Below are 108929 nucleotides of genomic sequence, written 5' to 3' on the forward strand. Positions count from 1 at the left end.
CCCCGCGCCGCGCGGCCCGCATCGCCGTGCTCGACCCGGAGGGCTCGGTCTTCCTCTTCCGGTACGACAACCACGAGGTGGGCATCCACTGGGCCCTCCCCGGCGGCGGCCTCGAAGCGGATGAGACCCCACGCGAGGGCGCCCTGCGGGAACTGCGCGAGGAGACCGGCTGGAGCGACCTGGAACCGGGGCCATTGCTGTGCACCTGGGAGCACGACTTCACCCTCCCCCACTCTCGGCTCCGCTCGAGCGGGGGGACCCCCACCGACATCGCCGTCCGCCAGCACGAGCACATCTACGTCACCCGCGGCCCACACCGGGAGCCGACCGGCGCCCAGCCGGCCGTCGCGCACGCCGAGGACGGGATCCTGGCCTGGCGCTGGTGGAGCAGACGGGAACTCGCCGAGGAGGCGGAGCCGGTGTGGCCGCCCGGCCTGGCCCGGATGCTGGACGAGTGGGAAGCCTGAGCCGTATCCGTCATGGATGCGCCGGTTTGCCCTTCCCGTACAGCCAGTCGGACCAGATCTCGTCGAAGTCCTCGTCCGGGGCCTGCTTCTCGACATAGGCCGTGAAGTCGGCGGTGTCCGCGCCCGCGTGCCGGTGGGTGGCGGCCCAGCCCTGGATGATGTCGTAGAAGGTGTCGTCGCCGACCTTCTGGCGGATCTTGTGCAGGACCATCGCGCCGCGCTGGTAGACGGGCGGGTCGGAGATGTGCGCGGCACTGCTCGGTTTCGCCGGCGGGAAGGCCCAGATCGCGTCGGGGTCGGTGACGTCGTCGGAGGTGCCGTCGTAGAGCTTGGTGAAGGTCCGCTGCGCCGAGTCGCCGCCGTGGTCCTCCCGCCACAGCCACTCCGCGTACGTCGCGAAGGCCTCGTTGAGCCACATGTCCCGCCAGCTCTCGGGGGTGACGGAGTCGCCGTACCACTGGTGGGCGAGTTCGTGGACGAGGGTCTCGGTGTCCGGGGCGCCGGGGAAGAACGGGCGGGTCTGGGTCTCCAGGGCGTAGCCCGCGTCCTCGGGGCGGTCGACGATCGCACCGGTCGTGGAGAAGGGGTACGGGCCGAAGTTGTACTCCTCCCACTCCATGATCTCGGGGATCTTCGCCAGTACCGGCCGGCTCGCCTTCGCCTGCTCGGGGTCGACGGCCACGTACACAGGCAGGCTGTTCTCAAGGGTCGTGCGCTTGATCGTGTAGTGGCCGATCGCGACCGTGGCCAGGTAGCTCGCCATCGGTTCGGCCGCGTGCCAGGCGAAGGTCGTGCGGCCGCCGGTGGTGGTCTCGTGCGCCAGCTGCCCGTTGGACACGGCCTGTAGGCCCTTGGGGACGGTGACCGTGATGTCGTACGACGCCTTGTCGGAGGGGTGGTGGTTGCCGGGGAACCAGGCCATGGAACCGGCGGGTTCGCCGAGGGCGAACGCTCCGTCTGCGGTGCGCAGCCAGCCCTCCTTCGAGCCGTCGCGGTCGGTGATCGTCTCCGGGGTGCCGGAGTAGCGCACGGTGACCCCGAACGTCTCCCCCTTGTCCAGGTCGTCGTGCGGGCGGACGGTCAGCTCCTGGCCGGCCCGGTTGAAGCGGGCGTCCCGGCCCTCGACGCTGACCTTCTCCACGTCCAGGCCCTTGAGGTCGAGGTCGAAGGCGGACAGGGCCTCGGTGGCGCGGGCGGTGATCACCGCGGTTCCGGTGAGGTGGTGGCGGGCGGGGTCGTAGGAGAGGGTCAGGCCGTAGTGCGTGACGTCATAGCCGCCGTTGCCCGCCTTCGGGAAGTACGGGTCGTGCAGTCCGGAGCCGCCGGGGACGCCGTCCACGCCGCCGTCGCACGCGGTGAGCGGGAGAGCGAGCGCGAGGAACGCGGCCACCGGAACAAGACGCGCGGACCTGGACATGCCAGCAATCCTATGGGGATGGGCCGGGTCGGCGGGCGTGCGGTGATCTTCCGCGGGCGTGACACCATCACGTACGTGCTCGACATCGGCTACGCCCTCTCCACCCGCTTCCCCGACCCGCCGCAGACCGACTACCGGCGCGCGGACGTCCACGCCCTCCGTCACGACCTGTTCTCCGGTGACGTCTACCTCGCCGACACCAAGACGGACCGCGAGCTGTCCACAGCCTGGGGATGGGTGCCGGTGCTCGACTTCGCCTGGGCCCTGTGCGACATCGTCGAGCACCTGGACCGGGACCCGGCGGGCTCCCGCGCCTCCCGCCCCCAGCGGGCGGAACTGGACTTCACCGAGTCCACCGACCGCATGCTGTTCGAGCGCCGCTTCGGCTGGGTGGACATCGCCGCCGACTGGATGCCGGCGGAGGAAGCTCCCCTCTCCTTCTCCCACGCCGAACTCCGCCGTGAGGCCCGCGACTTCCTGCACGACCTGATCGCCGATCTGACCGATCTCCATGACGACCTGGCGGACAACCCGGCGATCTGGACGCTTCAGGCCCGCTTTCCCAGGGTGCCGTAGGTCTCACTCCACCCGGATCCCCAGCTCCCCCGCCAGCACCGGCGCCAGATCCACCAGTTGCCCGGGGCTGATCACCGCGCCCGCCAGCCGCCCCACCCCGCGCGCGATCTCCAGCGAAGCGGCCCCGCGCAGGTCCACGTCCGTGAGGGTCGCCCCGTTGAAGTCGACGCCCTTGAGGGCGCAGTCGACGAACTCCACCCGCTCCAGGCGGGCTTCGCCGAAGTCGGGCTCGACGAGGACGCAGCCCTCGAAGACGACGTCTCTGAGCCTGGCCTTGCGGAGGTTGAGGTAGTCGATCTTGCCGCCGCGGATCAGGACGCGCTCCAGGACGGCGCCGTGCAACTGCGTGCCGCCGAGGCGTGCCTCGTGGAGTTCGACGTCACGCAGCGTGGACTCGGCCAGGTCGGTGCCGACGCCCCGTATCCCGGACAGGACCGTGTCCAGGAGCCGGGCGTGACGCAACCGCGTCTCGTCGACGGCGCACCCCGTCAGCGCGCAGTCCATGAAACGCGCGCCCGCGCCGTCCTGCCCCGCGAAGTCCGCCTCGCGGAACTCCACCCCGTCGTAGTCCCCGTCCGGCTCCAACCCGGCGCCGTCCCAGGGCTCCAGCGGCGGCAGCCGCAGCTCCGGCCGCCGTGCCGCCTTCGTCCCACCGGCCCCGCCGGTCGCCTTCCTCGCCATGCCCCCCATGGTGCACCCCGCCACTGACAATCCGTCCGACCTGCGAAAACGCCGCCCATGTCACAATCCGGCGCCCTGGTCAGTCGTATCCGTGGAAGGCAGCGCATCAGCAGCAGACCACGTACGGAGGACTCGTCCCATGCACCGCATCACCGTCATCGGCGGCGGCTTCGCCGGACTCACCGCCGCCATCACCGCCGCCGAGGCAGGCGCCAAGGTCACCGTGTACGAAGCCCACCACACCCTCGGTGGCAGGGCCCGCACCGCCGACGCCCCCTACCGGACCAACGAGGGCCCGCACGCCCTCTACAACGGCGGCCCCCACTGGACCTGGCTCGAACAGCGCGACCTCATCGGTGCCCTCGCCCCTCTCCCGCCCCTGGAAGCCGCCCGGTTCAGGCTCCGCCACCACGGCGCCCTCCGCCGCACCCCGCCGTTCGCCATGCTCAAGCTGCTGCGCCGTACCGCCCGGCAGGCCCCCGTCGACGCCGACTTCCTGAGCTGGGCGACGGACCTCGCGGGCGAGGAGGCCGCCCGCGCCGCCGCCAACTACTCCGCCGTCGCCCTCTTCCACCACGACCCCGGCGCCCTGTCCGCCGCCTTCGTGCAGGAACGTCTGCGCCGGGCCACCAAGTTGCCGCCCGAGGCGCACTACCCGCGCGGCGGCTGGGCGAGCCTCATCGACCGGATGGCCTGCCGGGCCTGGAACCTCGGCGTACGGATCGAGACGCTCTCCCGCGTCGACACCCTCCCCGGCGACACGCCCGTCGTCGTCGCCACCTCCCTCCCCGCCGCCCGCCGCCTCCTCCAGGACGACTCGCTGACCTGGCCCAGCGGCCGTACGGTCCTGATCGACCTCGCCCTGCGCAACCGGCGCGGCGACGCCTTCGCCGTGTCCGACCTCGACGCGCCCGGCTGGCTCGAACGGTTCACCGCCCAGGACCACACCCTCGCCCCCGCCGGCGAGCAGCTCGTCCAGGGACAGATCCCCATCCGCCCCGGCCAGTCCCGGGCCGACGGCACCGCCCGCGCCGAACAACTCCTCGACCTCGCCTTCGACGGCTGGCGGGACCGGGTCACCTGGCGTCGGGAGGCCGTGGCGGACGGCCGTACCGGAGCCGTCGACCTGCCCGGCAGCAGCTGGCGCGACCGGCCCGCCGTCGACCGCGGTGACGGCGTCTACCTCGCGGGCGACCAGGTCGCCGCCCCCGGCGTCCTGTCCGAGGTGTCCTTCAACAGCGCGCTCACCGCCGTCTCCCTCGCCCTCGGCCGTACCGCCCTTGACCTCAAGCAGGCTTGAGGTTGAAGGGTGAAGCCCATGTTCGCCATACGTCTGCACGCCTTCGGTCCGGCCGGGAACCTCACCCACGAAGAAGTCGACGACCCCGTTCCGGGCCCCGGCCAGGTCCGTATCGCCGTCGCCGCCGCCGGGGTGCACCTGCTCGACACGGCCCTCCGCGAGGGCGTCCGCGGCCCCCTGCCCGAACCGCCCGCCCTGCCCACCGTCCCCGGCCGCGAAGTGGCCGGAGTCGTCGACGCCCTCGGCGCCGGAACCGACCCGCACTGGCTGGGCAGACGCGTGGTCGCCCACCTCGGCTTCGCTCCCGGGGGCTACGCCGAACTCGCCGTCACCGACGCCCGACGGCTCCACGACATCCCGGCCGGACTGGACTTCGCCCAGGCCGTCACCATGATCGGCACCGGGCGCACGGCGATGGGGATCCTCCAGTTCACCGAGCTCGGCCCGGACTCCGTCGCCGTGATCCCCGCCGCCGCCGGCGGCATCGGCACCCTGCTCACCCAGCACGCCGTACACAGCGGCGCCACCGTGATCGCACTCGCGGGCGGACCGGAGAAGGCGGCGCGGGTCAAGACGTACGGCGCCCACCTCGCCGTCGACTACACCGACCCGGCCTGGCCCGCGAAGGTCCGCGCCCACCTGGGCGGACGGCACGCCACCGTCGTCTTCGACGGCGTCGGCGGCGACATCGCCCGCGAAGCCGTCGCCCTGCTCGGCCCCGGCGGGCGGCACCTCGTCTTCGGCTGGTCCGCCGAAGGCATCCGCGACGGACGCGGACTCTTCGTCGAGGGCGTCTCCGAGCAGGTCCTCGGCCCGGCGATGCTGGGCCGGGCCGGCGGCCCCGACCCCCTCCGCACCCTCGAACTGCGTGCCCTCACCGAGGCCGCCGAGGGCCGCCTCGAGCCCGCGGTGACCCGCTTCCCCCTCGTCGAGGCGGCAGCGGCGCACCGGGCCCTGGAAACCCGCAGAACGACCGGAAAGGTGGTACTGGAGCCATGAACGAGCGCCCGACCTCCATGGATGCGACAGATCCCGATACGTGGTCTTCTGGGCAGGTGAGTGTCACCCCAACGGAGCAAGCCGCGCCGGACACCGACACCCGCCGCTGGTGGGGCCTGGTGATCATCGCACTGGCACAGCTGATGGTGGTCCTGGACGCCACCATCGTGAACATCGCCCTCCCCTCCGCACAGCACGACCTCGGCATGTCCGACGGCAACCGTCAATGGGTCATCACCGCCTACACCCTGGCCTTCGGCGGTCTGCTGCTGCTCGGCGGCCGGATCGCCGACCTCGTCGGCCGCAAACGCACCTTCGTCATCGGGCTCGTCGGCTTCGCCGCCGCCTCCGCACTCGGCGGCGCCGCCACCACCTCCGCCATGCTCTTCGGCGCCCGCGCCCTCCAGGGCGCCTTCGCCGCCGTACTCGCCCCCTCCGCGCTCAGCCTGCTCACCACCACCTTCACCGACCCCAAGGAACGCGGAAAGGCCTTCGGTATCTACGGCGCCCTCGCCGGCAGCGGCTCCGCCATCGGCTTCATCGTCGGCGGCCTGCTCACCGAATACCTCAACTGGCGCTGGTGCCTGTACGTCAACGTCCCCATCGCCGTCATCGCCGTCATCGGCGCCCTCGCGCTCCTGCACGACCGGCCCGGCCACACCGGCGCCCGCCTCGACGTACCCGGCGCCCTGCTCGGCTGCGGCGGACTCGTCGCCGTCGTCTACGGATTCAGTGAAGCCGAACCCCGCGGCTGGACCGACCCGCTCGTCCTCGCCCTCTTCGCCGGCGGCCTCCTCCTGCTCACCGTCTTCGTGTGGTGGCAGACCCGGGCCCCGATGCCCCTGCTCCCCCTGCACATCGTCAAGGACCGCAACCGCGCCGGCTGCTTCCTCACCATGGCCCTCGCCACCATCGGCATGTTCGGCCTGTTCCTGTTCATGACCTACTACCTCCAGGTCATCCTCGGCTACTCACCCGTCAGGACAGGCCTGGGCTTCCTCCCCCTGACCGCCGCCATCATCATCGGCTCGACCCAGATATCCGCCCGGCTCCTCCAGCGCGTGGCACCCCGCGCCCTCATGGTCCCCGGCATGGTCCTCGCCTCCGGCGGCATGCTCGTCCTCACCCGCATGACGGTCCACTCCGACTACGCCACCGAGATCCTCCCCGCCCTCCTCCTCATGGGCCTCGGCATGGGCCTGACCTTCATGCCCGTCTTCGCCACCGCCACCGCGGGCGTCGCCCCGCAGGACTCCGGCGTCACCTCCGCCACCGTCAACACCTCCCAGCAGGTCGGCGGCTCCATAGGCACGGCCCTGCTCAACACCGTCGCCACCACCAGCAGCACCGCCTACATCACCGCCCACCTGCACAGCCCCGTCCAGAAGGCCACCGTGATCCCCGCCGGCATCGTCCACGGCTACACCACCGCCATCTGGTGGGCCGCCGGCATCATGCTCCTCGCCGGCCTCGTCGCGGGCCTGATGGTGACCGCCAAGGCCCCGGGGCGCGGCGCCCCGACGACCAGCCCCGTACCCGAGTCAGTGACCTGACGGCACTCCGCCCAGCGCCGCCAACGCCCCTTCCGTCAACCGGTACACGGTCCACTCGTCCTGCGGACGCGCACCCAGCGACTCGTAGAACCCGATCGCGGGCCGGTTCCAGTCCAGCACCGACCACTCCAGCCGCTCGTAACCCCGCTCCACACAGACACGGGCCAACTCCGTGAGCAGCGCCCTGCCGTGGCCACCGCCCCGGGCCTCCGGCCGGACATACAGGTCCTCCAGGTAGATGCCGTGCACGCCCCGCCACGTCGAGAAGTTGAGGAACCACAACGCGAACCCGACCGTCTCGCCGGTCGAGTCGTCCACGGCCACGTGCGCGAAGGCCGCGGGCGTCGCCCCGAACAGCGCCTCCCGCAGCTGCTCGGAGCTCGCCTTCGCCTCGTGCGGGGTCTTCTCGTACTCGGCCAGCTCACGGACCAGGGCGTGGATGACGGGGACATCGGCGGGGGTCGCGGTACGAATCATGGGGCGAGGCTAGCCCCCCGGTTCCAGCAGCCGGCGGCCGATCTCCAGCTGCCGCTGCTGAAGCCCCCGCCCGCTCTCCACGTCCCACAGACAGTTCTGGAGCAACCGCCCCAAGGTCCACGCCCGCGCCCGCCCCCGGTCCAGCCCCAGCACCTCCGTCAGCGCGTCGAACCGCCACCGCACCTCGCCCGCGTCGAAGCGGTTGGCCAGGGCGGGCCACAGGTCGAAACCGGGGTCGCCGGACAGCGGCTTGGGATCGATGGCCAGCCAGGGGGCGCGGCCGGCGGCCAGGACGTTCTCGTAGTGCAGGTCCCAGTGGAGGAGGCGGTCGCCGGGCTCGCCGGCGACCTCGCGGACGGCGGCCGCGCAGTCGGCGACCAGGCGGCGGGCCGCGGCGTCCGGGACACGGTCCAGGACCGGCGCGGTCCGCTCCAGCATCGCGTGCGCGATGTCGCCGAGGCGGCGCATGCCCTCCGGCGCCGGGAACGAGGTCAGATGGGCCAGCAGACGGGCGACGACCAGCACGGCCTCACGCGTGTCCGGCAGGTGGGACAGCATCCGGGCCGGATCCAGGCGCTCCAGCAGCATGGTGCCGGTCGCCGGGTCATGCGCGAGGAGACGTACGGCGCCGTCACCGTCCCAGATCCGCAGCGCGGCCGGCTCGCCCACGCTCTCCTCATCCGTCAGCTGTAGTTTCAGCACGGCCGGAGTGCCGTCGGCGCGGACCGCGACCGGCAGGACCAGGGCACTGACGCCGTACATCGACGGCCCGTCGAGACGAAGCCCCCAGCGGTCGAGGAACGCGGCCGCCAGATCCGGCAGCCCGGCGACGAAGGCCCGGCCGGCCGCTCCGTTGTACTTCTCCTGCGCCGCCGCCAACTCGCCCGGAATGTCGATCACCCGTCGGACGTTACTCGTCTGCGTGAATCGGCTCATGCGAAAGAACCGGGGTCCGAGCAGGGTGTGGGCATACGTCCGCAGTGCTCCCGGCACCTATGTGTGGCTGCTGATCCTGTTCTCCACGACGTTCGCGCTGCACCACATGTCGCCGGAGTTCGAACAGCACTTCCTGCGGCAACGGTCGACCAACATCCATGAGCTGTCACAGAACCCGGTACGGGTACTGATCTCCAGCGCGATGTGGATCGACGACGGACACTGGCTGCCGTACGCCATCCTCTTCACCGTCTTCCACGCCCCGGCCGAACGCTGGCTGGGCACCGCCCGCTGGCTCGTGGTGTGCTCGGCCGCGCACGTGCTGGCGACACTGATCAGCGAAGGGGCGCTGCTGAAGGCGATCCAGGACGGGATGGCACCGCATTCAGCCGTCAACACCCTCGACGTGGGCGTGAGTTACGCGCTCGCCGGAGTTGCGGGCGTGCTGACCTACAGGATCGCGGCACCCTGGCGGCACCTGTACCTCGCGACCGTCCTCGTCCTCTTCGCCGTGCCGCTGACCACCGGACCGACGTTCACCGACCTCGGACATTTCGTCTCCGTACTGATCGGGCTGGCCTGCTATCCGCTGGTCAGAGGGCGCGGAAAAGCATGGAATCCGAAGGAGACACTGGCCACCCTCAGGAGTTAACGTCCGCGCATGAGCAGCTCGGCAAGCAGTGTCGTGAACGGCGGCGTCTCCTTCTGGTACACGGACGACGGCCTCCCGGCCGTCCGGGAACCGCTGGCCGGTGACGCGACCGCGGACATCGTGATCGTCGGCGGCGGATACACAGGGCTGTGGACCGCCTACTACCTCAAGAAGGCCGCCCCCTTCCTCCGCATCACCGTCCTCGAACAGAAGTTCTGCGGATACGGCGCCTCCGGACGCAACGGCGGCTGGCTCTACAACGGCGTCGCCGGCCGCGACCGGTACGCGAAACTGCACGACCGCGAGGCAGCGGTACGCCTCCAGAAGGCCATGAACCACACCGTCGACGAAGTCATCGCCGTCACGGAGACCGAGCACATCGACGCCGACATCCACAAGGGCGGAGTCCTCGAGGTCGCGACCACACCCGCACAGCTCGCCCGGCTCAAGGCCTTCCACGAGCACGAACTGTCGTACGGCGAGAAGGACCGCCGACTGTACAGCGCCCGCGAGACCGCCGAACGCATCCGCGTCGCCGACGCCGTCGGCTCCACCTGGACACCCCACGGAGCACGGCTGCACCCGGTGAAGCTGGTGAAGGGCCTGGCAGCGGCCGTCGAAGCGCTCGGCGTGACCATCCACGAATCCACACCCGTGACGGAGATCCGGCCCAAGCACGCGGTCACCCCCTACGGCACCGTCCGCGCGCCCTACATCCTCCGCTGCACCGAGGGCTTCACCGCCTCCCTCAAAGGCCAGCGGCGGACCTGGCTGCCCATGAACTCCTCGATGATCACCACCGAACCGCTCACCGACGACCAGTGGACGGCGATCGGCTGGGACGGCCGCGAAACCCTGGGCGACATGGCACACGCCTACATGTACGCCCAGCGCACCGCCGACGGCCGGATCGCACTGGGCGGACGCGGAGTGCCGTACCGCTTCGGCTCACGCACCGACAACGACGGCCGCACCCAGGACACCACCGTCGAGGCCCTGCGCGACATCCTGGTCCGCTTCTTCCCGGCGCTGGCCGGGGTGCGCGTCGAGCACGCCTGGTCGGGGGTGCTCGGGGTGCCGCGCGACTGGTGCGCGACGGTCACCCTCGACCGCGCGACCGGGCTCGGCTGGGCGGGCGGCTACGTCGGCTCGGGCGTCGCCACCACCAACCTCGCCGCCCGCACCCTACGAGACCTCGTCCAACAGGACTCGGGCCAGACCGGCCCGACAGAACTGACGGACCTGCCCTGGGTCGACCACAAGGTCCGCAAATGGGAGCCGGAACCGTTCCGGTGGCTGGGCGTCCAGGGGATGTACGCGACTTATCGGGCCGCGGATCGGCGGGAGCGGTTGCGGCCGGGTGGCGAGTCGTCGCGGTTGGCCCGGGTGGCCGATCGGGTGGCTGGGCGACACTGAAGCGTTCGCAAAAGTGAATCCGATGAATGATGAAGCCCAGGTCAGGATTGGCCTGACCCGGGCTTTCTTGAGCCCCCTGTCGGATTCGAACCGACGACCTACGCATTACAAGTGCGTTGCTCTGGCCAACTGAGCTAAGGAGGCAGCATGCATCGCCGCGCGAGCAGCGAAGGCTGCTTCACTGTACACAGCCCTCGTTTCCCCAAGCCACGGCGTTCTCCGCTCCACCGGCTCAGAAACTGTTCGTAACCACCGGAAGCACCACACGCGCGCGGCAACACCAAGTGGGAGGTGCTCCGGCACCTTCGAAATTTTCCGCGAAGTTCACACCCCCCGACCTACTGACAGACCAGGTGAACGCCAGGTACCGTCCTGACCCAGTTCACCCTGGTGGACTACACCAGCAACCACCTTCCTACAACGGATCGTCCGGCACGTTCCTGCCGGTAGAAGGGGGCCCATTCACCATGGCCACTGTCTCGTTCGACAAGGCGACCCGGATCTACCCGGGCACCGAGAAGCCCGCCGTCGACCAGCTCGACATCCACATCGAGGACGGCGAGTTCCTCGTCCTGGTCGGCCCGTCAGGTTGCGGAAAGTCCACCTCGCTCCGGATGCTCGCGGGGCTGGAGGACGTCAACGGCGGCGCCATCCGCATCGGTGACCGCGACGTCACGCACCTGCCGCCGAAGGACCGGGACATCGCCATGGTGTTCCAGAACTACGCGCTCTACCCGCACATGACGGTCGCCGACAACATGGGCTTCGCGCTCAAGATCGCGGGCGTCAACAAGGCGGAGATCCGGCAGAAGGTCGAGGAGGCCGCGAAGATCCTCGACCTCACGGAGTACCTGGACCGCAAGCCGAAGGCCCTCTCCGGTGGTCAGCGGCAGCGTGTCGCGATGGGCCGCGCGATCGTGCGTGAGCCGCAGGTGTTCCTCATGGACGAGCCGCTGTCCAACCTGGACGCCAAGCTCCGTGTGTCGACGCGTACGCAGATCGCTTCGCTCCAGCGCCGGCTCGGCATCACCACCGTCTACGTCACCCACGACCAGGTCGAGGCCATGACGATGGGCGACCGGGTGGCCGTGCTCAAGGACGGTCTGCTCCAGCAGGTCGACTCGCCGCGCAACATGTACGACCGGCCCGCCAACCTCTTCGTCGCCGGCTTCATCGGCTCCCCGGCGATGAACCTGGTCGAGGTGCCGATCACCGACGGCGGTGTGAAGTTCGGCAACAGCGTCGTCCCCGTCAACCGGGACGCGCTGAAGGCCGCCTCCGACAAGGGTGACCGCACGGTCACCGTCGGCGTCCGTCCCGAGCACTTCGACGTGGTCGAGCACAACGGCGCCGCCGCCTCCGCCCTGTCGAAGGACACCGAGGACGCCCCGGCCGGTCTCGCGGTCTCCGTGAACGTCGTGGAGGAGCTCGGCGCCGACGGTTACGTCTACGGCTCCGCCAAGGTCGACGACGAACTCAAGGACCTGGTCGTCCGCGTCAGCGGCCGCTCGGTCCCGGAGAAGGGCGCCACGCTGCACGTCGTGCCGCGACCGGGCGAGACCCACGTGTTCTCGACCTCCACGGGTGAGCGACTCTCCGACTGAGCAGTACCCGTCCCGGGTGAAATTCGCCCGGGTTGACCGAGAGGGCCCCGCAGCCTGCTGCGGGGCTCTTTTCGTTGTCGACAAATACCCCGGCAAGAGGGTCATTTCGAGCAGTGTGCGTCAACACCCCACCCGGAAAAGAGGGCTCCGCATCCCCCGAAACGGTGACTGAATGTCTCCAAAACATTACGGCACGCTACCCTCACACGCGTGAAGCACTCCACCAACCAACAGATGCGACGCGGCCACCGGGGCGGCCCTGCCCGCCGGATCGGCCGCACCCTCGCCCTCGTCCTGCCCGTCGTCCTGGTGCTCTCCGGGACCCTCGCGGTCACCCGGGTCAACTGGTCGGGGAACCCCTCGAACTCGGTGCTGACCGCCTCGGACGTCGCCGGGGCAGGCAGGGCCTCCCGGGATGTCACGCGCGCTCCGCAGGACGTGCTGCGCGACCAGTTGATGGACGAGCTACAGGAGAGGAACCCGGGCGTCGTCCTCACTCATCTCCAGCAGGCCGTCAACGGGCACCCGTCACTGGCGAAGCACTGCACCTCGATCGCCCGTGCCCTGGGCCGGGCCGCGGTGCGTATCTACGGCGCCTCGCGCGCGCAGTCGTACGCCCGCCCGGTGTGCGACACGTCCTTCGCCTCCGGCGTGCTGGCCGCGTCCCGCGGCTGACTCTCCCTGAAGGCGCTCTCTTAAGTCGCTCTCTGAAGTCGCTCCCTGAAAGGTGAGCGGCAGGTAACGGCTGCTTGAGGAGCCGGTTGCGTCCGTAAGCCGCGAGTGGGGCGCCGCGTACAGTTCGGTCATGACCGATCCGAATGCCGCGTCGCGCCCCACTCAAGCCGTTGTCCTGGCCGGTGGCCAGGGTTCCCGGCTGCGTCCGTACACCGACGACCGGCCCAAGCCGATGGTCGAGATTCCCGGCACGGGCACTCCGATCATCGGCCATCAGCTGTCCTGGCTCGCCGAGGAGGGTGTGACGGACGTGGTGGTCTCCTGTGGCCACCTCGCCGAGGTTCTTCAGAAGTGGCTGGCGACGGCCGATGTGCCCGTCAACGTCACGACGGTGGTGGAGGCGGAGCCCCTCGGCCGCGGTGGCGGCCTGAAGTACGCGGCCGCCCGTCTTCCGCACCCGGACCGTCCCTGGTACGCCACCAACGGCGACATCTGGACCCGTTTCTCGCTCCGCGACATGGCGGACTTCCACACCGAGCGCGACGCGGTCGCGACCCTCGCGCTGGCCCGGCCGCGCATTCCGTGGGGTGCGGTGAAGACGGACGGCTTCGGGCACATCACGGACTTCATCGAGGCCCCGCCGTCGACCTTCGAGATCAACGCGGGTGTCTATGTGTTCTCGCCAGAGTTCGCCGGTCTGCTGCCGGCGCGCGGTGACCATGAGCGCACCACGTTCCCGCATCTGGCGCGTGAGCGTCGGCTGGCGGGTTTCACGATTCCGCAGGGCGCCTACTGGCGTGCCATCGACACGGCGAAGGATCTGACGGAGGCGGCGAAGGAACTGGCCGCGCTGGGTCGCTGACCGCTGACGGTTCGGCCGGGCGTGAGTGCAGGCGTGAGTGCAGGCGTGAGTGCAGGCGTGAGTGCATGAGTGCGTGCGTGAGTGCGTGCGTGACAGGGCCCCGCACCCGGCAGGGTGCGGGGCCCGTCGTTCGGACGCGGCTGTGCCGCTAGCCCAGGAGGCCGCCCACCAGGCCGGGCTGGCCGGAGGAGGAGCCGCCGCTGCCGGTGCCTCCCGTGGAGCCGCCGCCGGTCGCGGTGCCGCCGGAGGCCGGTCCCGAGGTGGTGCTGGGGGCCTGCTGGGCCGGGGAGGTGCGCTGCCGTGGTGCCTGGCCCGCGGTGCCCTGGGTCTGGCTGGGTGTGCCGCCGGTGACCGTGCCGGTGGAGCGGGTGGCGCCGGGGGTGGTGGCGGCGCCGGAGGGGCTGGCGTCGGTGCCGCCGGTGGACGGGGTGGAGGTCGGTGTCTTCCGGTGGGTCTTGCCGGGTCGTTCGGGGAGCGGCGAGCCGGGGAGGTTGTTGCGGGGGGCCTCGCCGGGGCCGGGGACGACCACACGGTCGGCGTCGCGTACGGCGCCGCCGAGGAGTGAGCCGGCGAGGAGGGTGACGCCGACGGTGAGGGCGGTGACGAGGGCGCCGCGGCGCAGGACGTAGCGGCGCAGTTCCCAGATGTCGGAGCGGGGTCCGAGGGTGCGCCAGGCGTTGCCCGCGAGGCGGCCGTCGACGGAGTAGACGGGGGCGCCGGCGATGATCAGGGGCGACCAGGCGGCGAGGTAGATGATGTCGGGGGCGTCGTAGGCGGGGACGGTCTTCCAGGTGACGGTGACGATCAGGGCGGCGGAGAGCATGGCGCCGAGGACGGCGGCGACGCGCTGCCAGCAGCCGAGGATGGTCAGGACGCCGACGACGACCTGGAGGAAGGCGATGACGAGGCCGGAGCCGACGGGGTGCTGGAGGGCGAACTGGCGCAGGGGTTCGGCGGCTTCCCAGGGGTGGAGGGTGTTCAGCCACTTGACCATGGAGCCGCGTTTGCCGCCGTCGAAGTAGAGCGGGTCGCAGAGCTTGCCCATGCCGGCGTAGATGGAGATGAAGCCGAGGAAGAGGCGCAGGGGAAGCAGGACGACGCCGAGGTTCATGCGGCGGCCGGGGTAGTAGGCGTGCCGGGCCGGGTCGTCGCTGTGGCGTTTGGGGTGGGGTTCGGCCGGGTCGTCGTCGTCCGGGTCGGCGTAGTGGTCGTCGGGGTGGGCGTAGTGGTCTTCGGGGTCGAGGTAGTGGTCTTGGAGGTGGGCGGGCGGGTCGTAGGCGCTGCCGACGGTGGGCATGGGGGGCAGGAGGCGGGTCTCGCCGGCGGCGGGGGCGCGCTGGGGGCCGACGACGGGTGTTTCGACGGTCTGTTGCAGCCCGTCGTACACGTCGTCGTAGTCGGTGGGGTAGCCGGTGGGATAGCCGGTGGGGTAGCCGGTGGGATAGCCGACGCGGGGGATGACCTGGGTGGCGCCGGCGTCGGTGGCGGCTTCCTCGGCGTGGCGGACGCTGCCGCCCCGCACGGCCTGGAGCAGCCGGTGGGCGCCGGTGTCGTCGGGGGCGGAGCGGCCGCTCCAGACGACGGGACGGCGGCGGGCGGTGTCCGCGGTGGCGCTCGGGTGCCGGGCGATCCGTTGGGATTGGGTTCGCCGGGTCGAGGCGCCCAGCTGCACGCGGAAGCTCGCGTGATTGACGATGACCTGCGCCGGATCGCTCGGCACCTTCACCATGCTCAGCGCGGGAGCGTCGTCGTATCCCGACGAGCGGTCCCCCGTGGGTGTGCGGGGTGTTCTGGTGTCCACACTCAACTAACCGAGTGACGTGGTGTTAGGACACTGCTTTGACCGCCCGGATGTGTCCGGACCCCGTCAATCTCGTGCGTGTCGCCCGGTTTGACCCGCACGAGTGACCCCGGGTACGTCTGTTCAGCCGCGTCGGCGTGCCGCTTCGGCCCCTGCTTCTGCCGCCCTCGCTCGCTTCGCGCCCGTCGCGGGCCGACCGACGGTCACGGCGGGCGGCTGCGCAGGCCTCCGGCCGGGCGGGCTCCACCCGCCCGCGCCGACTGCCCTCAGGCGCGCCGGCGAGAGGCTTCGTACAGCACGATGCCCGCCGCCACACCGGCGTTGAGCGACTCGGCGCCGCCCGGCATCGGGATGCGGACCCGGAAGTCGCAGGTTTCGCCGACCAGCCGGGACAGGCCCTTGCCCTCGCTGCCGACGACGATGGCGACCGGTCCGCCGAGGGCTTCGAGCTCGTCGAGTTCGACCTCGCCGTCGGCGGCGAGGCCGACGACCACGATGCCGGCCTTCTTGTACGCCTCGAGGGCGCGGGTGAGGTTGGTGGCGCGGGCGACGGGCGTACGGGCCGCGGTGCCGGCGGAGGTCTTCCAGGCGCCGGCCGTCATGCCGGCGGCACGCCGTTCGGGTACGACGACGCCGTGGCCGCCGAAGGCGGAGACGGAGCGGACGACGGCGCCGAGGTTGCGCGGGTCGGTGACGCCGTCGAGGGCGACGATGAGGGGGTCCTCGCCCTCGTCGTAGGCGGCCTGGGCGAGGTCCTCGGGGTGGGCGTACTCGTAGGGCGGGACCTGGAGGACGAGGCCCTGGTGGTTGAGCCCGTTCGTCATCCGGTCGAGCTCGGGGCGGGGGGCCTCCATGAGGTTGATGCCGCCGCGCTCGGCCGCGAGCTGCAGTGCCTCGCGCACCCGCTCGTCGTTGTCGATGAACTGCTGGACGTAGAGGGTGGAGGCGGGTACGCCCTCGCGCAGTGCCTCGAAGACGGGGTTGCGGCCGACGACGAGTTCGGAGGTGGACCTGCCGCCACGGCCCCGGGCCGTGGGGCGGCGAATGGCCTGCTTCGCCTTGGCGTTGGCGACGCGGTTCTTCTTGTGACCCTTGCGCATCTCGGCGGGCGGGGTCGGGCCCTTGCCCTCGAGGCCCTTGCGCCGCTGGCCGCCACTGCCGACCTGCGCGCCCTTCTTGCCGGACATGCGGCGGTTGTTAGCGGCCATGACCTACCTGTCTGTGTGGAGCGTGCGTATGTACGTATAGGCAGTGTGCCGCCCGGGGAGCCGGACGGCACAATCGATCAAGAAATCGATCGGGAAAGCGGTCATCGGGGGATCAACGCGGGCCGAGGCTCCAGCGGGGGCCCTGGGGGCTGTCCTCGATGGTGAGGCCGGACTGGTTGAGCTGGTCGCGGATGGCGTCCGCGGTGGCCCAGTCCTTGCGGGCGCGGGCGGCCTCGCGCTGGTCGAGGACCATGCGGACGAGGCTGTCGACGACCCCGTGGAGGTCCTCGCCGCGGTCGGCGCCTTCGCCGGCCCAGTGCTCGTCGAGCGGGTCGAGGCCGAGGACGCCGAGCATGGCGCGCACTTCGGCGAGCCGGGCGACGGCGGCCTCCTTGTCGTCGGCGGCGAGGGCGGAGTTGCCCTGCCGGACGGTGGTGTGCACGATCGCCAGGGCCTGCGGGACGCCGAAGTCGTCGTCCATGGCCTCGGCGAAGGCGGGCGGGACCTCGGGGGCGGGTTCCACGACTCCCCCGGCCTTCTCCACGACGCGCTGCACGAAGCCTTCGATGCGGGCGAACGCGGACTCGGCCTCGCGCAGGGCCTCCTCGCTGTACTCGATCATCGAGCGGTAGTGCGGGGTGCCGAGGTAGTAGCGCAGGACGATGGGGCGCCACTGCTTGACCATCTCGGAGACGAGGACGGAGTTGCCGAGCGACTTGGACATCTTGTCGCCGGCGATGGTCACCCAGGCGTTGTGCAGCCAGTACCGGGCGAAGTCGTCGCCGAAGGCCTTGGCCTGGGCGATCTCGTTCTCGTGGTGCGGGAAGATCAGGTCGATGCCGCCGCCATGGATGTCGAAGGCGCTGCCCAGGTACTTGTGGGCCATCGCCGAGCACTCCAGGTGCCAGCCGGGGCGGCCGGGACCCCACGGTGTCGGCCAGGTGGGCTCGCCGGGCTTGGCGGTCTTCCACATGGCGAAGTCGCGGGGGTCGCGCTTGCCGGTCTCACCCTCGCCCGACGGCTGGAGCAGGTTGTCCAGCTCCTGCCGGGACAGCTCCAGGTAGCCGGGGAAGGAACGCACGTCGAAGTAGACGTTGCCGTCGGCCTCGTAGGCGTGCCCGCGCTCGATGAGGGTCTGCATCATCTCGACCATCTCGGTCACGTGGCCGGTGGCGCGGGGCTCGTACGTGGGCGGGAGGCAGCCGAGTGCGGTGTAGCCGTCGTTGAAGGCGCGCTCGTTCTCGTACCCGATCGCCCACCAGGGCCGGTTCTGCTCGTGCGCCTTGGTGATGATCTTGTCGTCGATGTCGGTGACGTTGCGGATGAACGTGACGTCGTAGCCGCGGTGTTCGAACCAGCGGCGCATGATGTCGAAGTTGAGGTACGAGCGGACGTGCCCGATGTGCGGCGGTGCCTGCACGGTGGCACCACACAGGTAGATCGAGACACAGCCCGGCTTGAGCGGGGTGAAGTCACGGATCTGCCGGGCGCTGGTGTCGTACAGGCGAATCGTCACCACTCCAGGGTAGTGGGCGCGGGGCAGTGCCTTGCGACCCTTCTACCGAAGGGCCACGTATTCGTGACACAGCGGACGCCGCCGGACGCCCCGGAGGGGCGCACCCCGCCGGAGGGGCTGTTTCTTTCAGCCCGGCCGGCTCACAGACTCCCCACGACCTTCCGCGGGCGGATCCGCACGACCAGCCGCTCCGCGTCCTGCGCGGAAGCCGGATTGAATTCGGCGTACGGCTTGCCGGTGTACTTGAGGCTCAGCTCGTCGATGAGTGCCTGGCCGCCTTCGGTGGTCGTCTCGGCGGTGCCGCGGATCTCGGCGTACTCGTACGGGGACTCGGGGTCCTGGACGACGACGTCGGCGCGGGGGTCGCGGTCGAGGTTCTTCGCCTTGCGGCGGTCGACGGTGGTGGAGATCAGGACGTCGTCGCCGTCCCGCTTGGCCCAGACCGGGGAGAGCTGGGGGCTGCCGTCGGGCTGGATGGTGCCGAGGACGACGAAGACCGGGCCGTCGAGCAGGGCTTTGAGGCGGTCGGAGAGAACGGCGGGCATGGGGTACCTCCGGGACCTGGGTCGCTGGTCACTTCGCAGGTACCCTCACACGCTCTCAGCTCACCCGCACCACGAGCGCCGTCGCCACGGCCATCAGGCCCTCGTCGCGACCGGGGAAGCCGAGCCCGTCGGTGGTGGCCCCGGACACGGAGACGGGGGCGCCGGCAGCCTCGGAGAGGATCTTCTGGGCCTCGTCGCGGCGCTTGCCGATCTTCGGGCGGGGTCCGACGACCTGTACGGCGATGTTGCCGATCCGGAAGCCGGCCTCGCGGACGATACGGGCGGCCTCGGTCAGCAGGGTGATGCCGGAGGCGCCGGACCACTCGGGGCGGCCGGTGCCGAAGTGCTGCCCGAGGTCGCCGAGGCCGGCGGCCGAGAAGAGGGCGTTGCAGGCGGCGTGCGCGACGACGTCGGCGTCGGAGTGTCCGGCGAGGCCGGGTCCCTCGCCCTCCCACCTCAGGCCGGCGCACCACAGCTCGCGGCCGTCCTCGAAGGCGTGGATGTCGGTGCCGATGCCGACCTGGGGCAGCACCGGCAGCGGCTCAGAAGCCATCGTTGAGCCTCCTGCGGGCGAGGACCGCCTCGGCGAGGACGAGGTCGAGCGGGCGGGTGACCTTGAAGGCCTCCTCGTGGCCGGGGACGGTCACGACCCGCAGGCCGAGCTGTTCCACCATGCTCGCGTCGTCGGTGACGTCGTCGGTGACGTTCTCGTGGGCGCGCACAAGGGTGTCGCGGTCGAATCCCTGGGGGGTCTGCACGGCGCGCAGCCGGGCCCGCTCGGGCGTGGCGACGACCGGCTCCGGTTCGCCGGGGGTGGCGGCCGGCTCGACTTCCTTGACGGTGTCGGCGAGGGGCAGCGCGGGGACGACGGCCGGCGCGCCGTCGCGTACCGCCTCGATGACGGCGTCGACGGTGTCCACCGGGACGAGGGGGCGGGCGGCGTCGTGCACCAGGACGACGCGGTGGGCGGGCGGGAGCGCGTCGAGGCCGAGCCTGACCGATTCCTGGCGGGTCTCGCCGCCGGGGACGACCAGGAAGTCCGTCCGCTCGGGCAGGGCGTGCGCGTCGAGGAGGGACTTGACCTCGGCGGTGCCGTCGGGCGGCGCCACGACGATCACCAGGGTGACGGCGCGGGAGGCGGCCATCGCGCGGACCGCGTGGATGAGCATGGGTGTGCCGCCCAGCGCGCGGAGCGCCTTGGGGGCGCCCGGACCAAGGCGTACGCCCCGGCCGGCGGCCGGAATGACGGCGGCGACGGGCACCGGCGCGTGCGAAGGGCGCGAATCGTCAGACATCGGTTCCTGTCAGGTTTGTGTGCGCGGCCTGCGTGGGTATGGCCTCAGCGTGCCACTGGGCGCGCGTCTTGACCGGACCCTTCCGTGACACCGGTCGAGTCGGCTGCCCGGGCCCGGCACGCTCAGTATCGGGGCCCCCGATGACAACGGCATCAGTGATCGCAGCAGTCGCGTACGAGTCCGTGTACGCGTCGCGGACGGCGGGTCGTACGAGTCATGTGCTGCGGTGTACGGCGGCTGCGTACGCATACGCACGAACATGCCGCAGCGCCCGGCGACAGGTGGTGTGTCATCGGGCACCGCGGCATTTCACTGTGATGAACGTGCCGAACGGGGAGGGCCTGTCGGAGGCCGGTCCGTCAGGACGCGAGGACCTCGTCGAGCAGGGCCTCGGCCTTGTCCTCGTTGGTGTTCTCCGCGAGGGCGAGCTCGCTCACCAGGATCTGGCGGGCCTTGGCGAGCATGCGCTTCTCACCGGCGGAGAGTCCACGCTCACGCTCGCGACGCCACAGGTCACGCACTACTTCCGCGACCTTGATGACATCGCCGGAGGCGAGCTTCTCCAGATTTGCCTTGTAACGACGGGACCAGTTCGTGGGCTCCTCGGCGTACGGCGCGCGCAGCACCTCGAAGACCCGGTCCAGCCCGTCCTGACCGACCACATCACGCACGCCGACGAACTCCGCATTGTCCGCTGGCACACGTACCGTCAGGTCACCCTGGGCGACCTTCAGCACCAAGTAGGTCTTGTCCACGCCTTTGATCTGGCGAGTTTCGATGGCCTCGATCAGCGCGGCCCCGTGATGGGGATAGACCACGGTGTCGCCAACCTTGAACGTCATGTGACAGGTACCCCTTCCGTGGCTATCCAGAGTAACACGGATACGGCGTCTTCTGAATGGCGTTTTCGCAGGTCAGGGCATATCTCGGGGCTTGACAACAGCGACAGGAACGTGCTTCGGGAGGTGTGCGGAAGCAGGTATTCGCAGGTCGGAGCGGCTGTCCGGGCGAGGTGAAACGCGTACGTCACACACATCCGGAGGCTCCCCCAAGCGGCTGAACGTCCACATTTGTCCGGTTCCAAGTGTGCGACTTGCGCTACTCCGTTCGGTGTCCGGAGCCGGATACGAGACGAATCCGGAATTGATCACGAGGGGGTTGCGATCAGTCGGCTGATCGGCCTACTCATCGGTACGTGATCAATGCGTGATCAATATCCGGGTGGCCGTGCATTCCTTCACCGAAAATTTGCGGGCCGCGTTATGTGAATGCCGGACGAGGAAGCGGCCAATGCGGATCGGGGGTCACTCGAGGGGCGCGGGGTACCCCCTGCTGGAGGGAAGCGCGGGCGTTGGGGAGGGTCGGGTGCGGCCGGTCGGGAACGGCTCGGTAACCTGAGGCCGTTGACAGACACTTAGGGCGGCTTTATAAGGAGGTCGCCCCTGCGTTCAAGGAGTTGCCGCCGCCGTGAGCAGCAGCATTCGACGCGGCGCCCTCGCCGCCTCCGCCATCGTCTTCTCGATCGCCTCGCTCGCCGCCTGCGGCGCCGGCAACGACCCCCAGACGCTGGAGATCAAGCCGGACAACGCGGCCACCTCCGTGGGCACCATCAAGATCCAGAACGCCACGGTCATCACGCAGCCCGACATGCAGTCGACCGGGCCGGCCGTGGTCTCCGCCACCATCTTCAACGGCGACACCAATCCCCAGACCCTCGACTCGATCACCGTCCCCGGCACCGGCAAGACCGCCAAGCTCAGCCCGGCCAAGGGCAAGGACCTCACCATCCCGGCCGGCGGCTCGCTGATCCTCGGCGGCAAGGACAACGCCTCCGCCGTGCTGGACAACACCAGCGAGGCGCTCCAGGACGGCAACGCCCAGAAGATCACTTTCACCTTCAGCCAGACCGGTGACGTGAGCCTGCGCGCCTTCGTCTTCCCGGCCAAGAACTACTTCAGCGCATGGGGCCCGAGCGAGATCCCGGCCGCGTCGGCCTCCGGCTCGCCCGCCGCCGGCGCGACGGCGAGTGACAACTCCAAGCCGTCGAAGCCGTCGAAGGGCAAGTCCTCCCCCTCCCCGAGCGACTCCGCGACCGTCGGCTCCACCCCGAGCGACTCCGCGTCGGCATCGGCCACGGCCCACTGAGCCACACGCCAGAAGGGCGGCACCCCTCCCGGGGTGCCGCCCTTCGGTCATCTCGTACGGCGGCCCGCTACGGCTCGAACTCCGTCCCCGACGCACCCCTCGCACCGCTCCGCGGGCTTCGGGCCGCTGCGCCGGACTCCGCCCGGCGAGCAGAGCGGACACCGACCGGTCCGATCAGGGCTCGAACTTGTAGCCGAGCCCGCGCACCGTCACCAGGTAGCGCGGCGCCCCGGGGTCCGGTTCGATCTTCGCGCGCAGGCGCTTGACGTGGACGTCCAGGGTCTTGGTGTCGCCGACGTAGTCGGCGCCCCAGACGCGGTCGATGAGCTGCATGCGGGTGAGGACGCGGCCCGCGTTGCGCAGGAGCATCTCGAGCAGGTCGAACTCCTTCAGCGGAAGGTCGACCTTGGAACCGGACACCGTCACCACATGGCGGTCGACGTCCATCCGGACCGGGCCGGCCTCCAGCGCGGCCGGGGTGACCTCCTCCGGCTCGCCGCGCCGGCGCAGCACCGCGCGGATGCGGGCGACCAGCTCGCGCGAGGAGAAGGGCTTGGTGACGTAGTCGTCGGCTCCTATTTCCAGGCCGACGACCTTGTCGATCTCGCTGTCCTTGGCGGTCACCATGATCACCGGGACGTTGGAGCGGCCGCGCAGCTGGCGGCACACCTCCGTACCGGGCAGCCCCGGCAGCATCAGGTCGAGGAGGACGAGGTCGGCGCCGTTGCGCTCGAACTCGTCGAGTCCGTCGGGGCCGGTGGCCGCCACGGCCACCTCGAAGCCCTCCTTGCGGAGCATGTACGACAGGGCGTCGGAGAAGGACTCCTCGTCCTCGACGACGAGCACTCGGGTCACGGAAGGACCTCCGGGGCGGGAAGCGTTTCGTACGCAGCGGTTGAGTCGGGGGATGTCGGGGACGGCCCGGCCTCTTCGTCGAGGTCGGGGTGCTGCTGGGCGCGGTCGCGGGCCACACCGGCCTCCGGCAGCCGCAGGGTGAAGGTGGAGCCCTGGCCTTCGGCGCTCCACACCGTGACCTCCCCGCCGTGCGAGGCGACCACGTGCTTGACGATGGCCAGACCCAGACCGGTGCCGCCGGTGGCCCGGGAGCGGGCCGGGTCGACCCGGTAGAAGCGCTCGAAGATGCGCTCCTTGTCCTTGTCCGTGATGCCGATGCCCTGGTCGGTGACCGCGAGCTCGATCATGTCACCGCCGGGCGCGCTGATCCGGCGGGCGGCTATGCCCACCCGGGTTCGCGCCGGGGAGTAGTTGACGGCGTTCTCGACGAGGTTGCCCAGGGCGGCGGCGAGCTGCCCCCGGTTCCCCCAGACGTGCAGCTCGGCCGTGCCGCCCGCCCGTCGCCCACCACCATCCTGATCGGGCCCTTCGGGCGCCCATACGTTCGAGGCCATCGTGATCTGTTTGGCGCCGGCCTGGTGGCGGCAGCGGTCGATGGCCTCGGCGACGAGTTCGTCGACGCGGACGGGCTCGGCGTCCTCCAGGGGGTCGTCGTTCTGCACCCGCGAGAGGTCGATGAGCTCCTGGACCAGGTTGGTCAGGCGGGTGGCCTCGATCTGCATGCGGCCGGCGAAGCGCTGTACCGCCTCCGGGTCGTCGGAGGCGTCCATGACGGCCTCGGACAGGAGGGAGAGCGCGCCCACCGGGGTCTTGAGCTCGTGGCTGACGTTGGCGACGAAGTCGCGCCGTACGGCCTCGATGCGGCGGGCCTCTGTGAGGTCCTCGACGAGCAGCATCACCAGCCGGGAGCCCAGCGGCGCGACCCGTGCGGAGACGGCGAGGGCCTCTCCGCGTCCGGTCCCGCGCCGCGGGAGGTCCAGCTCGACCTGCCGTATCTCCCCGTCGCGTCTGGTGTCCCGGGCCATCTGGAGCATGGGCTCGACGGCCAGCTTGCCGCCGCGCACCAGCCCGAGGGCGTACGCGGCGGAGCTGGCCTTGACGACGGCGTCGGCCTCGTCGAGCACGACGGCCGACGAGCGGAGCACGGAGAGGACCGTGTCCACTCCGGGCGGGAGTACGGGATCGGTGTGCAAGGAAGTCCTGGTCGGTCGCTTCTGGTCGCGTTCGCTCCAGCGGAACGCCAGCATGGCGATGACACCGGTGAGCACCCCGGCGATCGCTGCCGCTGCGGCGACCGCCGCGTTCACGTCCATGCTTCAAGGTTAGGCATGGGATACCTCCTGGCCACAGCCGTCGGCGTGCGAGCTCGAACACTCGTCGCCCAGAGTTCACCTTGGAGCCAGTATTGGTTCATTTGGGGTGGCAGAAACGGACGCGTGTGGGCCGGAACGTGGGAGCGTGGGGTTCGCACCGCCCCGAAGCACACGTACGAGAGGGAACCCTGATGCGGGACGCGTACCACGAGGAACTGGACTCGATCGGCGACGGTCTGGTGGAGATGGCCCGGCTGGTCGGGTCGGCGATCGGACGCGCCACGACGGCCATCCTCGACGCCGATCTCAAGCTGGCCGAAAGCGTCATCGAGGCCGACAAGAAGGTCGACGAGCTCCAGCACGACCTGGAGGCCCGGGCCATAGCCCTGCTGGCCCGCCAGCAGCCGGTGGCGACGGATCTGCGGATCGTCGTCACGTCCCTGCGCATGTCGGCCGACCTGGAGCGTTCCGGCGACCTCGCCCAGCACGTGGCGAAGCTCGCGCGCCTGCGCTTCCCCGAGCGGGGGGTCCCCCAGGACCTGCACGCCACCATCCTGGAGATGGGCCAGCTCGCCCAGCGGCTGATGGCGAAGGCGGCCGAGGTCATCGTGACGAAGGACGTCGACCTCGCCCTCCAGCTGGAGCAGGACGACGACGAGATGGACCTGCTGCACCGCACCCTCTTCCAGCACCTGATCGACGAGCGCTGGAAGCACGGCATCGAGACGGCCGTGGACGTCACCCTCCTCGGCCGCTACTACGAGCGCTACGCCGACCACGCGGTCGCGGTCGCCAAGCGCGTCGTCTACCTGGTGACGGGCGAGCACGCGGACGAGATCCAGACGGACATCCAGCCGGTGACGGGAGCGGAGGGAGCATAGCCCTCCGGGGGGCGCGGGCTTGGGGGTCTTGGCTGGCTCCCTGGGCTTCCGGGCTGGGGGCCCGGGCTTCAGGGCTAGCGCCCTGGGCTTCGGGCTGGGGTCCTGGGCTTCGGGCTGGAGTCCTGAGCTTCAGGGCTGGAGCCCCGGGGCTGGATGGGCTGACGCCCTGGGCTCGAGGCTTCCAGCCCGGGACCGGACGGGCTTACGCCCTGCCTGGCGCTGGATGGCCCGCGCCATACGGCTCCAGGGCTCGCGGCCTGGGCTCGAGAGTGTCCAGCCTGGCTTTCAAGGCTTGCGGTCGGGCTGTAGGCCGTCGGTCGGAGGCTTTGGTGGATCGAGTCGCAGTCCAGAGCTCCGTACATCGTGGTCCGGCGTTGCAAGGCGGGAAGCCTTGCAACGGCTGGGGGCCTGTCCCCCAGGCCCCGATGGTTGTGACCTGCGGCCCGACGGCCCACGGCCCGGAAACCGACGGGCCGGCATCCCAGCGCCCCACGGTCACGAACCGAAGCCCCGCGGCCCACAGCCCGCAACCCCACAGGCCTACACCCCGGCGCTCACCGCCCGCGGCACGCACCCCAGAGCCCCACGGCCCCGCACCTCAGCGCCCCACGGCCGGAACCCCACGGGCCTGCACCCTGGCGCCCCATGGCTCGCAGCGCGGCGCTTCCAGGGTTGCCGGTCGGGGGCTCGAAGGCTGGCGGTCGGGGCGTGGGGGCGCCACTGTGCGCCGTTGATGCGCCCGCTGGGGTGGGCATGAAATGGGCAAAGGCACCAGGCCCTATCCACTGGGAGGAACCATGGCCGAATCCCCCAGCACCACGCCCGACCCCACACAGCAGCACGACACCGAGCAGCCCGCCGATCTCAGGAACCTCCCGCTCGTCGCCTCCTGCGGCTGCGGCTCGGGGTGCGGCTGCGGGTGCCAGTCGGGCAGCCCGTGCCAGTGCGGCTGACGGCACCTTCCGACAGGGAACCTCGAGGGCCCCGGTGATCATTGGTCGCCGGGGCCCTCGACATGCACCGCGGCAAGGCCTCCAGGAGTCGCCCCCGCCGGGGCGCGGGCGCAGCATGGAAAGCGGAGCGGAAAGGACGCGAGGAGGTGTGAGGCCATGCCCCAGTTCATGGACGTCCACCACGGGATGAAGGGCATCACCGACGACCAGTTGCAGCAGGCGCACAGGGCCGACCTGGCCATCGAGGGCGAGGAGAACGTGCACTTCGAGAAGTCCTGGGCGGACCCGGAGTCCGGCACCGTCTACTGCCTCTCCGAGGCGCCCTCGGCCGAAGCGATCCAGCGCATTCACGAACGGGCGGGGCATCGCGCGGACGAGGTGCATCCCTTGCCGTTGTCGGCCTGACGATCGCACCGGAAGGGGACTTGTACGGAGCCCCTGGCAGCCGTGCCCCAGCGCGGCTGCCAGGGGCTCCGCGGGTCCAGCACGCCGTCATCCAGGGCCTGACGGTCGAGCAGATCGTGCGTGGGCACGCCCCAGCAGCAGGGATCGGAAGCGGCCGACCTCCGGTACGTGGACGCCGCCGCCACCGAACCGGCCCGGCATCTGCACCGCCGCACGCTGGTGGTCGGCAAGTCCACGGTGCCCGTCGGTACGGCCGCGCGCCTCACTGAACTCGTCCAGCGCATCGCGTCCGCCGGGGACCAGGTGGAACTCGCCTGGAACCCCGGGTTCCTGCGCGAGGGCTATGCCGTGGACGACACCCTGCGCCCGGACCGGCTGGCCTTCGGCGTCACCTCCGCCTGGGCCGAGGAACAGCTGCGCGCCGCCTTCGCCCCGGTCATCGCCCGGGACATCCCGGTGGTCGTCGCCGACCTGATCACGGCCGAACCGGTCAAGGTCGCCGCCAACTCCTTCCTGGCCACCAAGATCTCGTACATCAACGCCATGGCCGAGGTCTGCGAGGCCACCGGCGGCGATGTCGCCGGCCGCGCCGAGGCGCTGGTGTACGACGACCGGATCGGCGGCCGCTTCCTCAGGCCCGGTCTCGGCTTCGGCGGCGGCTGCCTGTCCAAGGACATCCGGGCGTTCGCCCACCGTGCCGAGGAACTCGGGGCCGGCCAGGCCGTCGCCTTCCTGCGCGAGGTGGACGGCATCAACCAGCGCCGGCGCGCCCGTACCGTCGACCTCGTCCGCGAGCTCACCGGCGGCGACCTCACCGGGGTCCGGGTGACCGCCCTCGGCGCGGCCTTCAAGCCCAACTCCGACGACATCCGCGACACCCCCGCCCTGGACGTGGCCACCACGCTCCACCGGCTGGGCGCGCACATGACCGTCGTGGACCCCACCGCGACCATTAGCTGGATCCGGTGAGTGGTGCCGCGGCGGGCTGGGAGTACCGGGCGCTGGGACGGCCGTAGCCGACTCGGGGGACGACTCGGGGGATGATCTGCCGCATGACCAAGAAGGCGGCAGACCCCGTCCTCGGCGACGACGGGTGGGCGGAGCGTTTGGGATGGGCGTACGGCTTGATATCACCGAGCCCGGCCGAACGCTCCGCCGCCCTTGACCGCCTGGATCACGCCCGCGGGGAGACGGATGCGGCTCTCGCCCGCTACAACGATGCCTGGCGCTTGCCCGTCCCATGGCTGCTTGTGTCACGGAGGCGAAGGTCGGCGCGGGAGGCCTACGACGAGGCCGCGAGCCGTTGCCTGCCCGAGGCCCTGTGGTCGAGACACACCCACCACGGGGACATCGGCACGTGGCCGGGACTGCCCTTCGCGCTGCTCTTCCTGGAGTGGGAGGCCCGTTGTCCACAGGAGTGGACAGCGCACGCCAAGGCATGGGGGACGAAGCAGTCCCTGATCCGCGACCTGGCGAAAACCAGCCACGCCCCAGGACCGCGGGCGAAGCTCGTCGACCTCCTCGACGTCATCGTCCAGCGGCCCTACCGGTGCAAGGACCGTGAGTACGTACGGGTGGCCCGGGCGGTGGACGGGGACGAGCTGCGCACCCGGCTGACCAGGGCCCGCGGCTCCGAGCAGCCCTGGGCACGGCTGCACGCCGGTTATGTGCTGTGGCTCCTCGACCACCCCGAACTACCGAACACCCGGCACGTGTGGACCACATGGCTCGCCCGCGAGCGCGAGCGGGAACCGTGCGACAACATGGCCAAATCCGTTCCCCCTCAGGCGAGTTGCCCCAGTTCAACCGGGTAGGCGCCGGCTTCGACCGCAAGGAAGAAAATCGGGGAAGGCACTACATGTTCCGCAAGTTCCGCACCGTGACCACAGCCGGCGTGGCCGCCGTCGCCCTCGTCTCGCTCGTCGGTGGCACGGCCCAGGCCAAGACCTCGCCCGCGGCCTCCGCCGCCGCCGCCGACAAGTGGATCTACCTATCCACCCTCAAGTGCAACGACACCGAGGACTGGGGGCAGGACGAGCTCAAGATCGAGGTGAACGGCAGGGATGTGCTCACCGAGTTCATGGACCCGGGCGACAAGATCACCATCCACCAGTACGTCCACTTCAGCGGCTCCGCGACCGTCAAGCTCGTCGATCTCGACTACCCCGACCCGGACGACACCCTCGGCAAGCACACCGTCAGGAGCGGCAGCGGCACGATGAAGTTCACCAACGGCGCCAACTACGAACTCAAGTACAAGGTCGGCCACCCCTGACCCGGCCGTCCCGGCTCACTGACAAGCCCCCTGCATGAGCAGGGGGCTTGTTCGTACGCAGGTGACTGTCCTGGCCCGGCCAGTACCTTGATCGCCATGGCCACCCAGATAGTCACCCTGGTCGGCGTGCTCATCGGCGCCCTGACGTCCTACCTGGCAACCGCGACAGCCGAACGGGCGAAGTTCCGGCGCACGATGGCCACCCGCTGGGACGAGCGGAAGCTCGACACCTACATCGAGTACATCTCGTGCGTCAAAGAACTCATGAGAGCCTCCCGGGAAGCCCTGCGGGCCAGGGACCGGGGCCAGGACACCACCGAGGCCCTGGCCGAGATGGACGCGGTCGAGGCCAGGCGGTCGGTCCTCTTCGAGAGCTTCATCCTCCTGAGCGACGAAGCCGCCGCCGACGCCGCCCACACCGTCAACCAGCGGGCCTGGGAACTACTACGAGTCACCCGCGACCCCACCAACGGCGAATCCGCCCTCGCCGACGTCCCCCTGGTCACCGCCCTGAACACCCTCCACGACGCGGCCCGAGCGGATCTGGCGATAGGACGCCGGGATTCGGCCTGGTAGATACGGGCTGGTAGGTACGGCCTGGTAGATACGAGCTGCTTCTGAGTAGCCGTACTCATGTGCGGCACAGCCCGTGGCGGAACCGTGGTGGGCATGAAGCCCCTCAGGAAGCCCCCGACCGGTCAGCAGGTCGGACTGGGCATGGCGCTGCTCCTCCTCGACCTGCTGATCATCGCCTGGTTGCTGTACGGCTACGGGATGACCGGCTGGGCCGACAGCTACGACGGCGTCAACGCGCCGGAGGCACCGAAGGTCGCGCGGCAGGCGATGTGGCTGCTGCTCGGCGGCGCGGTCGTCACGGGCGGCGGTCTGCTCGCCCTGCGATGGCGCGTCTCCGGCCTCATCCAACTGACGACCCTGACCGGCGCAGCCGGGCTGTTCGCCTGTCTGGCCACCCGTCCGTAGCGCGCGTCCGCGGCGTCAGGCCTCGGGGGCAAGGCCGAGGCGCAGACGGACATACCTCGCGCCACCGGGTCCGGGCCGATGGTGCCCGTCGGGCTTCCACCCGTGCCGGGCATAGAAAGTCTGCCCTCGGCTGTTGCGCTCCCATGCCTCCAGCACTCCCGTGCCCAGTGCTCTGTCGCGCAGGAACTCCACGAATGCCGCGTGCAGGCAGCTGCCGATACCTTGCCCCCAAAGGCCGGGGCGGACGTGAATCTGGTAGAGCTGCCCCACGGACGCGGCATCGACATCGGCTTCGTAGGGCGGGCCCATCGCCAAGACGCCCACCATCTCGCCCTCCCGCTCCGCGCACAGGACAGTCCGGTCGTCGGCCTGGACGGCACGCATCCAGGCCTCCCGCCGGCCGGCGCGCACGTCGGGGGAAGTGAGCTCCGTGTCCGACACCCCGCCTGCCTGGTAGTACGCCGTGCGGGCCAGAGTGTGCAGGTCGGTGATCCTGTCGACGTCGTCGGGGTTCGCAGTTCGCAGGGAGGTTCGAGAAGTCGTCACGGTTGCCTGACGTACTCACCGCGAACCATGGTTCCCTCCTTGAAACGCGCGTGTCAGGCGAGCCCGAGAAGCCGGGCCGCTGTTCCTCCCAACACCTGGTCGCGTACCTCACCCGGGCAGGTGACGCGCTCGACAGCCGCACGGGCGAGTGCCGGGTCGCCATAGGGGGCGTCCGAGCCGAACAGGGTGCGGTCCGGTATCTCCCGGATGGCCAGCCGAAGGGCGAAGATCACGTTTGCCGTGGACAGCTCAAGGAACAGGCTGGGCGTGTCCCGGACCAACTCGATGGCGTCCATCCAGTTCAGGCCCCCCAGTTGGCTGATCACCACAGGTACGGACGGATACGCAGTCGCCAGTCCGGCCAGGGTTCGCAGGTCTTCCGCCGTGGTGGGCGCGAATCCGTGGACGACGACGGGCAGTTCGCCGTGGTCTGCCGCCGCCCGCATCACGGGCTCCACAAGGTCTGCCCGGCCAGGTGGCGGCGTCAGTTCCCCGATTCCTCGCAGGCCACGGCCGACCACGTCCCGCTCGACCATTTCGGCGATCCGATGTGGGGCCAGGCCGAGCGGCACGCTCCTGAATCCGATGAAGCGATCCGGATACGCGTCGAGGGCCGCGTCCAGTTCCTGCCATGCGGTCCGGTACCCCTCGAGCCCAGTGGTCCGGCCGCCGACCGCCTCGTCCAGTGCGGCCATCTCGCGGCGCAGCGACTCGAGGCCGGTCGCACGTTCCGGGTGGGGCCGGGTGCCGAAGAGCACCGCCCGGTCCACCCCGGCGTCGTCCAACAGCATGATGTGGTCCTCGACCGGATCGTGGACATGGCTGTGCGCGTCGATGATCATGTACCTGCCTCCGTGCGAAAGCTGACGGCCAGGAATGCGGCCGGCCCGGTCAGCGTTGCGCCCTGACACCGTTGGAAGGTCAAGCCGAAGGAGGAGCGCATGCTGATCGGGGAGTTGTCGCGCCGCACCGGAGTCGGTGAACGCCTCCTGCGTTACTACGAGCGCGTCGGGCTCATCCGGTCGGAAAGACGCGCCAACGGCTATCGCGAATACGCCGATGAGACGGTGGAGACCGTTCGCCGGATACGCGGATTGCTCGCCGCCGGCCTTCCCACACGGGTCATCCGCCAGATCTTGCCGTGCGCCGTCGACGGCGTCACTCTGCGTCCTTGCCCTGGCGTCCTCGACCGCCTGCGGGCCCAGTTGGACGCGTTGGACCTCCGTGCGGCCGACCTGGCCACGGCCCGCGACCTGCTGCGCGAAACGATCGCCGCGACAGAAAGCGCAGCAACCCCGGAACGGGGCCCCCGCGCGTAGCACGCGAGCCGATGCGCTGGTCGTCAGGGAGAGTGCCGGCGCTCGCCCCGCCGGGACGGGCCCCCGGCGTGTGCCTCGGCGGGCCGCCACGAGTCGCCGAGCTATGCTAGAGTCTCCGGGTTGCAGTTGTGGTACCCATGAACCTATGTGCGCCTGACGGGAATGTTTATCCATCAGGCGCATTATTTGTTTTCCGGGATCTCCGGATGGGGCCTCTGCCTACAGAAGGAGAAGGTCATGGCACAGGGAACCGTGAAGTGGTTCAACGCCGAAAAGGGTTTCGGCTTCATCCAGCAGGACGGCGGCGGTCCGGACGTCTTCGCCCACTACTCGAACATCCAGTCCCAGGGCTTCCGTGAGCTCCAGGAGGGCCAGCGGGTGTCCTTCGACGTGACGCAGGGCCAGAAGGGCCCGCAGGCGGAGAACATCGTCCCCGCCTGATCGCCGGACGCGTATCCGCTCACCGGGGTCCGTACCGTCATGGTGCGGACCCCGGTTTGTGCTGTTTCCAGGAAGGCAGACAACCGCATGTCCCGCAGGTCCCAGAAGCCGAACCGGCGCGCCTCGACGCCCGCACCGTCCGCGTCGTCGCCGACGGAATTCCGGCTGCCGGAAAGCACGACGCCCGCACTTCCCGCCGTCGAGGACTTCGCCGGTCTGGACATGCCCGCGGGGCTGCTGAAGACCCTCACCGCGCAGGGTGTGACCACGCCCTTCCCCATCCAGGCCGCCACCCTGCCCAACTCGCTCGCCGGCCGTGACCTGTTGGGACGCGGACGCACCGGCTCCGGCAAGACCCTCGCGTTCGGGCTGGCGCTCCTGGCCCGCACGGCCGGACTGCGCGCGCAGCCCAAGGCACCCCTCGCCCTCGTGCTGGTGCCCACCCGTGAACTCGCCCTCCAGGTGACGGAGGCGCTGACCCCCTACGCGACGGCGGTCAACCTCCGGCTGGCCACCGTGGTCGGCGGGCTGTCCATCACCAAGCAGGCCGCTGTGCTCCGGCGCGGCACGGAAGTGGTCGTGGCGAGCCCCGGCAGGCTCAACGACCTTGTGGAGCGCGGGGACTGCGTGCTCGACGAGGTACGCATCACGGTGCTGGACGAAGCCGACCAGATGACCGACATGGGCTTCCTGCCGCAGATCACCAAGCTGATCCAGCAAGTACGGCCCGACGGACAGCGCATGCTCTTCTCGGCCACCCTGGACCGCAACATCGACCGCCTGGTGCAGCGGTTCCTGACCGACCCCGTGGTGCACTCCGTGGACCCGTCCGCCGGGGCGGTGACCACCATGGAGCACCACGTGCTCCACGTCCAGGACGAGACCGACAAGAAGGCCGTCACCACACGCATCGCGGCCCGTGACGGCCGGGTCATCCTCTTCCTCGACACCAAGAGGTCCGCCGACCGGCTCGCCAAGCGGCTCCTGGCCGTCGGGGTCCGCGCGGCGGCACTGCACGGCGGCCGCTCCCAGCCGCAGCGGAATCGCACCCTGGAACAGTTCAAGAACGGTCAGGTCACCGCCCTGGTGGCGACGAACGTCGCGGCCCGTGGCATACACATCGACGACCTCGACCTCGTCGTGAACGTCGATCCCCCGGCCGACCACAAGGACTACGTCCACCGGGGCGGCCGCACGGCCCGCGCCGGCGGCTCCGGCAGCGTGGTCACGCTGGTCCTGCCCGACCAGAAGCGGGACGTCACCCGGCTCATGTCGGACGCGGGCATCCGCCCCCGGACGGCCCGCGTCACGTCGAGCGACGCCGAACTGGCCACCATCACCGGCGCCCGCGAGCCGTCCGGCGTGGCCGTCACCATCGAGGTCCCCCAGCCGGCGACACCGACGGCGTCCCGCCCGGAGGGGAAAACCGGCACCAAGTCCGGCAGGCGATCCGGCAGCCGGCGCGGAAACGGCGGCGGAGCCGAAGCGGAGGCAGGTGCTGCCGCCAGGACCAGGACGGGGAGCCGGGGCTCCGGCCGCCGGCCCGCGACCGGCACGACAGCGTCCGGCGGCACCTCCGCAACCGGCGGGCGCGGTGCTGCCCGCCGGACGGGATCCGGCGGGGCCACGGGCGGTGCCGCCAAAGCGGGCGGCCGCAACTCCGGCCGCCAGTCCGCGTCCGGCGCGGCGACCGGCGCCACCTCCGGCAAGCCCGTCCGCGGGTCCGGCCGCCGAAGCGGCCCGGCGAAATCCTCGGACGCCGGGCGCTCCGTCCGAGACCCCGGGCGCTGAGCGCCCAGAGTGCGCCCCGGGCCGTGAAAAAGCCCCTCATCTGCGCCGAACGCGCAGGCGAGGGGCGTGATCACGGGAACTACTTCTTTTTGCCCTGGGTCTTGTCGGGGATCTTGGTGAGCTGGGTTTTCGCTGCTCAGAGGCGGTGGGCCCGTGCGCTTGGTGGTCGTCGTTGGTCGTCATTGGCCACTGTCGAGCGGCCTCGGACGGCCCAGGGACGGCCCAGCATGGCGCCCTCGACTGCGGCGCCCTCGAAGAGCGAGGCCATCGCGGCTACAGACCGCGAAGCGCCTCGTAGAGGTCGCCGTAGGCGCTCCAGCAGTCGACGCTGCCATCGTCGTTCAGACTGCCCATGTACCAGTCCTCATCGTTGACCGGCTTCACCAGACACAGCCCCTGGAATCCAAGGATGACCTCAGGATGGAGCCGTTCGTCCTCTCCCGGCCGGCCCACCCACGTCACGACGCGATCGATGTCGAGAGCCATGCAATCCCGATCTCCGGAGACGTCGCGGATCTCCTCCAGAGTCCACCCTGCCGGTAGCCGCCCGCCTGCCATCACATGATGATGACAGCTACCGCAGCTGAGCTGGGCGCTCCTGGGCCCCTTCAGAACACCGCTTTAGGAGTTCGATCCGAGCCCGCTCCGGCTGCGGTAGGCACCTGGTGCGGCGGCCGCACGGAGTCGCTGGAGTAGGCCCCCGTTCGTAGTCGTTGATGTCAGGTATGGATGTCAGCAGCCTGCTGAGCCGCAGCTCTCCCTGGCTCGGCCACTGACGCTTCCGGTCGGCCCTTTTGCAGCCGATCGAGTAGCCAGCTCTGTTCGACCTTCAGTGACTCGAAGGAATCCTGTAGGTACTTGACCAACTTCTTGTCCTGAAAATTGCCGGCGATCGATACATGATCGTCGTAGTGGACGGAGTCGAACCCGTCTTCCTGCCAGCGGGCGACGATGGGCTCGTAGCAGGCCACATGCGCGCACAGCTCTTTGAGGGAGTCGTCCATCTTGCCCTCAATTAACAAATCGGCATGCGTGACGATCGTCTCGACCATGCGTCGGTTGAGCGGCATGAATACCGTTGACATCCATAAGCGCCAGGTGGCGGCCCACTCCGCGGTGGCGGGGACCGACCGAACCCACTTCGCCCTATAGCGGGCGTCGAACTTCTCCCAGGCTTGGTTCAAGGCCTCAGACTGCGCATAGAGCGGACCGTAGAGCTCGCTGAGTTGGCGGTTGACCCGGTCCAGATGATCCTTGCGGCGCGTCAGACGCAGACTTGTCAGGTAGGTCGCAACGTACCCCGTGGCCGCCACGACGACGGTAACCACCAACGGGACCACAACATTCAACTGCACAGGCCAAGAAGCTACCCAAAGGTGAATGGATATGCACGAAACGCAGCCCTGGCGCGGTCACCTCAAAGCAGCGCGGTTCTTGCCCTGGGTCTTGCCGGGGATCTTGGTGACCTGCGTTTCCCCTGCTCAGAGACGGTAGGCCCGTGCGCCTGGTGGTCGTCGTTGGTCGTCATTGGCCTCTGTCGAGCGACCTCGGACGGCCCAGAGAACGACCCGTCGGCCCATCTGCTGACCTACGAGCTGATGGGCAACTCCCGCGCCCGCATGCGTGCCTGGGCCCGTAGTCCCTGCAGGCGGCTGTGGAACGCGTTGTGGCGGTTCTGGTCGAGGTTCAGGGGGAGATCGAGCTGAGAGATGAGTTGTGACTCCAGGTCCCACGGTTCGCTCTGCTCGATCCAGCACACCCGCGCGTTGTCTGCCATCCACTGGCTCAGGGCGGCTTCGCCGGCCTTGCTGAAGGTCATCCGCTTGCCGCTGCCCACGCGGCGCAGCTCAAGGCCGAGCAGACAGCCGAGGGTGAGCCGCAGCGTCGAGCCGGCCGCGTTGCCCCGGTAGTGGTAGCGCACCCGCTTGCGAAGGTTCTGCGTGCTGGTCCGGTTCGCCATGTACCGCGGTGCTATCCCGACGTAGAGCAGGCGCCCAGCGTCCAGGTCCTGGTGGGGCGGCTGCTTGAAGTGCCACCCGTAGACCCCTGCCGCCGCCGGGACAGGGCTCGGACGCATCAAGACCTCTCGTGCCGACCACAACCGATCGGGACTGACGAGAGCGGTGGCTTCCACGGCACCTCCAGGCGCGCGACGGCTGATCGTCGCAGGCTACCGGGAGCCGCTGACAGAACATCCCTGTGTCCACTAGCTCACCGTCAACACTCATAAGTGCTATGCCGTGAGCTGATCGGCTGAGACCACCTTCGTCACGTACCAGCGTCAGCTCACTGGCCATCCGTCAGTTCGTGATCTAGCGTCAAGTACCTGGGCTGCCGGGCAGGGAGGCACACGGATGGGTCAGGTTCGCCAATTTCAGGGTCGAACCCGGCGCAGGCCAGCGGTAGCCTGGAACGCCGCGATCCACTGGGCCTACAGCGACACCGATGGGGGAAATGATGCTGCTGACGCCAAACTGGCGCGATTGGTATCACTTTCGCCATCAACAGGCGTGCTTCCAATCTGGAGCCGCCTTCGAAGATTACGTTTCCCAAGTGCTAACCCACTTCCATGACGACTTCCTGAACCCGGCCCCTTCTGGCTCTCTCGGGGACGGCGGCTGTGACGGGCTGGCAGAGTCCGGATCGATCTTCTATGCGTGTTATGGACAAAGGCCGGCCCGCAACGCTGAGCGTGAGCTCGCAAAAAAGATTGAGTCCGACTTCATGCGCGGGATAGACCAGTGGGACACATTCCACACATGGAAGTTCGTCACCAATGCACCCATGGGGCCGGAATCATTGAGGTGCATCACCAAACTGCAGCAGACTCACGGGCCAACCGCCGAAAGGCCGCTCACTATCCGAGCGGTTAATAAGGAAAGACTGTGGACTGATGTGGTGGGCACTCTTAGCGCTGAAGTTCTTGACTCCCTTTTTCCTGGCGCACCCGGGATTGAGAATATAGAACTCTCCGACTTGCTGCCATTGCTAGACGCGCTTGGCACCGCAGGCTCCGCCACGGAGACCGGCGGACACATACCCCCAGTTCCACCTACCAAGATGGAATTCAATGCTCTACCTGAAGCGAGCCGTCTTGAATTCAATGCAGGCAGGCTTCTCGCTCCCCGAATAGATCGTTGGTACGCTGAGTCATCAGACCCCGATCTCTATGATGCGCAGGGGGAGAGATTTCGATCCCTCTACAAAGAGGCCAGATCGATCACGTCTGAGCCCGCAGAAATTCTTGAGCGACTCTACGTGTCCGTAGCAGGAGCCAACTTCCGGATGGACGGGAAGCGCGCCAATGCCGCCTTTGCTGTAGTTTCATATTTTTTCGATTCGTGTCACATTTTCGAGATGCCGACCATTGAGGGATCTACGTCGGGTGGGAAGGTCCATGATGCTTCTGCCTACTAAAGGAGTGTCACCTGAACGCGCCCTAATGACGATCGGGTCGGAGATTCTCACAGACCTGCGCTATCCAATGTCAGTGTCTGCTCTCTGGGAAAAATACAACACTCGCCAGAATGCGACGGAAAATATCCATCGGATTACGTTCGACTGGTTCTCGCTCGCGCTAGCAGCCCTCTATGCGATGAAGGCTGTAGATGTGTCGGATGATGGCTACATCAGGACTGCCCATGTTCATCAGTAAGCTAACCTCTTCCGACGCCAGGTTCAAGACCCTACGTTTCCATGAGGGATTGAATATTCTCGTCGCCGATCGCACCGAGGCATCGGAGCAGGGCGACAGTCGCAATAGCATCGGCAAAACGAGTGTAGTCAAGATCCTGCGATACATTCTCGGCGGCGATCTGCCACTGGATTTCAAGGCGCCGGAACTGTCAAATCACAAGTTCACGGTTACTTTCTTGTTGCCTAACGAGAGTGACGCAGCGAGCGAGACGGTCACCGTTACGCGTTCCGTTGCACGGAGTACGCGAGTTGACGTGTCAGGATGGTCAGCGACTGAAGGAGCGCGGGACCTTCATGTTGACACTTGGCGAGCATTGCTGACTCGTCACATTTTTCACATTCCCCCGGATGTAAGTAGGCCGACTGCCGGCCAACTTTGGGGCCAGCTCATTCGCACCTACTTCGGAAACCCAATTAAGGGACACCAGGCTGAAGCTGACTGGGAATCCGGGGTGAGGATCGGATACATGTTGGGGCTGTCGCCAGAAATCTTGGGGAAAGCGGGAGATGTTGATCGCCTAACCAAGCAAGGGAAGGCCATCCGTAAAGCCGTTAAGGATGGCGCAATTGCACATCTATCACTGGATGAACCAGCCCTCCGTGCTCAGCTCGCAACAGCCCGCCGGCACAGGGATCGAATGCAAGAGAGCATGCGATCCTTCAAGGTCGACGAACAGTACGCCAGCCATCAGCAGGAGGCCGATGGGCTCACCGCCTCGATCCAAAGGCTTAATGATGAAGCCTTGGCCCTGCAACGCCGATCCCGCGAGCTCGATGAGGCTCTACGGGATGAAGTAGTGGCTTCTGAGAGTAACGAGCTCTCCGCGAGGCTTACGCGCGTATATGCAGAGATCGGTCTCGTGCTCCCCGATATCGTCAGCAGGCGATACGACGAAGTTGCAGCTTTTCACGAATCCGTCGTCAGTAACAGGCGAGCATTTCTCGAACAAGAACTGCACGCAATTGAGTCCCGTCTTAGTGGTATCGATACGGAACGTCAGGCGCTGGATCGCTTGAGGTCCCAAGTGATGCAAATCCTTGAAGAGACGGTGGCGCTCGATACTTTCATGAGCATGCAACGGGATCTCGCTAAGCAAGAGGCGAATATCGCGGATCTGGAGAGGCGACTCGAAGACGCAATCTCAATCAGTACGATCAATGACACCGTTAAACTGCGGACTGCAGAAGTTATTGCTTCCGTTCGCACCGAAATGATTGAACGGGATCAAAAGATCGAAGAGTCGATCTCACTGTTCAGCGATCTTGGTGCAGAAATCTACACTGATCGCGAGGCGTCACTCCTGGTGTCAGTGACACCCAAGGGTATCCTTGGTGTTGCACCGAATATCTCTGGCGATGCCAGTGTTGGTGTTCGAAGTGTCGAGACTTTTATGCTTGACGTTGTCTGCGAGATTGCGGCCATCAAAGCAAACCGAGCACCACGGATACTCGTTCATGACAGCCACCTCTTCGACGCCATTGACGGTCGGCAGGTCGCGTCTTGCCTGAATATCGGCGCGCGACTCGCTGAAGAAAATGGCTTCCAATACATCGTGACGCTCAACTCGGATTTCCTAAATACTGTCGAAGCACAGAGTGATGGCGCCTTCGATTCAGAGCCCTACGTTCTTGACACTCGACTGACGGATGAGAATGACGAAGGAGGACTCTTCGGTTTCCGATTCGGGTGATACTTCAGTAGAAGTACGCTCGGCCTTCGAGACCCTGGACGCCAGGTGCCGTGTCTGCTCGGCTCTGCCTGGGTCGACGGCAGACGGGATGGGAGTCCCCCTACGCCCGCCATACTCGGTCGGCACTCGCCCGCGGCGCCCCGGCCATCTCGGAGCCTGAGCGCCCCCGCCGGAGGCATGTCCTTCACCGCGGCCCCGGTGGTGTGGTACTCGCCTTGTAGCCCCGGCCTCGTCTTGTTGTGGGCGCGCGTCGGCGTAGCGTGCGCGGAGCGGGCCGAAGGCAGGAGCGCAGCGCGACGCGGAGGCGGGAGCGCGCCCGGCGAAGCGGAGCGCAGCCGGGCTTGAACCTGTAAGGAAGGTTGTAACTCAGTCGGTTGTGTGGGGCGCCTGAGGTGCTGTGTGCGGTTTGAAGTCGTGTGTGCAGAGAGGGAGTTCAACGCCTTGGCGGTGTGCCAGCGGCAGGAAGATCACGGGCCGGATCGCCCATGTGATGCGGGTGCTGGCCTGCGTGACTGTCACCGTGCAGGGCTCGGCTCGCAGGAGAGCTTTCCTCGTCGCTATGCGGCCGTCGTACAGCCACTCCCACGCTTTCTGAGACGCGTCGGGGTCGAGTGCCGGTGAGATGGTGCGGAGTGCGATGGCGACCCATCTGTCTGCCTGGGGTGCGGAGTAGGCGTCGAAAGATGCCCGGAGCGCCGGCCATCCCGTCCCGTCGGTGATGTCCTCGGTCCAGCACTCGCACCAGTAGCCCCGCTGCGGCTTGTCCATCAGCACGGGTGGCCTCCGGTCGGTTGGCCCGCGAACAGCTCGGCGGTGACCGTGTAGCCTCCGTCGCTTTCGTGGACGACGACGCGATGAGCGATTGCGCTGACCATGCCCAGGCCTCGGCCGTGCTCGGCCTGCTGGTCCTGGCGCTTGATCTTCGGTGCTGTGCCGGCGGCTCCCTCGTCCGTGACCGACAACGCGACCACCTGTGCTGACACCGCAAGGGCCAGATGGAAGCTGCCCGACTCCTGACCGCTGGCCGTGTGGAGGATCGCGTTCGCGCTCAGCTCGCTCACGATCAGCTCGGCGTCCTCGGCTAAAGGGGAGCCTCGCAGGATGTCGCGGGTCCAGCGGCGGGCCCGGCTGACCTCTTCCGGGAAACCTGGGCAACTGAGCCCCCAGACCCGGGCTATACTCGTATACTCGTGCATACAAGTTCCTTCATGCTGGTAGGCCGCCATGTGCAGCGGGTTCGGGCTAGACGAGTTTCACGCCATCGTGGGCGCGGATCGCAGGTGGAGACGCCGCGTCCATCGCGTCCAGGACGCGGATGGCGTATGCCTCGTCGGCAAGCTCGGAGACTTCTTCGCGGGTGGCCCAGCGCAGTGCGCGGGTCTCGTCGCCGGTGGTGAGCGTGCCGTCGGCGGCCTCGCAGCGGAAGACCAGGGAGACGATCAGGCCCGTCATGTTCTTGTAGACGCCGGTCAGGGTCGCCGGAAGGACGATCTTGATGCCGGTCTCTTCGAGGACTTCGCGTTGCAGGGCCTCGGGAATGGTCTCCTCGCGTTCGAGAACACCGCCCGGCGGTTCCCACTTGCCGTTGTCCCGGCGCTGGATCAGGAGGGCCCGGCCGCGGGTGTCTATGACGACCCCGGCGACGCTCACGGAGTGCGGGCGTTCTGTGCTCACGTTCCTCGGCCCTCTCGGCTGGCTAGGCTCTCCACCGTAGCAACAACACTCGCCCACTCGTCTAGATACCTAAAGGAGTACAAGTGAGCCCTGCTCTTCCTTCGGGCCTCCTCGGAGATCTCGACCCCACGAGCGATCGTGCGGTCTTCCGGCAGATCGCCGACCAGCTGCGCGAAGCCATCGACCGTGGGCGATTCAGCGAGGGCGAGAAGCTGCCCTCAGAGGCTGAGCTTGTCGAGCACTACGGAGTCTCCCGGATGACGGTCCGGAACTCCTTCTCCATCCTCCAGGGGGAAGGGCTGGTGCATGCCGAGCATGGGAAGGGTGTGTTCGTGCGGCCCCGGCCCCCCGTGCGGCGGCTCGCCTCCGACCGGTTCGCCCGGCGGCATCGTGAGCAGGGGAAGTCCGCGTTCATCGTGGAGGCGGATGCGGCCGGCAGTCACCCTCAGGTCGACAGCCTTGAAGTGAAGGAAGAGAAGGCCAGTCAGGACGTCTCCACGCGGCTCGGGTCCGTGCGGCGCGTGCTCGCCCGGCGGCGCCGGTACCTCCTCGACGGCCGGCCGGTCGAGTTCGCCACCTCGTATCTCCCCCTCGACATCGCCCGCGGCACCCAGATCGCCGAACCCAACCCCGGACCTGGTGGTATCTACGCCCGCCTCGAAGAGCTAGGCCACCGCCTCGACCACTTCGAGGAGGAGATCCGTGCGCGGATGCCTTCGCCCGACGAAGTGAAGACGCTCCGACTGGCCTCCGGCGTGCCGGTCATTCACCTGATCCGTACCGCCTTCGACATCGAAGGACGGCCAGTCGAGGTCTGCGACACGGTCATGGCGGCGGACGCCTACGTCCTGTCGTACCAGCTCCCGGCGACCTGATCGGCATGGTTTGCGGTGGTGCGCGGGCGCAGCTCTCCGAACTCGTACACCCCAACATGCATACTCGTATAGACGAGTGGGCAAGTTGTGTGCCAAGGTGATCGTCGTGAGCCCGAGAGATCGGGTTCGCGGACCGCTACATGTATAGACGAGTAGATGGGAAGTATTTCGTGCGCACCATCCGTGTGGAGACCACCGCCGCCACGATCCTGCTGACCGAGGCTCCCGAGCCGAAGGTCCGCGACCGCCAGACCGGCGAAATCGCCAAGGACGCGGTGAGCGGAGAGGCGCTGATGACCATCGGCGTCGTCTACATCGAGGACGGGGAGTCTTCCCTGATCAAGGTCACCGTGCCGGAGGGCGGCGTTTCCGAGGGGCTGAACCTCGGTGCGCCAGTCTCGCTCCCCGGCCTCGTCGCCCGGCCGTGGGAGTCCGTGTTCAACGGGCAGCAACGCCACGGCATCGCCTACCGGGCCGCCGCCGTCACTCCGGCTGCGTTCCCGGCCGCCGTGGGGGCCACCGCCTGATGACCGATCTGACAACGCTCCTGGAGGTGGGGGGTCCTGTCGCCGCGCTCGGCGGCGGGGCCGCCTACACCCGGGCCAAACAGCCGGCGGCCTACTGGTCCGCCGTCGGCGGCCCGATGTCCACGGTCCGCCTGCTCAGCTCGTACGGCTCCGTCATGGAAGCCTGCGGCCTGACCGTCGCGCCCTCCCGGCTGCGGGTCCTCGCCGTCAAAGCCACCACCCGGCGGGAAGTCCGGGCGGTCCCGCCCCGCCGGGGCATCATCCGTCCCACCTCGACCGGGCTGCGGCTTCGCCTCCGGCTCGCTCCGGGGCAGGAACCCGCCGACGTCGCCGCCTCGGCCGAGCGGTTGCGGCACGCCTGGGGAGTGCATGCCGTCTACGTCACCACGGTGAAGCCGGGTGTCGTGGAACTGCGGCTCGTCGGCTACGACGTCCTGCGGCGGGTACGCATGCCCCGCAAGACCGGCGGTGGGTTCCTCAAGGTGCCGGTGGCGCTGCGCGAGGATGCCATGCCCTTCGTCCGCGACTACCGCACCGTTCCCCACCAACTTACCCTCGGCGCAACCCTGTCCGGAAAGTCCATGTACCTCCGGCACCTCATCACCGGACTCGCCCCTCAGCCCGTCGCACTCGTCGGAATCGACTGCAAGCGGGGCGTCGAACTGGCGCCGTTCGCGGCAAGGCTCTCGGCGCTCGCTACCGACCCGGACGAAGCCGCCGAACTCCTGCCCGTCCTGGTCAAGGAAATGGAGGATCGATACGACCTGATCAAGGAACGGCAGGGCATCGCACCCGGCACCCCGGACGAGGAGATCACTTCCGACGTCTGGGGCCTGCCGGAGAGCGAACGCCCCGTGCCCATCGTCCTGTTCGTCGACGAGGTGGCCGAACTCTTCCTCACCGCGACCCGCAAGGACGAGGAACGACGGGACGAGATGGTCACCCAGCTTATCCGCCTCGCCCAACTCGGCCGCGCGGCCGGCATCTACCTGGAGGTGTGCGGGCAGCGCTTCGGCGCCGAACTCGGCAAGGGCGCCACCATGCTCCGGGCCCAGCTCACCGGCCGCGTGTGCCACCGCGTCAACGACGAAGCCTCCGCCAAGATGGCCCTCGGCGACATCGCCCCCGAAGCGGTCTTCGCCGCCTGTGCCATCGCTCCTGAGCTGCCCGGTCTCGCCGTCGCGGGCGACACCTCCGGCGGCTGGTCCCGCATCCGCACCCCGTACCTCTCCCTCGGTGATGCCGCCGGGTCCTGCCGGGAGACGGCGGACCTGGTGCCCGACCTGCCTTCACTCAAGCCCTTCCGGCCTCACGTGCCCGTACACCCGGTCGAGACTCCGGCCCCGGTCGTCCGGCCACGTCCGGTGACCGACTGACCGTCGTCCCTTCCTCGCAACGGTCGGCGTGACCGCCTCGCGCCATGTCCCTACCCCTCCCATGCCCGAAACCGAAAGGAGCCGGACCGTGCGCGCCCACCTCGGCCGTGTCGACGCGGTGTTGGTCCAAGCGCTCATCGCTGCCGCGCTGTCCTTCGCCCACCTCCATGACGTAGCCATGGCGGCCGGACAGGACGGGTGGAAAGCCTGGGCCTACCCGATCAGCGTTGACCTGCTGCTCGTCGCCGCATGGCGTCGACTCCGCTCCGGGACGGCCAAAGCGGCGGCCTGGTGCTGGTTCGTCATCGCCCTCGTCGCATCCCTCGGAGCGAACGTCGCCACCGCCGGCCTCCTCGACCTGGACGACGTCCCCGCCTGGCTACGAATCCTCGTCGCCGGATGGCCCGCCGTCGCCTTCCTCGGCGGCACCCTCCTCGCCCACTCAGCGCCGAAAGCAGCCACCGAAGAGGTCGGCGCCGACGTCATCGAGGACCAGGAGCACGAGCCCGAAGCCACACCAGCCCCGCCGCCTGTCCAACCCGCCATCGAGGCGCCGCCGGAACAGCCGCCCGTCCCGGTCCCGGCCGCCCTGGTCGACCACGCCCGAAAGGTCGCCGCCGAACACCACACCCGCACCGGCACCCCGATCGACATACCGACCCTCCGCGCCCGCCTCGGCGTCCCGGCCCCCATCGCCGAAGCCGTTGCTGCGCAGCTCTGAGGCGAATGCCGATGAGGGGGTTATCGCTTCCTCAGCACTCGCCGCGTTCCGACAACGGCCGAAATGATCAGTACCTCAAGGCAGCACGTGGTGATCACGGTGGCCCAGGACTCGCCCACCCACCACCTTCCCCCAACACACGCGAGCCCAAGTACCAACGCGGCCGTACCGAAGGCGGCCAGCCGCCGTGCCCCTTGTGACATGCCGCCTATCTACACGTCGTCACGCCCAACAGGCAAGCGATCAAAGGGAAGGACGCCTCTCTTGCCAGCCAACCGCCGCTTCCGCAACGTCATCCGGATCGGCCCCGTCCAGGTCGGCACCGCCTACGACGACCGGGGCCGCGAGAAGCACACCGCCGCCTGCACCGCCCCGCGTTGTGGCTTCTCCGCCGACTACGACAGCCGCGCCGCCGCCGAACTCGCCGCCCGCACCCACCGCTGCCCCGTCCGCTGAAAGGACCCTGCGCCCCGTGACCCTCAACCTTCCGCTCGTCGTCGTCCTCGGTTTCTTCGCCTGGGGGGCCGTCAAGTACCTCGGCGTCCGCACCTGGATCGTCGTCCTGGTCGCCCTCTTCGGCTTCTGGCTCTCCCACACCTTCCTCGCCCCCGCCATCGAATCCGGCACCCGTTCCGGCGTGACCGTCATAAACGGCTCACATGCCTAGACGAGTAGATAAGGAGTCTTGACCGTGTTCCTGCCCAAGTACCCCGACAGCCCCACCCCGCCGCCCGCACACACCCACACCCCTACCGACCCGGCCTTCACCCGGCGCTCCGCACTCCCGGCCGTCTCCGTCAGCACCGGCGCCGTCGTCGCCGTGCTCACGGGCGGCGTGGTCCTCACCGCGCTCCTGACCGCCGTCGCCGTCTCGGCCATCTCCGTGGCCATCGCCGCCGTGGTCCTGCGCTCCCTGCTGCGCGAACACAACCGGCGCTGATCCACCCCGACCCCTGGGGCGGCCACGACACCGCCAAGCATCCGGCCGCCCCGGGGCCCGTCACTCCTGACCGAGCCAGCCAGAAGGAGCCAGCCATCTTCACCCGCACCACACCGCCCCCGCTCCGCGAACTCACCAACCTCGCCGCAGGCGGCACCCTGCCCGGTATCCTCCGCCAACTCTCCGGCCTCGGCGGCTGCACCAACCCCATCCGCCTCGACGGCCACCGCACCGAGTACGACGTCGACACCACAACCGGCGAGATCGGCCGCATCCTCCAGCACCTCGACTCCACCAACCTGCCCGCCGGCCAACTCCTCGTCCGCTGCAACAACCGCCGCACCACCCGCTGCGCCGCCTGCGCCGAGCTCTACCGCCGCGACACCTTCCACCTGATCACCACCGGACTCCGGGGCGGCAAGGGCACCCCGGAACACGTCGCCACCCACCCCCGCGTCTTCGCCACCTTCACCGCACCCGGCTTCGGTCCCGTCCACAACCGCCGCACCGACGGCCGCGCCTGCCGCTGCGGCACCCACCACGACCAGGACGACGACGCCCTCGGCACTCCGCTCGACCCGGACACCTACGACTACGAAGCGGCCGTTCTCTGGAACGCCCACGCGGGTGCCCTCTGGCGGCGCTTCTCGATCTACCTCCGCCGGGAGGTCGCCAAGCGCGCTGGCCTCTCGCAGCGCCGCCTACCCGACCATGCCCGCGTCTCTTTTGCCAAGGTCGCCGAATACCAGAAGCGCGGCGCCGTCCACTTCCACGCGGTCATCCGCCTCGACGGCCCGAACGGCGGCGACACCCCGCCCCCGCCCTGGGCCACCGCAGAACTCCTCACCGGCGCCATCCAAGCGGCCACCGCCAAGGTCCAGGTCGACGGCCCGACCCTCGACGGCCGCACGCACACCTTCGCCTTCGGCCGCCAACTCGACGTCCGCACCATCCGATCCGCCGACTTCAACGACGGCCAGGAGCTGACCGAAAGGGCCGTAGCGGCGTACATCGCGAAGTACGCCACCAAGGGCGCCGAGACCGCCACGGGAGCCCTCGACCGGCCGCTGAAGTTCGCCGCCGAACTCGCCCAGCTCGACATCAGCGACCACGCCCGACGACTCATCCGAACCGCCTGGACCCTCGGCGCCCGCAAGAGCCTCGAACACCTCCGCCTGCGCGCCTGGACCCACATGCTCGGCTTCCGCGGCCACTTCTCCACCAAATCCCGCCGCTACTCCACCACCCTCGGCGCCCTCCGCGACGCCCGCGCCGAATGGCGCCGAGCGCAGGCGGCAGCGACCACCACCCCCGAAAACGCGCCCGGGACGACGTACGTCCTCGCGCACTGGGTCTTCGCCGGCACCGGCCTCTCCGACGTCGAAGCCTGGCTGTCCGCATCCCTCGAACCAGCCCCCGGCACCGAAGGAGAACCCACCCGTGGCTAGCAGCCGCCTCGCCCTGGCCGACGTGGCCACCGAACCGCGCACCCTGCCCGCGCGGTACCTCACCCCCGAGGACCTGGTGGAGATGTTCGAGCTGCCCAGCGTCGAAACGGTCTACCAGTGGCGCCGCAAGCGCACCGGGCCCCGCGGCTTCCGTGTCGGTCGGCACCTGCGCTTCGACCCGGCCGACGTTCGGGCCTGGGTGGACTCGCAGCGTGAGGGGGCGGCTGCCTGATGGCCGGACACATCCAAGACCGCTGGTACAGAACCGAGGCGGGACAGGACGGCAAGGTCCGCAAGGTCAAGACCGAGCGCTGCGGCACCGGCATGCGCTACCGGGCCCGGTACGTCGGTCCGGACGGCACGGAGAAGTCCAAGAGCTTCCCCGACCGGCAAAAACGACTCGCCGAACAGTGGCTCGCCCACATCGAGGCGGACATGGCGCGGGGGCAGTACATCGACCCGCGCGCGGCACGGATCACCTTCCAGCAGTACGCGGAAACCTGGGTGGAGACGCAGGGAGCGGACCCCAACACACAGGCCTCGATGGAGTCGCAACTCCGCCTGCACGCCTTCCCGTATCTGGGATCGCGTCCGCTCGGTTCCTTCCAGCCCGCCCATATCCGCGACTGGGTGCGGAAGCTCCAGGAGAACGGCGTCCGGGGCTCGTACGCCCGGACGATCTACTCCAACGTTCGTGCCGCGCTGAGTGCGGCGGTGGACGACGGACACCTTCCGCGCAACCCGTGCGCAGCCCGCTCGGTCCGGCCGCCTACGGTCGACACGAAGCGGATCGCCCCCTGGACAACGGAACGGCTCTTCGCCGTCCGGGCCGGCATGCCCGAGCGCTTCCAAGCCATGGTCGACCTGGGCGGCGGCTGCGGGCTCCGCCAAGGCGAGATCCTCGGCGTCGCCGTCGACGCCATCGACTTCGGTTCGGACACACTTCACGTGGTCCAGCAGCTCAAGCTGAGTCGGAGCAAGGCGGTTTTCGCTCCGCCCAAAGGCGGGAAGCTGCGGGACGTACCGCTTCCCGCGCCGGTCGCCGATGCACTGCGGGCCCACATGAAGCGGTTCCCGCCGGTCGAGATCACCTTGCCGTGGAAGGTGGCCGACGGGCCTCCGGTGACCAAGCGGCTGATCTTCACCGGGCCGCGGGGCGGGCACGTCTGGCGTACGTCGCTCAACGAGGAGGTGTGGAAGCGGGCCCTCGCCTCGGCAGGCGTGATCCCCGAGCGGAAGCCGGGCGGGTCGTACGCCGAGTCCCGCGAGAACGGCATGCACGCCCTCCGCCACTTCTACGCCTCGGTGCTCCTGGACGCCGGGGAGAACATCAAGGCCCTCGCCGAGTACCTCGGCCACTCGGACCCTGGCCTGACACTCCGCGTGTACGCACACCTCATGCCGTCCAGCCAGGAGCGCACCCGCAGCGCTGTCGCTCGAATCTTTACCCAAGACAGAAAGAGCGAAAGCCAGGCAGGGATTACCGGAGGATCAATGAAGTGTAATTAGCGAGGACTCTTAACCAACACGGTTAGCGAGCTCCGTTAGCAAGCACCATTAGCGAGCTCCGTTAGCGAGCTCCGTTAGCGAGCTCCGTTAGCGAGCTCCGTTAGCGAACTCCGTTAGCGAGCTCCGTTAGCGAGCTCCGTTAGCGAGCTCCGTTAGCGAGCTCCGTTAGCGAGCTCCGTTAGCGAACACGATTAGAAAGAGGGTTACCCAACGGCCCACCGTGCGTGCATGCACGCACGTTGAGCATGCATGCACGCACTCCCAACCAAGATCGACTCGACGTTCAGCGGCGTCCCGAACACACGAAAGGCGCCTGCAGACTCAGTTATATGTGTCACTCATTCAAACCACACCTGCCTTCACCTGGAGATTTGCCCGAAGACCGCCCTGCTGAATAGGCTGCACAAGAAATTCAGGGCCGTTCCCCTGGCACGGGAACGGCCCTGTCTCCGTTGGTTTATCCACTCACATCACCCTCAGGAGGATATTTATGGTCCCACGCGCAGGTGTCAGCGTCGACATCTGTCCCCGCGACTTGCCGATCACGCTCATCGGCACGGCTGGCGGCGCGCTCGCCCTCTGGGCCCACGTCCCCGCCAAGGCCGCCGTCCCGACGGCCCTGGTGATCGCCCTCGACATCCGCGTCCGCCGCTGGCGCCGACGCGTCTGACGGCCCGGTCGTCCGATCCAGCACCTGACGGCCCGCAGGCGGCCCCAGGCCACCAAAAAGCCCCTCACCCGCAGAGAAACAGCTGGTGAGGGGCTTGCGCGTGCGGGCTTACTTCTTCTTGCCCTGGTTCTTGACCGCCTCGATGGCTGCCGCGGCGGCCTCCGGGTCGAGGTAGCGGCCGCCGGGGGTGAGGGGCTTGAAGTCGGCGTCCAGCTCGTAGTAGAGGGGGATGCCGGTGGGGATGTTGAGGCCCGCGATGTCGGCGTCGGAGATGCCGTCGAGATGCTTGACCAGGGCGCGGAGGCTGTTGCCGTGGGCGGCGATCAGGACCGTGCGGCCAGTCAGGAGGTCGGGGACGATGCCGTCGTACCAGTAGGGGAGCATGCGGATGACGACGTCCTTCAGGCACTCCGTGCGCGGGCGGAGCTCCGGCGGGATCGTCGCGTAGCGCGGGTCGTCCGACTGGGAGAACTCCGTACCGTCCTCGAGCGGCGGCGGCGGGGTGTCGTAGGAGCGGCGCCAGAGCATGAACTGCTCCTCGCCGAACTCGGCCAGCGTCTGGGCCTTGTCCTTGCCCTGGAGGGCGCCGTAGTGGCGCTCGTTCAGGCGCCAGGAGCGGTGGACGGGGATCCAGTGGCGGTCGGCGGACTCGAGGGCCAGCTGCGCGGTGCGGATCGCGCGCTTCTGGAGGGACGTGTGGACCACGTCGGGGAGCAGGCCGGCGTCCTTGAGCAGCTCACCGCCGCGGACCGCCTCCTTCTCGCCCTTCTCGTTGAGGTTGACGTCCACCCAGCCGGTGAACAGGTTCTTCGCGTTCCACTCGCTCTCGCCGTGGCGGAGGAGGATCAGCTTGTACGGTGCGTCGGCCATGCCCCAGAGCGTAATCGACGCATTCGGACCCTCGCTCGAGTCGCCCGGAGGGTGGACGGTCCGCCGCGCCCACGTAATTGAGTGGCTCGCTCCTCCGCCCTACCCGTAAGTTGTGATCTCCGCATGAGCCACTTACAAACCGGGGGACCCGAGCCCATGACCGCCGCCAGTCTCAGACGCGCCGCCCGCGAGACCGTCTCCGGTCTCCCCCGCGAGTTCTGGTGGCTGTGGACCAGCACCCTGGTCAACCGGCTCGGGGCGTTCGTGGCCACCTTCATGGCGTTGTACCTGACCATCGACCGCGGGTACTCGGCGTCGTACGCCGGCCTGGTCGCCTCCCTGCACGGGCTCGGCGGGGTGGTCTCCTCGATCGGCGCGGGGGTGATGGCCGACCGGTTCGGGCGGCGGCCGACGATGCTCGTCGCCCAGGTGTCCACGGCCGGGTCCGTGGCGCTGCTGGGGTTCGTGAGCGGTCCCGTCGCCATCGCCGCCGTCGCCTTCCTCGTCGGCATGGCGTCGAACGCGTCGCGGCCCGCCGTGCAGGCGATGATGGCCGACATCGTCCGGCCGGAGGACCGCGTCCGGGCCTTCTCGCTCAACTACTGGGCGATCAACCTCGGCTTCGCCGTCTCCTCCATGGCCGCCGGCTTCGTCGCCGAGGTCAGCTACCGGGCGGGCTTCCTCATCGAGGCGGGGATGACCCTGGCGTGCGCGATCGTCGTCTTCGCCCGGCTGCCCGAGTCGCGGCCCGCGCCCACCGCCAAGGAGAGCAGGGCCGACGTGGGCCTCGGGACGGTGCTGCGCGACAGGCGGTACATGGCCGTCGTGGGGTTGTCCTTCCTCGTCGCGCTGGTCTTCCAGCAGGGCTCGGTCGGCCTGCCGGTGGCGATGGGCGCGGCCGGGTTCTCGCCCGCGGACTACGGAATGGCGATCGCCGTCAACGGCGTGCTGATCGTCGCGCTCCAGATCCCCGTCACGCGGTTCATCGAGCACCGGGACCCGCGCAGGCTCCTCGTCCTGTCCTCCCTCCTCGCCGGGTACGGCTTCGGGCTCACCGCCTTCGCCGGGTCGGTCGGTGTCTTCACCCTCACGGTCTGCGTCTGGACGCTCGCCGAGATCGTCAACGCCCCGGTGCAGACGGGGCTCGTCGTGCGTCTGTCACCCGTCCACGGGCGTGGCCGCTACCAGGGCATGTACACCCTGTCCTGGTCGGTCGCCGCGCTGGTCGCCCCGCTGATGTCCGGCGCGGTGATCGACCACCTCGGGGCGGAGTGGCTGTGGGGGATGTGCGCGGTCGTCGGTACGGCCGCGGCGCTGGGGTACGGGCTGCTCATGCGGCGGCTGCCGGAGGAGCGGCGGCCCGCGCCCCAGGTCCCGGCGGACACCGGGCGCGAGGTCTCCACCGCCTGACGCCACCCGGCCTCAGGCGTCATCACGGGTGCAGCCGGGCCCCCTTCACCACCTTGTCCACCGCGTTCCTCGGCCCGTACACCGCCAGCCCCACCAGGTCCAGATCGCCCGTGCCCACGGCCCGGACCGCCGCCCGGTTGTCGCGGTCGTTGCCGGTGGCGAAGAGGTCCGAGGTGAACACGGCTCGCGGCAGGGCGCGGGACAGCGCCCGTCCGTGCGCCGCCGTCAGCGTCTCCTTCGTGGCCTCGAAGACCAGCACCGGCTGCCGGAACATCGGCAGGTACGGCACCCCGTCGGCGTCCTCGTACGGCTCCCCGATCACCTCGGGGACCGTCGTACCGAGGCCGCTGACCAGGAAGGAGGTGACGTTGAGGCGCTGCCAGGATTCCAGGTCCTCGCGCAGCAGTACAGCGATCTTGGTGTCGAAGCGGATGGGTTCGGTGTTGATGGGTTCGGTGCTCATGGGTTCCGTGCTCATGGGTTCCGTGCTCATGGAATGAGACTGCCGACCGCCTTACGGGGGCGTCTTGTACGTTCTTTGCATGGCCGCCCGGCAGGAAGTCAGCGCGTGGCGCCCCCGCGTCCCGGGCGTCACCGAGGTCTTCCACGCCCGCTTCACCGAGTACGCCTACCCGATGCACGTCCACGACGCCTGGACGTTGCTCATCGTGGACGACGGTGCCGTGCGGTACGACCTGGAGCGGCACGAGCACGGCACCCCGCACGACACGGTCACCCTGCTCCCGCCGCACGTGCCGCACAACGGCTCCCCGGCCACCGCGGACGGCTTCCGCAAGCGGGTGGTGTACCTGGACAGCAGCCGGCTGGGCGAGGAGCTGATCGGGGCCGCCGTGGACGGGCCCGATCTCAGGGATCCGGTACTGCGGCTGCGCGTCGGGCAGTTGCACTCCGCTCTCGCCCGGCCCGGCGACGAGCTGGAGGCGGAGAGCAGGCTGACGCTCGTCGGGGAGCGGCTGCACGACCATCTGCGGCGCGGGGGTGAGGTGCCGCGGGCCCTGCGGGATCCGGGACTCGCCCGTGAGTTGCGGGAGCTGCTCGACGCCCGGGTCGTCGAAGGGGTGTCGCTGGAGGAGGCGGCGGGAGTGCTGCACGCCCATCCCGCGCATCTGGTGCGGGCGTTCAGCGGGGCGTACGGCATCGCGCCGCACCAGTACCTGATGTCCCGCCGGGTCGAGCGGTCCCGTCGGCTGCTGCTGGACGGGCTGCCGCCTGGCGAGGTGGCGGCGGTGGCCGGGTTCTACGACCAGGCGCATCTCACCCGGCACTTCAGGAAGCTGGTGGGCGTGACGCCGGGGCGCTACCGGCGCAGGTCGCGCTGAGCCTCGTACAGATTGCGCGGGCGGACCGTGTCCGTCGTGGGGTACAGCTCCAGTCGGGAGTGCAGGTCACCCGTGAAGTCGGGCACGTCGATCTGGTCGAACTCGGTGCACTGGTCGACGCCGACGGTGGCGCTGTAGGGAGCCAGGCCGTCGATCTTGACCAGGCCGGCGCGGTGGTTGGTGTCCCGGATGTTCCAGTGGGTGAAGCGGGCGCCGAACAACGGTCCCGCGTTGGCGTCGCCGCCGTGGCGGCCGTTGTTGTCGACGGTGATGTCGGTGCGGACGTTGGCGAAGGGCAGGCCGCGGTGGCTGTCGAAGGTGCCCATCCGCATGTCGCCGCGCGACCAGACGTTGTACGACGACAGGCCCTCCACGTTGATGCCGTGCAGCTGGGTGTCCGAGGGCGCGGGGGCCGTGCGCTCCTCGATCGTGAAGTCCTCGATGAGGTTGTCGTGCGAGCCCTCGCGGCAGAAGTAGGGGTGGTGTTCGCCCCGGCCGCCGACCCGGGTGCGGCGCAGGGTGCAGGAGGACGCGGCGACCAGTCCGAAGCCGTTGTCGACGTTGCGGACGGTGACGTCGTCCGCCCAGCAGTCGTACGCGCACTGGAGGACGACCCCGTTGTAGCCCTTGTCGAGGAGGTGCGTGGACTGCGGGGTCTCCATCACCTCCAGCGTCAGGCCCTCGACGCCCGCGCCCGTCAACTCCCCCACATGCGTGGTGAGCTGCGGGTTCCACTCGGGTCGCAGGTCCAGCGGGAGCGGGCGTTCCAGGGTGACCCGGCGGCCGCGGACGTGCGCGATGCGGACGGGCCACTCGTAGGGGACGTACGAGAGCAGCTTCGTCTTGTCGTCCCAGTAGTAGGCCGCCGGGCCGGGGCCGCCGCCCGAGATGTGCTGGAGCAGGGTGTGTGCGGTGTCGTCGGCGACGCGGAGCAGGACCAGGCGGCCGGGGCGCAGGCGTGCGGGGTCGGCGACCGTGACGGTCCAGTCGCCCTGCCGGGCGGGCTCGACGGCCGTGAGGGTCGCCCACTCGTCCCGCTTGTTCCCGGTCCAGCCCTCGAAGGGCCATGCCTGTGCCTTGATGGCGGCGACCAGGGAGTCCCAGCGTGCCGTGGGGGCGAGCCAGATGAGGCCGCCCGCCCATGACCAGGCCGACTTGGTGCCGCCGTAACGGGAGCCGTAGACGCCGATCAGTTCCGTGAGGCTCTTGGTGGCGTACAGGGTGGTGCGGGAGCTGCCGGCGCCGCGCAGTACGACGTCGTCGTGGCCGATGCGGATCAGGCCGTCGATGCGGAAGGTGCCGGGCGGGATGGTGACCGTGCCACCGCCGGCCCGTCCGGCAGCGGCGATGGCACGGTTGATCGCGGGGGCGCAGTCGGTGGTGCCGTCCGGTACGGCGCCGAAGTCGGTGACGTCGGCCACGACTCGGTGGCGGGGGAAGCGGGTCGCACCGCCTCGGTAGCCGGCCCGGCCGACGTAGGGGATCTGGGGGTGGGTGTAGGGGCTGCGGGTGAACTCCCGCCAGAGGGTGGGGACTTGTCCGGCGAGAGCGGCGGAGGCCGAGGGGGTGGCGGAGACCGCGGGGGTGGCGGAGGCCGCGGTCGTGCCGGTCGCGGCGGTGAGTGCCACGGTGGTGGCGCTGCCGAGCAGGGACCGTCTGGTGAGGTGCGGGTTGATCATGTCCGTACGTCCTTCCATGCGGCTCATTCATGGATGTGAACGACGTTCAGATTCGCGTCGGCGGTGAGCATGCCACGGGGCCCCCGTACGGGGGAAGAGGCGGTACTGAGTCAGTCAGCCGGACGGTCAGCCGGACGCTGAGTCAGATGGCTGAACGCGTCGAGGTTTCGCGTCGACTCTCCCCGGGACACCCGCCACGCGTACTCCTTGCGGATCGCGGAGGCGAAGCCGAGTTCGAGGAGTGTGTTGAAGCTGCCGTCGGCGGCCTCGAGGACCTGGCCGAGCAGCCGGTCGATCTCGTCGGCAGTGACGGTGGCGAGGGGGAGGCGGGCGGTGACGTAGACGTCGCCGAGCCGGTCGACGGCGTAACCCACGCCGTACAGCTTGAGGTTGCGCTCCAGGAGCCAGCGGTGGACGGCGGCCTCGTTCTCGTCGGGGTGGCGGATGACGAAGGCGTTCAGGGAGAGGGAGTGGCGGCCGACGAGGAGGGAGACGGTCGTCGACAGCTTGCGGGTGCCGGGGAGCTTCGCGACGTAGTTGCCGGGCTCGGGGCTCTCCCATTCCAGCTCGGCGTCCTTGAGGACGTCCTCGATGACCTGCGCCGCCCGCTTCTGTTCCGCGACCTCACCCATGGTGGGAGCGTACGCGACGGCGATGCGCCTGGGCCGCGGCCGTGTACACGTCGGCGGTGGCGGCGGCCGAGACGTCCCAGCCGAAGGACCGCGCGTGCCCGGCGGCGGCCGACCCCATGCGGGCCGCGAGCTCAGGGGCGTCGGCGAAACGGCCGAGCACGCGCGCGTAGTCGGCCGGCTTGTGGCCCCGTACGAGGAATCCGGTCTCCCCGTCCCGCACGGCCACCGGAAGACCTCCGACCGCCGCGGCCAGCACGGGCGTGCCGGTCGCCTGCGCCTCTACGGCGACCAGGCCGAAGGACTCGCTGTAGGACGGCATGACCAGCACGGACGCGGCCCGGAACCAGTCGGCGAGCTGCTCCTGGCCGACGGGCGGGCGGAACCGTACGACGTCGGCGATGCCGAGCCGCGCGGCGAGCTTCTGGAGGCCCTCGGGCTTGGCGAGGCCGCTGCCGCTGGGGCCGCCCACTATGGGCACGACGACGCGGGAGCGCAGCTCGGGCCGCTCGTCGAGGAGGACGGCGACGGCGCGCAGGAGGATGTCGGGGGCCTTGAGGGGCTGGATGCGGCCCGCGAAGACGGGGATCAGCGCGTCCTGCGGAAGGTCCAGGCGGGCGCGGGCGGCGGCGCGGCCGTCGGCCGGGCGGAAGCGGTCGAGGTTCACGCCGGGATGGACGACGGCGACCTTGGCGGGATCGGCCGCGTAGTGCCGGACGAGTTCGTCGGCCTCCTCGGCGGTGTTGGCGATCAGCCGGTCGGCGGCGGCCACGATCTGGGTCTCGCCGATGACCCGGGCGGCCGGTTCGGGGGTGTCGCCGTCGGCCAGGTTGGCGTTCTTGACCTTGGCCATGGTGTGCATGGCGTGCACCAGGGGGACGCCCCAGCGCTGGGCGGCGAGCCAGCCGACGTGGCCGGAGAGCCAGTAGTGGGAGTGCACGAGGTCGTAGTGGCCGGGGCGGTGACCGGCCCAGGCCTGCATCACCCCGTGGGTGAAGGCACACAGCTGGGCCGGGAGGTCCTCCTTGGCGAGGCCCTCGTAGGGGCCGGCGTCGACGTGCCGGACGAGGACGCCCGGGGCCAGCTCGACGCTGGGCGGGAGGCCGCCCGCGGTCGCCCGCGTGAAGATCTCGACCTCGATGTTGATCGCGGCGAGGCGCTGGGCCAGTTCCACGATGTAGACGTTCATGCCGCCGGCGTCGCCGGTGCCGGGCTGGTGGAGCGGTGAGGTGTGCACGGAGAGCATGGCGACGCGGCGGGGCCTGCGGTGCAGCCTGAGCCGCGAGGGAGCCGCCGGAGAGCGACGCCCGAGCCTGCTGACGTACTGGCTCACGTGGCGTTCCTCCTTGCTGCGGGCATGCCGGTCGGAGGACCGTCCACGCCCTCCGAAGGGATGCAACAGCCGCGGGCTGCCCGCCATTTCCCGATCGAGCATATTTACTCAATCATGACCGTTCATCGCTCAACCGTTCGAGCGTCTGGTGCGTGGCCGAAACCGGCTCGCGGAGCGGCTCGGGCGAAGCCCCAGGCGCCATGCTCATGACCGTCGCTTGACCAGCCGGAAAGCAGCCGCCAACCACCCCTTCAACGGCTTTTGACCTGCGCCGACACAACCTTTGACAGCGGTGTCACAAGGCTTGTACACGTGACGGGCCTCGGCTCATCAACCGTAAGGACAAGCGTGCCCCTCTCCCGTCACGCCACCAGGGCGGCCCGCGTCATGGGCACCTCGGCCGCCGCGGCCGCGCTCTCCCTCGCCGCCGCCCACACCGCGCTCGCCTGCACCATCGGGGACTTCTCCGCGGAACCCGTCTGCGACGCCAAGGACAAGGGCGTCATCCGCGTCACCGACAAGGACGCGTCCGGCACCCCGGCCACCATCAGCCTCTACATACAGCTGAGCATGCCTGGAGGGGAGCGGTGGGTCGACACCAAGACCATCGCGCACCCGACCGCGGAGGGCGTGAGCGTCGACCTCACCCCCCTGGACTGGTACCCCGGAGAAACGTTCCGGGTGCACGTCAAGGCGGGCGACCAGGTAGACGAGGACATCAAGCCGATGGTGGTCGTGCCGGACGTGACGTGCGAGGCCTCCGCCTCCGCTTCCGCCCCCGCCTCCGCTTCCGCCCCCGCCTCCGCTTCCGCCCCCGCCTCCGCTTCCGCCCCCGCCTCGGCGCCGGCCCAGCCCTCGGCGTCGTCGAAGCCCTCCTCCGGCTCCTCCGCGACCCCGACCCCGACCCCGACACCCGCACGGAGCAGCAGCGCCGCCTCCGCACCGGCGGCGAGCAGCGCCCCGTCGCCCGCGGGCGGCGGCACCCACCTCGCCGAGACCGGGGCGGGCAACGGCACCACGGTGATCGCGGGCAGCGCGGCCGCACTCGTCGTGGCCGGCGGCGGCATCGTCCTCGCCCTGCGCCGCAAGGCGGCACACCGGTCGCACTGAGTCGGCCCGCATACCCTCATAGATATGACGACCCGCGCGACGACCCTCCCCCACTCTCGGCTTGGCTCGAGCGGGGGGACCCGCATCGTGGGAACGGTGACGCGCGGGACGACCAACCCCAACAGGCTGCGCCGTATGGACCGCTGGATCGCGGCCACGCACGGCCCGGCACTGCGCCGGGCCGCCGACCCCGTGGCCGTCGACCTCGGCTACGGGGCGGCGCCCTGGACGGCGGTCGAACTCCTCGGCCGCCTTCGCACGGCGGCGCCCCGCGCGCGCGTCGTCGGCGTCGAGATCGAGCCCGCCCGGGTCGCGGCCGCCAAGCCCTACGAGCGGGACGGGCTCGCCTTCCGGCACGGCGGGTTCGAGATCCCCGTCTCCGGGCGGCCGCAGCTCATCCGGGCCGCCAACGTCCTCAGGCAGTACGACGAGGACGAGGTGGCCGCCGTCTGGGAGCGGCTGTGCGCGCGGCTCGCCCCCGCGGACGGGCATGCGCGGGGCGGGCTGCTGGTGGAGGGCACCTGCGACGAGATCGGGCGGCGGCACGTGTGGGTCGCGCTCGGCCCGGAGGGGCCGCGGACGGTCACCTTCGCGGCCCGGCTGGGCTCCCTGGAGCGCCCGTCCGACCTGGCCGAGCGGCTGCCGAAGGCGCTCATCCACCGCAATGTGCCGGGTGAGCCGGTGCACGCCTACCTGCGCGACTTCGACCGCGCCTGGGCCGCCGCCGCGCCCTACGCCTCCTACGGCGCCCGCCAGCGCTGGATCCGCGCGGTGCGGGACCTGGCGGCCGACTGGCCGGTGACGGACTCGCCGGCGCGGTGGCGGCAGGGGGAAGTGACCGTGGCGTGGAGGGCGTTGGCGCCGCGGGGCTGAGCCGGCCCTTGCCCGCTCCGGTGGAACGATCTCGGTGAGTCGTTCGTCACAGTGGTGGGGAGATCGTCATGTCGGGGAGGGAACGGGGGCAGGCACCCCACCGGGCACGACCTCTGTCGTTTTGCGCCGCGGCGTGGCACGATCCCCAGGCGTTCGTAAGTTACTGACGGTAAATCAGTTTGGGGGCAGGGGTATGGGGACGGGCAAGCGCTGTCTGCTCACGGCTGCCGTGACCGTGGTCTGCGCGGTCACCGTGCTGGCCGCGCCGGGCACGGCGTTCGCGAGCCCGACGCCCACACCGACGGCCTCGCCCAGCGCGTCCCCGACTCTCCCGCCGAACAAGGATCTTGAGAAGGTCCGTGAGAAGCTCGACGACCTCTACCACGACGCGGCCGTCGCCACCGACGAGTACAACGCCGCCGAGGAGAAGGCCGACAAGCAGTCCGCCCAGATCGTCGAGCTGGCGAAGAAGATCGTCAAGGGCCAGAAGCGGCTGGCCGAGCTGAAGGACCGCGCGGGAGCCGCCGCCCGCGCCCAGTACCGCACCGGAGGGCTGCCCGACGAGGCCCAGCTGATGCTCAGCGACGACCCGGAGCAGTTCCTCGACGGGGCCGGGCGGGTGCTCCAGGGCCAGCGGGCCACCAAGGGCCTGATCGCGGAACTGACCCGCACCCAGGCCGACTTGAAGCAGTACGCGAAGGACGCCGCCGCCCGGTGGGACAAGCTGGAGGCGAACCGCAAGGCCAAGGCCGCCGCCACGAAGAAGATCAAGAAGCGGATCGCGGCCGCCGAGGAGCTCGAAGGCCGGCTGGAGAAGAAGGAGAAGGAGAAGCTCGCCAGGCTGGAGCAGCAGGCCGCTCTCAAGGCGCAGACCGCCTGGCTGGACACCGGCATCCTCGACGAGATCAAGGGCAAGGCGTCCACGCAGGGCAAGAAGGCGGTCGAGTTCGCGACGAACCAGATCGGAAAGCCGTACGTGTGGGGCGCGGAGGGCCCGGACTCGTACGACTGCTCCGGCCTGACCTCGCAGGCCTGGGCGGACGCCGGCCACCCCGTCCCGCGCACCTCGCAGGAGCAGTGGAAACAGCTCAAGCACGTCGACCTGAAGGACATGCGTCCCGGCGACCTGATCATCTACTTCGACGACGCCAGCCACGTGGCGATGTACGTGGGCGACGGCGCCATCATCCACGCCCCGCGCCCGGGCCGGACGGTGACGCTCGCGGGAGCGGGGACGATGCCGATACTCGGGGTGGTACGGCCCGACGCGTGAGACAGATGACCGGAAAACGCGGAATGCCCCAAGACCGGCGTGATGTGCGTCATGTGACCCAATGCACCCCCAACAGCCGCCCAAACCCCGGCCGGACGTGACCTTCGTCATTCCCGCTCCACCCCCGCCCTGTCCAACTGCGGTACGGAACGCGGCATATGACTGCGGCCGACTGCCAAGCGGCCCAGCTCACACCATTCCGTTGCGGCGGCGAGTACCGCTATGGTCCCCAGTCGGGTGGGTCGAGGTCCCTCGCCCCGCCACGCCCTCGGGGGGAGGGAAGGAACCCAGGACGATGCCCGCACCCATACCGCGGCAGAGAGCGATCCCGGCCGCGGAGAGTGGTCAGGCGCAGACCGCCGCGCCCAGCGCCGGCGGCCCCCTCAAGGAAGAGGCCAACCGCGACACGGCCGCCGCACACACCACCGCAGCCGGCACCACTCTCACCCTGCTGCTGATCGAGGACGACCCCGGCGGCTCGCCGATCGTGCCCGAACTGCTGGACCCGGCCGGCAAGCCGATCCGTGTGCGCACCGCCCGCAACCTCACCGAGGCCGGGCGGCTGCTCACCGACGACGTCCACTGCATCCTGCTGGACCTCGCGCTGCCCGCCCCCGGCGGCACCGGCTCCGACGACGAGCTCGCCGTGCTCAGGCACGTCCTCGAGCTCGCGCCCCGGCACGCCGTGCTCGCGCTCACCGCCTCCGGTGACGCCGAGCGCGGCGCCGAGGCCGTGCGCGTGGGCGCCCAGGACTACCTCTTCCGGGACGAACTGGACGGCCGGCTGCTCAGCCGCGCCATCCGCTACGCGGTCGAGCGCAAGCGCTCCGACTCGGCCGAGCGGCGCCTGGCCGAGGGCCGGGTGCGGGCCCAGGAGAACCGCCGCCTGGAGCGGGGCCTGCTGCCCACCCCTCTCCTGGAGGGCTCCTCGCTGCGCTTCGCCGCCCGCTACCGGCCCGGCCGCTCACGCGCCCTGCTCGGCGGCGACTTCTACGACTGCGTGCGCACGCCCGACGGCACCGTGCACGCCATGATCGGTGACGTCTGCGGCCACGGCCCGGACGAGGCGGCGCTCGGCGTGGAGCTGCGCATCGCCTGGCGGGCGCTGACCCTGGCCGGACTGTGCGGGGACGAGCTGCTGAACACGCTTCAGCAGGTGCTGGAGCACGAGCGCGCGGACGACGAGATCTTCGCGACGCTGTGCACGGTGGACATCTCCCCGGACGGCCGCAGCGCGGGACTGTGCCTGGCCGGCCACCCCTCCCCGCTGATCGCCCGCCCCGGCCGGCCCGCGGAACTCCTCCCCTACGACAACAACGGCCCCGCCCTCGGCCTGCTCCCCGGCGCCCGCTGGCCGCGGATGCAGGTGGAGCTGGGCTCCGAGTGGAGCCTGATGCTCTACACCGACGGCCTGATCGAGGGCCGCGTCGGTGAGGGCGGCGAGCGCCTCGGCCAGGACGGCATGGTGGCGATGGTCCGCCGCCAGCTCGACCGCGGCCTGTCCGGCGAGGACCTGCTGCGGACCGCGGTCAGCGAGGTCCGCGACCTCAACGGCGGGGAACTGACGGACGACGTGGCGGTGGTCCTGCTGGACCGCGTGCCGTAACGCTCGCCGCTGGAGCTGTTCGTCCCGGCCGCTGGGCCCCCTTGCGCGGGCTCAGCGGCCGCCGCCGTACGGCCCGTACGGCATGGCGGCGACCGCGCGCCGCCGACTCGCGCCGAGCCTGACCGGCGAGGACCTGCTGCGGACCGCGCTCAACGAGGTCCGCGACCTCAACGGCGGGAATGTGACGAACGACGTGGCGGTGGCCCTGCCGGCGCGCGTGCCCGCAGCCCCGCGGGAGGCTCGGCGGGCGATGTCGTACGGCCTGGCGGCGATCGGCTCCCGCCGAATCGAGCGGGGGCGGCCTGGAGGTGGCCCTGCCGACCCGCGTGCCGTAACCCTCGCCGCTGGAGCTGTAGCGTCCGGCTTCAGTGGTGGCCCTGCCGACCCGCGTGCCCGCAGCCCGGCGGGAATCGGCTGCCGTCGGCTCGAGCGGGGGCGGCCTGGCGGTGGTCCTGCCGGGCCGGGCGCCGGGATCCGGCGGGCGGCTCAGCGGCCGCCGTTGTACGGACCGTACGGGCCGTCGCTGCTGCTGCCGCGTCGGCGGCCCCAGCCGCTGCCGCCGGAGACCTGCCGCAGCGCGGGGCGCACGTCGACGATGTAGACGATGCTCCCGACCAGGCCGGCGATCGGCAGGATGGACAGGATCGAGAACAGGTAGCTCACCACGAGCGCGATGGCCAGGATGATCAGCCAGAACACCTTGTTCTGCTTGTCGGCCGCGCGGAAGGCGTCCTCGCGCCGGAGTGCGGCGTCGACGAGCCCGAACGCGGCGAGGGCCATCAGGACGATCTTCAGCAGTCCCAAGAACCCCGCGAAGCCCAACATCAGCATGCTGCCCACCGCCCGTTGTCTGCCATCCCTACGCGGCCACCGTACCCGTAGAACGGGCCGGGCACCCCAGGGGTGCCCGGCCCGTACATGCGCCGTCGGTCACTTGGCGGGCGGCGTGGTCTTCTTGGCGGTGGTGGTCTTGCGGGCCGGCGCCTTCTTCGCCACGGGCTTCGTCTCCGCGGCGGCCTCGGACTTGGCCTCGGCCGGCTTGGCGGGCTCCGCCGCGGCGGGCTTCGCGGCGGCCGGCTCGCTCTTCGGCTCGACCGCGATGGCGAACTCCTCGATCTCCTCGGCGGCCTCGCCGCGCCAGCCGCGCACGGCCTGCTCGCCGTGCTCGGCGACCTTCTCGTAGGTCTCGCGGGCCTTCACGGCGTACTCGGCGGCGACGCCGACACCGCGCAGGGCGAGGTCCTGGGCCGACTCGCCGAGCTTCTTCAGGTCGCCGTCGATGGTGCCGAAGAACTCGGTGACCTTGGTCTGGAGGTTCTCCTGCGCCTCCTTGGCCCGTGCGGCGGCCTTCTCCTGCACAGCCTTGGGGTCGGTGCTGCGCACGGCGTCGATACGGGCCGGGGCCTCGGCGCGCAGCTGCTCGACCAGGGCGGGCACCTTCTTGGCCTGCTGGAGGGCCAGGTCGGCGGTACCGGCGGCGAAGTAGAGCGGGGTCGGGTCGCTGAGGGTCTTGCGCAGGTCGTCGGTGATGGCCATGGTGATGGTCCTCCCGGATTCACGTTCGGCTGAGGGTTTTGGGGTCCGCGGCAGGGCTGCCAGTGCCCTGGTCCGGTTCAACTGGCCGTCTGCCGCGGATCTGTGCCGGCATCGGCGTCATTGCCGTCGGCCGTGCGGGTGCCGCGCACGGCGTCGGCGCCGCTCGCGATGTCCCCGTCCGTGCTCTCCTCGCCCGCGGTGTCGATCCCGAATCCGTTCTCTTTCCGAAAGGACTCGTAGATCTGTAGAAGCACCTGCTTCTGCCGCTCGTTCAGCGTGGGATCGGCGAGGATGACGGCACGCGTCTCCACCTCGTCCCGGTCCCGCTCGGCGTCGAGGATCCCGGCCCGCACGTACAGCGTCTCGGCGGAGATCCGCAGCGCCTTGGCGACCTGCTGCAACACCTCCGCGCTCGGCTTGCGCAGCCCGCGCTCGATCTGGCTCAGATACGGATTGGACACCCCGGCGGCATCGGCGAGCTGCCTGAGCGACAGCTGGGCGTTTCGCCGCTGCTCGCGCAGGTACTCACCGAGATTGCCGACGTTGAGCGATGCCATGACTCCACCTTGCCCCATCCGCGCTAACTATTGCAAGCACCTGCTTGCAATAGTGTGTCGTGTCACGTGACCACCGGTCCACGTGCGGGAAACCCGTGTCCCGTCTCCGCCCTGGCGGGCTGGCGGCACTTCGTCGACACGGACACCACCGCCTTCCGGCTCGCCTCCGCCCGAAGCTGGGAGGTGATGGGCGACCGGATCCGCAACTCCTACAACGAACGGCGCATCGACTACCACTCCGAACTGCAAGTCGTGCGGACGTCCACGGTCAAGGAAGTCGCCCACCAGGGAAGGCTGCTGACCCTGCTGAACCGCTGGGAGCACGGCGCCCGGCGGGGCCTGATCATCTCGGGCGAACGGACCACCGGGAAGACCACCGCCCTTCGGCAGCTCGGCAGGCTGCACGAGTCGCGCGCCCGGCAGCGCTACCCGGACACCAGGCGGGTCCCGGTCGTCTACGTCACGGCGCCGCCCAAGGGAGAGGTCAGCCCCTGCTCTGGAGCGCGTCGAGGACGTGGGGCCAGGCAGCTGTCCCCAAGAGCGCGTCAGCTTCGGGCGTGCCTCCGTACTGGAAGCGTGGGGATGCCGACGCCGGTCCCTCGCCGGGAAAACGTGGGCGGTGGCCTGCATCGCGGCGGGCGATCAGACGCACCGTGGCCCCGACTGAGCGTCGGCGTTGCGCCAGTTGTTCGGCGAAGGGCAGAGACGGCCACATCGCATCGTCGCCGCCTGCGACAAGCAGCAGATCGGCCCGCGCGTTATCCACGGGGATCTCCGCTGGAGGGAGCAGATCAGCAAACGTCCGCTCGCTCAGTTCGTACCACCCGCGGATGGCGACCGGCCCACCGTCCGGCCCTGCAGAAGTCCAGGAATCGTCCAGCGGGACGAAGGGCAGCGCCCGCTCTCGCCATGTCCAGGACGATCGATAAGGGTGTCGTGCTCCGTCGCGGCCTGGTCCGACGTTGCACCAGACCCGAGATGTGGGCGACATCGCGATGACGACGTCCACGCGTGGATCGTGCACTGCCGTGAGCAGAGCTGCCTCAGCCCCCTTGGAAGTGCCCACGATGCCGATGCGTCGTGCCCCGTTCAACCGGAGGAGGTCGACGGCGGCGGTGAAGGTTTCCAGTGGGATCTCGCAGATCCCCGGGGACTGCCCCGGTCCACCGAACCAGCGGATCGACATGGCCGTCATGCCCTGCTGGGCAAGGATGCGTGCTCTCTCTCGTTCGACACGCCCGCTTGATCCCGCCAGGACCAGGACACCGATGTCACTACCGCAGACGGGAGCGACCAGCACGCCCTCCCAGGGATCGGTCAACTCGCGCTCAGCGACATCCACATGGCCCCTATCGGTCCGCCTCAACCTGTCAGCGCAGCGTATTGCGCCGCAGAACGCCCGCTCTAGCTAACAGCTAGCCAGATACCTCATCGTGACTGACGACTACGAAGCATCCGCACCGTGATCGACGAGGGACATGTCGGATGCCAACGCGCGGGCGGTGTCGGCGAAGAACTGCTCGTCGGCACCAGGGGCGAGGCCGAGGGTGACACCCTGGCCGAGGCCGACGAACAGTGCCCTGAGCGCGGTGGTCAGGCGTTGCGCCTGATGCGACGCCACAACGCTCCCGTTGTGCGATCTTCCGGTGAACAGCTCGATCAGGTGGTTTTCCTGCGATCGGATGGACACCGCGAGCTGGGCCCCCAGGTCGGGGTCGTGCAGGGCCATATCCAGCAAGGTGATCTGGAGCGACAGGGCAGACCGGGCGTCGGGGGCGTCACAGCTACGCCGGTAGTGCCGGGCGAAGGCGTCGACAGCTCCGAGTAGATCCAGTTCAGCTGGAACCGCCTGCTCGATCTCTTCGTAGTACGGCCGCAGGTAATCGGCGACGAGGGCGACCACCAGGCCGTTCTTGCTCCCGAACAGAGAGTAGATCGCGCCGGTGGTCAGGTCGGCGCGTTCGGCGATCTCATCAAGCTTGGCCCGGTATCCGTCCCGGGAAACGACCTGGAACGCGGCGTCCAGCAGGGCACGGCGGTTGCGTTCCTTGGCCTCCGCTCTCGTCATTCTCATAGTTTGATTATTACCGTAATCTCGTTACGGAACCAGCCGAGAGAGCTTCAGAGAGGATCGCTCATGGCCCAGGTTGTGGCACCGCAGGTGACCCGCCAGAAGGTGGGAGCCATCGCCGATGGCGCCTTCAAGGTGTTGCTCGCCGCTGTCTACATCGCCGGCGCTGCCCCACTCGGCCGGTTACTCGGCACGTCAGCCTGGCTGATGGTTGTCTCAGGAGTGGCCCTGCTGATCGGCGGTGGCATCGAGATCGGATATACGCGCAGCCGATCGATGCGCACCTACACCTGGCTCATGGTCGCCTACGACAGCGGCTGGGTGCTGACGGCACTTATCGGCGCCCTGATGGCATGGCAGGGCAACAGCGCCGGGGGTGAAGTCTGGATCGGGTACCAGACCGCCGCCCCCATAGCGTTCGCCGCACTGCTGGTCGCCGCCAAGCCAGCCCAGACTGCCTCAGTTTGAGCGAGGCAATCGACCCGTCCCGTCTCGCTCAAACTGAGGCACCCCAGGTCGGGCACTCACGCTGCCTCACCTTCAGCGAGACCGGACAACCCGCTCACCCGCTCGCCGCGTACAACAGCTCCCGCACCTCCCCCACCCCCTCCGCCCCCTTGCTCCACACCAGACGCAGGCTCAGGTCGAGGGTGGGAAGGGCGAGGCGGGTCAGGCGGCCGGCGGTCAGGGAGTCGGCCACCGCGAAGTGCGGGAGGAGGGCGATGCCCAGGCCCTGTTCCGCCCAGGCCCGCATCACCGCGACGCCGCCGGCTTGCACGCGGGGGACCCCGGGGCCGAGGAGATGGTCGGCGGCGAGGCGGAATGAGCACTGGTCGGCGTTGACGAGGAGGCGTTCGCCGGCGAGGTCGTCGGGGGTGAGGGGGCGGCCGGCCAGCGGGTGGTCCGGGGCGGCCACCAGGTCGAGGGGGACCGTGTCGACGTCGAGGGTGGCCAGCGGGTCGGGAGGAACCGGGAAGCCCAGGCCGCCGAGGGTCGTGCCGTGGTCCAGGAGGAGGGCCGCGGTCAGATCGCCGGACAGGACCTCGGCGAGGAGCCGGTCCCGGCCGGCCGCCACCCGCACCTCGACCCGTACGTCGGGGTGACGCCGGGCCAGCCGCCGAAGGACGGCGGGGACACAGGTCGCGGCGATCGTCTCCAGCGCGCCGAGGCGCAGCAGCGGCGGTTCGCCGCGCACCTCGCGGGCCGCGCGTTCCGCCTGCTCCAGCAGCCGCCGCGCCCACAGCGCCATGCGGTCGCCCGCCGCCGTCGCCCGCATGCCGGAGGCCGTGCGGTCGAACAGCGGTACGCCGACCGACTTCTCCAGCGCCCGCACCTGTGCCGACACCGAGGACGGCGCGAGGCCGAGGGCACCGGCGGCCTCAGTGATCGTGCCGTGCCGCAACACCGCCTCGAACGTGCGCAGTTGACGCAGCTCCATGCCGCCCGTCCACCTCCCCCACGGCGTCCGGTTCTCCGGCGTCCGCTTCTCCGGCGTTCGGTTCTTCCGAACGGAGTGTACGGATCCGGCGGTGGAGCAACGCCCCCCGCCCGCCGCACAGTTCCGCCATGATCCTTCTCCTCGGCATCTCCCTCGGCTACTTCATGGTGCTGCTCGACACCACCGTCCTCTCCGTCGCCGAGCCCGACCTGGCCGCCTCCCTGCACACCTCCGTGGCGGGACTTCAGTGGGCGACCACCGGATACACCGTCGTCTTCGCCGCCCTGCTGCTGTCGGCGGGCGCGCTGACCGACCGGCTGGGCGCGCACCGCGTCTTCCGGGGCGGGGTCGTGCTGTTCGCGGCCGGGTCGGCGCTGTGCGCGGCGGCGCCGGACGTGGGCGTGCTGGTGGCGGTCCGGGCGGTGCTCGGGGCCGCCGCGGCGGCCTGCGTGCCGTCCTCGCTGGCGCTGCTCGGCCGGCTCCACCCGGACCGGGCCTCGCACGCCCGCGCGGTCGCGGTCTGGGCGGCGATCAGCGGCGCGGCCGTGGCCGCGGGCCCGCTCGTGGGTGGGGCGCTGGTCGGCGCGGCGGGCTGGCGGGCGGTGTTCCTCGTCAACGTGCCCCTCGGCGCGCTGACGCTCACCCTGACCGCGTCCCGCCGCCTGCACTGCCCGCGCGGCGACCGGCGGGTGGACTGGCCCGCCCAGCTCGCCGCCTGTGTCTGCCTGGCCCTGGCCACCGACGGCTGCATCGCGGCGGGCGGCCGGCTGTGGATGCGTACGGCCGTCTCGCTCGCCGGAGCAGGCCTCGCCGCCGCCGTCTTCGCCCGGCTGGAACGCCGTAGCTCCTCCCCCGTCCTGAGCCCGGCCCTGCTGCGCGCCCCGGTCCTGCGGGCGGGGCTCGCGGCGGGCGCGGCGGTGAACCTCGCCCTCACCGGCGGTCTGTTCGTCCTGCCGCTGTACCTCCAGGAGCGGGGGCTGGGCCCGGTGGCCACGGGGCTGGCCTTCCTGCCGCTGACCGTTCCCTTCGCCGTCAACCCGCCGCTGACCGGACGGCTCGTCGCCGAGGCCGGCCCGCGCCCGCCGGTGCTCGCGGGGCTCGCCCTGCTCACCGCGGGCACCGCGTCCCTCGCCGTCGCCGCCCGCCTAGACGCCCCCTACGGCTGGCTCGCCCCGGGCCTGCTGCTCACCGGTCTCGGTGTCTCCTTCGCCCTGCCCGCCCTGGTCACCGCCGTGGTGGGCGCCGCTCCGCCGGGCACGGGCGGCGCGGCGGGCGGCCTGCTCAACGCGGTACGGCAGGCGGGCGCGAGCCTCGGCGTGGCCGTGATGGGGGCGCCGCTCGCGGCGGGTACGGCGGCGGGGGCGCCGTGGGCGTTCCTGCTCGCGGCGCTCGCGTGCGCGGTCACCGGCCTGCTGTTCGCGCGTACTACGGCCGTGCGCCGGGAACCCGCAGCCACTCCCGCAGCACGCTGAAGTCGGCGTCGGTGAGCCCGTGGCGATGCTCGACGCGGTGGAGGAGCGCCCGCCCTGGGTGGTGGGCGGCGACCCAGGCACGGTCGGCCCGGGTGAGTTCGTCGTCGAGCCAGATGAAGGAGCGGCCGGCCGCCCAGGCGACCAGCGGCCGGGTCTTCCAGTGGAGGGGGCCCGGGGGTTCGTCCTCGTCGGGCCAGTCCACCACGGGCAGCCGGGGCAGGCCGAGCCAGGGGGCCACGAAGGCGTTCGCGTCGTGCAGCCAGGTGGTGGCCCACACCAGGTGGCAGCCCAGCGCCGCGAGCCGGGGGCCGAGGGCCGGGTCGATCCGGGTCAGCAGGGGGTTGTCGGCGGCGGCCGCCGTGGGCACGGAGGACGACTCGTACACGGGGTACGGGTCGTCCGCGCCGAACGGCAGCAGCGTCCCGTCGACGTCGAGGAAGAGCAGCGTCGCCGGACCCTGGAACTCGGTGGCGTCGGTCATGAGGGGGACGGTAGCGTCTCGCCCATGACTGCCGGGTCGGCCTTGTGCCGTGAGCGAGTTGGGTGCCCGGCCTCTGAGTGAGGCCGCGGCGGGCCAGGAGCCCGCCTCTTCCTCTGCGTCCGTGAAAACCGACAGCAGAGGAAGAAAGCAGAGAGAGTGCCCAACGACTTCGAACCGCACGACTTCAACCAACGTGTCATCGACGAGTTCCGCACGAACCACGGCCGCGTCGGCGGCCCCTTCGAGGGCGGCCGTCTGCTGCTGCTCACCACCACCGGCGCCCGCACCGGCACCCCGCACACCACACCCGTCGGCTACCTCCCCGACGGCGGCGACCGTGTCCTGGTGATCGCCTCGGCGGGCGGCTCCCCCCGGCACCCCGACTGGTACCGCAACCTCCTCGCGCACCCGCAGGTGACCGTGGAGAGCGGTGTGTTCACTTACGAGGCGCGCGCCGTCGTCCTGGCGGGCGACGAACGCGACCGGGCCTTCGCGCGGGCGGTGGAGGCCGACCCGGGCTGGGCGGAGTACCAGCGCAAGGCCGGGCGGGTGATCCCGGTCGTCGCGCTGGAGCGGATCGCCAAGTCCGGCCCGGGACACATCGAGGCCGGCTCGCCGGGCGAGGCGATCAGGCTGGTCCATGACGTCTTCCGGCGCGAACTCGCCCTGATCCGGAAGGAGATGGCGAGCGGCGGCAGCTCCCTGGGCGCGCAGCTGCGGGTCAACTGCCTCACGTTCTGCCAGGGCCTGCACAACCACCACACCGGCGAGGACACCATGATGTTCCCGTTCCTCGCCGAGCGGCACCCTGAGTTCGCCCCGGTCCGGGAGCGGCTGCGCCTGGAGCACGAACGGATCGCCGTGCTCGTCGGTGAGCTGCGCCGGGTGGTCGCCGCCGAGGACCCGGCCGAGGCGCGCGCCGAGGTCGTACGGCTGACCAAGGAGCTGGAGGACCACCTCGACTACGAGGAGGAGCAGTTGGTCCCGCTCCTCGACGGCGCCGCCCGGTAGCCGCCGGGTCAGAAGGGCAGCGGCCGGGCGTGCACCACGTCCAGCCGTGACACCGCGCGGGTGAGCACCACGTACAGCCGGTGCAGCCCGCGTTCCTCGGCCTCGGCGACGGCGGCCGGTTCCACGGCGACGACGTGGTCGTACTCCAGGCCCTTGACGACGGTCGCGGGCACCAGCGTGACGCGGGCCCCGAGTTCGTCGGGGCCCGCCGTGTCGATCCCGGCCGCCGCGAGGGCGCCGCGCACCCGGGGCAGGTCCGCGTCGGCCGTGACGACGCCGACGGAACCGTCCCGGGTGAGCGCGTCCCGTACGGCCGTCACGGTCGCGCCGAGGACGTCGTCGGCCCGCCGGATCCGCAGCTCGCCCTCCGCACGAAGGGAGCGGGCCGGCGGGACGGCGACGTCGAGGCGGGACAGCAGCCGGTTGGCGAGTTCGAGGACCGCGGCCGGCACCCGGAACCCGGTGGTCAGCGGCACCACGGCCGCGTCCGGTTTGCCCATGTGCCGCAGCTGCACGTCCCAGTCCCGGGCCGCCCACGGCGTGGTGCCCTGCGCCAGGTCGCCGAGCACGGTCAGCGAGCCGAAGGCGGCCCGGCGGGCGATGGCCCGGCACTCCATCGGGGAGAGGTCCTGCGCCTCGTCGACGACGATGTGCCCGTATCCCTCGGGGTGTTCGATGAGCCCGGCGGCCTCGTCGAGGAGGACCAGGTCGGCGGCAGACCAGCGGGCGGACTTGTACGAGCGCGGCGGCCGGGCCCACAGCAGCGCCTCCTGCTCGTCGGCGTCGAGGAGGCCGGCGGCGGCCCGGGCCAGCACGGCCGGGTCGGTGAGGAGCCCGGCGACGACCTCCTCCGGCCGGACCTTCGGCCAGACCGCGTCGACGTACGCGCTCAGCGCCCGCGCCCGCTCGATCTTCCGCACCCAGGCGTGCGGGCGGGGCCCGGTGCGCCGCTCGGCCTGCGCCTGGAGGCAGCGCACCACCCGGGTCCGTACCCGCTCGCGTCCGACGGCGTACGGCGGCTCCTCGGCCCGCACCCCTTCGACGATCCCCACCAGTTCGTCGGCCGGCACCCGCCACCGGTACGAGCCGTCCGCCACGGCGAGCGACTCGACGCCCTCGGCCGACACGCGCGCGTACAGCGCCCGGCGCAGCACCTCGGCCATGCGGGCGTCGTGCTTGACGACGGCCGCCCGCTCGGTGTCGCCGCCGGTGACCGGGTGGAGGGCGATCTCTTCGAGGAGGGTGGACTGCCGTACGCCGGTCTCGCCGAGGGAGGGCAGCACCTCGGAGATGTAGGAGAGGAAGGTGCGGTTGGGGCCGAGGATCAGCAGTCCGGAGCGCTGGACGCGCTGCGGGTGGGTGTAGAGGAGGTAGGCGGCGCGGTGCAGGCCGACGGCGGTCTTTCCGGTGCCGGGGGCGCCCTGCACGCACACGGACTCGGTGAGGCCGCCGCGCACCAGGTCGTCCTGCTCGGGCTGGATGGTCGCGGCGATGTCCCGCATGGGCCCGACCCGGGGCCGCTCGATCTCGCGGGCGACGATCTCGCCGCTGCCCGTCTCGCCCCTGCCGAGGTGCTCGTCCTCCAGCCCGGTGAGGTCGGCGGAGTCGCCGCGGCTGCCGGGGGTCCAGCCGAAGCGGCGCCGGACCGCCACTCCCCGCGGGTCGCGGGCGCTCGCCTGGTAGAAGGCGCGGGAGACGGGGGCGCGCCAGTCGACGACCAGGGGCGGGGCGGCCGGGTCCTCGGTGATCCGCAGCCGGCCGACATGGTAGTTCTGCCCGGCGTGCTCGGGGTCGGTGTGGTCGAAGTCCAGCCGCCCGAAGAACAGTGGTCCTTCGGGGAGTTCGCGCAGGGCCTTGGCCTGGCTGCGCAGCCGGTGTCCGAGGACTTCGGCGTCGGCACCGGAGGCGGAGACGTCCTGGCCGGTGACGACCTGCCGGTCGGCTCCGGCGGCCATGCCGGCGAGGGCGGCGCGGCACGTGTCGTGGAAGGAGCGTTCGCGGCGGAGGGAGTCCTTGAGGGCGAGCTCGGTCGACGTCATGCGACCGAGCCTAGCGCAATAACGTAACCGAGTTACATCTTTTACCGAGTATCAGTTATTGCCCGGACCCTCCCCGAGCCACGGCAGCCCGGCCTCCAGCAGCCCGAACGCCCGCTCCGCCGCCGCCACCGCGTCCGCCCGCACATCGGCGACCCGCTCCCCCGCCGCGATCCGCCGCCAGTTGCCCTCCGCGAGGATCCGCCGCACGGCGACGATCTGCCCGGCGGCGAGCCGTGCGTCCAGGTCGCCGCCGAGAGCCCCGGCGAGCGCGGCCTCGGACCGCCGCAGGTACTCGTGCAGCCGCGCCACCAGGGTCGGGGTGCCGTACAGCAGCCGGTGGAAGGCGAGCACGCCCGGGTCGTCGTTCAGCCCGGTGACCGGATCGCACCGCCCGAGCCCGTCCAGGAAGTGCCGCCGCAGCGCGCCCAGCGGAGAGGTGGCGCCGGCCACCACACGGGCGGCCTCCTCCTCGTGGTCGGCGATCCGGTGCAGGACGAGGTCCTCCTTCGCCGGGAAGTACCGGAACAGCGTCGGCTTGGAGATCCCGGCCGCGGCGGCGACCTCCGCGACGGAGACGGCGTCGAAGCCCTTCTCGAGGAACAGCCGCACCGCGATGTCCGACACGTCCTGGTACATCCGCCGCTTCTTGCGCTCGCGGAGGCCGATCTGCTCATCCATGGGGTGAGCCTACGCAGGGACGTGCCCGGGGCCCCTGCCGTGCTCGCGCTGCCAGCGCGCGAGCGCCGTGACGATCCGCCTGGGGCCCGGAACCGACTCGAGCCCCAGCGGCAGGGCGGCGTCGGCGAGCACCCCCCGGAGCTTCAGTGCCGCCTGGGCCAGCTGGCGCTCGTACGGGTCCGGCCCGGGCTCCAGGGACAGAGCCACCCGGATCACATCGGTGAAGACGGACTGGGCCCTCTTGTAGCCGAGGAGCAGGGGCAGGTCGTGCCGCCAGCCGGCCACGCCGCCGGGGCGGGCGCGTTCCACCGTCTCGGCCCACTGCCGGACCACGGCGCGGGCCTGCCCCAGCGGGTACCGCATCAGGTGCAGATGGGTGGCCAGGTCGTAGAGGGGGTCGCCGACCATCGCCAGCTCCCAGTCGATCGTCCACAGGCGGCCGGCGTGGTCGACGATGAAGTTCTCGCGGTGCAGGTCGGCGTGGAGCAGGCGGAAAGGGCGCTCCCGCAGCCCCGAGACGTGCTTGCGCAGATGCTTGAACGACTCGGGATGCACGCCGAGGTCCGTGAAAAGCCTTTCGAATGCCGCCAGGTTGCCCCGGTAGACGTGTTCCTCGGTGAAGCAGACGAGCCGTTCCAGGAACCCGTCGCTGTCACCGTCCTCCGGCCGGTCCTCGGGTGTGCAACGCCGGTCCACGGAAAGCTTTTCGGCGGGTACTTCGACCAGCTGGCGGAACAGGCCGACGATCTGCCGGAGAAACTCGTCGGGAACCGCGAGCCCGGATTCACAGACCGCTCCGAGAGTGCGCCCTTCGATGAATCTCTGAAGCTTCAGGCCGTCGGCCTCGATGATGTCCGGAATGCCCTCGATCCGGCCGTGCAGGCCCTTGAGCAGCTGTTCCTCCGAGGTGAAGCACCGCCGGTCGAACCAGAGGAGACCGGGACGCGGCTCCCGGCACTTCCATCGCGCCGGCGGGCCGGACCCCTGTTCGCCGGGCAGCGGAAAGACATAGGTCTCGTGGTGGTATCCGTGGAGCGGGCCCTCGACCGCACTCTCGTCGCCACCACTTGCCTCGACCGCGTACAGCCGGGCACGGGAATCCGATTCGGGTGACATTGCCCGTTTCTCTCGTAGGCCCCTTCCGGAGGATTCAGAAGTGGAAGCAAGGTACTCCCCCGACGCCTCCGTTTCGTGGCGGACGCGTTTACTTCATGGAAGCCGGTCCCGCTTGACGACGACTGAACGCACACTTGTGCCTTACTGGCGGACAATTCGCAGCAGCGTCTCGAGCGTCCGGACGACATGCTCGGCGCCCGCCGCGCGCAGCCGCTTCTCGCCCGGGTCGTTGCGCGCGTAGCCGACGAACGGGATGCCGGCCCGGGACGCGGCCTCCCAGTCCGTGGGGGAGTCGCCGATCATCACGGCGTCCGCGGGGGCCGCCCCGGTCGCGATCAGGGCGCGGTTGAGGCAGTACGGGTCGGGCTTGAGGAGGTGCAGGTCCTGGGTCCGCCCGTAGATGTGGGGGGCGAAGCAGCCGATCAGGCCGCGGTCGGCCAGGTAGGCGCGGGCCGCCCGCGCGGAGTTGTTCGTGGTGATGGCCAGCCGGGAGCCGACCGCGGTCCAGGTGCGTATCAGGGGGTCGGCGTACGCGGTGGGCATCGCGGAGGCGACGGCCTGGAGCTCCTCCTGGGTGAGACGTTCCTCCAGTTCCGCCACCAGGTCGGAGCCGGGGTGCCGGTGCTCCACGGCGCGCAGCAGGATCTGCGGGTCCGGCGACTGGCGCTCCCCTTCCGTCAGCAGCCCGTGCAGCCCCCTGCTCTCCAGCCACTCCACCAGCTCGCCGGCCACCCGTTCCGCGCTGTGCCCGGCGAACAGACGGCAGATCGGGCCGTCGAAGTCCCACAGCACCACCCGGGCCCGGGTGATCACGTCCCGGATCGCTTCCGCCGAGTCCTCGGTCCCGGCGGCCGCCGGTTCATTCCGTTTCGTATCAGGAGTCACTAGGAGAGTGTCAGGTCCGAGGTGATGGTTTCCCAGAGGGCGTCGAACCACTTCTGTGACTGCTGCACGAACGCCTCGTCCCGCTGGCCCCGCCGATTCTCGAAGGAGAACAGCAGGGACTGCGATCCGAGCGTGTCGTACATCTCCAGCGTCCCGCTGTCCGTGGACTCCTCGCGGCGGGTGACCATGTAGTAGCCGATCAGCGCTTCCGAGCCGTTGAGGAGGTAGAGCTTCACCGGCGGGGTGAAGGGCAGCGCACGGAAGGTGACGTCGACGTCGATGTCATGGGTGCCGCGCAGGGCCTGGAGGTTGTACCTCAGGACCTGGCCCTGGGCGTTCCGCATGGCGAGCCAGCGCTGGTGGACCGGATCGTCGTCGCCGCGCCCGTCGACGGGGACCGGGAAGGCGAGGTTGATGTCCCGGGACGGCAGCAGGATGCGCACGTCGATGCGCTCGGGGCGGGCGCGGCCCTCGTGGATCATGCGGAGCGGTTCGCTCAGGGCCAGCATGAGGGTCTCGGCGGTCAGGCAGACCGCGTCGATGCGCACCCGCGGCGCCGCGAAGGCCTCGGCCAGGCGGGGGGCGAGGCCCACCATCGTCGGCTGGGGTTCTCCGCGGGCCGGGGCCGGTTCGGCGATCCGCGGGGGGCTGCCCCGGCTCACGCTGCTGAGCAGGCCGTCCTCCTGGAGTGCCCGCAGGGCCTGGCGTACGGTGCCGCGCTCCACGCCGAACTCCTCGGCGAGCTCGGCCTGGGTGGGCAGGCGGTCCCCCGCCCGCAGGTCCCCGAGCCGGATCCGTTCCCGGAGGGTGTCGGCGATCTCCTGGGGCGTGAGCCTTCTGCTGCCGTTCACTGCCACCACGTTCTCCTGGGTCACGACCAAACGCTACAACTTGCACCTACCCAAAGGCAGTTGTCCGTAGGTTGTTTATCTATGGGTGCCAAGTGGGGACAACTTAATCAGAGTTGGTTGCCAACTTGGTCTAGTTGGCGGAAGTTTTGCTTCCTGGCAACCTGAAGGGGGAACCACTGTGCCTGCCCTCGCCCTCATCTCCGCGGTCTTCGTCGTCGGCTTCGAACAGATCGTGCAGTGGAAGTACGGCGCCACCGGCATCGTCGGTCTGCTGATGCTCAGCATCGGCCTGAAGGCCAAGAGCCCGGCCGTCAGCTCGGCCGGGGCCGTCCTGCTCGCCGTGCTGCTCGCCGGTCCCGCTCTCTGATCCACTCGCCGATCCACTCACGCCGTGAGCACGAGTTCCGAACTGATCGTCTCCCACAGGGCGTTGAACCACAGGTGCGACTGCTCCACGAAGGTCGCGTCCCGTGGTCCGGCGCCTCGCTCGAAGGCGAACAGCATCGACCGCGTGCCCTCGGCGTCGTACAGCTCCACGTGCTCGTGCTCGATCTCCCTCTCGCGCCGCGTGAGGGTGTAGTACGCGAACAGCGCCTCGGCGCCGTTGAGCAGATACAGCTTGACCGGCGGGGTGAACGGCAGTGCGCGGAAGGAGACGTGCACGTCGATGCCGTGCGTGGCGCGCAGTGCCAGCAGGTTGTGCTGGAGCACCTGGCCCTGCGCGTTGCGCTGGGCCAGCCAGCGCCGGTGCAGCAGGCCCGCGGCCGAGGCGTCCACCGGGGCCGGGAAGGCGAGGTCGATGTCCCGGCTGGGCAGCAGGAGGCGGACGTCGACCTTGGCCGGTTTCAAGCGCCCCGCGTGGATCTGACGCAGCGACTCGCCGATCGCAAGCGTGAGCGAGACCGCGGTCAGGCACAGGGCGTCGATCTCGACGTGCGGGGCCGCGAAGGCGGCGGCTATCCGCGAGGCCAGAGCCACCATCGTGGGCTCGGGCGGGGCGGGCGGCCCGGCCGGGGCACGGCGGTGGCCCGGGTCGGGGGCCACGGTGGCGGGGCTTCCCTTGGTCACGTTGGTGAGCAGCTGCTCCGACTGGAGGATGCGCAGCGCCTGGCGCACCGCCCCGCGCTCCACGCCGAACTCGTCCGCGAGCTTGGCCTGCGTGGGCATGCGCTGGCCCCGCCTGAGCACACCGGACCTGATCCGGGCGCGCAGTTCGTCGGCCACCTCGGTGTGTGACTTCTGTGGCCGTGGTGCCCTCTTCCGTCCATTGGCGGAGGCGTGTTCCGGGTCCACGGTCACACAGTACAACTTCCCGCCATCTTGCGGCAGTTCAGTGAAAGGTGGTTATGAGACGCTTCCAAGCGGAGATAAGTACTGTGGAGTTGGCAGCCAACTTGGAGAACATGGTCAATCCCCCGGTTGGTTGGCCCACCGGGTTCCCTTCCGGAGGGGAGCCGGGAGCCCGGCCCGAGCACAGCCACAACCGAACAGCGACAACTCAACACGGATGCGCACAGCCACAACTGAACAAGCACCGCTACGGATCAGTCACCACGGTTCTCTTCAGGAGGGAGCTCAGAAAATGTCCGGGCACCACGGTCGCCCGGACGTACGCAGCAGGGCGTCGGCCATTCGGACGGCGCCCGCTCGGTTTTCCGCGCCCGGTCGATCACCACGAGCCGGGGCGCCTCACGTCAGGAGGTCGTCCACCTGGGCCTCGCCCTCTCGGTAGCGGCGGGTGATCTCCGCGCTGCACTCGTCCGTCGTGCGCTGGAGGTGCTGGCGGCGGCTGGAGACCTGCTGTTCGTAACGGACGAGGCGGCCCATCGCGGTGCCCAGTTCGAGATCGGTGCGCGCCTGGAGGTCGGACAGTTCGACCTCGGCGAGCATGTCGGCGGCCAGCCGCCGGTACTCCTCGTTGTGCGGGGTGCCGAGGGTGACGTGACGGGCCGAGGAACGCTGGCGGGCCGGGGCGTCGGTGAGGATCTCCGGAAGGCGGGACACCACGGAGGCGACCACGGTCGCGTCCCTCGGGCCGTCCACGGCGACCGGCTTCGGGCCGACCCGGCGGGCCAGTTCCGCGCGCAGGATGTCGATCCGGCCCTGCAACAGCCGCCGTACGTAGCTGAGGTCCGCCTCGTCGCGCTGCGCGTCCCGGCGCAGGGTGCGCAGTTCGGGCAGGCTCAGCCGGATCAGGTCGTGCCCGGGTGGCTCCACGGGTAGCGCCGGGCTGTCGCTGCGCTGCGTGGGCGGCCGTTGGATCCCCTGCAAATCCAGCCGCTCGGTACTCGGTGTGCTCATGTGCCTCTACCGTCCCCTCAACCGCGTAGGGAAGCATCGTGCCACCCCAAGTGGCCGCTATGTGACCGAGTGCCCCCGAACAGCCCCAGATGGGGGCTAAGGAACCATAATGGACCGCCTGTGACCAGGTCCCCGCCACCCGGCATCATGGTCCGCATGCGAGCAGTGGTACAGAGAGTGGACGGCGCGAGCGTCGTCGTGGACGGGCAGACCGTGGGTGAGATCGTCGGCGAGGGGCTGTGCGTCCTCGTCGGGGTCACGCACGAGGACACCAAGGAGAAGGCGGCCCAGCTGGCCCGCAAGCTGTGGTCACTGCGGATGCTGCACGACGAGAAGTCGTGCAGCGACATCGACGCCCCGCTGCTCGTCATCAGCCAGTTCACCCTCTACGGGGACGCCCGTAAGGGCCGCCGCCCCACCTGGAACGCCGCCGCGCCCGGCGATGTGGCCGAGCCGCTCGTCGACGAGGTGGTCGCCCGACTGCGCGCCCTGGGCGCGACGGTGGCGACGGGCCGGTTCGGCGCGCAGATGCGGGTCTCGCTGACGAACGACGGCCCGTTCACCGTCCTGCTGGAGATGTAGCCGGGGCCCAAGAGTCAGGGCTCGACCACGACCTCCTGCGCCGCCGCCGTGTCCCCGGCCACCAGCCGCGCGTCCACCGGCACGTTCCGCTTCAGCAGGGCCAGGGCGACCGGGCCGAGCTCGTGGTGCCGTACGGAGGTGGTGATGAAGCCGACCTTCCGGCCGTCCGTGCCCTCGTCCGCCAGGTGGATCTCCGTGCCGTGGGTCGGCAGGTGGACCTCGCTGCCGTCAAGGTGGAGGAAGACCAGCCGGCGCGGGGGCTTGCCCAGGTTCTGGACGCGGGCGACGGTCTCCTGGCCGCGGTAGCAGCCCTTCTGGAGATGGACCGCCGTGCCGATCCAGCCCACCTCGTGCGGGATGGTGCGGTGGTCGGTCTCGAAACCGAGGCGGGGGCGGTGGTCCTCGACGCGCAGCGCCTCGTGGGCGAGGATCCCGGCCGGCGGGCCCGCGGACTCGGCGTACGACTCCAGGTCCGCGCGCGGGAGGAACAGATCACGGCCGTACGGCGTCTCCCGTACGACCACGCCCTCGGGTACCTCGGCGATGGAACCGGCCGGAAGGTGCACCACCGCGATGTCGTCCGTGCGGTCGGCGGCCTCGACGCGGTAGAAGAACTTCATCGACTCCAGGTACGCCAGCAGCGCCTCCTGGGTGCCGGGCTCCACATGCGCCCAGACCGTCTCACCGTCGTCCACCAGGTACAGCGCGTGCTCGATGTGGCCGTGCGCGGACAGGATCAGCGCCTCGGTGGCCCGGCCCGCGGGGAGCTCGCTGACATGCTGGGTGAGCAGCAGGTGCAGCCAGCTCAGGCGGTCCTCGCCGGTGACGGTGACGACACCGCGGTGGGAGAGGTCGACGAATCCGGTGCCGTCGGCGAGGGCACGCTGCTCACGGAACAGGTCGCCGTAGTGAGCGGCGACGCCTTCGTCCACGCCCTCAGCGGGGACGGCGCCGGGCAGGGACAGCAGAGGGCTCTTCATACGCTAAGCCTACGACTCGGTATTTGAACTCTTGAGAGAGCAGTCCTTGCAGCGGCCGAAGATCGCGAAGTGCTTCATGTCCGTGTCGAACCCGAACGTCTCGCGCAGCTTGGCCCTGAACTCGGACGCCACCGAGACGTCCGCCTCGATCACGTTCTGGCAGTCCCGGCAGACGAGGTGGATGTGGTGGTGCCGGTCGGCCAGGTGATAGGTGGGAGCGCCGTGCCCCAGGTGGGCATGGCTGACCAGGCCGAGCTCCTCCAGCAGTTCCAGCGTCCGGTACACGGTGGAAATATTGACCCCCGACGCCGTCTTCCTCACCTCGCTGAGGATGTCGTCGGGGGTCGCGTGCTCAAGGGTGTCCACGGCTTCGAGCACGAGTTGCCGCTGCGGCGTCAGCCGGTAGCCGCGCTGCCTGAGGTCGCTCTTCCAGTCGGTGCTCACCACGGCGTCCAGTCTAGGGCCGCCCCTACCCGGCATGCCGTGCGTATCTCATGCCCCTGCGGACAGCCGCCACCGGGGCTCCGGAGGACTACTTGAAGAAAGCGATCCCGTCGTCCGGAAGGTCGTCCGGGAGGGCCTTGGCCCAGCGCTCGACGTCCTCCGGGGTGACGACCTTCTTCAGGTGGGCCGACATGTAGGGGCGCAGCTCGATCTCGGGGGTCTGCTTCTCGCCGACCCACATCAGGTCGCTCTTGACGTAGCCGTACAGGCGCTTGCCGCCGCTGTAGGGGCTGGAGGCGGCCGTGCGGGCCACGGCGTCCGTGACCAGGTCGATCTGGGGCTTCTTGTCGGCGAGCTCGCCGTACCAGATCTCGATGACGCCGTCGTCGCGGGTCATCGTGACCTCGACCTTGCGGTCGGCGTCGATCCGCCAGAAGCCGGACTCCGACTCCAGCGGGCGGACCTTGTTCCCGTCGTTGTCCAGCACCCAGGTGTGGGAGTGGTACTCCAGGAAGTCACGCCCGTCGTGGGTGAAGGTGACCTCCTGCCCGAAGTTGCACTTCTCCGAGCCGGGGAAGTCGTGCACGCCCGCGCCCGCCCAGTCGCCGAGCAGAAAGGCGAGGGGGACCAGGTCCTTGTGGAGGTCGGACGGGATCTCGATCATGAGGTCGGCAGTTCCTTGATGGGGGTCAGCGCTGGCCCTGGTACAGCTTCTTCACGGTCAGCCCGGCGAAGGCGAGAACGCCGACGCAGACCAGGACCAGCAGGGTTTCGAAGAAGATCTCCACGGGTGCTCCTTGAGCGAGGGTGGGCGTACGACAGAGCCGTGGCCCAGCTTACGCGGCCGGGGCCCGGGCCTCTTGGCGAGGTCGGCCTCTCAGCGCTTGACCCCGTCGACGAAGGCCGCCCAGGCCGGGGCCGTGAAGAGGAGCGGGGAGCGGGTGGTGTCCTTGCTGTCACGGACGGGGACGAGGGAGGGGACGTTGCCGGCGACTTCGACGCACTCGCCGCCGTCGGAGTTGCTGTAGCTGCTCTTACGCCAGGTCAGGTTGTTCAGGTCGATGGCTCGCACGGCACTTCCTCCAACATCCGCAGGATGAACTTCCGCGACTCGGCCGGGGACAAGGCCATATCGCGCAGCGCATCATAAGTGCGTTGGAAACGCTCAACTCTGCTTGGGTCTTCGATCAGTTCACCGTGTACGTCGTTCTCGGCGTATGCCACGGTACGGGTGTCCAGCAGCCGTAGGAACATCATGGTGGTGCTCGCCAAGCCGTGAAAACCGGCGCTGAACGGCAATACCTGGAGTGTGATGTTCCGGTGCTCCGACATCTCCACCAGGTACTCCACCTGCTCCCGCCACTCGCCCCGGTTGGGCAACGGGGTCCGCAGGACCGCCTCGGACAGGATGCTGCGGAACATGGGGGCTTCACCTCCCTCCAGCAGCTCTCGCCGACCGGTGCGCGCTTCTACCTGCTGGTCCAGCTCGCTCCCCTTGATCCCACCTCCCGCAAGCGCTTCACGCGCGTATGCGTCGGTCTGAAGAAGCCCTGGCGGCCTGCTCACGCCGTAGTGCCAAAGGCTCACCGCCTCCGACTCCAGAATCATGTACCGCCGGTACCGCTCCTTGAACTGCGTCGGATCTGCCATCGCCAGCTCCCACAGCGTCACCAGCAACCCCGGCGTCCCATAGAACTGATCCAGCGCCTGTACGACCTCGGGACCGCCCAGCGTCCGCCCGCTCTCCATCTTGCTGAACTGGGACGAGTCCCAGCCCACCTCCTTCGCCAGGTCCCGAAGGCTCAGACCCCGCTCGGTCCTCAGACGCCGCAACTCCTCGGCGTATCGCCCCCTCGGCTCCTGGCTCCGCCCTGTGATCACCAAACGTTGCGGCATCGCGCTCCTGTTGAATTTGTTGAATTTGGAGAGGTCAGCGTTGAAGTTGGGCTTCTCAGCTGCATGAACGCCCCCTTGATGCGCCATGCTCGAAGCATTCGACCACGCAGCGTAGTTCAGCAGTCGCGCTGCGCACACGCGTTCACAGAAAGGAATGGCGCTCGATGACAACGAAGTCGGAGCCCCTCGAACCCGGATCCCTCCTCTACGACCCGGCGACCACCAAGGTCGGCGAGTACCAGGACAGCGCGGGCCCCTACGCGCTGCTGCGCCCCGTCGGCGGTGGCCGGGAGTGGCAGGCCGATCCGGCCTCGCTCCGGCCCGCCACCGACCGGGAACGCCTCACCGACGACCTGAGCCGTCCACCCCGGCCGGTCCCGGACTGCCCGGCCTGCGCGGAGCTGGCCGGACGCAGGGAGGCCGCCCGCGCCGAGTGCGACCGCAGCGCGGAGACCGACGCGAACGTCCTGCTCCGGCAGCACCGACGGCGGGAGCACCACGCATGAGGGGCGGCCTGCCGTACGAGGAGTGCAAGCGGCGACAGCACACCGCACCGCGCGACCGGGCACCGTTGTACCCGGCCTTCGCGCTCCCGCCGTTCGCCCCCCGCTCCCGGCGCCGGCGCGGGCGGCGGCCGGTCGACGGGACCGTCGTGAGCGGCGTACTCACCGCGCTCTGCGTGGTCACGCTGCTCGTGACGATCGTCGCCGCGGCTACGCTTCCGGCATGACCAAGAAGCTCGTGATCAAGGTGACGGCGGGGGCCGATGCCCCCGAGCGCTGCTCGCAGGCGTTCACGGTGGCGGCGGTGGCCGTGGCCAGCGGGGTCGACGTCTCGCTGTGGCTGACCGGGGAGTCGTCCTGGTTCGCGCTGCCCGGGCGGGCCGCCGAGTTCGAGCTGCCGCACGCGGCCCCGCTGCCGGATCTGATCGAGTCGATCCTCGCGGCCGGGCGGATCACCCTGTGCACGCAGTGCGCCGCCCGCCGCGAGATCACCGAGAGGGACGTCATCGAGGGCGTACGGATCGCGGGCGCGCAGGTCTTCGTGCAGGAGGCGCTCGGCGACGACACACAGGCGCTGGTCTACTGACGCGCTGGTCTACTGACGCCAGGGGGCGCTGTGCGGGCCGGCTGGGGAGGCGGCGCTGGACGCGCTCCGGGCGGAGCGGTAGCGCCGGGTCAGGGTCACTGAGACGCGGCCGCTACCGGCGAGGGCGTTTCTTGCCGTCCAGTTCGTCCCACCACTCGTCGGACTTCGGATCGCCCGAGGGATCGTCCCACCAGCGGTCCTCGGGCCCGCGCCGGTTGGCGATCATCGCCGCGACGGGCGGGATGACCATGGCCACCACGCACATGCCGACCGCGGCGGGCACCGACCAGATGCGTACGACTCCCCACGCCAGGACGAAGAGTGCGATGCATGTCCCCATCATGGCGAAGTACACGTGACGTCGCCGTGCGTACATGAGTCCAGGGTAGGCGGGTGCGCGGCGCTCGGCGCGTGCGGCGGGCGCAAAGGCCGACGGACGGAGTCCGGCGCAGCGGGGCGAAGCCCGCGCAGCAGTGCGAGGTCCGCATCAAGGGGGGCGGCCCGGGCACGCCGAAGGGCCGCACCCAGGCGTCCAACCCGGGGGTGCGGCCCTTCAGCCGGTACTGAGGGTGCTCAGACCGCGATCGCGACCTCGGCGAGGCCGCCCTGCTGAGCGACGACCGTGCGGTCGGCGGTGGCGCCGGGGACGAGGGCGCGGACGGTCCAGGTGCCCTCGGCCGCGTAGAAGCGGAACTGCCCGGTGGCGGAGGTGGGCACCTCCGCGGTGAACTCGCCGGTCGAGTCCAGCAGGCGGACGTAGCCGGTCACCGGCTCGCCGTCGCGGGTCACCTGACCCTGGATCGTGGTCTCACCGGGCTTGATCGTCGAGGCGTCCGGGCCGCCGGCCTTCGCTCCACACATGTCTTTCTCCAGAGGGTTGGGGTCTGACCGGAAGGCCGGTCGGGTGGTTACTTGTTGGCGCCGAGCTCGATCGGCACGCCGACGAGGGAGCCGTACTCGGTCCAGGAGCCGTCGTAGTTCTTGACGTTCTGCACGCCCAGCAGCTCGTGCAGGACGAACCAGGTCAGGGCCGAGCGCTCACCGATGCGGCAGTAGGCGATCGTGTCCTTGGCCAGGTCGACGCTCTCCTCGGTGTAGAGCTCCTTGAGCTCGTCGTCCGACTTGAAGGTGCCGTCGTCGTTGGCGTTCTTCGACCACGGGATGTTGCGGGCGGACGGGACGTGGCCCGGACGCTGCGACTGCTCCTGCGGCAGGTGGGCGGGCGCGAGCAGCTTGCCGGAGAACTCGTCGGGCGAGCGCACGTCGACCAGGTTCTGCGAGCCGATCGCGGCGACCACGTCGTCACGGAAGGCGCGGATCGAGGTGTCCTGCGGCTTGGCCTTGTACTCGGTGGCCGCACGCTCGGGGACCTCGGTGCCGTCGACCAGCTCGCGAGCGTCCAGCTCCCACTTCTTGCGGCCGCCGTCGAGGAGCTTGACGTTGTCGTGGCCGTAGAGCTTGAAGTACCAGTAGGCGTAGGACGCGAACCAGTTGTTGTTGCCGCCGTAGAGGACCACCGTGTGGTCGTTGGCGATGCCCTTGCCGGACAGGAGCGCCTCGAAGCCCGCCTGGTCGACGAAGTCGCGGCGGACCGGGTCCTGGAGGTCCTTGGTCCAGTCGATGCGGATCGCGTTCTTGATGTGGTTCTTCTCGTAGGCGGACGTGTCCTCGTCCACCTCGACGATGGCGATGGTCGGGTCGTCCAGGTGCTCCTGGAGCCAGTCGGCGTCGACCAGGACGTCGCTGCGGCTCATGCTCTTTCTCCTCCGGGGCAGTTGCGGCGGGGCGTGCGAGTGCGTGGGTGCGCGGCCCGTTGCGGGCCGGCGCACGGATGCCCTGAGCAGGGCAGGGCGAGGGGTGAGCGCGGAAGTCGGGCTTCCGCTCAGAAGGGGCGACAGAGCATGGCGGCAACGCGGCACAGGTCCACTGCCCGCCGCTTCGTGAGATCCGCCTGTCGCTTCATGCCGACGATCGTAGGTACGGACAGTGGGGCGTGTCACCGGGGTGTCGTATGTTGAGATGCGATCGTCCGCGATGTGGGACGAGGTGTGGGAAAGGGTGCCCGCCGCAGAGCCTCCGGGCGCCGGTTGCGGCCGGTTCTTCTGCGCTACGGACGCGGGCGTCTCGCTCCTCGGACGCCCTCGTCCACCGCAGGAGGTCCTACCCGGCCAGCTTGACGTTCGAACCCTTCACCGTGATCTCGACGCCGTCCGTCGCCGCCCGCACCGAGTCCAGCTTGATACCGCCGGGCAGCTGGTCTATGGCCTGGTTGAAGTCGGTGATCTCACGGACCCGGTTCTCGGCGATGTCGACCTTGCCGATCGCGGGCAGGGCGTCGGCGTGCACCTTCACCTTGTCGCCCTCGACGGCGACCGAGCTGAGGACGTAGACCGGCTTGGGCAGCTTGTTGCCGAGGACCGTCGCCTCCACCGCGACCTTGATCTTGCCGTTGCCGCCGTCGGAGAGGCCGACCACGCGGGCGGTGACGCCGGGGGCGACCTGGGTGGGTTCCGACTTCGCCGTCTTCAGCAGCTCGTCGTAGGAGACGGTCGCGGTGCCGGTGGCGGTGGACGCGGTGGCGGAGCTGTAGTCGCCGGAGAAGTCGACGCCCTTCATGTCGGCCTTCAGGTCGTCGATACGGATCTTCTCGGCGCCGTTGCCGGTGGCCGCCTCGTAGTCCTTGATGCCGACCTCGACGTCGTCCAGGGAGCCGCCCGCGACCTGGGTGAGGAAAGGGAAACCCTTGATCGACACGTCGGGGGTGTCGACGAGGTTCTCCGTCGTCTTCAGCTTGTCGGCGGCCTGACCCTCCGCGAAGTGCACGGCGACACGGTCGACGATCACGAAAAGGCCGCCCAGGATCACGACGACGATCAGCAGTATTCGCAGGGCGCGCATTCGTTGTTTCCCCCGGCTAGGCGGTCTTGTGGCATGCGGTGACATGTGCTGCGACTGGTGCAACACCGACGGTATCCCTGCGGGGCCGGGCCGCAGGGAAATTGTCGATCACCTGTGACAGGGGACGACGAAGGTGCCCTTCTGCCCGGTTACCCCAGTGCCCGCCCCAGCACCCACACCACCGGTGCGGCCGCCGCCAGCGGCAGGGCCACGCCCGCCGTGAAGTGGACGAAGCGGGAGGGGTAGTCGTAGCTGGCGACGCGGTGGCCGACCAGGGCGCAGACCGCCGCGGCGGCGCCGAGGAGGGCGCCCTTGGTGCCCAGGTCCGTCACACCGCCCAGCGCGATGCCGGCGCCCGCCGCGGCGAGCACGGCGACGACCACGGAGGCCGGGGTCGGCAGCGGCAGGGCACGGGCCAGGAGGGCGACCGCCACCGCCGCCGCGCCGACCGTCACCGCGTCGGGTTCGGCGCCCAGATAGCCGGTGGCGACGACCGCCAGCGCCGTCGACACGACCGTCGCCATCAGGCCGTACATGCGCTCGTCGGGTGAGGCGTGCGAGCGCAGCTGGAGCACCAGGACGAGCAGGACCCACACCCCGAGGGCGCCGAGGATCGCGGCGGGGGCGTTTTCCCGGCCGGCCACCAGTACGGCCACGTCCGCGGTGAGCGCCCCGGCGAAGGCGAGGGCGATGCCCTGCCGGGCGGGCCACATGCCGTTCAGCCGGAACCAGCCTGCGGCGGTCACCGCCTGGAGCAGCACCAGCGGTACGACCAGGGCGTACGTGCCGATCGCCGCCGTACCGGAGAGCAGCAGGCCGAGCAGCGCGGTCAGCGCGGCGGGCTGCATGCCCGGCTCGATGATCGGGGAGCGGCCCTCCAGGCGGGCGCGCTGGGCGTCGGTGATGCGGGAGTTCCCGGACAGGGTGGCCGGCCCGTAGCCGGTCCCGGACTCCGGTGCGGAGGGCTGCTGCGCGGGCGGCTGCTGCGCCGGGGGCTGCGGAGGGGCGGGCGCGGCAGACGCGGCGGGCGGGACCGGCGGGACGGGCGCGGCGGGATCGTAGGTCTGCTGCGGCAGGTACGCCGTCTCGGCGGCCGCCACCGGCGGCTGCACCGGCGCGTGCAGCTGCGTGTCCCAGGTCTGGCCCTGCCACTGCTGGGTGTGCTGCTCCTCGTACCCGGACTGGCCGTACCCGGACTGGTCGTAACCGCCCTGTCCGTAACCGCCCTGGTCGTAACCGCCCTGGTCGTACCCCGACTGCCCGGGCCACGCCTGCGGCGCCTGCTGCTGGTACGGCTCGTACCCCTCGTAGGCCTGCTGCTGGCGCTGATGCTGCCCCTGCTGCCCCTGGTAGCCGTCGTACCCGGGCTCCTGGTAGGGGTTCTGGCCCTCATACGGCTGATCGGTCATCGCTCACCCTCCTGCGAACGGCGGGAGCACCTCGACCGTGCCGCCCTCGGCCAGCCGTACCGTCTCATGCCCGCGGGTCCCCACGGGGTCACCGTCGATGAGGTACGAGCAACGCTGCAGTACGCGCACGAGTTCACCGGGGTGTCGCTCCCGCACCGCGGCGAGCGCCTCGGAGAGGGTCGCCGCGTCGTACGGCTCCTCGGCGACCCCGGCCGCGGCCTTGGCGGCGGCCCAGTAGCGCACCGTGACCTTGGACATCTGGTTCCTCAATCGAAGGAAGAAGAATGAGAGACGGATGAGGCCAGGCTAGCCCGCCCGGGTCACCGCCCAGTCCCCGATCCGGGCGAGCAGGGCGTCCTCGGCGGCGTTTTCGGCGTGGCCCATGCCGGGCTCCAGCCAGAGTTCGCCGTGGTCACCGGCCGCGTCGGCCAGCATCCGGGGGTGGTCGACGGGGAAGTAGCCGTCGCTGTCGCCGTGCACGATCAGCAGCGGGGTGGGGGCGATCCGCGGCACCGCCTCGACCGGAGAGAGGGGCACCGGGTCCCAGTCGCGGTGGTGGATGCGGGTGTGCAGGCCGTAGCGGCCGACCAGGCGGCCCTCGGGGCGGGTGATCAGCCAGTGCAGGCGGCGCATGGGGGCGGTGCCCCGGTAGTACCAGCGGGCCGGCGCGCTCACCGAGACGACGGCGTCCGTGCCCTCGTGCAGCGCCGCGTGCCGCAGCGCCACCGAGCCGCCCATGGAGAAGCCGACGGTGACCACGCGCGCGTGCCCGAAGCCGCGGGCCCACTCGACCGCGGCGGCGAGGTCCAGCACCTCCCGGTCGCCGACCGTGGAGCGGCCACCGGACGCGCCGTGCCCCCGGAAGGAGAAGGTGACGACGGCCCCGTACCCGGCGAGAACCCCCGCCACCCGGCGCACATGCGGCCGGTCCACGGCGCCGGTGAAGCCGTGCGCGATGACGAACACCAGATCACGGGCAGGTGGCGCGGAGGCGTCGTATACGACCGAACCCGGGTTGTATACGGAATCGATCGCAATCCCGTCCGCGGTGCGCAGAAACGTCCGCATAACGGTACTTCTGCTCGTCTCGCAGTTCGGACGAATGGCGGAACGCGTCATGTGACCTGCCGGACTGTTGCTCATGTGGGCTATTCTGCTGGGCAGAGGACTCGGGCAGCGAAGCCCCCGAGTCCTTTTGTGCTTTCGGAAGCGTTGTATACGAAGCGGGAAACCGCAGGTGTACGGGGCCTTCGGGATCGCAGAGCAGTTCCGTACCGCCCACGTCCTCGCAGGGACCGAGGAGGAACCAGACGTATGAGTTCTCTGCTGCTCCTGACCAACGCCCTCCAGCCGTCGACGGAGGTGCTTCCCGCCCTGGGCCTGCTGCTGCACAACGTGCGCGTGGCCCCCGCGGAGGGACCCGCACTCGTCGACACCCCCGGCGCCGACGTCATCCTGATCGACGGCCGCCGTGACCTGCCGCAGGTACGGAGCCTGTGCCAGCTGCTGCGCTCCACGGGTCCCGGCTGCCCGCTCATCCTCGTCGTGACCGAGGGCGGCCTGGCCGCCGTCACCGCCGACTGGGGCATCGACGACGTACTCCTGGACACCGCCGGCCCCGCCGAGGTGGAGGCCCGTCTCCGGCTGGCCATGGGCCGGCAGCAGATCGTCGCCGACGACTCCCCGATGGAGATCCGCAACGGCGACCTGTCGGTGGACGAGGCCACCTACTCCGCCAAGCTCAAGGGCCGGGTGCTCGACCTCACCTTCAAGGAGTTCGAGCTGCTGAAGTACCTCGCCCAGCATCCGGGCCGCGTGTTCACCCGCGCCCAGCTGCTCCAGGAGGTCTGGGGCTACGACTACTTCGGCGGCACCCGCACGGTCGACGTGCACGTTCGACGGCTGCGCGCCAAGCTCGGACCCGAGCACGAGTCACTGATCGGAACCGTCCGGAACGTCGGTTATCGATTCGTTACTCCCGAAAAGGGCGACCGGTCCTCGGACGAGACGAAGGCCAAGGCCGACCGGGCAAAGCCGGGCGATGCGGACACCTCGCCCGCCCTGGACGACACCGAGGTCCACGCGGAGGCATAGCGGGCACCTGGGCAGGGCATCGCTTCCGCACAGCCGAGCTGCGATACGCCCTGCCCAGAGCGGGTCTCTCCGCGTAGACTCCGCGCGTGGCCAAGGTGACTCGGGACGATGTGGCGCGGCTGGCGGGGACTTCCACCGCCGTGGTCAGCTATGTCATCAACAACGGACCCCGGCCGGTCGCCCCGGCCACGCGCGAGCGTGTCCTCGCCGCGATCAAGGAGCTGGGGTACCGGCCCGACCGGGTCGCCCAGGCGATGGCCTCGCGGCGCACCGACCTCATAGGCCTGATCATCCCGGACGCCCGCCAGCCTTTCTTCGGGGAGATGGCGCACGCGGTCGAACAGGCCGCCTCCGAGCGCGGCAAGATGGTCCTCGTCGGCAACACCGACTACGTCAGCGAACGCGAGGTCCACTACCTGCGCGCCTTCCTGGGCATGCGCGTCTCCGGCCTGATCCTCGTCTCCCACGCGTTGAACGACCTGGCCGCCGCGGAGATCGAGGCCTGGGACGCCCGGGTGGTACTGCTGCACGAGCGCCCCGAGGCCATCGACGACGTCGCCGTCGTCACCGACGACCTGGGCGGCGCCCAGCTCGCCGTACGACACCTCCTTGAGCACGGCTACGAGTACGTGGCCTGTATGGGCGGCACCGCCGAGACCCCCGCCGTCGGCGACCCGGTCTCCGACCACGTCGAAGGCTGGCGGCGCGCGATGGCCGAGGCCGGCATCCCGAGCGAGGGACGGCTCTTCGAGGCGCCGTACAACCGCTACGACGCCTACCGCGTGGGCCTCGAGGTCCTCTCCGGCCCGCACCGCCCGCCCGCGGTCTTCTGCTCCACCGACGACCAGGCGATCGGCGTGCTGCGCGCCGCGCGCGAACTGCGCATCGACGTGCCCGGCGAGCTGGCGGTGGCCGGCTTCGACGACATCAAGGAAGCGGCTCTGGCCGACCCGCCGCTGACGACCATCGCCTCGGACCGCTCCGCGATGGCCCGGGCCGCCGTGGACCTCGTCCTCGACGACGGACTGCGGGTGGCGGGCTCCCGGCGGGAGCGGCTGAAGACGTTCCCGTCGCGGCTGGTGGTCCGCGGCTCGTGCGGCTGTGAGTGACGCGTCGTGCGACTGCGGGACGCCTGCGTCCCGCAGCTGTGAGCGGCCCGCGCCCCACGGCTGTGAGTGACCCGCGCCCCACGGCTGTGAGTGGCCTGTACCCGTCACGATGAACGCCCTCTGAGAACCCGCCCCGAGCTGCGAGGACGGTCTTTATATCGGGCATACGAGGTTCTGCCGGGCTTCTCAGGGAGCACTCAGCCAGCTCTCATGGTCGCGGGCGAAGCTCTATGCCATGACCGAGAGCTTCCGCCGCAGCGGCGCGTACGAGAACCCCCAGGGTGACGCCTACCAGTACCCCCGGCAGCAGCACGCCTCCTCCTCCGTGGACCCCCAGTGGCCGGCCCCTCCGGCGTACCAGCCCGCGCAGCCGGTCACCAACGAGCCGGTCGCCACCGCCTGGCCGTCCCCGCAGACCGCCACGGACGGTGCGGACGACGGCCACGGCGGTCACGGCGGTCACGGCGGCGGTACCGCTCTCCTCTCCACCGTCCCGGCCGATGCCGACCCGACGGCGAAGAAGAAGCGCACCCGGGGCCCGATCGCCCTGCTGGCCGCCGTGGCGATCGTCGCCGCGGCCGTGGGCGGCGGCACCGCGTACGCCTTCCAGGAGCTGACCGGCAAGGACACCGTCGCCACCTCCAGCACCACCACCAACGTGGTGCCCTCCAGCAAGAAGGGCGACGTCGCCGCCATCGCCGCCGCGGTCAGCCCGAGCGTGGTCGAGATCAACGCGACCCTCAGCAACGGCTCCTCCACCGGTTCCGGCGTGATCATCAGCTCCGGCGGCGAGATCGTCACCAACAACCACGTCGTCTCCGGCGCCTCCTCGATCAAGGTCACGACCAGCGACGGCAAGTCCTACACCGCCCAGGTCGTCGGCACCGACAGCTCCAAGGACCTCGCCCTCGTCAAGCTCCAGAACGCCTCCGGCCTGAAAGCCGCGACCCTCGGCAACTCCTCCGGCGTCCAGGTCGGCGACACGGTCGTGGCGATCGGCTCCCCCGAGGGCCTGACCGGCACCGTCACCAGCGGCATCGTCTCCGCGCTCAGCCGTGACGTGACCGTCTCCACGGACGAGAACCAGGGCCAGAGCCAGGGCAGCGGCGGGGGCGGGCAGTGGCCCTTCCAGTTCGGCGGCCAGCAGTTCAACGGCGACACCGGCTCCTCCACCACCACCTACAAGGCGATCCAGACCGACGCCTCGCTGAACCCCGGCAACTCCGGCGGCGCCCTGATCGACGCCGGCGGCAACATCATCGGCATCAACTCCGCGATGTACTCGTCGAGTCAGCAGTCGTCCTCGTCCTCCGACGCGGGCAGCATCGGCCTCGGCTTCGCCATCCCGATCAACACCGTCAAGTCCGACCTGGCCAAGCTGCGGTCGGGCTCCGACAGCTGAACCAGCGGCCCCGCAGGTTCGGCCCCCCAGGTTCGGCCCGCACGTCTAGGGAGTACGTCATGATCAATCAGGTCTCGCACACGGTCACCGGTACCGACCCGGCCGGGATCACCCTGGCCCTCCAAGTGGCATACGACCTCCACGCGCCGGTGCCCGCGCCGCGCGCCCCCGAGGTCGCGGCTCCCGAGATGATGGGCCTGCGCGTCCCCGCCGGCCGCCCGCACCGCCACAAGGTGCCGCTGAAGCGCCTGACGACGATGCCCGGCTGACACCGGCCTCGTGCCTACTCCGCAGCCACAATCATGCGACGCTGAAAGCGTCCCCACCCACCGCACCCCGAGGAACCGCGAGCGATGAGCCCCGCCGAAGGCGACCGTGACCCCCAGCGCATCCTGATCGTCGACGACGAACCGGCCCTACGCGAAGCACTTCAGCGCAGCCTCGCCTTCGAGGGGTACGACACCGAGGTCGCCGTCGACGGCGCCGACGCCCTGGAGAAGGCGACCGCCTACAAGCCCGACCTGGTGGTCCTCGACATCCAGATGCCCCGCATGGACGGCCTCACCGCCGCCCGCCGCATCCGCGGCGCGGGCGAGACGACGCCGATCCTCATGCTCACGGCCCGCGACACGGTCGGCGACCGCGTCACCGGACTCGACGCCGGAGCCGACGACTACCTGGTCAAGCCCTTCGAACTGGACGAGCTGTTCGCCCGCGTCCGCGCGCTGCTGCGCCGCAGCTCCTACGCGGCGACAGCCGGTGCGGGGCCCGCCGAGGACGACGAGGCCCTCACCTTCGCCGACCTGCGCATGAACCTCGCGACCCGCGAGGTCACCCGCGGCGGCCGCCAGGTGGAGCTGACCCGCACCGAGTTCACGCTCCTGGAGATGTTCATGGCCCATCCCCGTCAGGTGCTCACGCGTGAGCAGATCCTGAAGGCGGTCTGGGGCTTCGACTTCGAGCCCTCGTCGAACTCCCTGGACGTCTACGTCATGTACCTCCGCCGCAAGACCGAGGCGGGCGGCGAGCCACGCCTCGTGCACACCGTGCGCGGCGTGGGCTACGTCCTGCGACAGGGCGGCGCCGAGTGAGAAGGCTCCTACGCCGCTACCGTTCCCTCCCCATCCGCTCCCGGCTGGCCCTGCTGGTGGCGGCGGCGGTGGCGTTCGCGGTGGCGGCGGTGTCGGTGACCTGTTGGTTCATCGTGCAGGGGAAGCTGTACGACCAGCTCAACAACGACCTGGCGAAGGGCATGAGGGGGCCCGCCCCCTACGGCATGATCAACGAGGCTCTCCAGAGTTGCGCCGGCAGCCCGCAGGGTGACGGAGGCTTCCGGAGCTCCTACACCCAGGCGGTCAAGGAGGACGGAAGCATCTGCCTCTCCTCGAACGCCACCGGCAAGGTCAAGGTCACCCAGGACGACAAAAACGAGATCAAGAACGCGCACACCGACGAGCTGTACTTCCGCAACGGCACCGACACCGAGGGCAACGCGGTGCGCGTCGTCGTCAAGCCGATGGGTACGCCCCACAACCCCCGGACCGGTGAGGCCGGCCCCAACGTCGGACTCCTCGTCGCGGCACCTCTGAAGGGCACCCAGAGCACCCTCAACGACCTGGCCCTGATCCTCCTCCTCGTCTCCGGCATCGGAGTAATCGGCGCCGGAGCCGCCGGCCTCGCCGTCGCCCGCGCCGGCCTCCGCCCCGTCGACAAGCTCACCGAAGCCGTCGAACACGTGGCCCGCACGGAGGACCTGAGCATCCGCATCCCGGTCGAGGAGGACAGCGAGGACGAGGTGGCCCGCCTCTCCCGCTCCTTCAACTCCATGACCTCGTCCCTGGCCAGCTCCCGCGAGCTGCAACAGCAGCTCATCGCCGACGCGGGCCACGAACTCCGCACGCCTCTGACGTCGTTGCGCACGAACATCGAACTCCTCACCCGCAGCGAGGAGACGGGCCGCCCCATCCCCCCGGCGGACCGCAAGGCGCTCCTGGCCTCGGTGAAGGCCCAGATGACGGAGCTGGCCTCACTCATCGGCGACCTCCAGGAACTGTCCCGCTCGGAGGGCCAGCGCGGCGAACGCGTCCAGGTGGTCTCCCTCGAGGACACCGTGGAAGCGGCCCTGAACCGCGCCCGCCTGCGCGGCCCGGAGCTGACCATCACGGCCTCCCTGGGGCCCTGGTACACCCGGGCGGAGCCGGCCGCGCTGGAGCGGGCGGTGGTCAACATCCTGGACAACGCGGTGAAGTTCAGCCCCGAGCGCGGCACGATCGACGTACAGCTCGCCGAAGGCGTCCTCACGGTCCGCGACCACGGCCCCGGCATCCCCGCCGACGAACTCCCCCACGTCTTCGACCGCTTCTGGCGCTCCCCCTCGGCCCGCGCCCTCCCCGGCTCCGGTCTCGGCCTGTCCATCGTGGCCCGCACGGTCCAGGAGGCGGGCGGCGAGGTCTCCCTCTCCCGCGCGGACGGGGGCGGCACGGTGGCGACGGTACGGCTACCGGGGGCGCCTACGGCTCCGCCGGATCCGGCATGAGGCCCTCGGCCCGGCCGCCCCTCAGCCGCGCTTCGGCCCGGTGATCGCTTCCCCGCTCACGAAGCCTTTGGCGGGGCCTTTGGGGATGACGACCTCGGTGCCATAGGGCACCCGGTGGGACTCGCCCCAGTCGGCCTTGTCGGGCTGAGGGTCAGTGAGGAGGGTGACGGTGCCGTGGTCGTCATAGTCATGTAGGGACTGTCTGCGGGGCAATTCGAAGGCGGCTACGGTCACGGCTTCGTAGGCTCCCTCCATGCCGAGCTCAGAACTTCAGCGGATCAACGCCTTCCTGTCCGCCTTCGCTCGCCGCCAGGCCGCGCACACCGTCGGCCTCCCGGGCGGGTTCGCCGTATACGACGACGCCTTCGCCCACTCCCGCGCGAACAACCAGGTCATCATCGATACGCCCGTCGATTCCGAGGCGCTGCCCGCCATCGCGGAGCAAGCACTGGGTCATCTGCCACACCGGATGATCTCCGTGCTTGACCATGAAGTCGGACTGGCGTGCGCAGAGCCGCTGATCCGCGCCGGATACACCCACTCCACCTACCTGGTCATGCTGCACGCGGGCCCGGTTCCGGCCGGCAGCCCCGCGGACGAGGTGGACCTCGACGCGATACGTACTCCACTCACCCGGCGATGGCGTGGCCTTCTCCCGGACGTCGACGACGAGGTCGTACGCCACCTTGTCGACCGACGCGAGGCTCGCCGACGCGGGGCCGACGTCGTTCGCTTCATCGGTGCCCGCACGGAGGAAGGCGAAGTCGCCTCATGGGCCGACCTCTACGTGGACCCGGCAACCGGCACAGCCCAGATCGAGGACCTGATCACCTCGGAGTCCCACCTCAAGCGCGGATATGCCGATGCGGTCCTGGCCACTGCCCTCCGCCTGGCTGCCGATGCGGGCTGCGCTACCCGGTTCCTGACCGCCGACGCGACGGACTGGCCGCGCCACTGGTACGAGCGGCGTGGCTTCTCCGTCATCGACTACTCGCACTGCTTCGAACGCGGCTGATCACGAGACAACAACCACGTCCGGACAGCTGGCCCACTCCTCATCGCTGAGCGGGCAGCCCATCCGCTCATGCAACACCTTGCGTGCGGCCGGCACCCGCTGCGCGATCTGCTCCCTCGTCGGCTGTTCCGCAGCCAACTGCTCCACAAGCTGCCTCAAACTCATCCCGCGCTCCTTGGCGACCTGGGCGAGATGGTCGCGGGCGTGCCGGGACACCCGGATGGTGGTGTGCCCTGCCATGGTCCGACCATGGCCGCGTCGCAGCCCCCCGCGTCTGGATCGGCCCACCAGTCATCCGAAAGGGGGCAACCTTCCCCTGCCCCGTGGCAACTCCAGGTCACCCCCAACCGGGAACGACCCGAACAGGAGCCGCCCCATGGCCACCCCCCACTCAAAGCCCCGGCACCGCAGACGCCGCACCGCCCTCACCGTCGGCATCCCCCTCGCCCTGACCACCGCCACCGCTCTCGCCTACGGAGTCCTCTGCACCGGCACCCAGCAGAAGGCCTCGGCCGCGACCGCCACCCCCGCGTGGGCCACCGCGACCGCCGACGGGTTCGCCTCCGTCAACGCGCTGGGCCAGAACGGCACGTACGGCGGCCGGGACGGCAAGACCGTCACGGTCAGGACGCTCGCGGACCTCGAGAAGTACGCGACCGCCACCGAGCCGTACGTCATCGTCGTCGCGGCCACCATCGACATGGACCCGGTCGGGAAAGAGATCAAGGTCCAGTCGAACAAGACCATCGTCGGCTCCGGCACCTCCGGCCAGATCGTCGGCGGCGGCTTCTTCCTCGGCCAGGGTGTCCACAACGTGATCATCCGGAACCTCACGATCCGGGACACGTACCAGGGCACCTGGAACGACAAGGAGCACGACTACGACGGCATCCAGATGGACGGCGCCCACCACGTCTGGATCGACCACAACGACATCCGCCACATGGCCGACGGGCTCATCGACAGCCGCAAGGACACCACCTACCTCACCGTCTCCTGGAACAAGCTCAGCCAGGACAACAAGGCCTTCGGCATCGGCTGGACCGACAACGTCACCGCGGACATCACGATCCACCACAACTGGATCCGCGAGACGGAACAGCGCAACCCGTCCACGGACAACGTGGCGCACGCCCACCTCTACAACAACTACCTGGAGGACGAGGCCGGCACCACCATCCAGTCCTCCTACGGCGACTACTCGCGCGGCAAGACGAACATGCTGCTGGAGAACTCCTACTTCCAGGGCATGAACAACCCCGTGATCCGGGACAGCACGGCCACCCTGGTCCAGCACGGCAACGTCTTCTCGGGCACGAGCGGCAGGAACGAGAGCGGCGGCACGGGCGCGGCCTGGGACCCGAAGACGTACTACGGCTACACCCTCGACAAGGCCGGCGACGTACCCGCCCTCCTGAAGTCCGGCGCGGGACCGCGCAGTTCCATCGGCACGACGACGACCACCACGACCATCACGACCACCGCGACCACCAAGTCGGCCACCGCCACCACCCTCACCGTCGCCCAGGACGGCACCGGCCAGTACAAGACCGTCCAGGCCGCGGTGAACGCCGTCCCCGCCAACAACCCCTCCCGCGTGGTGATCAGCGTCAAGCCGGGCACGTACCGCGAGCTGGTCAAGGTGCCGTCCAACAAGCCGCACGTCACCATCCAGGGCACCGGCGGCAGCCGGAAGGACACGGTGATCGTCTACAACAACGCGGCGGGCACGCAGAAGCCCGACGGTTCGGGGCCGTACGGCACCGGGGGCAGCGCCACCGTCGCCGTCGAGGCCGACGACTTCCAGGCCCGTAACCTGACCGTCTCCAACGACTTCGACGAGGCCGCGCACCAGGACATCAGCCAGCAGGCCGTCGCCCTGCGCACCACCGCCGACAAGGTGTTCCTCGACGGCGTGATCGTCAGCGGCGACCAGGACACCCTGCTGGTGGACACCGCGGCCAAGGAGAAGCTCGGCCGTGTCTACATGACCAATTCCTACGTGATCGGCAACGTCGACTTCGTCTTCGGCCGCGCGACCACCGTGATCGACAAGTCCGTCATCACCCTGAAGAAGCGCTACAACGGCACCTCGGCCGGCTTCGTCACCGCCCCGTCGACCGCCGCCGACCGCAAGGGCATCCTGATAGCCAACTCCACGGTGAACGGTGACGTGTCCGACCGCAGCTTCTACCTCGGCCGCCCCTGGCACGCCGGCGGCGACGCGACCCTCGACCCGCAGACCACGGTCCGCAACACCACCCTGAGCGCCGCGATCAAGACCACCCCGTGGACCGACATGAGCGGCTTCTCCTGGAAGGACGACCGCTTCGCCGAGTACAAGAACACCGGCGCCGGCTCCGGCACCGCAAGCAGCGACCGCCCCCAGCTGACCGACGCCCAGGCGGCGAACCAGGAGGTCACGGACTGGCTGGGGGACTGGACGCCTACGGCTTCCTGATCTCTCCCGTCTCTCCGGTCTCTCCCGTCTCTTCCGCGCTCTCGTCCAGGCGGTAGTGGAGCGCGGATCCGAGGCGCATGGGCGTGACGTCCGGGTGCGGGTGTTCGGCGCGGTCCCGGCCGACGCGCCGGACCTCGTCCTGGCCGAGCGTGAACGCGACCGGCACGGGCAAGGGCTCGGCCTGCGCGGGCACGGTGAGGTCACGGCGCGCGGACCGCAGCGCCGTGAGCAGGGTGACGAGCCCGTGCCCGGTGTCGAGTTCGGCGGCCAGCGCCTCCAGGGCGTCCAGGGGCGGTGTCTCGTCCGGGCCGTAACCGAGCGTGAGGGTGATGTCCTCCTCGACGCCCGCCGGTGTGCGCAGCACCCGTACGGTCGCGAGCGCGGGCCGGTCCGGGTGCCCGACCGCGATCAGCCAGGTGGGATGGGGCGCGCGCGTGCGGGCCAGGTCGGTCAGCTCCCGCCGGTTCCAGCGGAGGTTGACCGGCTCGGCCGTGCTCCAGCCGGCGGGCGGGGCACCGGTCAGGTGCCGGAACGCCGTTTCCAGGGCGCCGCCGAGGACGAGGTTCTCGGCGGCGGGATGCCGTGTGCGCAGGGTGAGGATCAGCTGCCGGTCACCGCTGTCGGCGACGGCCGTGAAGGCGTCGGCGGCATGTGCGGCCCCCTGTTCGTCGCGTACGGGGGTGAAGGTGCCGTTCTTCCAGTGGAGCACGGCGCCGGACAGGCCGTCGTAGTAGCCGTGCTCGGGGTCCTGGACGACCCAGCGGTTGGGGAGGCCGCGAAGGGCCGCGCGGGTGGCCAGGGTCAGACGCGTGGCCGGCGGGGTGACGATCTGAAGAGCGCGGTCGGCGGCCGTCGCGGCGCGCAGTGCGTCGGAGAGCCAGCTCGTCATGGCGACGAGCGGTCGGTCCTGGATGACCACGGCCGTCGCGGCGGTCAGGACATCCACGGCGGGGGTTCCGGTGGCCGGGACCGGCACCGCGGAGACATCGGTGGTGAGGGGTATGACCTCGGTCGTGGCGGCCTCCGGCGGCCAGACGGTGCCGCCGAGCACGGTGGCCAGACGTCCGGCGAAGGAGCCCGCCAGCCGCCCGGCCTCGGCGACGGCGGTGGAGGCGCGGGCCTCGGTCCACCACACCGGCTCGTCGGAGACGGCCTGGTCCAGCAGCCGGGCGGTCTCGCCGAGAACCTGGACCAGGATCGGTGCCTCCACGGAGACGAGGGGGCGGCCGTCGGGAGCGCAGAGTTGTACGACCGCGCCGTCGGCCGTGGTGTCCACGCCGAGGTCGGGGCCGCCTGCGTAGAGGCCCGCCAGCAGGGTGCGCAGGTCCGGCATCTTCGGGGTGAGCGCTATGACGTCCTTGGTCACAGGGTGTCTTCTGCTTCTTCCGCTTCTTCTGCCGTCACAGCGGTCTGGACGAGCTGATGGGGGCGGCCACGGCGGACGAACGTGCCCCGGCCGGGTGGCTGCGGGGAGGCGTAGAGCCCGGGGAAGAGCTGGCCCTCGGTGCGTTCGCCGGTCATGACCAGGGCGGTGGTGCCGGTTTCCCGCAGGGTGGTCAGCAGAGGCTCGTACAGGGCCCGTGAGGATCCGGCGGCCCGGCGGGCGATGACGAAGTGCAGGCCGATGTCCTGGGCGGAGGAGATGTACGGCAGGAAGGGCGCGAGTGGCTGCTGGCCGGCGGTGGTGAGGATGTCGTAGTCGTCGACGAGGATGACGATGCGCGGACCGGTGAATGAGGGTTCCGTCGAGACCGCGTCGGGATCGGCGGTCTCCGGCAGGCGCTTGTCCAGTTCGGCGGCGATGCCGGTGGACAGGGCGGCGGCCAGTTTGGGGTTGTGGGCGTAGCCGCCCCGGTAGGGCTCGGGGATCACGCCGCGCAGGCCGCGGCGCGGGTCGAAGACGCCGAAGACGAGTTCCTCGTCGGAGTGGCGCGCGATGAGCTGGGTGGCGATCAGCCGCAGCAGATTGGTCTTGCCGCATTGGTTGTCGCCGAGGATCAGCAGGTGCTGGTCGGTGCCGAACAGGTCGAGCAGGACCGGTGAGAGGGCGTCCTGGTCGACGCCCAGGGGGATCCGGTGCGGTTCGGCCGCCGGGGAGGGCAGCCCGGCCGCGGCCAGCCGGGTCGGCAGCACACGTACGGGTGGGGCGATTTCGCCGTGCCATGCGGCACGGATGGTGCGGGCCGCGCTTTCGAGGGCCTGCCCCAGGTCGTCCGGCGCGGGCCGGTTGTCGATGCGGGGCAGCGCGACCTGGGCGAACAGCTTGCCGTCGGTCAGCACCCGGCCGGGGGTGTCGGCGGTGAGGGTCTCGGAGAGCTTGCGGTCGATGGAGGAGTCGGCCGGGTCGTTCAGGCGCGATTCGATCCGGATGCCGAACATCGACTGGGTGGCGATGCGGACGTCGTTCCAGCGCAGCATGCCGGCCACGACGTGGATGCCGTATCCGCCACCGCGCTTGAGCAGGTCCGTCACCGCCTCCTCGAGGTCGGCGAACTCGTCGCGCAGGGCGCCGAAGCCGTCGATGAGCAGCACGACGTCGGTGGCGCCCAGTTCGGGCAGTTTCGCCTTGGCTCTGAGCCGGCGCAGCTGGTCGACGGAGTCGATGCCGTGCTCGCGGAAGAGTTCCTCGCGCCGGGCGAGCGTGGCACGTACCTCGGCGACCGTGCGGGCGGCACGCTCGTGGTCGGCACGGCCCGCGATGCCGCCGACGTGAGGTAGCCGGGCGAGCGTGGACAGGCCGCCACCGGCCAGGTCGAGGCCGTACACGGCGACGTCGTACGGCGTGTGGGTGAGGGCGAGCGACAGGGCGAGCGTGCGCAGGAGCGTCGTCTTGCCGGACTGCGGTCCGCCGATGACCGCGGCGTGCCCGCCGGCGGTGGTGAGGTCCAGCAGCCAGGGTTCCTGCCACTGCCGGGCCGGGTCGTCGAGGACGCCGAGCGGCACCCGCAGGGGACCGTCGCGATGGGTGAGGCGGAGACCGTCCGTACCGGCCTGAACGGGGCCGGCGGCCTGGTCCAGGGTGATGGTCTCGGGCAGCGGGGGAAGCCAGATGCGGCGGACCGGGGGCGCGGCGGTGGCGAGCCGGCCGACCATGACGGACAGGACGGTCGGGCCGGTCTCGCGCAGGGTCGCGGCGGGGGCTTCCGCCGGGTCGTCGGAGGCGTTCTGCGGGAGGTTGTAGACCGGGTAGGGCCTGAGCGGCGGCTCGTCGTCACGGTCCTTGCTCAGAACGGGTCCGCGGTAGGCGCCGAAGACGTAACCCGCCTTGAACCGCTCGTAGGTGGAGGTGTCGACCTTCAGGTAGCCGAACCCCGGCAGCGGCGGGAGATGGAAGGCGTCCGTGGTGTCCAGGACGGTACGGGACTCGTCCGCGGAGAAGGTACGCAGGCCCAGCCGGTACGACAGATAGGTGTCCAGCCCCTTGAGCTTGCCGCCCTCGATGCGCTGGCTGGACAGCAGCAGGTGCACGCCGATGGAGCGGCCGATGCGGCCGATGGACAGGAACAGGTCGATGAAGTCCGGTTTGGCGGTGATCAGTTCGCCGAACTCGTCGATGACGACGAAGAGGTGCGGCAGCGGTTCCAGATCCGGGCGCTCGGTGGCACGCAGGACGGCGTAGTGGCCGATGTCGGCGACGTTCCCGGCGTCCTTGAGCACCTGCTGCCGCCGCTTGACCTCGCCGGCCAGGCTCGCGTGGACGCGTTCGACGAGCCCGGCCTGGTTCTCCAGGTTGGTGATCACACCCGCGACATGCGGGAGTTCGGCGAACGGCGCGAAGGTGGCACCGCCCTTGTAGTCGACCAGGACCAAGGCCAGGTCCTCCGGGGAGTGGGTGGTGGCGAGCGCGAGGACGAGGGTCCGCAGCAGCTCGCTCTTGCCGGAGCCGGTGGCGCCCACGCACAGCCCGTGCGGGCCCATGCCGAGTTGCGAGGACTCCTTGAGGTCCAGCAGCACCGGCTCGTGGCGATCCGTGAGGCCGATCGGGACGCGCAGGAAGTCCCGGTCGCCCCGGGGCGCCCACAGGCGGTGCAGGTCGAGGTCGGCCGGGTCGTCGATACCCAGCAGGGCGGGGAAGTCGACAGGACCGGACACCGGGGTGCCCTCGGCCGCGGACTCCGCGGACAGCCGCAGCGGGGCGAGCATCCGGGCGATGCCCTCGGCGCCGGCCCTGGTCACTCCGTCGACGGTGCCGTGCGCGAGAGTTCCGCGCAGATCGTCGACGACGACCCGGTCGCCGTCGACGGTGATGCGCACACTCACCTCGTCCGGCTCCTGCACCCGCTGTTCGAGCAGGTGCAGCACGGTCACACCCATGTCCGCCAGATCCACGGCCATGTCCGGCCGGGGCAGTTCGGCCGCGACACCACCGTACGAGTCGCTGACCACGAGCAGCCGGCTCGCGAGCCCAAGGGCCTGACTGCCGGACAGTCCACGGCGCACCTCGGCCGCGTACGCCGCACGCTGCCGCAGGTCGGGCGCGCACAGCCGCGCCAGTTCCGTCAGATCGGGCGCGATCCGGCGAGCGGCCACCGGGCCGTCGAACGTCTGCGGGTCGAGAACGTGGGGCAGCCACTTGGCCCACGCCCACTCCTCCTCGTCGGGCGTGCCGAGAGAGACGGCGACGTCGTCCGGCGCATGTGTGACGACGGTCTGCAACAGCAGGGCCCGGGCGACGCGGAGGACTCCCTCCCGGTCTCCGACGACGCTGACGTTCCCGGCCCGGTCCAGGGGGACGGTGAGCGGGAGATCCGTGGCGGTGCCGAAACGGCCCTGAAGGGCGCGGGCCTCGTTGAGCATGAACGGATCGGGCGGGGTGAGAACACCACCGACACTGTTCTGCGCGATGGACAGCTCCTGCACGGGCACCTCGCCGGTGCCCAGCCGCGGTCGCAGGAAGTCGGCGTCCTGACGGCGCCGCTCCCACAGCCGCGCCGGGTCCCTGACGAGGTCGTACAGGGCCTCGGGCGGCGGGTCCAGCTCGCGCGCCGCGTGCCGTCGGTCCCGCTCGGCCGCACCCAGCTCCTCGCGCAGCTCCTCCAGATACTCCAGGTACCGCTCGCGCTGCACGCGCCGGGTTCGCTGGGCCTTGCCGCGCTGCGACAGGAACAGCGCCACCCCGCCGAGCAGCGCCACGACCAGCACGATCGCACCGAGCGCGGCGAACTGGCTGTTGCGGATGATGGTCATCATCACGACGGAGCTGACGACACCGGCCATGGGCAGCAGGGCGGTCGCCGCGTTTCCGACCTTCCCTTCCGGGAGGTTCGGGGGTGCCTCGACCGTCCGGGGCGGCCCGGCCTCGAGGGGACGGGTGCTCCGGGCCGGCCGGTGGACCATCTGCTGGGTCATCGCACCCTCACCGCCCGGTGTATCGCCTCGGCCGCCAGACGGACGGCCGCGTCCCGGGTGTTCCGGCCCAGCATGGCGGTGTGGATGGGTCCCCCTTGGGCGAGATGACGGTCGTAGGGAAGCGCGACGACGGGCACGCCGGTCTCGCGGAGGTGCGCGACGGCGGTCTTCGGGTCGAGGGTGGCGTCGGGGGTGTTCGCGCTGAGCGCGACCACGGTGGCGGCCAGGGCGGAGTGCGGCAACTGGCCGAGCCAGTCCAGGACCTGCCGGGTGCCGTGGATGCCCTCGGCGGTCATCGGAGCGACGACGACTCGCGCGTGCGCGGTGTCCATCGCCGTACGCGCCACATCGCCGGGCAGCGTCTCGCAGTCCACCACGGTCACCGCGAAGTAGCGCCGCAGCGCCAGCGTCACCGTCCGGTAGGTGCGCACGTCCAAAGGAGCGCCGACCCTCCCCTGGCTCGCGGGCAGCAACCAGCCGCCGTCCGTCACCGGCACGAGATAGCCGGTGACGTCGGTCAGTTGCATGGCGGGTGTGAGGATGCGGGCAAGGTCACCGCACGACCAGCGCACGCTGTCCGCGCCCATCCGCACCGGGAGCGTGCCGAGGGCGGCGTCCGCCTCCAGGGTGAGCACCGGGTCGTGACGGTAGTGGTTGAAGGTCCGGCCGAGCAGCGCGGCGACCGTGGACTTGCCGACGCCGCCGCGAATGGAGGTGACGGCGATGACCCGTCCGGTGGTGACGGGTTGCTGCATCTGCTTCGCGAGGCGGGATTGTTCGGCCACTTCCTGGGTGGCGGATGCGGTGAGCCGGCGCAGTGACGTGCCGGCCCGACGCGTGACGGAGTCACCGTGCTGGGGGCGGCCGAGCGCGAGGGCGAGTCGTGGGTCGACCGTCGGGAGGGATTCGGGCGCCGGGGCCGGGACGCGGGGATCACGTGCCTCGCGGGGGACCGGGGACGAGGGCGGGGACGGCTGGGGAGCGGGCTGAGCCACGGGCTCGGGCTCGGGCACGGCAGGAGCAACCGGGTCCGGGGTGGCGTCGGCCAGATCCCGCAGCACGTCCTGCTGCCAGTCCCCTCCCCCGGTCATACGCCCCACTCCTTACGCGAAGGTGCCGAGCAGCCGCCCGTACACCCCGAACACGCCGATCACCAGCGGGAACAGGGCGATCACGGCCGCCGACTCCAGAGCGTCCCCGGCACGACGCAGCCGCACCCGCACGTGCTCGGCCGGTTCCACGGCCAGCACGACGAGAGGTACGACGGCCAGAAGGGCGAGCGCGGCGACGGGCCCGGCCGGCGAGGCATGCTCCCCCCACACCTCCACGAGCCGCACGGCCACGACGGCGGCGGCGACGAACAGCACCACGACCTCGGCGGTGAGCGGAAAGGCACGGGCCCGCAGCGCGAGCACCACCGCCACCACGACTCCCAGCGGCACAGTCCACGCCGACGCCGTGCGCAGCAGGAACACACCGGCCGCGCCCGTGGACCCGGCGAGGACGACGGTCGCCAGGACCAGACCGCGATGTGTGGCCGCGAGCGCGGTGGCCACCTGGTAACGGCTCACCGACGCTCCGCCCGAACGCCGGTCGTCCAGCCCGGTCAGCCCCGAGGCCATCAGCGCGAGCCGGGGCAGCACACCGAGGGCGACGACGGACACGACGGCGAGCAGCGCGCCGATCCTGGCCTGCTGGGCCGCGGTTGCCGCCCCGCCCTGGAACGCGATGGCCGCTTCCCACACCGCGAGGCAGCCCGCGACAGCCGCGGCGCCGATCGACGCGGCCCGCTTCAACGGCGTGAACCACCCGGCGAGCAGCAACGCGAACGCCACGGCTCCCGCGACACCGGCCAGCCGCGCGGCGCCGATCCAGCCGTAGGCATCAGCACAGCTCCACATGCCCAGGACGGCCAGGACGGCGCCGGTGGCGAGCAAGGTCGCGGCGAGGGCGTGCCGCTGTGCGCGACCGCAGAGGAGACCGGCGAGAGCCGCCCCCAGCGCTGTGACAAGAAGGCCCGCACCGGCCGCGGCCGGGTCGAATCGGCTGACGGCCAAGACGCCGGCGGCCAGAGCCCACAGGACGGTCGCGCTTCCGGCGACGACCCGCCGCATGGCAGGCCGCCACCGCCACGCCCGCACATCGAGATCACCGGCGACTTCGTCCGTGACGTCATGGACCACGGGAGCGGAGGGAGCGTCCTCCGCGCGCACGAGCCGCAGCACGGTCCCGTCGGCCACACCGGCCGACTCCAGGGTGCTGTCGTGCGCGAGCACGGACCCGTCCGGGTTCACCAGATACCGCAGCTCGGGCCGGCCCCCGACCCGGTCGTCCAGCAGCCGCATGACCTCCGGCAGCAACACCCCGACGGGCTCCCGCGAAGGCAGTACGAGGTCGACCCGACGTCGCTCACCGACCAGGGTGACCCGGCTGAGCGCGGTCCGAGTGCCGGCCGCCGAACGACTCAAGGACCCCGTGGATATCACGCGTTCGAACCTATCATCGAGAAGAAGGGGCAGATGGGACAGAAGCGGTCGGGGAGGCCGGGCCGGAGGGCACCGTCGTGCCCCCGCCGTACGGGTTCTTCCCGATGACCCGATGCGACACGAACGACCACCCCACACACCCGGCACACACCACCGCCGCGATCACCACCCCGGCGAACACCTTCCCCACCCGCTCATCGAGCGACCGCCGCTGCCGCTGCGCCCCGAAGAGCACGGCGTCCCGGAGACGCCGTCGGCGGACGGAGACCGATTCGAGGAGCTGGTTGTCGTAGTCGTGGGCGGTCACGGTGTGGGGTCACCTGTCCATGGATGCGTCAGTCAGGTAGGGAACTCGCCGAGCCAGTCGCGCTGGAGGAGGTGCCTGGGGAGGTAGTCGGACTCGACCTCGAGCGGGATGTCGGCGTCGTAGGCCATACAGGCGATGGCCAGAGGCGCGAGGGCAACCAGCCCCTCACCGTTCAGGGCACGCGTCTCGTTCGCAGTCCAGTACTCCTTGTGCCAGGTGAGGACGTTGACCAGTGCAGTGTTGAACTGCGCAGCGTCCTGACGCTGGTAGCGGTGGAACAGTTCCAGGGGTGGATACAGGATCTTCAGCATCAGTTCCCTGCTAGCGATCCGCGCGGTGTCGGGATTGGTACCGTTCACCGCGGTGACAAGCGTGTCCCACATCTCGGGCCGTCGGAACCAGGCGTGCTGAAGAGTCTCCACCCAGGCGTACACGTACTCGTCGAACTCCACCCCGGACGCGCGAAGGAACGAGACGGGCACCTGTGCCAGACGGTTGAGACGCTCGTTCTCCCGGCAAATTGCGGCCAGGTAGTAAGCCGTCAGCCAGTTTCCCGCGTGAAGGTACTCCTGGGGCCCAGTCGCAGGAAGGTCCTTGACTTCCCCGTCCGCCCCGATGCGGCAAGGAACCGGTCCTTCGGTCGCCATGCCCGCATCGAAAAGGGCGCAGCCCACCTGCATGGCCACTACCCACGCCTCCCACGTGGCGAATGTCTCCGCCGTGGGGTCCGTCAGGCAGCGCCACTTCGCCACGGTCAGCGTGTAGTCCAGGGCATCGAAGCGGTCGAACTCCGACGTCTCCAGCTCGTCCAGCACCTCCTCAGCGCTCTTGACGATCGGCGCCAAGGCTTCCGCAGCGTTGTCCGTACGGAAGTCATGGCGCGGAATGCTGGTGACCACTTGCTCTCCTCCGACTAGATCTTGAAATGTTCGAACACGGCGCCAGCGTAGGAGGAACCGTCTGGCTTTTGCGCCTTGACCAAGACGTACTCCAGCTTTCCACTCTTCAGCGCGCGACGAAGTTTGGCCGCTATCTCAGCGTCCTCCCCACCGCGCCGCGTCATGAGGCCAAGGATCGATCGGACGTACAGCTTAGTGCCTTGCTTGACCCTCATACCTTGGGCCCCGCCGTCATCGCCGACGTGCGGGTTCGCCGGGTCCTCCGGATCAGGCACCCCGTGGCGCCAGTCCAGATCCCCCTTCGGAGCCTTTGCCTCGACAATGAGGAACTTGTCGTCATCAAGTTCGTAGACCTGGTCGAACATGTCAGCACCGGTAGGAGTCTTCGGGAGATCGATTTCTCGGGCTGATGGAAACTCGCGCGGTACGACATGAAGTGCAGCAGATTTTTCACCGAGCTCCTCGGCGATCTTACTGTTGTTCGGCTTGCTTCCGAGTTGATCCGAATACGCTTTCAACGCCTTTTCGAGCGCCTTTTGCGTATCAGGGCCCGGGTTCGCCTTGAACGCGTTTTCCGCATGAGTGCGATCCAGCGCCACCTGTCGATCAGCTGCCGCCCTGTCGAGATCTCGGATGTTGCCGTCCGGGACCGTATCCCTTCCCAACGGCTTCGATCCGAACTTGACCTCCGACGGACCGCTTGGCATGTCGTGACTCGCGACCCACTTGCCGTTCGGGAGCTCCTTGATGATGGGAAGCTCAACGCCGTTCACCTTTGTTTCTACGCTCAAGCGGTGACCACGACTGTCGTAGTACCTCTTGCGCCATTCCGGGTCATTGGCTTTCCTGACAAGTTCGTCCTGGAGACGTTTCCGCTCCTCGGCCGTCAGTTCACGTTCGCTGTTATTGCCAAGTCGGTCACCCGCATGGTGTTCCGACTCGGCCGTATCACCGACGTGCCGCCCACTGCCCGGCGCACGGTCCGCGCCGTCCGGACCACCGTCGTGATGTGACGTTTCAGCCCGCCCGCTGCCGCGCGACGTCTCATCCGCGATGCCTGCTCCAGAGCCATGCCTCGATCCACCGTGGCCCGACAGCGATGCCTCAGAGGTGTGTTCTCGGGCACTGCCTGTGCGCCCTCCCTCATTGCCGGAGCCGCCGCCCCCATAGGCCGATGCTTCTGGCGAAGTCGATCCGCCTCCAACCCGGGACAGCTCTCGTTCGCGCGTCGGCGTGTGTTGCGGCCCGGCTTCCGCCGCGCCGTATCGTTCCTGCTTCGGGGCCGTGTCGATGACGTCGCCGTGTTTGTCGTACGCGACGAACTCACCGTCCTTGATGACGACCTTGGAGCCGTCCTCGAGTTCGATCACGCTGTGCACGCGCCCCGCGTCCGCCGACGTACCCGCGCCGGTGAAGATCTTCGAGGTGAGATCGGACAGCTTGGGCAGCTTGCCGACGGCCTTGCCGGTTGCCCGGAGGCCGACCGCGACCGGGTCGATGAAGTCGCCGACCTTGGCGGCGATCCCGGCGGTCTTGGCGACGGCGCCGGCCTCGCTGGCCTTGGACGCGGCGCCCAGCGGGCCGGCCCCGAGAGTCAGACCGTTGAAGAGGACCGTCGCCGAGGCCCGGGCAGGGTTCTCGCTCCACATGTCCCAGGCGACCAGCGACTTGGCGAACTCCTTGGCGGCCTTCTTCTGCCGGACCTCGCTGGGGCTGTCCTTCACCGGGCCGAACGTCCAGTCCATGAGCTTGTCGTACGGAGTCATGGTGTACAGCCCGATGCCTCCGACGATGTCCTTCAGACCGCTCCAGGCATCACCAGCCGCCTTCGAGCCGTGACCGCCGAACAGCGTGTACAGCCCGTCGAGGCCGCCCTTGATGTTGTCCTTGTACAGGCCGTCCCAGACGAAGCTCTTGGCCCCGTGCCCGAACCAGTCCAGACTCCACGCCTCGTAGCTCTGCTCCTCCGGGGTGCCCCAGGGCAGTTCCTTGGCCTGCCCCAACGTATCGAGGTCGTAGCCGTACATCACCTTCTTCTTGTTGACGGTGTGACTGCCGTCGTCCGTCACGAACTCCGGGCCGCCGACGATCGCCGAGATCTTGGTGGCCGCCCGGCGCTCCGCGTCCTGGAAGGCCGCCTGGGCGGACGTGACCCCGTCGAGCAGTTCCTGGTGCCGGTGGACCTTGTCCTCGTCCTCGGTCCAGTCGTCGTCACCGTCGACGCTGTCGACGAACGCGAAGGCGTCCGCCTTGAGTTGCGCCAGCTTCTTGGCCAGCGGACGCGCCTCGACGGAGTACGTGTCCAGCGCGTCGGCCACCGTCTCCAGCTTCGTGGCGAAGGTATCGGACCGGTCCATCACCGGCTGGGTGGTGGCGAACAGTTCGTCCGCCTCCGGTGCGGT

The 108929-nt window shown here is 70.0% G+C and carries 119 protein-coding genes, 1 tRNA gene and 2 pseudogenes (2 of these 122 only partly in view); 59 read left to right on the forward strand and 63 right to left on the reverse strand.

Annotation, left to right across the window (positions count from 1 at the left end; translation table 11 throughout):
* Window positions 1-467, forward strand: the 3' end of a protein-coding gene (locus ACWGJM_RS01805) for a GNAT family N-acetyltransferase (RefSeq protein WP_453409682.1). The gene continues 508 nt to the left of window position 1, outside the view; the window shows 467 of its 975 coding nt (coding positions 509-975); its start codon lies off the left edge, out of view; it ends in the stop codon at window positions 465-467.
* Window positions 468-477: 10 nt separating this feature from the next.
* Here the strand turns inward: ACWGJM_RS01805 and ACWGJM_RS01810 are convergent, their stop codons facing one another.
* A complete protein-coding gene (locus tag ACWGJM_RS01810; protein ID WP_453409683.1) occupies window positions 478-1884 on the reverse strand; it encodes a M1 family metallopeptidase in 1407 nt (468 codons plus the stop codon).
* A gap of 75 nt (window positions 1885-1959) precedes the next feature.
* Here ACWGJM_RS01810 and ACWGJM_RS01815 point away from each other — a divergent pair, with 75 nt between their 5' ends.
* Window positions 1960-2460, forward strand: a complete 501-nt coding sequence (locus ACWGJM_RS01815; protein ID WP_453409835.1) for a hypothetical protein — start codon at window positions 1960-1962, stop codon at window positions 2458-2460.
* 3 nt (window positions 2461-2463) lie between these two features.
* Here ACWGJM_RS01815 and ACWGJM_RS01820 read toward each other — a convergent pair whose 3' ends face one another.
* Window positions 2464-3141: a pentapeptide repeat-containing protein gene (locus tag ACWGJM_RS01820; protein WP_453409684.1), complete on the reverse strand. Its 678-nt coding sequence runs from the start codon at window positions 3139-3141 to the stop codon at window positions 2464-2466.
* A gap of 139 nt (window positions 3142-3280) precedes the next feature.
* Between ACWGJM_RS01820 and ACWGJM_RS01825 the strand changes: the two genes are divergently transcribed.
* The 3 genes from ACWGJM_RS01825 to ACWGJM_RS01835 are packed head-to-tail and all read left to right on the forward strand — an operon-like array spanning window position 3281 to window position 6993.
* The gene (locus ACWGJM_RS01825; RefSeq protein ID WP_453409685.1) at window positions 3281-4441 is read left to right on the forward strand and encodes an NAD(P)-binding protein; all 1161 of its coding nucleotides are present in this window, start codon (window positions 3281-3283) and stop codon (window positions 4439-4441) included.
* 18 nt (window positions 4442-4459) lie between these two features.
* Window positions 4460-5440 carry a zinc-binding dehydrogenase gene (locus ACWGJM_RS01830; RefSeq protein WP_453409686.1) on the forward strand — a complete coding sequence of 327 codons (981 nt, stop codon included), beginning with the start codon at window positions 4460-4462 and terminating at the stop codon, window positions 5438-5440.
* Window positions 5441-5457: 17 nt separating this feature from the next.
* Window positions 5458-6993, forward strand: coding sequence for an MFS transporter (locus ACWGJM_RS01835; RefSeq protein WP_453409836.1), 1536 nt, complete (start codon window positions 5458-5460; stop codon window positions 6991-6993).
* Here ACWGJM_RS01835 and ACWGJM_RS01840 read toward each other — a convergent pair.
* Both ACWGJM_RS01840 and ACWGJM_RS01845 read right to left on the reverse strand, forming a co-directional pair.
* On the reverse strand, window positions 6982-7470 hold the full coding sequence (locus ACWGJM_RS01840; RefSeq protein ID WP_453409687.1) for an N-acetyltransferase family protein: 489 nt from the start codon (window positions 7468-7470) through the stop codon (window positions 6982-6984). The genes ACWGJM_RS01835 and ACWGJM_RS01840 overlap by 12 nt on opposite strands.
* 9 nt (window positions 7471-7479) lie before the next feature.
* Complete coding sequence (locus tag ACWGJM_RS01845) at window positions 7480-8406, reverse strand: aminoglycoside phosphotransferase family protein (protein WP_453409688.1); 927 nt, start codon at window positions 8404-8406, stop codon at window positions 7480-7482.
* On the opposite strand from ACWGJM_RS01845, the gene ACWGJM_RS01850 reads away from it, so the two are divergent.
* Together ACWGJM_RS01850 and ACWGJM_RS01855 are read left to right on the forward strand one after the other, a co-directional pair.
* Window positions 8405-9058, forward strand: a complete 654-nt coding sequence (locus ACWGJM_RS01850) for a rhomboid-like protein (RefSeq protein ID WP_453409689.1) — start codon at window positions 8405-8407, stop codon at window positions 9056-9058. The two genes, ACWGJM_RS01845 and ACWGJM_RS01850, sit on opposite strands and share 2 nt — an antisense overlap.
* Before the next feature lie 9 nt (window positions 9059-9067).
* Window positions 9068-10474 (forward strand): NAD(P)/FAD-dependent oxidoreductase, encoded by a 1407-nt coding sequence (locus ACWGJM_RS01855; protein ID WP_453409690.1) that lies wholly within the window; start codon window positions 9068-9070, stop codon window positions 10472-10474.
* Between the two features lie 70 nt (window positions 10475-10544).
* Here the strand turns inward: ACWGJM_RS01855 and ACWGJM_RS01860 are convergent.
* Window positions 10545-10618 (reverse strand) — tRNA-Thr (locus ACWGJM_RS01860).
* Window positions 10619-10941: 323 nt separating this feature from the next.
* Between ACWGJM_RS01860 and ACWGJM_RS01865 the strand changes: the two genes are divergently transcribed.
* The 3 genes from ACWGJM_RS01865 to ACWGJM_RS01875 all read left to right on the forward strand — a co-directional run bounded on the left by ACWGJM_RS01865 (window position 10942) and on the right by ACWGJM_RS01875 (window position 13615).
* Window positions 10942-12078, forward strand: coding sequence for an ABC transporter ATP-binding protein (locus ACWGJM_RS01865; RefSeq protein ID WP_453409691.1), 1137 nt, complete (start codon window positions 10942-10944; stop codon window positions 12076-12078).
* A 210-nt stretch (window positions 12079-12288) separates the two neighbouring features.
* Window positions 12289-12753: a hypothetical protein gene (locus tag ACWGJM_RS01870; protein WP_453409692.1), complete on the forward strand. Its 465-nt coding sequence runs from the start codon at window positions 12289-12291 to the stop codon at window positions 12751-12753.
* Between the two features lie 130 nt (window positions 12754-12883).
* Window positions 12884-13615, forward strand: coding sequence for a nucleotidyltransferase family protein (locus ACWGJM_RS01875; protein WP_453409693.1), 732 nt, complete (start codon window positions 12884-12886; stop codon window positions 13613-13615).
* 148 nt (window positions 13616-13763) lie between these two features.
* Here ACWGJM_RS01875 and ACWGJM_RS01880 read toward each other — a convergent pair whose 3' ends face one another.
* The 7 genes from ACWGJM_RS01880 to ACWGJM_RS01910 all read right to left on the reverse strand — a co-directional run bounded on the left by ACWGJM_RS01880 (window position 13764) and on the right by ACWGJM_RS01910 (window position 20822).
* Window positions 13764-15416, reverse strand: coding sequence for a DoxX family protein (locus tag ACWGJM_RS01880; protein WP_453409694.1), 1653 nt, complete (start codon window positions 15414-15416; stop codon window positions 13764-13766).
* A gap of 266 nt (window positions 15417-15682) precedes the next feature.
* Window positions 15683-16624 (reverse strand): 23S rRNA (guanosine(2251)-2'-O)-methyltransferase RlmB, encoded by a 942-nt coding sequence (gene rlmB / locus ACWGJM_RS01885; RefSeq protein WP_453409695.1) that lies wholly within the window; start codon window positions 16622-16624, stop codon window positions 15683-15685.
* Window positions 16625-16736: 112 nt separating this feature from the next.
* Entirely contained in the window at window positions 16737-18140 is a 1404-nt protein-coding gene (cysS, locus tag ACWGJM_RS01890) for a cysteine--tRNA ligase (RefSeq protein WP_453409696.1), read from the reverse strand.
* A gap of 140 nt (window positions 18141-18280) precedes the next feature.
* Window positions 18281-18685 (reverse strand): PPOX class F420-dependent oxidoreductase, encoded by a 405-nt coding sequence (locus ACWGJM_RS01895; protein WP_453409697.1) that lies wholly within the window; start codon window positions 18683-18685, stop codon window positions 18281-18283.
* 55 nt (window positions 18686-18740) lie between these two features.
* Window positions 18741-19238, reverse strand: a complete 498-nt coding sequence (gene ispF / locus ACWGJM_RS01900; protein ID WP_453409698.1) for a 2-C-methyl-D-erythritol 2,4-cyclodiphosphate synthase — start codon at window positions 19236-19238, stop codon at window positions 18741-18743.
* Entirely contained in the window at window positions 19228-19980 is a 753-nt protein-coding gene (gene ispD / locus ACWGJM_RS01905; RefSeq protein WP_453409699.1) for a 2-C-methyl-D-erythritol 4-phosphate cytidylyltransferase, read from the reverse strand. The genes ispF and ispD overlap by 11 nt, the downstream gene beginning before the upstream one ends.
* 359 nt (window positions 19981-20339) lie before the next feature.
* Window positions 20340-20822: a CarD family transcriptional regulator gene (locus tag ACWGJM_RS01910; protein ID WP_003953493.1), complete on the reverse strand. Its 483-nt coding sequence runs from the start codon at window positions 20820-20822 to the stop codon at window positions 20340-20342.
* A 625-nt stretch (window positions 20823-21447) separates the two neighbouring features.
* On the opposite strand from ACWGJM_RS01910, the gene ACWGJM_RS01915 reads away from it, so the two are divergent.
* Window positions 21448-22125 carry a DUF461 domain-containing protein gene (locus ACWGJM_RS01915; protein ID WP_453409700.1) on the forward strand — a complete coding sequence of 226 codons (678 nt, stop codon included), beginning with the start codon at window positions 21448-21450 and terminating at the stop codon, window positions 22123-22125.
* Window positions 22126-22299: 174 nt separating this feature from the next.
* On the opposite strand, the gene ACWGJM_RS01920 is transcribed toward ACWGJM_RS01915, so the two are convergent.
* Both ACWGJM_RS01920 and ACWGJM_RS01925 read right to left on the reverse strand, forming a co-directional pair.
* Window positions 22300-22980, reverse strand: a complete 681-nt coding sequence (locus ACWGJM_RS01920; protein WP_010358452.1) for a response regulator transcription factor — start codon at window positions 22978-22980, stop codon at window positions 22300-22302.
* On the reverse strand, window positions 22977-24293 hold the full coding sequence (locus tag ACWGJM_RS01925) for a sensor histidine kinase (protein WP_453409701.1): 1317 nt from the start codon (window positions 24291-24293) through the stop codon (window positions 22977-22979). Before ACWGJM_RS01925 ends, ACWGJM_RS01920 begins: the two co-directional genes overlap by 4 nt.
* Window positions 24294-24484: 191 nt before the next feature.
* On the opposite strand from ACWGJM_RS01925, the gene phoU reads away from it, so the two are divergent.
* From phoU to ACWGJM_RS01965, 8 genes and pseudogenes are all read left to right on the forward strand, one after another.
* Entirely contained in the window at window positions 24485-25174 is a 690-nt protein-coding gene (gene phoU / locus ACWGJM_RS01930) for a phosphate signaling complex protein PhoU (RefSeq protein WP_453409702.1), read from the forward strand.
* Between the two features lie 797 nt (window positions 25175-25971).
* Entirely contained in the window at window positions 25972-26127 is a 156-nt protein-coding gene (locus ACWGJM_RS01935) for a hypothetical protein (RefSeq protein WP_453409703.1), read from the forward strand.
* A 156-nt stretch (window positions 26128-26283) separates the two neighbouring features.
* Complete coding sequence (locus ACWGJM_RS01940) at window positions 26284-26532, forward strand: SCO4226 family nickel-binding protein (RefSeq protein WP_453409704.1); 249 nt, start codon at window positions 26284-26286, stop codon at window positions 26530-26532.
* A 117-nt stretch (window positions 26533-26649) separates the two neighbouring features.
* Window positions 26650-27480 (forward strand): annotated as a pseudogene (locus tag ACWGJM_RS01945) (nucleotide sugar dehydrogenase); the annotation flags it as partial.
* Window positions 27481-27584: 104 nt separating this feature from the next.
* Complete coding sequence (locus ACWGJM_RS01950; RefSeq protein ID WP_453409705.1) at window positions 27585-28346, forward strand: hypothetical protein; 762 nt, start codon at window positions 27585-27587, stop codon at window positions 28344-28346.
* 44 nt (window positions 28347-28390) lie between these two features.
* Complete coding sequence (locus ACWGJM_RS01955) at window positions 28391-28807, forward strand: hypothetical protein (RefSeq protein ID WP_453409706.1); 417 nt, start codon at window positions 28391-28393, stop codon at window positions 28805-28807.
* A 96-nt stretch (window positions 28808-28903) separates the two neighbouring features.
* Window positions 28904-29383: a hypothetical protein gene (locus tag ACWGJM_RS01960; RefSeq protein WP_453409707.1), complete on the forward strand. Its 480-nt coding sequence runs from the start codon at window positions 28904-28906 to the stop codon at window positions 29381-29383.
* 93 nt (window positions 29384-29476) lie between these two features.
* Entirely contained in the window at window positions 29477-29788 is a 312-nt protein-coding gene (locus ACWGJM_RS01965; RefSeq protein WP_453409708.1) for a DUF6234 family protein, read from the forward strand.
* Between the two features lie 15 nt (window positions 29789-29803).
* Here ACWGJM_RS01965 and ACWGJM_RS01970 read toward each other — a convergent pair whose 3' ends face one another.
* Together ACWGJM_RS01970 and ACWGJM_RS01975 are read right to left on the reverse strand one after the other, a co-directional pair.
* The gene (locus tag ACWGJM_RS01970) at window positions 29804-30334 is read right to left on the reverse strand and encodes an N-acetyltransferase family protein (RefSeq protein WP_453409709.1); all 531 of its coding nucleotides are present in this window, start codon (window positions 30332-30334) and stop codon (window positions 29804-29806) included.
* A 53-nt stretch (window positions 30335-30387) separates the two neighbouring features.
* On the reverse strand, window positions 30388-31176 hold the full coding sequence (locus ACWGJM_RS01975; RefSeq protein WP_453409710.1) for an amidohydrolase family protein: 789 nt from the start codon (window positions 31174-31176) through the stop codon (window positions 30388-30390).
* A gap of 99 nt (window positions 31177-31275) precedes the next feature.
* On the opposite strand from ACWGJM_RS01975, the gene ACWGJM_RS01980 reads away from it, so the two are divergent.
* The 3 genes from ACWGJM_RS01980 (at window position 31276) to ACWGJM_RS01990 (ending at window position 33885) form a co-directional block, all read left to right on the forward strand.
* On the forward strand, window positions 31276-31653 hold the full coding sequence (locus ACWGJM_RS01980; protein WP_453409711.1) for a MerR family transcriptional regulator: 378 nt from the start codon (window positions 31276-31278) through the stop codon (window positions 31651-31653).
* A 237-nt stretch (window positions 31654-31890) separates the two neighbouring features.
* Window positions 31891-32094: a cold-shock protein gene (locus ACWGJM_RS01985; RefSeq protein ID WP_016578941.1), complete on the forward strand. Its 204-nt coding sequence runs from the start codon at window positions 31891-31893 to the stop codon at window positions 32092-32094.
* A gap of 87 nt (window positions 32095-32181) precedes the next feature.
* Entirely contained in the window at window positions 32182-33885 is a 1704-nt protein-coding gene (locus ACWGJM_RS01990; RefSeq protein WP_453409712.1) for a DEAD/DEAH box helicase, read from the forward strand.
* A gap of 273 nt (window positions 33886-34158) precedes the next feature.
* Here the strand turns inward: ACWGJM_RS01990 and ACWGJM_RS01995 are convergent, their stop codons facing one another.
* From ACWGJM_RS01995 to ACWGJM_RS02005, 3 genes are all read right to left on the reverse strand, one after another.
* Window positions 34159-34371, reverse strand: a complete 213-nt coding sequence (locus tag ACWGJM_RS01995; RefSeq protein ID WP_453409713.1) for a hypothetical protein — start codon at window positions 34369-34371, stop codon at window positions 34159-34161.
* Window positions 34372-34604: 233 nt separating this feature from the next.
* Entirely contained in the window at window positions 34605-35213 is a 609-nt protein-coding gene (locus tag ACWGJM_RS02000) for a hypothetical protein (RefSeq protein WP_453409714.1), read from the reverse strand.
* Between the two features lie 260 nt (window positions 35214-35473).
* Window positions 35474-35845 carry a GIY-YIG nuclease family protein gene (locus ACWGJM_RS02005; RefSeq protein ID WP_453409715.1) on the reverse strand — a complete coding sequence of 124 codons (372 nt, stop codon included), beginning with the start codon at window positions 35843-35845 and terminating at the stop codon, window positions 35474-35476.
* A gap of 485 nt (window positions 35846-36330) precedes the next feature.
* Here ACWGJM_RS02005 and ACWGJM_RS02010 point away from each other — a divergent pair, with 485 nt between their 5' ends.
* The 3 genes from ACWGJM_RS02010 to ACWGJM_RS02020 are packed head-to-tail and all read left to right on the forward strand — an operon-like array spanning window position 36331 to window position 39272.
* On the forward strand, window positions 36331-37302 hold the full coding sequence (locus ACWGJM_RS02010) for an ABC-three component system protein (protein ID WP_453409716.1): 972 nt from the start codon (window positions 36331-36333) through the stop codon (window positions 37300-37302).
* A 25-nt stretch (window positions 37303-37327) separates the two neighbouring features.
* The gene (locus ACWGJM_RS02015) at window positions 37328-37540 is read left to right on the forward strand and encodes an ABC-three component system middle component 6 (protein ID WP_453409837.1); all 213 of its coding nucleotides are present in this window, start codon (window positions 37328-37330) and stop codon (window positions 37538-37540) included.
* Window positions 37527-39272 carry an ABC-three component system protein gene (locus ACWGJM_RS02020; RefSeq protein WP_453409717.1) on the forward strand — a complete coding sequence of 582 codons (1746 nt, stop codon included), beginning with the start codon at window positions 37527-37529 and terminating at the stop codon, window positions 39270-39272. The genes ACWGJM_RS02015 and ACWGJM_RS02020 overlap by 14 nt, the downstream gene beginning before the upstream one ends.
* Window positions 39273-39638: 366 nt before the next feature.
* Here the strand turns inward: ACWGJM_RS02020 and ACWGJM_RS02025 are convergent, their stop codons facing one another.
* The 3 genes from ACWGJM_RS02025 to ACWGJM_RS02035 are packed head-to-tail and all read right to left on the reverse strand — an operon-like array spanning window position 39639 to window position 40922.
* The gene (locus ACWGJM_RS02025) at window positions 39639-40040 is read right to left on the reverse strand and encodes a hypothetical protein (protein WP_453409838.1); all 402 of its coding nucleotides are present in this window, start codon (window positions 40038-40040) and stop codon (window positions 39639-39641) included.
* Window positions 40040-40468 carry an ATP-binding protein gene (locus tag ACWGJM_RS02030; RefSeq protein ID WP_453409718.1) on the reverse strand — a complete coding sequence of 143 codons (429 nt, stop codon included), beginning with the start codon at window positions 40466-40468 and terminating at the stop codon, window positions 40040-40042. Before ACWGJM_RS02030 ends, ACWGJM_RS02025 begins: the two co-directional genes overlap by 1 nt.
* Window positions 40469-40514: 46 nt before the next feature.
* Window positions 40515-40922 carry an NUDIX hydrolase gene (locus tag ACWGJM_RS02035; protein ID WP_451022725.1) on the reverse strand — a complete coding sequence of 136 codons (408 nt, stop codon included), beginning with the start codon at window positions 40920-40922 and terminating at the stop codon, window positions 40515-40517.
* 107 nt (window positions 40923-41029) lie between these two features.
* Here ACWGJM_RS02035 and ACWGJM_RS02040 point away from each other — a divergent pair, with 107 nt between their 5' ends.
* The 11 genes from ACWGJM_RS02040 (at window position 41030) to ACWGJM_RS02090 (ending at window position 49012) form a co-directional block, all read left to right on the forward strand.
* The gene (locus tag ACWGJM_RS02040; RefSeq protein ID WP_451022721.1) at window positions 41030-41821 is read left to right on the forward strand and encodes a GntR family transcriptional regulator; all 792 of its coding nucleotides are present in this window, start codon (window positions 41030-41032) and stop codon (window positions 41819-41821) included.
* A 170-nt stretch (window positions 41822-41991) separates the two neighbouring features.
* Complete coding sequence (locus ACWGJM_RS02045) at window positions 41992-42348, forward strand: SCO3933 family regulatory protein (RefSeq protein WP_453409719.1); 357 nt, start codon at window positions 41992-41994, stop codon at window positions 42346-42348.
* Window positions 42348-43724 carry an FtsK/SpoIIIE domain-containing protein gene (locus ACWGJM_RS02050; protein ID WP_453409720.1) on the forward strand — a complete coding sequence of 459 codons (1377 nt, stop codon included), beginning with the start codon at window positions 42348-42350 and terminating at the stop codon, window positions 43722-43724. The genes ACWGJM_RS02045 and ACWGJM_RS02050 overlap by 1 nt, the downstream gene beginning before the upstream one ends.
* Window positions 43725-43812: 88 nt before the next feature.
* On the forward strand, window positions 43813-44445 hold the full coding sequence (locus tag ACWGJM_RS02055) for a DUF2637 domain-containing protein (protein ID WP_453409721.1): 633 nt from the start codon (window positions 43813-43815) through the stop codon (window positions 44443-44445).
* 264 nt (window positions 44446-44709) lie between these two features.
* Window positions 44710-44901: a mobile element transfer protein gene (locus ACWGJM_RS02060; protein WP_352093630.1), complete on the forward strand. Its 192-nt coding sequence runs from the start codon at window positions 44710-44712 to the stop codon at window positions 44899-44901.
* 16 nt (window positions 44902-44917) lie between these two features.
* A complete protein-coding gene (locus tag ACWGJM_RS02065) occupies window positions 44918-45112 on the forward strand; it encodes a hypothetical protein (protein ID WP_453409722.1) in 195 nt (64 codons plus the stop codon).
* A 24-nt stretch (window positions 45113-45136) separates the two neighbouring features.
* On the forward strand, window positions 45137-45385 hold the full coding sequence (locus ACWGJM_RS02070; protein WP_453409723.1) for a SpdD protein: 249 nt from the start codon (window positions 45137-45139) through the stop codon (window positions 45383-45385).
* 158 nt (window positions 45386-45543) lie between these two features.
* Complete coding sequence (locus tag ACWGJM_RS02075; protein WP_453409839.1) at window positions 45544-46833, forward strand: replication initiator; 1290 nt, start codon at window positions 45544-45546, stop codon at window positions 46831-46833.
* Entirely contained in the window at window positions 46826-47065 is a 240-nt protein-coding gene (locus ACWGJM_RS02080; protein WP_453409724.1) for a helix-turn-helix transcriptional regulator, read from the forward strand. Before ACWGJM_RS02075 ends, ACWGJM_RS02080 begins: the two co-directional genes overlap by 8 nt.
* Entirely contained in the window at window positions 47065-48342 is a 1278-nt protein-coding gene (locus ACWGJM_RS02085; RefSeq protein ID WP_453409725.1) for a tyrosine-type recombinase/integrase, read from the forward strand. The genes ACWGJM_RS02080 and ACWGJM_RS02085 overlap by 1 nt, the downstream gene beginning before the upstream one ends.
* A gap of 490 nt (window positions 48343-48832) precedes the next feature.
* On the forward strand, window positions 48833-49012 hold the full coding sequence (locus ACWGJM_RS02090) for a hypothetical protein (protein ID WP_453409726.1): 180 nt from the start codon (window positions 48833-48835) through the stop codon (window positions 49010-49012).
* Window positions 49013-49120: 108 nt separating this feature from the next.
* Here ACWGJM_RS02090 and ACWGJM_RS02095 read toward each other — a convergent pair whose 3' ends face one another.
* Window positions 49121-49882, reverse strand: a complete 762-nt coding sequence (locus tag ACWGJM_RS02095) for a phosphoglyceromutase (RefSeq protein WP_453409727.1) — start codon at window positions 49880-49882, stop codon at window positions 49121-49123.
* Between the two features lie 156 nt (window positions 49883-50038).
* Between ACWGJM_RS02095 and ACWGJM_RS02100 the strand changes: the two genes are divergently transcribed.
* The gene (locus tag ACWGJM_RS02100; protein ID WP_453409728.1) at window positions 50039-51292 is read left to right on the forward strand and encodes an MDR family MFS transporter; all 1254 of its coding nucleotides are present in this window, start codon (window positions 50039-50041) and stop codon (window positions 51290-51292) included.
* A gap of 22 nt (window positions 51293-51314) precedes the next feature.
* Here the strand turns inward: ACWGJM_RS02100 and ACWGJM_RS02105 are convergent, their stop codons facing one another.
* On the reverse strand, window positions 51315-51785 hold the full coding sequence (locus ACWGJM_RS02105) for a DUF2000 family protein (RefSeq protein WP_453409729.1): 471 nt from the start codon (window positions 51783-51785) through the stop codon (window positions 51315-51317).
* A gap of 49 nt (window positions 51786-51834) precedes the next feature.
* Here ACWGJM_RS02105 and ACWGJM_RS02110 point away from each other — a divergent pair, with 49 nt between their 5' ends.
* Window positions 51835-52632, forward strand: a complete 798-nt coding sequence (locus ACWGJM_RS02110; protein ID WP_453409730.1) for an AraC family transcriptional regulator — start codon at window positions 51835-51837, stop codon at window positions 52630-52632.
* On the opposite strand, the gene ACWGJM_RS02115 is transcribed toward ACWGJM_RS02110, so the two are convergent.
* The 3 genes from ACWGJM_RS02115 to mshA form a co-directional block, all read right to left on the reverse strand.
* On the reverse strand, window positions 52611-54329 hold the full coding sequence (locus ACWGJM_RS02115; RefSeq protein WP_453409731.1) for a glycosyl hydrolase family 28-related protein: 1719 nt from the start codon (window positions 54327-54329) through the stop codon (window positions 52611-52613). The two genes, ACWGJM_RS02110 and ACWGJM_RS02115, sit on opposite strands and share 22 nt — an antisense overlap.
* A gap of 92 nt (window positions 54330-54421) precedes the next feature.
* Complete coding sequence (locus ACWGJM_RS02120) at window positions 54422-54943, reverse strand: YbjN domain-containing protein (protein WP_453409732.1); 522 nt, start codon at window positions 54941-54943, stop codon at window positions 54422-54424.
* The gene (gene mshA / locus ACWGJM_RS02125; RefSeq protein ID WP_453409733.1) at window positions 54936-56273 is read right to left on the reverse strand and encodes a D-inositol-3-phosphate glycosyltransferase; all 1338 of its coding nucleotides are present in this window, start codon (window positions 56271-56273) and stop codon (window positions 54936-54938) included. Before mshA ends, ACWGJM_RS02120 begins: the two co-directional genes overlap by 8 nt.
* 348 nt (window positions 56274-56621) lie before the next feature.
* Here mshA and ACWGJM_RS02130 point away from each other — a divergent pair, with 348 nt between their 5' ends.
* From ACWGJM_RS02130 to ACWGJM_RS02145, 4 genes are all read left to right on the forward strand, one after another.
* Complete coding sequence (locus ACWGJM_RS02130; RefSeq protein WP_453409734.1) at window positions 56622-57383, forward strand: LAETG motif-containing sortase-dependent surface protein; 762 nt, start codon at window positions 56622-56624, stop codon at window positions 57381-57383.
* 87 nt (window positions 57384-57470) lie between these two features.
* Window positions 57471-58256: a class I SAM-dependent methyltransferase gene (locus tag ACWGJM_RS02135; protein WP_453409735.1), complete on the forward strand. Its 786-nt coding sequence runs from the start codon at window positions 57471-57473 to the stop codon at window positions 58254-58256.
* A gap of 193 nt (window positions 58257-58449) precedes the next feature.
* On the forward strand, window positions 58450-59529 hold the full coding sequence (locus ACWGJM_RS02140) for an NlpC/P60 family protein (protein WP_453409736.1): 1080 nt from the start codon (window positions 58450-58452) through the stop codon (window positions 59527-59529).
* A 295-nt stretch (window positions 59530-59824) separates the two neighbouring features.
* On the forward strand, window positions 59825-61135 hold the full coding sequence (locus tag ACWGJM_RS02145) for a PP2C family protein-serine/threonine phosphatase (RefSeq protein ID WP_453409737.1): 1311 nt from the start codon (window positions 59825-59827) through the stop codon (window positions 61133-61135).
* 486 nt (window positions 61136-61621) lie between these two features.
* Here ACWGJM_RS02145 and ACWGJM_RS02150 read toward each other — a convergent pair whose 3' ends face one another.
* From ACWGJM_RS02150 to ACWGJM_RS02160, 3 genes are all read right to left on the reverse strand, one after another.
* Window positions 61622-61966 (reverse strand): DUF2516 family protein, encoded by a 345-nt coding sequence (locus ACWGJM_RS02150; RefSeq protein WP_453409738.1) that lies wholly within the window; start codon window positions 61964-61966, stop codon window positions 61622-61624.
* A gap of 99 nt (window positions 61967-62065) precedes the next feature.
* On the reverse strand, window positions 62066-62671 hold the full coding sequence (locus tag ACWGJM_RS02155; RefSeq protein ID WP_453409739.1) for a hypothetical protein: 606 nt from the start codon (window positions 62669-62671) through the stop codon (window positions 62066-62068).
* A 77-nt stretch (window positions 62672-62748) separates the two neighbouring features.
* Window positions 62749-63228, reverse strand: a complete 480-nt coding sequence (locus ACWGJM_RS02160; RefSeq protein WP_453409740.1) for a helix-turn-helix domain-containing protein — start codon at window positions 63226-63228, stop codon at window positions 62749-62751.
* Between the two features lie 186 nt (window positions 63229-63414).
* Between ACWGJM_RS02160 and ACWGJM_RS02165 the strand changes: the two are divergent.
* Window positions 63415-63699 (forward strand): annotated as a pseudogene (locus ACWGJM_RS02165) (TniB family NTP-binding protein); the annotation flags it as partial.
* 13 nt (window positions 63700-63712) lie between these two features.
* Here the strand turns inward: ACWGJM_RS02165 and ACWGJM_RS02170 are convergent.
* Together ACWGJM_RS02170 and ACWGJM_RS02175 are read right to left on the reverse strand one after the other, a co-directional pair.
* Window positions 63713-64570 carry an acyl-CoA thioester hydrolase/BAAT C-terminal domain-containing protein gene (locus ACWGJM_RS02170; protein ID WP_453409741.1) on the reverse strand — a complete coding sequence of 286 codons (858 nt, stop codon included), beginning with the start codon at window positions 64568-64570 and terminating at the stop codon, window positions 63713-63715.
* 102 nt (window positions 64571-64672) lie between these two features.
* Entirely contained in the window at window positions 64673-65296 is a 624-nt protein-coding gene (locus ACWGJM_RS02175) for a TetR/AcrR family transcriptional regulator (RefSeq protein ID WP_453409742.1), read from the reverse strand.
* A gap of 69 nt (window positions 65297-65365) precedes the next feature.
* Here ACWGJM_RS02175 and ACWGJM_RS02180 point away from each other — a divergent pair, with 69 nt between their 5' ends.
* On the forward strand, window positions 65366-65767 hold the full coding sequence (locus ACWGJM_RS02180; RefSeq protein WP_453409743.1) for a hypothetical protein: 402 nt from the start codon (window positions 65366-65368) through the stop codon (window positions 65765-65767).
* A 94-nt stretch (window positions 65768-65861) separates the two neighbouring features.
* On the opposite strand, the gene ACWGJM_RS02185 is transcribed toward ACWGJM_RS02180, so the two are convergent.
* Window positions 65862-66737, reverse strand: coding sequence for a LysR family transcriptional regulator (locus tag ACWGJM_RS02185; protein WP_453409744.1), 876 nt, complete (start codon window positions 66735-66737; stop codon window positions 65862-65864).
* A 128-nt stretch (window positions 66738-66865) separates the two neighbouring features.
* On the opposite strand from ACWGJM_RS02185, the gene ACWGJM_RS02190 reads away from it, so the two are divergent.
* A complete protein-coding gene (locus ACWGJM_RS02190) occupies window positions 66866-68209 on the forward strand; it encodes an MFS transporter (protein ID WP_453409745.1) in 1344 nt (447 codons plus the stop codon).
* Here the strand turns inward: ACWGJM_RS02190 and ACWGJM_RS02195 are convergent.
* A complete protein-coding gene (locus ACWGJM_RS02195) occupies window positions 68163-68690 on the reverse strand; it encodes an HAD domain-containing protein (RefSeq protein WP_453409746.1) in 528 nt (175 codons plus the stop codon). The two genes, ACWGJM_RS02190 and ACWGJM_RS02195, sit on opposite strands and share 47 nt — an antisense overlap.
* A 156-nt stretch (window positions 68691-68846) precedes the next feature.
* Here ACWGJM_RS02195 and ACWGJM_RS02200 point away from each other — a divergent pair, with 156 nt between their 5' ends.
* The gene (locus tag ACWGJM_RS02200) at window positions 68847-69701 is read left to right on the forward strand and encodes a nitroreductase/quinone reductase family protein (protein ID WP_453409747.1); all 855 of its coding nucleotides are present in this window, start codon (window positions 68847-68849) and stop codon (window positions 69699-69701) included.
* Between the two features lie 8 nt (window positions 69702-69709).
* On the opposite strand, the gene ACWGJM_RS02205 is transcribed toward ACWGJM_RS02200, so the two are convergent.
* From ACWGJM_RS02205 to ACWGJM_RS02225, 5 genes are all read right to left on the reverse strand, one after another.
* Entirely contained in the window at window positions 69710-71740 is a 2031-nt protein-coding gene (locus tag ACWGJM_RS02205; protein ID WP_453409748.1) for a HelD family protein, read from the reverse strand.
* A gap of 51 nt (window positions 71741-71791) precedes the next feature.
* Window positions 71792-72418, reverse strand: coding sequence for a TetR/AcrR family transcriptional regulator (locus ACWGJM_RS02210; RefSeq protein ID WP_453409749.1), 627 nt, complete (start codon window positions 72416-72418; stop codon window positions 71792-71794).
* 9 nt (window positions 72419-72427) lie between these two features.
* The gene (locus ACWGJM_RS02215) at window positions 72428-73534 is read right to left on the reverse strand and encodes a phosphotransferase (protein ID WP_453409750.1); all 1107 of its coding nucleotides are present in this window, start codon (window positions 73532-73534) and stop codon (window positions 72428-72430) included.
* Between the two features lie 141 nt (window positions 73535-73675).
* Window positions 73676-74419, reverse strand: a complete 744-nt coding sequence (locus ACWGJM_RS02220) for an HAD family hydrolase (protein ID WP_453409751.1) — start codon at window positions 74417-74419, stop codon at window positions 73676-73678.
* Complete coding sequence (locus ACWGJM_RS02225; protein ID WP_453409752.1) at window positions 74419-75300, reverse strand: GntR family transcriptional regulator; 882 nt, start codon at window positions 75298-75300, stop codon at window positions 74419-74421. Before ACWGJM_RS02225 ends, ACWGJM_RS02220 begins: the two co-directional genes overlap by 1 nt.
* A 148-nt stretch (window positions 75301-75448) precedes the next feature.
* Between ACWGJM_RS02225 and ACWGJM_RS02230 the strand changes: the two genes are divergently transcribed.
* Window positions 75449-75637 carry a hypothetical protein gene (locus ACWGJM_RS02230; RefSeq protein WP_132852555.1) on the forward strand — a complete coding sequence of 63 codons (189 nt, stop codon included), beginning with the start codon at window positions 75449-75451 and terminating at the stop codon, window positions 75635-75637.
* A gap of 17 nt (window positions 75638-75654) precedes the next feature.
* Here the strand turns inward: ACWGJM_RS02230 and ACWGJM_RS02235 are convergent, their stop codons facing one another.
* Both ACWGJM_RS02235 and ACWGJM_RS02240 read right to left on the reverse strand, forming a co-directional pair.
* On the reverse strand, window positions 75655-76569 hold the full coding sequence (locus tag ACWGJM_RS02235; protein ID WP_453409753.1) for a winged helix-turn-helix domain-containing protein: 915 nt from the start codon (window positions 76567-76569) through the stop codon (window positions 75655-75657).
* 390 nt (window positions 76570-76959) lie between these two features.
* Entirely contained in the window at window positions 76960-77571 is a 612-nt protein-coding gene (locus tag ACWGJM_RS02240; RefSeq protein WP_453409754.1) for an RsiG family protein, read from the reverse strand.
* Window positions 77572-77727: 156 nt separating this feature from the next.
* Between ACWGJM_RS02240 and dtd the strand changes: the two genes are divergently transcribed.
* Window positions 77728-78153 carry a D-aminoacyl-tRNA deacylase gene (gene dtd, locus ACWGJM_RS02245; protein WP_453409755.1) on the forward strand — a complete coding sequence of 142 codons (426 nt, stop codon included), beginning with the start codon at window positions 77728-77730 and terminating at the stop codon, window positions 78151-78153.
* A gap of 14 nt (window positions 78154-78167) precedes the next feature.
* Here dtd and ygfZ read toward each other — a convergent pair whose 3' ends face one another.
* The 5 genes from ygfZ to ACWGJM_RS02270 all read right to left on the reverse strand — a co-directional run bounded on the left by ygfZ (window position 78168) and on the right by ACWGJM_RS02270 (window position 81473).
* Window positions 78168-79133 (reverse strand): CAF17-like 4Fe-4S cluster assembly/insertion protein YgfZ, encoded by a 966-nt coding sequence (gene ygfZ, locus ACWGJM_RS02250; RefSeq protein ID WP_453409756.1) that lies wholly within the window; start codon window positions 79131-79133, stop codon window positions 78168-78170.
* 9 nt (window positions 79134-79142) lie between these two features.
* Entirely contained in the window at window positions 79143-79580 is a 438-nt protein-coding gene (locus ACWGJM_RS02255; protein ID WP_453409757.1) for a Fur family transcriptional regulator, read from the reverse strand.
* 85 nt (window positions 79581-79665) lie between these two features.
* Window positions 79666-80241, reverse strand: a complete 576-nt coding sequence (locus ACWGJM_RS02260) for an FABP family protein (RefSeq protein WP_453409758.1) — start codon at window positions 80239-80241, stop codon at window positions 79666-79668.
* Window positions 80242-80454: 213 nt separating this feature from the next.
* Window positions 80455-80649, reverse strand: coding sequence for a DUF397 domain-containing protein (locus ACWGJM_RS02265; RefSeq protein ID WP_453409759.1), 195 nt, complete (start codon window positions 80647-80649; stop codon window positions 80455-80457).
* Complete coding sequence (locus ACWGJM_RS02270; RefSeq protein WP_453409840.1) at window positions 80631-81473, reverse strand: helix-turn-helix domain-containing protein; 843 nt, start codon at window positions 81471-81473, stop codon at window positions 80631-80633. The genes ACWGJM_RS02265 and ACWGJM_RS02270 overlap by 19 nt, the downstream gene beginning before the upstream one ends.
* 164 nt (window positions 81474-81637) lie before the next feature.
* On the opposite strand from ACWGJM_RS02270, the gene ACWGJM_RS02275 reads away from it, so the two are divergent.
* The 3 genes from ACWGJM_RS02275 to ACWGJM_RS02285 are packed head-to-tail and all read left to right on the forward strand — an operon-like array spanning window position 81638 to window position 82562.
* Window positions 81638-81979, forward strand: a complete 342-nt coding sequence (locus ACWGJM_RS02275) for a hypothetical protein (RefSeq protein ID WP_453409760.1) — start codon at window positions 81638-81640, stop codon at window positions 81977-81979.
* Window positions 81976-82203 carry a hypothetical protein gene (locus tag ACWGJM_RS02280; RefSeq protein ID WP_453409761.1) on the forward strand — a complete coding sequence of 76 codons (228 nt, stop codon included), beginning with the start codon at window positions 81976-81978 and terminating at the stop codon, window positions 82201-82203. The genes ACWGJM_RS02275 and ACWGJM_RS02280 overlap by 4 nt, the downstream gene beginning before the upstream one ends.
* Entirely contained in the window at window positions 82200-82562 is a 363-nt protein-coding gene (locus ACWGJM_RS02285) for a DsrE family protein (protein WP_453409762.1), read from the forward strand. The genes ACWGJM_RS02280 and ACWGJM_RS02285 overlap by 4 nt, the downstream gene beginning before the upstream one ends.
* A 112-nt stretch (window positions 82563-82674) precedes the next feature.
* On the opposite strand, the gene ACWGJM_RS02290 is transcribed toward ACWGJM_RS02285, so the two are convergent.
* From ACWGJM_RS02290 to ACWGJM_RS02325, 8 genes are all read right to left on the reverse strand, one after another.
* Entirely contained in the window at window positions 82675-82938 is a 264-nt protein-coding gene (locus tag ACWGJM_RS02290; RefSeq protein ID WP_453409763.1) for a DUF3099 domain-containing protein, read from the reverse strand.
* Between the two features lie 197 nt (window positions 82939-83135).
* Window positions 83136-83423 (reverse strand): DUF1416 domain-containing protein, encoded by a 288-nt coding sequence (locus ACWGJM_RS02295; protein WP_010351646.1) that lies wholly within the window; start codon window positions 83421-83423, stop codon window positions 83136-83138.
* A gap of 47 nt (window positions 83424-83470) precedes the next feature.
* Window positions 83471-84316 (reverse strand): sulfurtransferase, encoded by an 846-nt coding sequence (locus tag ACWGJM_RS02300; protein ID WP_453409764.1) that lies wholly within the window; start codon window positions 84314-84316, stop codon window positions 83471-83473.
* Between the two features lie 128 nt (window positions 84317-84444).
* The gene (locus ACWGJM_RS02305) at window positions 84445-84525 is read right to left on the reverse strand and encodes an Ms5788A family Cys-rich leader peptide (RefSeq protein ID WP_350751515.1); all 81 of its coding nucleotides are present in this window, start codon (window positions 84523-84525) and stop codon (window positions 84445-84447) included.
* A 197-nt stretch (window positions 84526-84722) separates the two neighbouring features.
* Window positions 84723-85460: an LmeA family phospholipid-binding protein gene (locus ACWGJM_RS02310; protein WP_453409765.1), complete on the reverse strand. Its 738-nt coding sequence runs from the start codon at window positions 85458-85460 to the stop codon at window positions 84723-84725.
* Window positions 85461-85609: 149 nt separating this feature from the next.
* Window positions 85610-86869: a hypothetical protein gene (locus ACWGJM_RS02315; protein ID WP_453409766.1), complete on the reverse strand. Its 1260-nt coding sequence runs from the start codon at window positions 86867-86869 to the stop codon at window positions 85610-85612.
* A gap of 3 nt (window positions 86870-86872) precedes the next feature.
* Window positions 86873-87127 carry a MoaD/ThiS family protein gene (locus ACWGJM_RS02320; protein ID WP_453409767.1) on the reverse strand — a complete coding sequence of 85 codons (255 nt, stop codon included), beginning with the start codon at window positions 87125-87127 and terminating at the stop codon, window positions 86873-86875.
* A gap of 48 nt (window positions 87128-87175) precedes the next feature.
* Window positions 87176-88012, reverse strand: a complete 837-nt coding sequence (locus ACWGJM_RS02325) for an alpha/beta hydrolase (protein ID WP_453409768.1) — start codon at window positions 88010-88012, stop codon at window positions 87176-87178.
* A 171-nt stretch (window positions 88013-88183) separates the two neighbouring features.
* Between ACWGJM_RS02325 and ACWGJM_RS02330 the strand changes: the two genes are divergently transcribed.
* The 6 genes from ACWGJM_RS02330 to ACWGJM_RS02355 all read left to right on the forward strand — a co-directional run bounded on the left by ACWGJM_RS02330 (window position 88184) and on the right by ACWGJM_RS02355 (window position 94010).
* Window positions 88184-88963 (forward strand): response regulator transcription factor, encoded by a 780-nt coding sequence (locus tag ACWGJM_RS02330; RefSeq protein WP_453409769.1) that lies wholly within the window; start codon window positions 88184-88186, stop codon window positions 88961-88963.
* An 86-nt stretch (window positions 88964-89049) separates the two neighbouring features.
* Entirely contained in the window at window positions 89050-90072 is a 1023-nt protein-coding gene (locus ACWGJM_RS02335; RefSeq protein WP_453409770.1) for a LacI family DNA-binding transcriptional regulator, read from the forward strand.
* Between the two features lie 235 nt (window positions 90073-90307).
* On the forward strand, window positions 90308-91474 hold the full coding sequence (locus ACWGJM_RS02340; RefSeq protein WP_453409771.1) for a S1C family serine protease: 1167 nt from the start codon (window positions 90308-90310) through the stop codon (window positions 91472-91474).
* A gap of 59 nt (window positions 91475-91533) precedes the next feature.
* Window positions 91534-91743 (forward strand): hypothetical protein, encoded by a 210-nt coding sequence (locus tag ACWGJM_RS02345; protein WP_453409772.1) that lies wholly within the window; start codon window positions 91534-91536, stop codon window positions 91741-91743.
* An 84-nt stretch (window positions 91744-91827) separates the two neighbouring features.
* Window positions 91828-92565, forward strand: a complete 738-nt coding sequence (locus ACWGJM_RS02350; RefSeq protein ID WP_453409773.1) for a response regulator transcription factor — start codon at window positions 91828-91830, stop codon at window positions 92563-92565.
* The gene (locus tag ACWGJM_RS02355; protein WP_453409774.1) at window positions 92562-94010 is read left to right on the forward strand and encodes a sensor histidine kinase; all 1449 of its coding nucleotides are present in this window, start codon (window positions 92562-92564) and stop codon (window positions 94008-94010) included. The genes ACWGJM_RS02350 and ACWGJM_RS02355 overlap by 4 nt, the downstream gene beginning before the upstream one ends.
* 21 nt (window positions 94011-94031) lie before the next feature.
* On the opposite strand, the gene ACWGJM_RS02360 is transcribed toward ACWGJM_RS02355, so the two are convergent.
* On the reverse strand, window positions 94032-94244 hold the full coding sequence (locus ACWGJM_RS02360) for a hypothetical protein (protein ID WP_453409775.1): 213 nt from the start codon (window positions 94242-94244) through the stop codon (window positions 94032-94034).
* A 19-nt stretch (window positions 94245-94263) separates the two neighbouring features.
* Here ACWGJM_RS02360 and ACWGJM_RS02365 point away from each other — a divergent pair, with 19 nt between their 5' ends.
* Window positions 94264-95025, forward strand: a complete 762-nt coding sequence (locus ACWGJM_RS02365) for a GNAT family N-acetyltransferase (protein WP_453409776.1) — start codon at window positions 94264-94266, stop codon at window positions 95023-95025.
* Here ACWGJM_RS02365 and ACWGJM_RS02370 read toward each other — a convergent pair whose 3' ends face one another.
* The gene (locus ACWGJM_RS02370; protein WP_453409777.1) at window positions 95026-95265 is read right to left on the reverse strand and encodes a hypothetical protein; all 240 of its coding nucleotides are present in this window, start codon (window positions 95263-95265) and stop codon (window positions 95026-95028) included. It abuts the gene before it with no gap.
* A gap of 136 nt (window positions 95266-95401) precedes the next feature.
* Between ACWGJM_RS02370 and ACWGJM_RS02375 the strand changes: the two genes are divergently transcribed.
* Window positions 95402-97486, forward strand: coding sequence for a pectinesterase family protein (locus tag ACWGJM_RS02375; RefSeq protein WP_453409778.1), 2085 nt, complete (start codon window positions 95402-95404; stop codon window positions 97484-97486).
* Here the strand turns inward: ACWGJM_RS02375 and ACWGJM_RS02380 are convergent.
* The 7 genes in view from ACWGJM_RS02380 to ACWGJM_RS02410 are tightly spaced (at most 32 nt apart) and all read right to left on the reverse strand, a layout consistent with a single transcriptional unit that may run on beyond the window.
* A complete protein-coding gene (locus ACWGJM_RS02380) occupies window positions 97473-98852 on the reverse strand; it encodes a DUF6177 family protein (protein ID WP_453409779.1) in 1380 nt (459 codons plus the stop codon). The genes ACWGJM_RS02375 and ACWGJM_RS02380 overlap by 14 nt on opposite strands.
* Complete coding sequence (gene eccCa / locus ACWGJM_RS02385; protein WP_453409780.1) at window positions 98849-102835, reverse strand: type VII secretion protein EccCa; 3987 nt, start codon at window positions 102833-102835, stop codon at window positions 98849-98851. The genes ACWGJM_RS02380 and eccCa overlap by 4 nt, the downstream gene beginning before the upstream one ends.
* Complete coding sequence (locus ACWGJM_RS02390) at window positions 102832-103926, reverse strand: hypothetical protein (RefSeq protein ID WP_453409781.1); 1095 nt, start codon at window positions 103924-103926, stop codon at window positions 102832-102834. Before ACWGJM_RS02390 ends, eccCa begins: the two co-directional genes overlap by 4 nt.
* A gap of 12 nt (window positions 103927-103938) precedes the next feature.
* Window positions 103939-105303, reverse strand: a complete 1365-nt coding sequence (gene eccD, locus ACWGJM_RS02395) for a type VII secretion integral membrane protein EccD (protein ID WP_453409782.1) — start codon at window positions 105301-105303, stop codon at window positions 103939-103941.
* Window positions 105304-105334: 31 nt separating this feature from the next.
* On the reverse strand, window positions 105335-105628 hold the full coding sequence (locus tag ACWGJM_RS02400; protein WP_453409783.1) for a hypothetical protein: 294 nt from the start codon (window positions 105626-105628) through the stop codon (window positions 105335-105337).
* Between the two features lie 32 nt (window positions 105629-105660).
* A complete protein-coding gene (locus ACWGJM_RS02405; protein ID WP_453409784.1) occupies window positions 105661-106527 on the reverse strand; it encodes an immunity 49 family protein in 867 nt (288 codons plus the stop codon).
* A 14-nt stretch (window positions 106528-106541) separates the two neighbouring features.
* A protein-coding gene (locus ACWGJM_RS02410; RefSeq protein ID WP_453409785.1) for a hypothetical protein crosses the window boundary here: on the reverse strand, window positions 106542-108929 show its 3' portion. 147 nt of this gene lie beyond the right edge of the window; the window shows 2388 of its 2535 coding nt (coding positions 148-2535); its start codon lies beyond the right edge, outside the window; its stop codon occupies window positions 106542-106544.

The organism is Streptomyces sp. NPDC054834, assembly GCF_053611185.1.

Excerpts from the sequence above, each read along its gene's own strand:
- ACWGJM_RS01850 (WP_453409689.1), top strand. The coding sequence starts at position 8,405 with ATGCGAAAGAACCGGGGTCCGAGCAGGGTGTGGGCATACGTCCGCAGT.
- ACWGJM_RS01810 (WP_453409683.1), bottom strand. The coding sequence starts at position 1,884 with ATGTCCAGGTCCGCGCGTCTTGTTCCGGTGGCCGCGTTCCTCGCGCTC.
- ACWGJM_RS01895 (WP_453409697.1), bottom strand. The coding sequence starts at position 18,685 with ATGCCCGCCGTTCTCTCCGACCGCCTCAAAGCCCTGCTCGACGGCCCG.
- ACWGJM_RS02300 (WP_453409764.1), bottom strand. The coding sequence starts at position 84,316 with ATGAGCCGCAGCGACGTCCTGGTCGACGCCGACTGGCTCCAGGAGCAC.
- ACWGJM_RS02330 (WP_453409769.1), top strand. The coding sequence starts at position 88,184 with ATGAGTTCTCTGCTGCTCCTGACCAACGCCCTCCAGCCGTCGACGGAG.
- dtd (WP_453409755.1), top strand. The coding sequence starts at position 77,728 with ATGCGAGCAGTGGTACAGAGAGTGGACGGCGCGAGCGTCGTCGTGGAC.
- ygfZ (WP_453409756.1), bottom strand. The coding sequence starts at position 79,133 with ATGAAGAGCCCTCTGCTGTCCCTGCCCGGCGCCGTCCCCGCTGAGGGC.
- ACWGJM_RS01990 (WP_453409712.1), top strand. The coding sequence starts at position 32,182 with ATGTCCCGCAGGTCCCAGAAGCCGAACCGGCGCGCCTCGACGCCCGCA.
- ACWGJM_RS01855 (WP_453409690.1), top strand. The coding sequence starts at position 9,068 with ATGAGCAGCTCGGCAAGCAGTGTCGTGAACGGCGGCGTCTCCTTCTGG.
- ACWGJM_RS01985 (WP_016578941.1), top strand. The coding sequence starts at position 31,891 with ATGGCACAGGGAACCGTGAAGTGGTTCAACGCCGAAAAGGGTTTCGGC.
- ACWGJM_RS02375 (WP_453409778.1), top strand. The coding sequence starts at position 95,402 with ATGGCCACCCCCCACTCAAAGCCCCGGCACCGCAGACGCCGCACCGCC.
- ACWGJM_RS02365 (WP_453409776.1), top strand. The coding sequence starts at position 94,264 with ATGCCGAGCTCAGAACTTCAGCGGATCAACGCCTTCCTGTCCGCCTTC.
- ACWGJM_RS02175 (WP_453409742.1), bottom strand. The coding sequence starts at position 65,296 with ATGACGAGAGCGGAGGCCAAGGAACGCAACCGCCGTGCCCTGCTGGAC.
- ACWGJM_RS01955 (WP_453409706.1), top strand. The coding sequence starts at position 28,391 with ATGTTCCGCAAGTTCCGCACCGTGACCACAGCCGGCGTGGCCGCCGTC.
- ACWGJM_RS02120 (WP_453409732.1), bottom strand. The coding sequence starts at position 54,943 with ATGGGTGAGGTCGCGGAACAGAAGCGGGCGGCGCAGGTCATCGAGGAC.
- ACWGJM_RS02085 (WP_453409725.1), top strand. The coding sequence starts at position 47,065 with ATGGCCGGACACATCCAAGACCGCTGGTACAGAACCGAGGCGGGACAG.
- ACWGJM_RS02020 (WP_453409717.1), top strand. The coding sequence starts at position 37,527 with ATGTTCATCAGTAAGCTAACCTCTTCCGACGCCAGGTTCAAGACCCTA.
- ACWGJM_RS02115 (WP_453409731.1), bottom strand. The coding sequence starts at position 54,329 with ATGGAAGGACGTACGGACATGATCAACCCGCACCTCACCAGACGGTCC.
- ACWGJM_RS02150 (WP_453409738.1), bottom strand. The coding sequence starts at position 61,966 with ATGCTGATGTTGGGCTTCGCGGGGTTCTTGGGACTGCTGAAGATCGTC.
- eccCa (WP_453409780.1), bottom strand. The coding sequence starts at position 102,835 with ATGACCCAGCAGATGGTCCACCGGCCGGCCCGGAGCACCCGTCCCCTC.
- ACWGJM_RS02145 (WP_453409737.1), top strand. The coding sequence starts at position 59,825 with ATGCCCGCACCCATACCGCGGCAGAGAGCGATCCCGGCCGCGGAGAGT.
- ispD (WP_453409699.1), bottom strand. The coding sequence starts at position 19,980 with ATGTCTGACGATTCGCGCCCTTCGCACGCGCCGGTGCCCGTCGCCGCC.
- ACWGJM_RS02095 (WP_453409727.1), bottom strand. The coding sequence starts at position 49,882 with ATGGCCGACGCACCGTACAAGCTGATCCTCCTCCGCCACGGCGAGAGC.
- ACWGJM_RS02105 (WP_453409729.1), bottom strand. The coding sequence starts at position 51,785 with ATGAGCACGGAACCCATGAGCACGGAACCCATGAGCACCGAACCCATC.
- ACWGJM_RS01935 (WP_453409703.1), top strand. The coding sequence starts at position 25,972 with ATGGCCGAATCCCCCAGCACCACGCCCGACCCCACACAGCAGCACGAC.
- ACWGJM_RS02290 (WP_453409763.1), bottom strand. The coding sequence starts at position 82,938 with ATGTACGCACGGCGACGTCACGTGTACTTCGCCATGATGGGGACATGC.
- ACWGJM_RS02370 (WP_453409777.1), bottom strand. The coding sequence starts at position 95,265 with ATGGCAGGGCACACCACCATCCGGGTGTCCCGGCACGCCCGCGACCAT.
- ACWGJM_RS01995 (WP_453409713.1), bottom strand. The coding sequence starts at position 34,371 with ATGGCTCTCGACATCGATCGCGTCGTGACGTGGGTGGGCCGGCCGGGA.
- ACWGJM_RS01845 (WP_453409688.1), bottom strand. The coding sequence starts at position 8,406 with ATGAGCCGATTCACGCAGACGAGTAACGTCCGACGGGTGATCGACATT.
- ACWGJM_RS01825 (WP_453409685.1), top strand. The coding sequence starts at position 3,281 with ATGCACCGCATCACCGTCATCGGCGGCGGCTTCGCCGGACTCACCGCC.
- ACWGJM_RS02350 (WP_453409773.1), top strand. The coding sequence starts at position 91,828 with ATGAGCCCCGCCGAAGGCGACCGTGACCCCCAGCGCATCCTGATCGTC.
- ACWGJM_RS01830 (WP_453409686.1), top strand. The coding sequence starts at position 4,460 with ATGTTCGCCATACGTCTGCACGCCTTCGGTCCGGCCGGGAACCTCACC.
- ACWGJM_RS01865 (WP_453409691.1), top strand. The coding sequence starts at position 10,942 with ATGGCCACTGTCTCGTTCGACAAGGCGACCCGGATCTACCCGGGCACC.
- ACWGJM_RS02190 (WP_453409745.1), top strand. The coding sequence starts at position 66,866 with ATGATCCTTCTCCTCGGCATCTCCCTCGGCTACTTCATGGTGCTGCTC.
- ACWGJM_RS02015 (WP_453409837.1), top strand. The coding sequence starts at position 37,328 with ATGACGATCGGGTCGGAGATTCTCACAGACCTGCGCTATCCAATGTCA.
- ACWGJM_RS02310 (WP_453409765.1), bottom strand. The coding sequence starts at position 85,460 with ATGCGCGCCCTGCGAATACTGCTGATCGTCGTCGTGATCCTGGGCGGC.
- ACWGJM_RS02270 (WP_453409840.1), bottom strand. The coding sequence starts at position 81,473 with ATGCCGCAACGTTTGGTGATCACAGGGCGGAGCCAGGAGCCGAGGGGG.
- ACWGJM_RS02205 (WP_453409748.1), bottom strand. The coding sequence starts at position 71,740 with ATGACGTCGACCGAGCTCGCCCTCAAGGACTCCCTCCGCCGCGAACGC.
- ACWGJM_RS02100 (WP_453409728.1), top strand. The coding sequence starts at position 50,039 with ATGACCGCCGCCAGTCTCAGACGCGCCGCCCGCGAGACCGTCTCCGGT.
- ACWGJM_RS01840 (WP_453409687.1), bottom strand. The coding sequence starts at position 7,470 with ATGATTCGTACCGCGACCCCCGCCGATGTCCCCGTCATCCACGCCCTG.
- ACWGJM_RS01875 (WP_453409693.1), top strand. The coding sequence starts at position 12,884 with ATGACCGATCCGAATGCCGCGTCGCGCCCCACTCAAGCCGTTGTCCTG.
- ACWGJM_RS02280 (WP_453409761.1), top strand. The coding sequence starts at position 81,976 with ATGAGGGGCGGCCTGCCGTACGAGGAGTGCAAGCGGCGACAGCACACC.
- ACWGJM_RS02345 (WP_453409772.1), top strand. The coding sequence starts at position 91,534 with ATGATCAATCAGGTCTCGCACACGGTCACCGGTACCGACCCGGCCGGG.
- ACWGJM_RS02240 (WP_453409754.1), bottom strand. The coding sequence starts at position 77,571 with ATGAGCACACCGAGTACCGAGCGGCTGGATTTGCAGGGGATCCAACGG.
- ACWGJM_RS02340 (WP_453409771.1), top strand. The coding sequence starts at position 90,308 with ATGACCGAGAGCTTCCGCCGCAGCGGCGCGTACGAGAACCCCCAGGGT.
- ACWGJM_RS02185 (WP_453409744.1), bottom strand. The coding sequence starts at position 66,737 with ATGGAGCTGCGTCAACTGCGCACGTTCGAGGCGGTGTTGCGGCACGGC.
- ACWGJM_RS02320 (WP_453409767.1), bottom strand. The coding sequence starts at position 87,127 with ATGTCCAAGGTCACGGTGCGCTACTGGGCCGCCGCCAAGGCCGCGGCC.
- ACWGJM_RS02025 (WP_453409838.1), bottom strand. The coding sequence starts at position 40,040 with ATGGACAAGCCGCAGCGGGGCTACTGGTGCGAGTGCTGGACCGAGGAC.
- ACWGJM_RS01965 (WP_453409708.1), top strand. The coding sequence starts at position 29,477 with ATGAAGCCCCTCAGGAAGCCCCCGACCGGTCAGCAGGTCGGACTGGGC.
- ACWGJM_RS02305 (WP_350751515.1), bottom strand. The coding sequence starts at position 84,525 with ATGAAGCGACAGGCGGATCTCACGAAGCGGCGGGCAGTGGACCTGTGC.
- ACWGJM_RS02160 (WP_453409740.1), bottom strand. The coding sequence starts at position 63,228 with ATGGCATCGCTCAACGTCGGCAATCTCGGTGAGTACCTGCGCGAGCAG.
- ACWGJM_RS02155 (WP_453409739.1), bottom strand. The coding sequence starts at position 62,671 with ATGGCCATCACCGACGACCTGCGCAAGACCCTCAGCGACCCGACCCCG.
- ACWGJM_RS02030 (WP_453409718.1), bottom strand. The coding sequence starts at position 40,468 with ATGCACGAGTATACGAGTATAGCCCGGGTCTGGGGGCTCAGTTGCCCA.
- ACWGJM_RS01925 (WP_453409701.1), bottom strand. The coding sequence starts at position 24,293 with ATGGACGTGAACGCGGCGGTCGCCGCAGCGGCAGCGATCGCCGGGGTG.
- ACWGJM_RS02195 (WP_453409746.1), bottom strand. The coding sequence starts at position 68,690 with ATGACCGACGCCACCGAGTTCCAGGGTCCGGCGACGCTGCTCTTCCTC.
- ACWGJM_RS02050 (WP_453409720.1), top strand. The coding sequence starts at position 42,348 with ATGACCGATCTGACAACGCTCCTGGAGGTGGGGGGTCCTGTCGCCGCG.
- rlmB (WP_453409695.1), bottom strand. The coding sequence starts at position 16,624 with ATGGCCGCTAACAACCGCCGCATGTCCGGCAAGAAGGGCGCGCAGGTC.
- ACWGJM_RS02180 (WP_453409743.1), top strand. The coding sequence starts at position 65,366 with ATGGCCCAGGTTGTGGCACCGCAGGTGACCCGCCAGAAGGTGGGAGCC.
- ACWGJM_RS01960 (WP_453409707.1), top strand. The coding sequence starts at position 28,904 with ATGGCCACCCAGATAGTCACCCTGGTCGGCGTGCTCATCGGCGCCCTG.
- ACWGJM_RS02140 (WP_453409736.1), top strand. The coding sequence starts at position 58,450 with ATGGGGACGGGCAAGCGCTGTCTGCTCACGGCTGCCGTGACCGTGGTC.
- ACWGJM_RS01835 (WP_453409836.1), top strand. The coding sequence starts at position 5,458 with ATGGATGCGACAGATCCCGATACGTGGTCTTCTGGGCAGGTGAGTGTC.
- ACWGJM_RS02285 (WP_453409762.1), top strand. The coding sequence starts at position 82,200 with ATGACCAAGAAGCTCGTGATCAAGGTGACGGCGGGGGCCGATGCCCCC.
- ACWGJM_RS01910 (WP_003953493.1), bottom strand. The coding sequence starts at position 20,822 with ATGACGTTCAAGGTTGGCGACACCGTGGTCTATCCCCATCACGGGGCC.
- phoU (WP_453409702.1), top strand. The coding sequence starts at position 24,485 with ATGCGGGACGCGTACCACGAGGAACTGGACTCGATCGGCGACGGTCTG.
- ACWGJM_RS02215 (WP_453409750.1), bottom strand. The coding sequence starts at position 73,534 with ATGTCACCCGAATCGGATTCCCGTGCCCGGCTGTACGCGGTCGAGGCA.
- ACWGJM_RS01950 (WP_453409705.1), top strand. The coding sequence starts at position 27,585 with ATGACCAAGAAGGCGGCAGACCCCGTCCTCGGCGACGACGGGTGGGCG.
- ACWGJM_RS02295 (WP_010351646.1), bottom strand. The coding sequence starts at position 83,423 with ATGTGTGGAGCGAAGGCCGGCGGCCCGGACGCCTCGACGATCAAGCCC.
- ACWGJM_RS02275 (WP_453409760.1), top strand. The coding sequence starts at position 81,638 with ATGACAACGAAGTCGGAGCCCCTCGAACCCGGATCCCTCCTCTACGAC.
- ACWGJM_RS02010 (WP_453409716.1), top strand. The coding sequence starts at position 36,331 with ATGGGGGAAATGATGCTGCTGACGCCAAACTGGCGCGATTGGTATCAC.
- ACWGJM_RS01820 (WP_453409684.1), bottom strand. The coding sequence starts at position 3,141 with ATGGCGAGGAAGGCGACCGGCGGGGCCGGTGGGACGAAGGCGGCACGG.
- ACWGJM_RS01980 (WP_453409711.1), top strand. The coding sequence starts at position 31,276 with ATGCTGATCGGGGAGTTGTCGCGCCGCACCGGAGTCGGTGAACGCCTC.
- ACWGJM_RS02390 (WP_453409781.1), bottom strand. The coding sequence starts at position 103,926 with ATGACCGGGGGAGGGGACTGGCAGCAGGACGTGCTGCGGGATCTGGCC.
- ACWGJM_RS02005 (WP_453409715.1), bottom strand. The coding sequence starts at position 35,845 with ATGGCGAACCGGACCAGCACGCAGAACCTTCGCAAGCGGGTGCGCTAC.
- ACWGJM_RS02210 (WP_453409749.1), bottom strand. The coding sequence starts at position 72,418 with ATGGATGAGCAGATCGGCCTCCGCGAGCGCAAGAAGCGGCGGATGTAC.
- ACWGJM_RS02315 (WP_453409766.1), bottom strand. The coding sequence starts at position 86,869 with ATGACCGATCAGCCGTATGAGGGCCAGAACCCCTACCAGGAGCCCGGG.
- ACWGJM_RS02325 (WP_453409768.1), bottom strand. The coding sequence starts at position 88,012 with ATGAGCAACAGTCCGGCAGGTCACATGACGCGTTCCGCCATTCGTCCG.
- ACWGJM_RS02110 (WP_453409730.1), top strand. The coding sequence starts at position 51,835 with ATGGCCGCCCGGCAGGAAGTCAGCGCGTGGCGCCCCCGCGTCCCGGGC.
- ACWGJM_RS02260 (WP_453409758.1), bottom strand. The coding sequence starts at position 80,241 with ATGATCGAGATCCCGTCCGACCTCCACAAGGACCTGGTCCCCCTCGCC.
- ACWGJM_RS01975 (WP_453409710.1), bottom strand. The coding sequence starts at position 31,176 with ATGATCATCGACGCGCACAGCCATGTCCACGATCCGGTCGAGGACCAC.
- ispF (WP_453409698.1), bottom strand. The coding sequence starts at position 19,238 with ATGGCTTCTGAGCCGCTGCCGGTGCTGCCCCAGGTCGGCATCGGCACC.
- ACWGJM_RS02090 (WP_453409726.1), top strand. The coding sequence starts at position 48,833 with ATGGTCCCACGCGCAGGTGTCAGCGTCGACATCTGTCCCCGCGACTTG.
- ACWGJM_RS01940 (WP_453409704.1), top strand. The coding sequence starts at position 26,284 with ATGCCCCAGTTCATGGACGTCCACCACGGGATGAAGGGCATCACCGAC.